Genomic DNA, 109622 nt, shown 5'->3' on the forward strand with positions numbered 1-109622 from the left:
AGTCCCCCGGGGGGGGGTGCCCCGGGGCGACCCCCCCCCCGGCTGCCCCGTCGACGCGATCCGTGCCCGGCTCAGCGCGCCAACCACCCGCCGTCGACGGGGATGATCGCGCCGTGCACGTAGTCCGACGCGGGCGAGGCGAGGTAGAGCACCGCGCCGGCGATGTCCTCCGGCGTGGCCCAGCGGCCGGCGGGGATGCGCGCGAGGATCTCGGCGTTCCGGTCCTCGTCGGCGCGCAGCGCACCCGTGTTGGCGGTGGCCACGTAGCCGGGCGCGACGGCGTTGACGTTGACGCCGCGGCCGGCCCACTCGTTGGCGAGGGCCTTGGTCAGGCCCGCGAGCGCCGACTTCGACGCCGTGTAGCCCGGCACGTTGACGCCGCCCTGGAAGCTCAGCATCGACGCCGTGCCGATGATCTTGCCGTGCCCGCGGGCCAGCATGCCGCGGCCGACCTCGCGCGAGAGGGTCCACGCGGACCGCAGGTTCACCTCGAGCACGTGGTCGAAGTCGGCGTCCGGGTGCTCGGCGGCCGGGGCGCGGCGGATGGTGCCGCCGTTGTTGACCAGCACGTCCACCTCGCGCTCGACGAGCGTCGCGGCGAGGGCGGCGACGGCGTCCCGGTCGGACAGGTCGGTCGCGACCGGCGTGAACCGGCGCCCCGCGGCCTCGACCGCGCGGCGGGCGTCCGAGTCGCCCTCGGGCATCGTCGTGCTGATGCCGATCACGTCGGCGCCCGCGCGGGCCAGGAGCGTCGCGATCGCGAGGCCGATGCCCTTGCTGGCGCCCGTCACGGCCGCGGTGCGGCCCTCGAGGCTGAACAGGCGCGCGACGGCGGGGTCGAGCCCGGGTGCCTGGGCGGTCGGGCGGTCGGTGGTGCTGGTGCTCACGTGTCTCGTTCCTTCGTCGGGCCCGGGGCGGGCGGGGCGCTGGGCCCTACCGGTCGCCCCCGAGCGCGTGGGTGATGTCGGCGGCCGTCTTGTGCAGGTCGTCCGCCATCGCGGCGAGCTGGCTCTCGGTGTGCTCGAGGGCGAGCGACGAGATCGACAGGCCGTAGTTGGAGTGGCCGGAGTGGTCGCGGACGGCGGTGCCGATGCACACCACGCCGGGCACGTTCTCCTCGCGGTCGAACGCATACCCGTCGCGGCGGATGTCCGCCAGCTCCGCGCGCAGGTCCTCCAGCGTCGCGAGGCTGCGCGCCGTGCGGCGCGGCAGCCCGGCACGGTTGACGAACCGCTCGACGGCGTCGTCGTCGAGCCGCGCCAGGATGGACTTGCCGATCGCGGAGGTGTGCAGCGGGATCGACGCGCCGACGCGCGACGGCATCCGGTACGGCTTGTCCGAGTCGGTGCGGACCAGGTAGATGATCTCGTCGCCGCTGCGCACGCCGACGTGCACCGTGCACTGCACGCGGCGCACGAGCTCGTCGACGTACGGCTGGACGATCGTCGAGACGTCCACCCGGTCGTACGCCGCCCCGGCCAGGGACAGGATCTTCGGGCCGGGCACGTGCGTCCCGCCGTCCGCGACCCGGATGAAGTCCCGGTCGACGAGCGTGGCCAGGATGCGGTGCACCGTCGCCTTGGGCAGGTCCACCGCCGCCACGATCTCGCTGAAGCGCCCGTGCGTCATCGCCGCCTCGAGCACCAGCAGCGTCTTCTCGCTGGCCGTCGTCGCCTCGCTCATCGACCGTTCCTCCTCGTCCCTGCGCGTCCGCGCGTCCTCAGCGCATGGTCGCGACGTCGAACCCGTCCATGTCGTCGAACGCCTGGTTCTCGCCGGCCATCGCCCACACGAAGGAGTATGCGGCGGTGCCGACGCCGGAGTGCACCGACCAGCTGGGCGAGATGATCGCCTCGCGGTCCGCCACGACCATGTGCCGCGTCTCGGTGGGCTCGCCCAGCAGGTGCACGACGCGTGCCTCGGCCGGCAGGTCGAAGTACAGGTAGCACTCCGTGCGCCGGTCGTGGGTGTGCGCGGGCATGGTGTTCCACATGCTGCCCGGGTGCAGGGTCGTGACGCCCATGACCACCTGGCACGACCGCACGCCGTTCTCGTGGATGTACTGGTTGAGCGTGCGGCGGTTGGACGTGACCTGGTCGCCGAGCTCGCGCACGGTGCCCTGCCCGGGCTCGACCAGCGTGGTCGGGTACGCGGTGTGCGCCGGCGCGGAGAAGAGGTAGAACCGGGCGGGCCCGGCCTCCCCGCCGGCGGTCCCGGACGAGCTGTCGGACGCGAGCACGACGTCGGCCGCGCCCCGCCCCACGTAGAGGCACGCGCCGTGCGCGAGGCGGTGCTCCGTGCCGTCCACCGTGATCGTGCCCGAGCCGCCGACGTTGACGATGCCGGCCTCGCGGTGCTCGAAGAACTGCTCCGAGCGGATCTCCGGGTAGCCCGGCAGGGTCAGCGGCGCGGACACCGGGCTGATGCCCCCCAGCACCACGCGGTCGTGGTGGGTGTAGACCGTGCGGATCTCGTCGTCGACGAACAGGTCGGGCACGAGGTAGCGGTCCCGCAGGTCCTGGGTGGTCATGCCCGGGATCTGCTCCGGGGCGGTGGCGTAGCGCTGTTCCATGGGAACCTCCGATTCGGTGGTGGGCGGTGTGGGGCGGGCGGGTGCGGTGCCGGCGGCGCGGTCAGGCGAGCCCGAGCAGCCCGGGCAGCCAGAGCGACAGGGCCGGCGTCATGGCCACGACGAGCAGCAGGATCACCAGTCCGACGAAGAACGGCACCAGGCGCCGCATGACGCTCTCGATGGACATGCCCGACACCCTGGCACCGACGAACAGCACGGGCCCGACGGGCGGGGTGATCGTGCCGATGGACAGCGCGAGCACCATGAAGATCCCGAAGTGCACGGGGTCCATGCCGAACGCCGTGACCACGGGCAGGAAGATCGGCGCGAAGATCAGCACGGCCGGCGTCGGGTCCATGAAGCACCCGATGACCAGCAGCAGCACCACGATGAGCACGATGAGCACGTACGGGTTGGTGCTGACGGTCAGCAGGGCGTCGGTCACCAGCTGCGGGATCTGCGCGAACGACATGACCCACGACATGACCGCGGACACCCCGACGAGGAACATGACGATCGCCGTCGTCCGGCCGGACTCGAGCAGGATCTCGCCCAGGTCGCGCACCTTGATGGAGCGGTACACGAACGACAGGACCAGCGAGTAGAGGACGGCGATGCACGACGCCTCGGTGGGCGTGAAGACGCCCGCCAGGATGCCGCCGATGACGATGACGATGAGCAGGAGCGCCGGCACCGCCTCGCCCGCCACCTTGAGCCTGGCGGGACCCGACAGCTTCTCGGTCACGCGCAGCTCGGGCCGCTTGCGGGCGTACAGGTGCACGATCACCATGCAGACCGCGGCCCACAGGATGCCGGGCACGTAGCCGGCCACGAACAGCGCCGCGACGGACGTGCTCGACACGAGCGAGTAGACGATCATCAGGTTGCTGGGCGGGATGATCATGCCGGACGGCGCGGACGCGATGTTGGTCGCGGCGGCGAAGTCCTTGGGGTAGCCCTCCCTGGCCTGCAGCGGGCCCATCGTCGAGCCGACGGCGGCGACGGCCGCCACGGCCGATCCGGACACCGAGCCGAACATCGCGTTCGCCGCGACGTTGGTCTGGGCGAGCGACCCGGGGGCGCGGCCCACGAGCATCTTGGCGAAGTTGACGAGCCGCAGCGCGATCCCGCCGTTGTTCATGATCACGCCGGCGAGCACGAAGAACGGGATCGCCAGCAGGGAGAAGTTGTTGACGCCGCGGAACATCTGCTGCGCCGACGTGAGGAGCCCGTTCTCGAAGCCGAGCACGGTGATCGCGGCGAGCGCCGACGACGTGCCGACGGCCACGGAGATCGGGATCCCCAGCGCGAGGAGGGCGAGGATCCCGACGATCAGGACCAGCCCGGCGATTGCTGCCACCTCCATGTGAGCCCCCTCAGACTGCGTCCGGCTCGCCGTCGGTCGTGGCGTTCTCCACGCCACGCACGACGGCCACCAGGTGGTAGACGGTGTAGAAGAGCACGAGCACGCCCGAGACCGGGAGCACCAGGTAGAGCCAGCCGACCATCAGCGGGAGGCTGGGCACGTCCTGGGTCCAGGTGAGCTGGGCGAGCTGCCAGCCGCCGTAGACGAGCACCAGCGCGGCGAACGCGAACGTCACGACCTGGCTGAGCACGGCGGCCGCGCGCTGCAGGTGCTCGGGCGCCCTGCGCACCAGGAAGTCGACGGCGATGTGCCCGCGCTCGCCGAACACGAGGGCGGTGCCGAAGAAGCTGAGCCACACGAACAGGTACTTGGCGAGCTCCTCGGACCACACGCTGGGCGCCGACAGCACCTGGCGGGTGAAGACCTGCCACGCCACGACCAGCACCAGCGCGCCCAGGAGCAGCACGCACAGCCAGCGCAGCACGACGTCGAGGCCGTTCTTGACGCGGGTCATCACTCCTCCTCCGCCATCTGCTCCGCGACGGCGCGGGTGCGGTCGTAGAGCTCGCGCGACGTGGGCGTGGTGAGCTTCTCGTCGAGCAGCGGGGCGACGGCCTCGCGGAACGGATCGACGTCGGGCGCGTTGAACTCGGCGCCCGCCTCCTCGGCGGCCCGCTGGCTCTCCGTCATGACCTCGGTCGTGAGACGGCTCGACTCGTCGTAGGCCGCCTGGAGCTCCTCGAGGAACACGGTGCGGTCGGCCTCCGACATGGCGTCGAAGGTGGCCGGGTTGGTGATGAGGTAGTCCGGGATCATGAGGTGGTTCGTGTACGAGTAGTACGGCGCGACCTCGTCGTGCTTGAGGTTGCGGTAGATCGACTCGTTGTTCTCGCCGCCGTCGATGACGCCCGACTGGATCGCGGTGTAGACCTCGCCCTGGCCCATGGGCGTGCCGACGCCGCCCATGAGGTCCATCATCCGGCTGTTGGTGTCGGTCTCCATGACGCGGATCTTGAGACCGGCGAGGTCCTCGGGGGTCTCGATCGGTCGCACCGAGGTGTAGACGCTGCGCACGCCGGCGGAGAAGCCGCCCAGCACGCGGATGTTCTGCTCCTCGAGCGAGGAGTACAGGTCGCCGGTGATCGCGGGGTCGTTGAGGACGGCCTCCTGGTGCGCCTGGGAGTCGTACACGTACGGCATGTTCAGGGCCACGAAGTCCGCGTTGATGTTCTCCAGGAGCGACCCGGCCACGAGGGCCAGGTCGACCGCGCCGGACTGCACCAGCTCCACGGTGTCCTTCTGCGCCCCGAGCGTCTCGTTCGGGTACACCTCCACCGAGTAGCGGCCGTCGGTCCGCTCCGCGAGCCGCTCCCCCAGGTGGGTCATCGCCACGGCCTCGGGCTGGTCGGCGTTCTGGTTGAACGCCACCTTGAAGACCCGCTCCGCCTCCGGCGCGCCCGCGCCGTCGGACGCCGCGCCCCCTGCCGTCGCGGTCGTGAACCCCGCGCCGCAGGCGGTCAGCGCCACCGCCACGAGCGCCGCAGACCCTGCTGCGGCCAGTCGTCTGAGCTTCATCGCCCCCTCCTTCTGCTCCTCGTCGAGCGAGGCACCCGAGGTGCCTCATGGTCCGTCACACGGAACTCAGTTCTGCAGTACGGAACCAGTTGGCGGGGTTGCCTGTCAAACGCCGGGCCCGACGCAGGCCTCTCTGCCTCGGGGCGGGCACGATGGACCCATGAGCATCCGCAGCCCTCAGGACGTCCTGTTCATCGGCGGCTCCGGCGTCATCAGCGCCGCGAGCGTCACCCGCGCCGTCGCTCTCGGGCACCGCGTCACGGTCCTCAACCGCGGTACGTCGACGACGCGGCCGCTGCCGCCGGACGTCGAGACGCTCGTGGCCGACGTGACCGACGACGACGCCGTCGACGCCGCGCTGGCCGGCCGGGAGTTCGATGTCGTCGCACAGTTCCGCGCGTTCCGCCCGGACCACGTGGCGCACGACGTCGAGCGCTTCACCGGGCGCGTCGGGCAGTACGTCTTCATCTCCTCCGCCTCGGCGTACCAGACGCCGCCCGAGCGCCTGCCCGTGACCGAGTCCACGCCCCTGCGCAACCCCTTCTGGCAGTACTCGCGGGACAAGATCGCCGGCGAGGACGTCCTCGTCCGGGCCTGGCGCGACCGCGGCTTCCCCGCGACGATCGTGCGCCCGTCGCACACCTACGACCGCACGCTGCTGCCCACCACGGGCGGCTGGACCGACGTCGCGCGGCTGCGTGCCGGGAAGCCCGTCGTCGTGCACGGCGACGGCACCTCGCTGTGGACCCTGACCCACACGGAGGACTTCGCGGTCGGGTTCGTGGGCCTGCTCGGCCACCCCGCCGCCGTGGGCGACACGTTCCAGATCATGGGCACGCACGCCCCGACGTGGGACCAGGTCTACCGCTGGCTCGCGGCCGCCGCGGGCGTCGACGAGCCCGAGCTCGTGCACGTGGCGTCCGAGACGATCGCCCGCGCGCTGCCCGACGTCGGGCCCGGTCTGCTGGGCGACAAGGCCCACTCGATGGTGTTCGACTGCGCCAAGCTGCGCGCCCTGGTGCCCGAGTTCGGCACGACGATCACCTACGACCAGGCCGCCGTCGAGCAGATCGCCTGGCACGACGCGCACCCGGAGGCGCAGCGGGTGGACGACGCCCTCGACGCCGCGTTCGACCGCCTGGTCGCGCACGCGCGCGCCGTCTGAGGTCCGGGCACCTGGACGGACGCGGGCACCCCGGCACGTACCCTGCCGGGGTGACCCGCTCCCCCTCCCCGCTCGTCCTGCTCGACCTCGACGGCACGCTCACCGACTCCGCGCCCGGCATCGTCGCGGGCATCCGCCACGCCTACGGCACGCTCGGGCTGCCCGTCCCCGACGACGCCACGCTGCGCTCGTTCGTCGGCCCGCCGATCACCGACACGTTCCCCGCGCACGGCGTCCCCGCCGACCGCGTGGACGAGGCGGTGCGCGCGTACCGCGAGGCGTACGCCGCCGGCGGCATGTACGACAACCGGGTGTTCGACGGCATCCCCGAGGTGCTGCGCGCGCTGCGGGCCGCCGGCTGCACGCTCGCCGTCGCGACGTCCAAGCCGGAGGTGTACGCGAAGCCCATCTGCGACCGGTACGGGCTCACGGAGCTGGTCGACGGCGTCTTCGGCGCCCCGCTCGACGAGGGCACGTCGACCAAGGCCACGGTGATCGCCCAGGCCCTCGCGTCCCTCGGGCGCACCTCCCCCGTCGACCCGGCCGAGGGGCCCGCGCTGATGGTCGGCGACCGCGAGCACGACGTGCACGGCGCCGCCGAGCACGGCATCCGGTGCGTCGGCGTCACCTGGGGGTACGCCGCGCCCGGCGAGCTCGCCGACGCCGGTGCCGTCGCGCTGGTGGACGACGTCGCCGACCTCACCGACGCCGTCCTGTCCCGGCTGCGCTGACCGGCGCCCGCGAGTTGTCAGGGCCACGTGCGGGAAGACGCGCTCGTGGCCCTGACAGGTCCCGCGGTCAGTCGCGGAGCAGCGGCAGCAGCTGCTCGCCCTGGCGGCGGATCTCGTCCAGGTACGGGGTGTCGGACAGCACGAAGTGCGTGACGCCGAGGTCCTGGTAGCGGCGCAGGGACTTCGCGACGTCGGACGGCGAGCCCACGAGCCAGGTGGTCCCGGCGCCGCCTCCCCCCGCGCGGGCGGGCGCGGTGTACAGGTTCTCGTCGAGCACGTCGCCGCGGGCGGCGAGGTCGAGGAGCCGCTGCTGCCCGACGGCGACGGGCCGGTCCACCGCTCGATGATCGGCGTCACGCCGCCACCCCTGCGCCCCGGACGACTCGGCGAGCTGCGCGACCTTCGCCTCCGCGTCGCGCCAGGCCTCGTCGGTGGTGTCACGGACGAAGGTGGTGACGCGCAGCCCGAACTGCAGCGGCGCGTGCTCCCGGCCGACCTGTTCGCTCAGCGCGCGCAGCCGGTCGATCCGCTCGGCGACGCCGTCCAGCGGCTCGCCCCAGAAGAGCTGCACGTCGGCCTCGGCGGCCGCCACCTCCTCCGCCTCCGGCGACGCGCCGCCGAAGTAGAGCGTCGGGTGCGCGCGCCCCTCCCGGCCCACGGGCCGCAGCGGCAGCGTGGCCCGGTCGGCCCGGTAGTGCGCACCCTCGAACGTCACGTCGTCCTGCGTCCACAGCCGGCGCACCAGCTGCAGGAACTCGCGGGTGCGCCCGTACCGTGCCGCGCGGTCGGTGACGTCGTCGCCGTACTGGGCGACGCCGTCCTGCCCGGACACGATGTTGATCCGCACGCGCCCGCCGGTGAGGTGGTCGAGCGTCGCGGCCGCCGACGCCAGGTGCGCCGGCTGCCAGTAGCCGGGACGGATCGCGACCAGCGGGTTGAACGTGGTGGTGCGGGCGGCGAGCGCCGCCGCGACGGTGAAGGTGTCCGGGCGGCCCCAGCCGGTGCCGAGCAGCGCGCCGTCCCAGCCGTGCTCCTCCAGCGCGAGTGCCTGCTCGGTGAGCGTGTCCAGGCTGTTGTGGTCCGCCGTGACGACGTCGCCGCGGTGGCCGGCGCGCACCTGGTTGGGGATGTACCAGAGGACGTCGGCGCTCATGCCCCCACCCCCGCGGTCGCGAGCTCGACGGCCTCGACCGACACGGCCGACGACGCGCCCGACGACGAGTACCGGCTCGCCGGCCGCTCCAGCCCGTAGTGCTCGCGCAGCGTGGTTCCCTCGTAGGCGGTGCGGAACAGACCGCGCGCCTGGAGGATCGGCACGACGTGCGCCGTGAACTCCTCCAGCCCGCGCGGCAGCACGGCCGGCATGATGTTGAAGCCGTCCGCCGCCTCGGCGTCGTACCAGTCCTGGAGGGCGTCGGCGACCTGCTCGGGCGTGCCGGCCAGCGTGCGGTGCCCGCGGCCGCCGCCCAGACGGCCGATCAGCGCGCGGACGGTCAGCCGCTCGCGCCGCGCGAGCTCCACGATCAGCGTGTACCGGCTCTTGGCGCCCTCGATCTCGTCCTCGTCGGGCAGGTCGGCGGGCAGCTGCCGGTCCAGCGGCAGGTCCTCCGGGTCGACGCGCAGGGTCGCGGCGAGCTGGCGGCGCGCGTACTCGGGCACGATGAGCTCGTCGAGCTCACGCTCGGCCGCGAGGGCCTCGGCCTCCGTCGACCCGAGCACCGGCACGAGGCCCGGCAGGATCTTGATCCCGTCGGCGTCGCGGCCGGCCGCGACCGTCCGGGCCTTGAGGTCGGCGTAGAACGCCCGCGCGTCGTCGAGCGTCTGGTGCGCGGTGAACACCGCCTCCGCATACCGCGCCGCGAGCCCCTTGCCGTCCTCCGACGACCCGGCCTGCACGATGAGCGGCCGCGCCTGCGGCGACCGCGGGGTGGTGAGCGCGCCCGCGACGGAGAAGTGCTCGCCGACGTGCCCGGCGGGGTGGATCTTCGCCGCGTCCGCCCAGACGCCGGCCTCCTTGTCGCCGAGCACGGCATCGTCGTCCCACGAGTCCCAGAGCGTGGACGCGACGTCCAGGAACTCCGCGGCGCGCTCGTAGCGCACGGCGTGCGCGGGCTGGTCGTCGAGGCCGAAGTTGCGCGCGATGTCGGGCCCCGCCGTCGTCACGACGTTCCACCCGGCGCGGCCGCCCGAGACGATGTCGATCGACGCGAACCGCCGGGCCAGGTTGTACGGCGAGTTGTAGGTCGTGGACGCCGTCGCGATGAGCCCGATGCGCTCCGTGGCGGCCGCCAGCGCGGTGAGCACGATCAGCGGGTCCAACGACCCGGCGGGGCGGCGTCCGACGTCGCTGCGCAGGCCGGGGCCGTCGGCGAAGAAGACGGAGTCGAGCAGCCCCTCCTCCGCCGTGCGGGCCAGCCGCTGCAGATAGGCGATGTTCGTGGACGTGTGGTCCGGGGAGCTCTCCGGCAGCCGCCACGACGCCTCGTGGTGCCCGGTGCTCATGAGGAACGCGTTGAGGTGGAAGGGTCCGGGGCGGTGGCCGTCGCGGCCGGCGGTGCGGGTCATGCGGTCACGTCCTTCCGCTCGACGCCGAGGGCGTCGAGCAGCTCGGTGCGGATGGTGGCGAAGCGGGGGTCGGCGGCGTCGCGCGCGCCGTCGAGGTCGATGCGGCGCTCGACGGCGATGCGGCCGCGGTCGAGGACGACGACGCGGTCGGCGAGCACGATCGCCTCGTCGACGTCGTGCGTCACGAGCAGCACCGCGGGCCGGTGCCGGTCGTACAGGTCGCGCAGCAGCTCGTGCATGCGGATCCGGGTGAGGGCGTCGAGGGCGCCGAACGGCTCGTCGGCCAGCAGGAGCTGGGGCGAGCGCACGAGCGAGCGGGCCAGCGACACGCGCTGCTGCTCGCCGCCGGACAGCTCGTTCGGCCAGGCGCGCTCCCGGCCGGCGAGGCCGACCTCGGCGAGCGCGGCCAGGCCGGCGTCGCGGGCGTCGCGACGGCCCACGCCGTCCAGGCCCAGCACGACGTTGTCGAGGACCCGCGCCCACGGCAGCAGCCGCGAGTCCTGGAACACGACGGACACCTGGTCGGGCACGCGCACCTCGCCGGTGCCCGCGACGCCGTGGTCGAGGCCCGCGAGCGCCCGCAGCAGCGTCGACTTGCCCGAGCCGCTGCGACCCAGGATCGCGACGAACTCCCCCGTGGCGAGCTCCAGGTCGAGGTCGTCGAGCACCCGGTCCTCGCCGTACGCGCGCACCAGGCCGCGCACGGCGACGGCGGGCGCCCCGGCGACGGCGTCCGTGCCGGTCGCGGCGGGCGTGACGCTCAGTCCTCCAGCGTGCGTCGCCATGCGAGCGCCCTCCTCTGCAGCAGCCGGACGGCGGCGTCGGCGCTGAACCCGAGGACGCCGTAGACCACGAGGCCGACGATGATGACCTCGGTCTGTCCGTAGGTGCGGGCGAGCTCCATCATGTAGCCGATGCCCGCGGTGGCGTTGACCTGCTCGACGACGACCAGCGACAGCAGGGAGCCGGTGACCGCGAACCGCAGGCCGAGCAGGAAGCCGGGCAGCGCGCCCGGCAGCACCACGCGGCGCACGAACTGCGGCCGGCCCAGCCGCACCGTCTCGGCCAGCTCGACGTACCGGGAGTCGATGGAGCGCAGCCCGTTGTGCGTGTGCACGTAGATCGGGATGAACACGCCGAGCGCGATGGTGATGACCTTCATCGGCTCGCCGATGCCGAACCACAGGATGAGCAGAGGCAGCAGCGCGAGGTTCGGGATGGCCCGCTTGACCTGGATCGGCCCGTCGAGGAGGGCGTCGCCCACCCGGCTGAGCCCGGAGGCGAGCGCCAGGACGACGCCGGCCGCGACGCCCCATGCCAGCCCGAGGGCCGCGCGGGTCAGCGAGACGCCGAGGTTCTCCTGCAGGTCGCCCTTGGCGATCAGGTCGCCGGCGGTCGTGACGACGGTCCACGGGGCGCTGAGCACCCGCTGGTCGATGAGGCCGGTGGCGGAGCCGGCCACCCACACGCCGACCAGGACGACGACGCCGAGCAGCCCGGCCGCGGGGATCGGACGGCCCAGCCCGAGCCGCCGGCCGGCGGGGCGGACGTCGGGCCGTGCCTCGGGCCGGGCACCGGCGACGGTCTGCGCCGCGCCCGGAGACGTGCGGGGCGCGGTGCCCGCCCGGGTGATGGTGCCGACGGCGGTCATCGGTCCTCCTCCGCCGCGCGCTGTGCCTCGACGCCGGCGGTCTGCGCCGCGACGAACCGCTGGTCGAAGAGGTCGGCGGCGTCGAGCGGGTCCTCGTCCAGCTCCTCGGCGAGCAGGTCGACCGTCTCCTGCGTGCGGGCGATGCCGTCGGTGAGGTCGGCCGGGATGTCGGGCACGGCCGCGTGGTCCGTGAGGTACTGGGCGTCCTCCTCGGTCAGCCCCTCGTGCTCGACGTAGTACCCCTGCTTCCACTCCTCGGGGTGCTCGGCGACCCACACCTTCGCCTGGGCCCACACCTCGACGTACTCGTCGAGCGCCGCGGCCTTGGCCGGGTCCTCGAGCACGGCCTTCGGCGCGTAGAGGTGGCCGGCGTCGTCGCGCAGGCCGTGCTTGACCGACTGCGCGCCGTCGGCCTCGTACTTCGTGAGGTAGCGGAACAGCTGCGTGCCGCCCAGCGGGGCGACGTCGACCTCCCCCGCTGCCAGCGCGGTCGAGTACACGTCGCCGGTGCTGGGCAGCTCGACGAGCTCCACGTCGTCCTGGGTGAGCCCGGCCGCGGCCAGCGCCTTGAGCACCAGCGCGCCCTGCGCCTGGCCGGGGCTGAACGCGATCCGCTTGCCGGCCAGGTCGTCGAGGGAACCGAGCGCGATGCCGGGCCGCCCGGCGAGCTCGTAGATCGGCGCCTCCTGCCAGTTCTCCCGGTACTGGGTCGCGATGATCGACACCGGCACGCCCGTCCACGTCGCGTGGATGGGCGGGATGTCCGCCACCGCTCCGACGTCGAGCGACTCGGCGCGGAACGCCTCGATGGTCTGCGGGCCGCCGGACAGGTTGGCCCACTCCAGGTCGAACGAGAAGTCGTGCTCGATCTCGTCGCCGGCCAGCTCGAGCGCGACCTCGGTGGTCGGGTCGCCGACGACGAGCGTCGTGCCGTCCGGCACCGCGGACGGCAGCGGGTCGGAGGCGGCGAGCGTGCCGCCCGGGCCGTCCGCGGCGGCGTCGGCGACGCAGCCGGCGGTGCCGAGCAGTCCGAAGAGGCCGACCACGGCGGCGGCCGTCCGTCGGGCAGCGCGGGCGCGGCGGAAGGGGATCGTTCGGGGCATGACGGGGTCCTCTCGGGGCGTGCGGGGGTACGCCACGTCACCCGGCCGCGCGACGGCGGACGGGGCGGTGGTCTCGAGCGGGTTCTGCTGCCGGGAAGGCGGAGGCGACGGCGTGCGTCGGGTCAGCGGCGACAGCGGCGGCGGGGCCGACAGCCCCGGCGGGCGCACGGCACGACGGCCCCCGCGGTGCGGGTGGCCGGGGACCGGAGTCCGTTCGTGTCGGCGGGCATGGCAGGGAAAGTAGGCGCCGCGCAAGCCCCGCGCGAGAGTTCCCCGGAAAGTCTCACGATGCGGGACCCTCGGCGTCGTCACCCCGAGCTGTCAGGACCAGCGCAGGGCATGGCCCGCGCCCGCCCTGACGACGGGAGGCGGGCACGACGAAGGCCCCGGACCCTGTGAGGGGGTCCGGGGCCTTCGTCGTCGACCGTCAGGCCGGTGGGCTCAGCGCGTCACTCCGCGCCGGCCTGCATCTGCCCGGTCGGGGGCAGGTCGTGCACCGAGACGCCGGTGGGGGCGTCGAGCGCCGCCGCCGCGCCGACCGTGACCGGCCCGCGCTCGTGCTCGCTCTTGGGGACCCCGCGGAAGCTGAACTCCCCGAGGATGCCCTCGCCCTCGCCGTCGACCAGCACGAGGTCGCCGGCCTTGAGCTCGCCGAACAGGATCTTCTCGGACAGGGTGTCCTCGATCTCCCGCTGGATCGCCCGCTTCAGCGGACGGGCGCCGAGCACCGGGTCGTAGCCCTTCTCCGCCAGCAGGTTCTTCGCGGCGGGCGTGAGCTCGATGGCCATGTCCCGGTCGCGCAGACGCTTGTCCAGCTTCGCGATCTCCAGGTCCACGATCTCGATGATCTCGTCCTGCGAGAGCTGCGGGAAGACCACCACGTCGTCGACGCGGTTGAGGAACTCCGGCCGGAAGTGCTGCTTGAGCTCCTCGTTGACCTTCGCCTTCATGCGCTCGTAGGAGGTCACCAGGTCGCCGCCGGCGTTGAAGCCGGTCTGGACGCCCTTGGCGATGTCCCGCGTGCCGAGGTTCGTGGTCATGATGATCACGGTGTTCTTGAAGTCGACCACCCGGCCCTGCGAGTCGGTCAGGCGACCGTCCTCGAGCACCTGCAGCAGCGAGTTGAAGATGTCCGCGTGAGCCTTCTCGACCTCGTCGAAAAGGACCACCGAGAACGGCTTGCGCCGCACCTTCTCCGTGAGCTGGCCGCCCTCGTCGTAGCCGACGTACCCGGGAGGCGAGCCGAACAGCCGCGACACGGTGTGCTTCTCCGAGAACTCGGACATGTCGAGCTGGATCAGCGCGTCCTCGTCCCCGAAGAGGAACTCGGCGAGCGCCTTGGCCAGCTCCGTCTTCCCGACGCCCGTGGGGCCGGCGAAGATGAACGAGCCACCGGGGCGCTTCGGGTCCTTGAGCCCCGCACGCGTGCGGCGGATCGCCTGGGACAGGGCCTTGATCGCCGTGTTCTGGCCGACGACCCGCTTGTGCAGCTCGTCCTCCATGTGCAGGAGCTTGCTGGACTCCTCCTCGGTGAGCTTGACGACCGGGATGCCGGTCGACATCGCCAGCACCTCGGCGATGAGCTCGTCGTCGACCTCCGCGACGGAGTCGAGGTCGCCCGACTTCCAGGCCTTCTCCTTGTCGGCGCGCTGGGCGGTGAGCTGCTTCTCCTTGTCCCGCAGCCCGGCGGCCTTCTCGAAGTCCTGCTCGTCGATCGCCGACTCCTTGTCGCGGCGCGCCTCGGCGATCTCCTCGTCCAGGGCCTTGAGCTCCGGCGGCGCCGTCATGCGGCGGATGCGCAGGCGCGCGCCCGCCTCGTCGATCAGGTCGATCGCCTTGTCCGGCAGGTACCGGTCGTTGATGTACCGGTCGGCGAGCTGCGCGGCGGAGACCAGCGCGGAGTCCGTGATGGACACGCGGTGGTGCGCCTCGTAGCGGTCGCGCAGGCCCTTGAGGATCTCGATGGCGTGCTCGAGCGACGGCTCGTTGACCTGGATCGGCTGGAAGCGGCGCTCCAGGGCCGGGTCCTTCTCGACGTACTTGCGGTACTCGTCGAGCGTCGTGGCGCCGATCGTCTGCAGCTCGCCGCGGGCCAGCATCGGCTTGAGGATGCTCGCCGCGTCGATCGCGCCCTCGGCGGCACCCGCCCCGACGAGGGTGTGGATCTCGTCGATGAACAGGATGATGTCGCCGCGGGTGCGGATCTCCTTGAGCACCTTCTTGAGGCGCTCCTCGAAGTCACCGCGGTAGCGGGAGCCGGCGACCAGGGCGCCGAGGTCCAGCGTGTAGAGCTGCTTGTCCTTCAGCGTCTCCGGCACGTCGCCGCGCACGATGTCCTGGGCGAGGCCCTCGACGACGGCCGTCTTGCCGACGCCCGGCTCGCCGATCAGCACCGGGTTGTTCTTGGTGCGGCGGCTCAGCACCTGCATGACGCGCTCGATCTCCGTCGAGCGGCCGATGACCGGGTCGAGCTTGCCCTCGCGCGCGGCCTGGGTGAGGTTGCGGCCGAACTGGTCGAGGACGGCGGAGCCGGACGGCTGCCCCTCCTGCGGGCCGCCGGCGGCCACGGGCTCCTTGCCCTGGTAGCCGCTCAGCAGCTGGATGACCTGCTGGCGCACCTTGTTCAGGTCGGCGCCCATCTTCGTGAGGACCTGGGCGGCGACGCCCTCGCCCTCGCGGATGAGGCCGAGCAGGATGTGCTCGGTGCCGATGTAGTTGTGCCCGAGCTGCAGCGCCTCGCGGAGCGACAGCTCCAGCACCTTCTTGGCGCGCGGCGTGAACGGGATGTGCCCGCTCGGGGCCTGCTGGCCCTCGCCGATGATCTCGGTGACCTGGGTGCGGACGCCGTCGAGCGAGATCCCCAGCGACTCCAGGGCCTTCGCGGCGACGCCCTCACCCTCGTGGATGAGTCCGAGCAGGATGTGCTCGGTGCCGATGTAGTTGTGGTTGAGCATCCTTGCCTCTTCCTGAGCAAGGACGACCACCCGACGGGCTCGGTCGGTGAATCTCTCGAACATGTGCTGCTCCCTCACGAGCGGCGTTACCTGCACCCCGTCGGATTGACGGCTACAGCCTGACCGCTACGACTCTATGCGCTCCCAACTCGCCGACACCCCTCGGTAAGCCCATGTTCGCCAGGGGCGTGACGGCGTGCCGGATTGCCAGCCGCGGGCGAGGCGGTCCAGGCTCGGGGAAAGGCGGTCGCCGACGCGGAGGTCGCCGCAGAGGTTCCACCCAGGGGGTACCGATGGACGAGATCGAGCAGCAGCCGGGAGCCGCGGGCGGGGCGGGCCACGACGCGGGCCGGCGGGCCTGGAACGGTGACGACGCGCGGCTGGCGCAGTTCTCCGGCGTCCTCGGCGAGGTGCACGACCCGCTGACCTGGGGCCTCGACCTGGAGGACCAGTCGCTCACCGGGCCCGCCGACTCCGACGACCCGACGTCCGAGCGGTTCGTGCGCGCCTACCGCTCGTTCACGGGTGAGGCGCTGGATGTCGAGACCCTGCGCACCCGGGTCGCGGACGACGACGTCGAGGACGTCGTCCGCGCCGCGTGCAGCGGCGCCCTCGCCGCACCCCTGCACGCCGACATCGCCGCGCCCGTCGAGTCCCCGCCGTCCGACGGCGGGGACGAGGCCGCGGTGGACGACGGGTCGGACTTCGCGGACTCGTTCCAGGACTACCGCAGCGCCATGCGGGCCCTGGTCGCCGAGGTCGACGAGGCCCCGCTGACGACGGGGACGTTCGTCGTGGACGGCGACGACGCGGGCTGCGTGCGCGTCACCGCCCGCGAGACCACCGCCGTGTACGTGGCGGCGGCCGACCGCGCCCTCGTGGTCACGGGCCCCGCCGACCTCGTCGACCGGGTGGAGGTCGTGACCCGGCCCGTCGACGCCCTCCTCTCGGACCGGCGTCGTGCTGACGGCGGTGCGTGATCGACGTCCCGTGACCTCGCCCTGACGGGCGACGACGCCCGACCTATGCTGCAAGCCAGGGCCGTCCCCCCGGTCGTGGCGGGGGCGGCGGACGCACGACGAGAGAGTCGGGGTGGCCGATGCGCGGCATCGTGGTCGGGGTCAACGGTTCGGTCGAGTCGGACGAGGCGCTGGACTGGGCGCTGCGGGAGGCCGCCGCGGCCGCCGTGCCGCTCACGCTGGTCATGGTCGACGCGGGCGCCGGGAAGGGCGCCGACGCCGCCGCGCACGAGGCGGCGCTGGCCCCGGTGCGCGAGGAGGCGCAGGGGCTGTTCGACGCGGCCCGCGCCCGCACGGGGGTCGACGTCGACGGGACGGTCGCGGCGCTCCCCGGCCCCGCGGCCGACCGGCTGCTCGAGCTCGGCGCCGACGCCGACATGCTGGTCCTCGGCCGCCGCCGGCGGGGCCGGCTCGGCCGGGCGGTGCTGGGCTCGGTGTCGACGACGGTCGTGGAGCACGCCGTCGTCCCCGTCACGGTGGTGCGCCACGGCAACCCCGACGGCGCCCCGGAGGACGACGTGCCCGCCGAGGCGGCGCCGCGCATCGTCGTCGGCGTCGACACCTCGGCCCCGAGCGTCGCCGCGCTGCGGCACGCGTGCGAGGTCGCGGGCCGCACGGGGGCGTCGATCGACGCCGTCTTCGCGTGGCAGATCACGACGCTGGCCCCGCTGCCGGGGTCGTGGGGCTGGGCTCCGCCCGTCGACGACTACGAGAAGTTCGCGGCCGACTCGCTCGCCGAGGCGGTGCGGGCGGCCGGCGTGACGCTGCCGCCCGAGCGGCTGACCCGACGGGTGGTGCACGGCCAGGCCGCCAAGCAGCTCGTGCTCGCGGCGCAGGGCGCCGAGCGGCTCGTCGTCGGGGCGCGCGGCCTCGGCGGCTTCGACCGGCTGCTGCTCGGCTCGGTCAGCCGGCAGGTGCTCGACTTCGCGCCCTGCCCCGTCACCGTCGTCCGCGGCTGACCGCCGTACCCTCCCTCGTCAGGCGAGCGCCCGCCCGAGGTCGGCGACCAGGTCCTCGACGTCCTCGATCCCGACGGACAGGCGCACGAGGTCGTCGGGCACCTCGAGCGACGTGCCCGCGACCGAGCCGTGCGTCATGCGCCCCGGGTGCTCGACCAGGGACTCCACCCCGCCCAGCGACTCCGCGAGCGTGAACACCTGCGTGCGCGCGCACACGTCGAGAGCCTTCGCCTCGCTGCCCGCCCGGAACGACACCATGCCGCCGAACCCGGTCATCTGGCGGGCGGCGACGTCGTGCCCCGGGTGCGACGCGAGGCCCGGGTAGAGCACCTCGGTCACGGCCGGGTGGTCGACGAGGAAGGCCGCGACCGCGGCCGCGTTGGCCTGGTGGCGGTCCATCCGGACCGCGAGCGTCTTGAGCCCGCGCAGGGTGAGCCACGCGTCGAACGGTCCCGCGACGGCCCCCGACGAGTTCTGGTGGAAGCCGACGGCGCCCGCCACGTCCGTGCCGCCCGCGGGCGACTCGAGCCCGCCCGGCAGCACCGCGCCCGCCGCGACGACGAGCGCTCCCCCGACGACGTCGCTGTGCCCGCCGATGTACTTGGTCGTCGAGTGCACGACGACGTCCGCGCCGAGCGCGAGCGGCTGCTGCAGGTACGGGGTGGCGAAGGTGTTGTCGACGACGAGCAGCGCGCCGGCGTCCCGCGCGACGCCGGCGAGCGCCGCGACGTCGCTGATGCCCAGCAGGGGGTTGGTCGGCGTCTCGACCCACAGCACCCTGGTCTCGGGCCGGACCGCAGCCCGGACCGCCCCGACGTCGGACAGGTCGACCGGGGTGTGCGCGATCCCCCACGGCCCGAAGACCCGTGCGACGAGCCGGTACGTGCCGCCGTACGCGTCGTCGGGCACGATCACGTGGTCGCCGGGGCGCAGCACCGCGCGCAGCAGCGTGTCCTCCGCCGCCAGGCCGGAGGCGAACGCGAAGCCCCGCGCCGGGTCCAGGCCCCCGGACTCCGCCGCCGCGAGCGCCTCCTCCAGCGCGGTGCGCGTCGGGTTGGCGGAGCGGGAGTACTCGTACCCGCCGCGCAGGCCGCCCACGCCGTCCTGCTTGTACGTGGAGACCTGGTGGATCGGCGGCACGACGGCGCCGGTCGTCGGGTCCGGGTCCTGGCCCGCGTGGATGGCGCGGGTCGAGAAGCCGGTACGGGTCCAGTCCGGGTGCTCGGTGCTCACCTCGCCAGGGTACGCACGAGCGCCGTCACCGGCCCGCGACGAACCCGAGGAGGTCGTGCCGGGTGAGGACGCCGACGGGGTCGCCGTCCTCGACGACGAGCAGCGCGTCGGCGGCGGTGAGCGCAGCGCGCACGGCCTCCACGCCCTCGCCGGCGCCGATGAGCGGCAGGCGGGCCTCCATGTGCGCGTCGACGCGGTCGGCGAGGGTGGCCCGGCCGGAGAACACGGCGTCGAGCAGCGCGCGCTCGGTGACCGACCCCGCGACCTCGCCGATCTTCACGGGCGGCTCCGCCCCGACGACGGGCATCTGCGAGACGCCGTACTCGCGCAGGATCTCGATGGCGTCGCGCACCGTCTCGCTCGGGTGGGTGTGCACCAGGTCGGGCAGCCGCCCGTCCTTGGCGCGCAGGACGTCGCCCGCGGTGACGCCCTCCTCGTCGGGCAGGAACCCGTACGACCGCATCCACGCGTCGGAGAAGATCTTCGACAGGTAGCCGCGCCCGCCGTCGGGCAGCAGGACGACGACCACGGCCTCCGCCGCGGCCGCCGCGTCCTCCTCCTCGAGGCGGCGCGCGAGCCGCAGCGCCGCCTCCACCGCCATCCCGCACGACCCGCCCACGAGCAGGCCCTCCTCGCGCGCGAGCCGGCGCGTCATGGCGAACGAGTCCGCGTCGGTGACGGCGATGACCTCGTCCGGCACGGTCGGGTCGTAGGCGCCCGGCCAGAAGTCCTCGCCGACGCCCTCCACGAGGTACGGCCGGCCGTCACCGCCGGAGTAGACCGAGCCTGCCGGGTCGGCGCCGACGACCCGCACGGGGCCGCCGTCGGCCCGCTCCGCCGAGACCTCCTTGAGGTAGCGGCCGGTGCCGGTGATCGTGCCGCCCGTGCCGACGCCCGCGACGAAGTGGGTCACGCGGCCGTCGGTGTCCGCCCACACCTCGGGCCCGGTGGACTCGTAGTGCGACAGCGGGCCGTTCGGGTTGGCGTACTGGTTCGGCTTCCAGGCCCCGTCGATCTCCCGCACGAGCCGGTCGGAGACCGAGTAGTAGGAGTCGGGGTGGTCGGGCGGGACGGCGGTCGGCGTCACGACGACGCGCGCGCCGTACGCCCGCAGGACGTCGCGCTTGTCCTCGCTCACCTTGTCCGGGCAGACGAAGACGCAGTCGTAGCCCTTCCGCTGCGCCACGAGGGCGAGGCCCACGCCGGTGTTGCCCGACGTCGGCTCGACGATCGTGCCGCCGGGCCGCAGCTCGCCGGACGCCTCCGCCGCCTCGACCATCTTCAGCGCGATGCGGTCCTTGACCGACCCGCCGGGGTTCACGTACTCGACCTTGGCGAGGATCGTCGCGCTGAGGCCGTCCGTGACACGGGTGAGCCGCACGAGCGGGGTGTGCCCGACGAGCTCCGAGATGTGCTCCGCGTATCTCATGAGCCGATCATGCCCCTCTGCGGCGCTTTCACCACCGGTCCCGCGGGGTGCCGCGGAACGCCACGACGAGCACCCGCACCGCGAGCACCGTGCCGACGAAGCCCAGCGCGGCTCCGAGCACCGTGAACCACGGCAGCTGCGGCGCGAGCATCGGCCCGCCGTCGGCGACGAACAGCACCACCGCGCCGACGACGGCGCCCACGGCCACGAGGGTCATGATGACCTGCTGCACCAGGCCGGACAGGAACGCCCGGTCGGCGGGGTCGGAGAACGCGCGCACGGTGACCGTGAACCGCCCCTCCTCCAGGTCCCGGACGAGGCGGGTCACGCGGCGGGGCAGCCGCTCCAGCTCGGGCGCGAAGCCGAGGAGCTGCTGCGTGGCCTTCCGGCGCACGGCCTCGGGCGTGACGAGCCGGTGCAGCAGGGGTCGGCCGTGGTCGCGGGCGCCGGCCACGAGGTCGTAGCCGGGGCTGAGCAGATCGAGCGTGCCCTCCAGCGACGCGAACGTGCGGAACGCGGCCGCGACCTGCGGCGGCACCGCCATGCCGGCCGACGTCACGACCCGGACCAGGCCGGCGAACGCCGCGCCCGCCCCCGCTCCCGCGCGGAACCGGAGCACCAGCCGGCCCACCTCGCGCTCGAGGCGGCGGGCGTCGAGCCCGGGCGGCGCGTCGAGCAGCTCGAGCAGGGCGTCGGTGGCGGCGATCGCGTCGTCGCCGTCGATCGCCAGCAGCAGCGCCCCGAGGGCGATGCGCTCGGGCTCGCCGAGCCTCCCGACCGACCCCATGTCGAGCAGGCCGAGGCCGCCGTCGGCCAGCACGAGCACGTTGCCCGGGTGCAGGTCGGCGTGGAACGTGCCCGCCACGAGCAGCTGGTCGAGCGCGGCGCGCAGCAGCCGGTCGGCGAGCGCGGCGCGCGCCTCGTCGTCGAGCCCGGAGAGCACCTCCTGGGCCTGGCCGACCGGCGTGCCGTCCAGTCGCTCCAGCACCAGCAGCGTGTCGCTCGACGGCCCGTCGACCACCTGCGGCACCACGACCAGCGGGCCCGACGACGCGCCGTCGTGCGTCACGACGTCCAGCGCGGTGCGCAGGGCGCGCGTGTTCTCCGCCTCGACGGCGTAGTCGAGCTCCTCGCGCAGCGACGCGGCGAAGCCGTCGGCCAGCGCGACGACGCCGAGGCCGCGGCCCCACGCCGTGTCCCGCTCGAGACGGCGGGCGAGCCGGCCGAGGATCGCGAGGTCGACGGCGACCTGCTCGCGCGCGCCCGGGCGCTGCACCTTCACCACCACGTCGCGCCCGTCGCGCAGGCGGGCGGCGTGCACCTGCCCCACGGACGCGGAGGCGAGCGGCCGCGGGTCGAACGACGCGAAGACCTCCGCCACGGGGCGCCCGAGCGACCGCTCGACGACGGCCTCCACGTGGTCCCACGGCGCCGGCGGCACGTCGCTCTGCAGCGTCGCGAGGGTCTCGGTGACGGCGTCGGGCAGCAGGTCGCGCCGGGTGGAGAGCATCTGGCCGAACTTCACGAACGTGACGCCCGCGTCGGACAGGGTGTCGCGCAGCCCGACCGCGAGGCGGCGGACGTCCGAGCGCGGCGTCGTCGCGCCGTCGCGCCGGTTCCGGCCGAACGCGCCGCCGAGGCCGTGCCGGACGCCGATCGCCACGACCTGCGCGTACCGGCGCGTCTCGCGGCGCCCCTGCCGCAGCCGGCGGGCGGCGCGCCAGGGGGTGGGCAGCGTGCCCGTGGGCACCAGCAGCTCCAGCACGAGCAGCACGCACAGGCCCAGCACGAACGCCCAGCAGAAGACGAGGACGATCCCGACGAGGGCGACCCACGGGTCGACCTCGAGCGCGCCGTCGCCGCTCCACCAGCCCGTCGCGCGCAGCCCGCTGGTGAGCGCCGCCGACGCGGCCGAGATCGCCACCAGCGAGACGAGCCCTGCCCGGACCCAGCCGACCGGCGCGCCCATCACCCGCCGCGCCGTCCAGGCGAGCAGCGCCAGCATCGCCACCGTCGACACGAACGCGAAGATCGCGCCCACCACGCCGCCTACCGCGTCCATGACCGCCCCGTCGCCCGTGTCGTCGTCGCCCGCTCCATGCCGCTCACTCTCCCGGACGGCGCCGCAACCGTCGTGGCGACCCGCCCGCCCCCCTGCCGCACAGGCAGGGAGGGGGCGGGTCAGGCGCGGGTGGCCCAGGTGGCGAGCGTGAGGGCGACGGCGTCCTCGGCGAGCGCGGCGGGCAGGTCCGGCCACCCGCGGCGGGCGACGGCGGCGCGCCACGCCGCCCCCACGCCGGTGCCGACGACCCCGCCCGCGGCCCCGGCGACGATCGCCGCCACGACCGACGGCGCCGGGGCGTGGTGGCGCAGCGCCAGCAGCAGCCCGCCGGTGGCGCCGCTCGCCGCCCGGACGTCGGGCCCGGGCGGGTCGAGGCGGCTCGGGGTCGTGGGCAGCTTGTCGCCCACGAGCTCGCCCGCGACCGCGAGCCCCGCGAGCAGGCGCGGCAGCGTGGCCGGTCGGCGGAGGCGGTGCGTGGGCGGCCGGTGCGCCGGCACCGGGCCGAGCAGCGGGCCGGCGACGCCGAGCGTCGCGCGCGACCCCGCGGCCACCCCCAGGGCCAGCGAGCGGACGACGAGCGGTGCGGTCATGCGCCCACCCTGGCACCGCCGAGCTTCTGCCGCCCGCCGCCGGCGACGCCGAACAAGCGGTCGGGCCCGGTCAGACGGGCAGGGCGGCCGGCTCGGCGGCGGGGCCGACGGGGTCGGGGCGCCCCTTGTCGTTGCGCATCAGGAAGCTCGCCACGACGAGGACGGCCAGGGCCACGGCCCCCATGACGAGGTAGGACGAGGAGAACCCGATCGCGTCGTACGACAGGCCGAAGACCCAGGAGAAGATGAAGACGCCGACCTGCTTGGCCGTGTTGAAGCCGACCATGTAGGCGGTGGCGGAGATCCGGACGTCGAACATGCGGGTGATGTACTTCATCACCGAGACCAGCATCAGCGGCATCTCGATCGAGGCCAGCAGGCGCCACACGATGAGCATCTCGGTCGACGTGAAGAGGGCCGAGCCCACCACGCGGACCACGAGGACGAGGGCGAAGATCTGCAGGCCCCGCTTGGCGCCGATCTTGTTGATGATGAACGGCATCGCCACCATGACGGCGGCCTCGAGCAGGATCTGCACGAACACGACGCGGGAGAACAGCACCTGCGGGTCGCCCGAGCCGGTCACGTGGTGGCCGAAGTAGATCGCGTACTGCCCGTCGAAGACGTCGTAGAGCGCGGCCGTGCCGAACATCAGCACCATGAAGCCGACGAACGAGCGGTCGCGCAGCAGGTGCTTGAGCGTGTCCTTGCTGACCTTCGGCCGGTCCTTGGTCTCGGCGGCCACCTGGGCCTGCGCCGCGGAGTCCGGCTTCGGCGTGCGGGCCGCGAACAGCAGCGCACCGAGGACGATCGCGGAGAACGTGCCGACCCACCAGATGTTGTCGGGGTTCGCCCCCCAGATGAAGCCGCCCACGAGCGACGCGGTCGCGCCGGCCAGCGAGCCGAAGAGCCGCACGTGCCCGTACTCGAACCCGTTGGCCCGGGAGTTGCGCTCGTTGAACGCCTCCACCACGCCGACGCCGGAGTTGAGCACCAGCGACAGGAAGACGCCGCCGACGAGCGCGCCCAGCACCTGGTTGGCGTCCACGATCGCCGGGAAGACGAACGCGAAGAAGGGGCCCATGAGCGCGCCCATGACGACGACGAACGCGAACAGGTTCTTGCGGAACCCGAGCCGGTCCTGGATGTAGCCGTAGAACGGCTGCAGGCAGAGGGCCGTGAGCGCCATCATCGACTGGAGGAGGCCGATGCTGCCCGACGACATCCCCAGCTGCTCCTCGAGCCAGGGCGCGAGGAACGTCATCACGAGCTGCCAGATGGCGAAGTAGAAGAAGAACAGCCCGCCGAAGTTCCAGAACGCGAGCTTCTTCAGGGAGTCGCGGGCGCGGGGCTTGGCGGTGGCGCCGTCGGGCGTCGCGGTGGTGGTGCTCATCAGAACGCTCCGTCGGCGGGGAGGACCTCGGTCGAGGTGGGGGTGGGGCGGGTGTCGGGCACCGGCGTGCCCCACACGGGGTTGCCGTCGGCGTCGAAGGGCAGCACCTGCGCGCGGGCGTGGCGGTTCGGGTCCCACAGCGGGTCGCCGGAGATCTCGGTGTAGGTGCGTGCGTGGTAGACGAGGACGGCGTCGCCGTCGGGCGTCTCGGTGAACGAGTTGTGGCCGGGCCCGTACTGGCCGGCGGACGGGTCGCTGACGAACACGGGCTCGGTGCTCTTGGTCCACGACGCCGGGTCGAGGAGGTCGGCGTCGGCGTCGGCGGTGAGCAGGCCCATCGCGTAGTCGATGCCCGTGGCGGCGCCGGAGTAGGTGAGGAACACGCGGCCGCCGCGCACGAGGACGGACGGGCCCTCGTTGACCCAGAAGCCCTTGGTCTCCCAGTCGAACTCGGGACGGGTCAGCTCGACGGCCGGGGTCGCGAGCGTCCACGGGTTCGCCATGCGGGCGATGTACAGGTTGGAGTGGCCGCGCACCGTGAGGTCCTGCTGCGCCCAGACGAGGTACTGCTCGCCGCCGAGCACGAAGCTCGTGGCGTCCAGGGCGAACGACTCCCAGCCGGTGTCGACCTGGCCGCGTTCCACCCACTCCCCCTCGAACGGGTCGTCGGAGGTGTTCTCCAGCACGAAGACGCGGTGGTTGAACGTCTCGTTCTCGCTCGGCGCGTCCACGGTGCCGTGGTCCACGGGGGCGGCGGCGTAGTAGATGTACCAGGCGCCGTGCACGCGGTGGATCTCGGGCGCCCAGATCAGCTGCGACTGCGGGCCGGTGGCGTGCCGCTCCCAGACGGTCACCTCCTCGGCCTTCTGCAGGTCCTCGAGGCGGTCGGCGCGTCGGAGCACGATGCGGTCGTACCGGGGGTGCGAGCCCGTGAAGTAGTAGGTCCCCTCGTGCCGGAGCACGCACGGGTCGGCGCGCTGCAGCACGATCGGGTTGACCGTGACCTGGTCCGTCATTGGTGTCTCATCCTCCGGTGTCCTGCACTGGTCCGGCAGAGCGCATCGAGCGCTGCTCCACCAAGAATGTAAACGATGTAAACCAGTGACCGGAGTGACGTCCGCGACGTCGGCGCCGACAGCGGCGCCATGACCTGGACGAAGGGGCACGCGGTGTGACGAGGCCCACGCGTCGCGCGGGCTCGAGGCGGCTCAGGGCGTGACGACGAGCCCCAGCGACTCGGCGAGGACCACGGCCTGGGCGTGGTCGATCACCGCACCGGTCAGGCGCGCCGCACGCGGGTCCAGCGCCGAGAGGTCCGTGCCCCGCAGGACGGCGTCGCGCAGGTCGACGTCGCCCAGCTCCGCGCCGGACAGGTCCACCCCGATCACGGTGGCACCGGACAGCCGCGCCCCGTCGAGGTCGGCCTCACGCATCCGCAGGCCCTCGAGGTGGACGCCGTCCATCGCCGCCCGCCGCAGCGTGACGAAGGACCAGTCGCCGCGCTCCGCCCGCAGCAGGTCGAAGCGGCAGTCGTCGAAGCGCGAGCCCACGAGCTTGCATCCCTCGAACGACGCGTCGAACAGGTTGGTGCGGCTGAACGTGCACCCCGTGAACGCGGTCTCGCGCCACACCGAGGCGTTGAACCGCGCCCCGCGGAACGTGCACTCCACGAAGGTGGCGCCGGTGGCCGTCACCTCGGTGAGGTCGACCTCCACGAGCTCCACCCGCTCGAAGGTGCGGCCGGACAGGTCCCGGCCGTACCAGTCCTCGCCCCGAACCGTGCTGCCCGGCTCGATCGCGTCCGGTGCGGGCCCCCGCTCGACGTCGCTCATCCCCGCACGCTAGCCCGCCCGGGCGACACCGACCCCACCCGGCGCGAGCCGGCCAGGCCCCCGAGGTAGTACCGGAGCCGGCCCCGCTACTACCTCGGCAGGCCCCGTACTACCTTGCGGTGGACGGGTGGTCCCTCGGCGGCGCGGGTGACACTGGACCCGTGCCCGACACGACGACGCCCCGAGGCCTGGTCCTGACGCCCGGCGCGGGCGCGAGCCGCGACCACCACACGCTCGTGGCCGTGGAGCAGCGGCTGGCCGCGCTCGACCCGCCCCTGCCCACCGAGCGCGTGGACTTCCCGTACCGGCTGGCCGGCAAGCGGATGCCGGACCGGCCTCCCGTCGCCGTCGCGCATCTGCGCGCCGAGGCGGAGCGGTTCGCCGGGTCGCTCGGCGTCGGGACGGACGCGCTCCTGCTGGGCGGCCGGTCGTACGGGGGGCGGATGTGCTCGATGGCGGTGGCCGAGGGCCTGCCCGCCGCCGGGCTGGTGCTGCTCAGCTATCCGCTGCACCCACCGGGCAGGCCCGAGAAGCTCCGCGTCGACCACTTCCCCGACCTCGCGGTGCCGGTGCTGTTCGTCTCCGGCGACCGCGACCCGTTCGGGAGCCCCGACGAGCTGGCCGCGCACGCCGCGGCCGTCCCCGGTCCCGTCACGACCGTCATCCTGCCCGGCGCGCACGACGTCCGGGGCAAGGACGACGACGTCGCGGCTGCCGTCGCGGACTGGGCGCGCACGCTCTGACCGTCCCCTCCCGCTCGCATGTCCACCGATGCGCGCTTTTGTCCGCTCGCGCTCGGCACCACCGTCGGCCTGCCAGCATCTGACCCGTCACGACCGTCGACCGACGGCACATGTGTGCAAGGAGGCCCTCATGTCCACGAGAAAGCTCCGACGCTCCGGCGTCGCGTTCCTCGCCGTCGGCGCCGTCGCCGCGCTCGGCGCCTGCAGCGGCGGCGACGCCTCGGGCGACGGCGGTGAGGACGTCACCCTCACCTTCGCGTGGTGGGGCGACGCGTCGCGCGCCGAGCGGTACGAGAAGGCGATCGACCTCTACGAGGAGAAGAACCCGCACGTCACCATCCAGTCGTCGTACGCGTCGTTCGCCGACTACTGGACCGCCCGGAACACGGAAGCGGCGAGCGGCAGCCTCCCGGACGTGTTCCAGATGGACGTCTCCTACCTGTCGCAGTACGGCGGCACCGGCCAGGTCGCCCCGCTCGACGAGTTCGTCGAGGACGGCACGATCGACATCTCGACGTTCCCGGAGAACGTCATGCCGGCCGCGAAGGTGGACGGCAAGCTGGTCGGCATCCCGACCAGCACGGGCGGCATCGCGAACTTCTTCAACACCGGCCTCTTCGAGGAGCTGGGTGTCGACGTGCCCGACGGCGACCTCACCTGGGACGAGTACGACGCCGTCCTGTCGCAGGTCGGCAAGGCCGGCGCCGACCACGACCCGCAGGTGAGCGGGTCCACGCAGTACACCCAGATCTGGACCGTGTTCGAGATCTGGCTCGCCCAGCAGGGCACGTCGCTCTACACCCCGGACGGTGCGCTCGGCTTCACGGAGGCCGACCTCACCGCGTGGTGGGAGCGGGCGACGCCGCTGTTCGAGGACGACGGCTTCATCGACCCCAAGCGGCAGGAGCAGCTCAACGGCGCGGACGTGCTGGGCAGTGGCGTCACGGCGAGCGAGCTGAGCTTCTACAACTTCCTCGTCCGCTTCTCCGAGGGCAGCGCGGGCGGCGAGTTCGCGATGACGCTGCCCCCGGCCGACGACGCGAGCAACCGCGGCCTGTACCTCAAGCCGTCGCTGGAGCTGTCGATGTCCGCGAACGCCGAGAACCCCGAGGAGGCGGCGAAGTTCATCGACTTCATCGCCAACGACCCGGAGGTGAGCAAGGAGTTCGGGCTGTCCCGCGGCGCCCCGATCTCGCAGCCCGCGATCGACGCGCTCGAGCCGGAGGGCCTGGACGAGCAGATTCTCGAGTACTGGGAGCAGCTCTCCGAGGTGGCGGGCGACACTCCCCCGCCGCCGCCCGAGGGCGCCGGCGCCGTGGAGGTCGAGTTCACCCGCATCGCGCAGGACATCGGGTTCGGCAGCACGAGCCTGGACGACGGCGTCAAGGAGTTCTTCTCCGTCGCCCCGGGGATGCTGGGCTGACGACCTGGCCACGCATCGAGCGTGCTGACTTGATCCTCAAGACGGCGGTTTGAGGATCAATTCAGCACGCTCGATGCGTGGGGTCAGCGGCCGCCCGCAGGCTTCTCCGGGTACTCGGCGGGCCGCTTGCCCAGCTCGACGGCGAGCTCGTGGCGTCCCGCGAGGATGTCGGCCCGCTCCTCGTCGCGCTGGCGCAGGGCGTCGGCCTGCAGGTCGGGCGACAGGTGGTCCCAGTAGAGGGTGCCGTCCAGGTGCTGCGCCTCGTGGATGAAGGCGCGGGCCAGGAACCCGCGGCCCGACAGCTGCACGGGGCCGCCGTGCTGGTCGACGCCCCGCACGGTGGCGGCGCCGGGCCGCTCCAGCGGCTCGTACGCGCCGGGCACGGACAGGCACCCCTCGTCCTCGGTCTCGGGGTCGGCGTCCGCGTCCATCTCGAGGACCGGGTTGACCACGTGCCCCACGTGCCGGTCCCCGCGCTCGTCCGTGACGTCGTACACGAACAGCCGCAGCCCGACGCCGACCTGCGGCGCCGCCAGCCCCACGCCCTCGGCGTTCTCCATCGTGGCGAACATGTCGTCGATCAGGCGCGCGAGCTCCGGGGTGGAGAACTCCTCGACCGTCGCCGCCGGCGCGTGCAGCACGGGCTCGCCGATCTCGGTGATCCGCAGCACGCGGCCGCGCGCCGCCTCCGGCGCCTGGGCCGGGTACGGGTCGGCCGGCTCCCCCAGCAGGTACGTGGTGGGCCGACGTCGACCGAAGCTCCAAGCCATGGGACAGAGCCTAGGCGAGGGCGGCGGGGCCGGGCCGCGCTCCGACCGGTGGCGGCCCGTGCCCGACCGGCGAGCACCCGGCGTCCGCGACACCCTGGCAGTGCCGTCGTCGCCCCGAGGAGGTGCCCGTGACCCGCTCCCCCGACCGCCCCGGCGCCGACCGCTGGGTACCCGACGGCGCGGCGCGCCGCGACGTCGACGCGCTCACGCGGGCGGCGCACGCGTGCCGGGGGTGCGAGCTCTGGCACGACGCCACGCAGGTCGTGTTCTCCACCGGGCCGCCCGACGCCGACCTCGCGCTGGTGGGCGAGCAGCCCGGCGACCGCGAGGACCGGGAGGGCGAGCCGTTCGTCGGCCCCGCGGGCCGGGTCCTCGAGGACGCGCTCGAGACCGCCGGCCTGGAGGCCGCGTCGGTCTACCTCACCAACGCCGTCAAGCACTTCCGGCACGTCGAGCGACCGGAACGCGGCAAGCGCCGGCTGCACAAGACGCCCGACGTCGCGCACGTGCGCGCGTGCCTGCCCTGGCTGGAGGCCGAGCTGGCCGCCGTGCGGCCGCGAGTCGTCGTCGCCCTCGGCGCGACCGCCGCCCGCGCCGTGCTGGGCGCCCCCGCGCGCATCGGGGAGCTGCGGGGCCGGCTGCTCGACGCCCCGGAAGGCGGCGCCCTCCCCGGCGCTCCCGTCGTCGTGACCACCCACCCGTCCGCCCTGCTGCGGCTGCGCGACCGCGCCGGCTGGGACGACGCCTTCGCCGCGCTCGTGGCGGACCTCGGTACCGCGGCACGGGCCGCCCGCGCAGCCTGACCTCGGGGGTCCCCCGGAGCCGCGTCATACCCCAGGGGGACCCGTGCCCAGGAGGAATCCGCTCGTGGTCCGACGCGGCCGGCGGCCCGCCGCGGGCACCGTAGGTGTCATGACACCTCTGCTGAGCGCGCGTGGCCTGACGATGCAGTACCCCGGCGGGGTCACGCCCGCCCTGGACGGCGTGGACCTCGACATCGCCGCCGGCGAGTCGGTGGCGATCATGGGCGCGTCCGGCTCCGGCAAGACGACGCTGCTGCACTGCCTCGCGGGCATCCTGCGGCCGACCGCCGGGTCGGTCACCTTCGCGTCGGGGCAGGGGCCGGTGCGGGTCGAGTCGCTGGACGACGCGGCCCGGTCGCGGCTGCGGCGCGAGGAGCTCGGCTTCGTGTTCCAGCAGGGCCTGCTGCTCGACGAGCTCACGGCGCTCGAGAACGTGGCCGTGGCCCGGATGCTCGGCGGGGTGCCGCGCGGCCAGGCCGAGGCGGAGGCCGCGCAGTGGCTGCAGTACCTGGGCCTCACGGGCCTGGAGCAGCGGCGCCTCGGCGAGCTGTCGGGCGGCCAGGCGCAGCGCGTCGCGATCGCCCGCGCCCAGGTGACGGGCGCCCGGCTGATCTTCGCCGACGAGCCCACCGGCGCCCTGGACTCCGCCACGTCCGTCGAGGTGCTCGACCTGCTGCTCTCCGCCACCGCGCAGGGCCGCACGCTCGTCGTCGTCACGCACGACGCCGACGTCGCGCGCCGCTGCGCCCGCACCGTCGTCCTGCGCGACGGCCGCGTCGTCTCGGACACGGCGGCCCCGTCCGCCCCGACCGCCGCCGAGGTGTCGCGATGACCGCCACCGCCCCGGCACCCGCGCCGGCCGCCGTGCCGGGCGCGCGACCGGCCGGAGCCCTCGCGACGGCCGTCCACCTCGCCCCGCTCTTCCGGCGGCGGCGCGACGGCGACCGCCTGGCCACCGCGCTGCCCGTGGCGAGCTTCGCCGTGGTCACGGCCCTGCTGCTCGTGGTGCTGGGCGGTGCGCAGGCCTTCTTCGGCTGGGACGACGAGCTCGCCTCCACCTACGAGACGCTCGCCGTCATCGCGGTCGTGCTGCTCCTCGTGCCCCTGGCGACGGTGGGCGCGTCCGCCGCCCGCCTCGCCGCCCGACGGCGCGACGAGCGGCTGGCGTCCCTGCGCCTGCTCGGCGCGACCACCGGCACGATCACCGCGCTCACCGTGCTCGAGGCGGCGGTGACGGCGCTGGCCGGGGCCGTCCTCGGCGTCGTGCTCTATGCGGTCCTCGCCCCGCTGGTCGGTCTGCTGCACTTCCGCGGCGAGGCGCTCGGCGCGCAGATGTGGGTGCCCTGGTGGTGGCTGCCGCTCGCCGTGCTCGGCGTCGCGCTGCTCGCCGCCGCGAGCGCCGTCGTCGGCCTGCGCGCCGTCGTCGTGACGCCGCTGGGCGTGCGCACCCGGCAGAAGCCGGGCACCGCGCACTGGGTGCGCGTCGTGATCGCCGTCGGCGTGCTCGTCGTCGGCCTGGGGCTCATGCAGATGCTGGGCGTGCTCGGCGAGATGGGCGGCATCGTCGCGATCGTCGGGACGCTCGCGGCGATCTTCGGCGGCATGCTGCTCGCCCTCGACGCCCTGGGCCCGTGGTTCGTCCGCGTGCGGGCGCGGCGCCAGGCGCGCAAGGCGCAGACCGTGCCGCGGCTGCTCGCCGCGCGCATGATCCTCGAGGACCCCAAGGCGGCGTGGCGCCAGGTGAGCGGCGTGGCGATGACCAGCTTCGTCGGCGTCTTCGGCGCGGTCGGCCTCGCCATGACCAGCATGACCTCGACCGACGGGATGGATGCGAGCGAGCGGTGGCTCCTGCAGGACATCTCGACCGGCGTCCTCGTCACCGTGGCGGTGTCGTTCCTCATGGTCGCGTGCTCGGTGGGCATCAACCAGGCCGCCTCGACGCTCGACCGGGCCGCCGTGCACGTCTCGCTCGACCGGCTCGGCGTCCCGCGCGAGGTGATGGGCGAGGCCTCCCGGCGCGCCGTGATGTCGGCCCTGTGGATGGTGGCCGGCGGCTCGGCGCTCTGCGCGGCCGTGCTGCTGTTCCCGCTGGTCGGGATGGCGATCTTCGTCCAGCCCGTCGCGATCGTCACCGCGCTGGCCGTCTTCGCGCTCGGGTTCCTCGCCGTCCGCGGTGCGGCCGCGCTCAGCGCCCGCCTCGTGCCGGGGATCCTCGCCCGGCCCGAGCGCGCGCTCTGACGTCGCGGGTCAGCCGGCGGAGCCGTCGGTCTTCTTCCCGGTCTCCCGCTCCCAGGCGTCGAGCTGCTGGGTGAGCGCCCGCGCCAGCTCGAACACCTGCTGCGGCGGGATGCGTACCCGGGAGACCACCTTGCCCGGCACCACGCGGCCGGTGACCGCCCCGGTGTCGGGGTCGGTCACCGGCTGCGGCGGCTTGGTGGCCGCGACGAAGTCGATGACGAACGAGGTCGACGTGTGCCACAGCGACGCGAAGTCCGCCGGGACCCCTCCCTCGAGCTCGGCGGGGACGTCGATCTTGAACTTCACCTCGTTGTTCGCCATGGCCCCCACTGTCGTCCCCCTGCGGCCCGGTCGCCAACAGCCCGGCGACGGGCGCGCCGCGGCGGCCGCGCGACGAGCAGCGCCCACACCACGAGCCCCACGACGAGGGCCCAGAAGGCGGACCCGACGCCGAGCACCACGAGAGGGCTGGCCGCCGTGAGGAACGTGGCCGTCGCGGCGACCCGGTGCGACTCGTCGCGGAGGGCGGCCGCCAGGGCGGAGCCGAGGGTGGTGAGCAGCGCGAGCCCGGCGACCGTCTCGAACACCCCGGCCGGGGACGCCGCGACGAGCGCCGTGACCAGCGGCGACAGGACGGCGAGCACGAGGTAGGCCCACCCGGCGCTCTGCGTCGCGACCCAGCGACGCGGGGGGTCGGGGTGCGCCTCGGCCGATGCCGGCAGCGCCGCCGTGATGGCGGCCAGGTTGACCGCGTGGCCGCCGGCGAACGCCCCCACCATCGTTCCGGCCCCGGTGACCAGCAGCGTCTCGCGCCAGGGGACGGCGTAGCCGAAGGAGGCCAGGACGCTGACCCCGGGCACGTTCTGCGACGCCATCGTCACGACGTACAGCGGGAGGGCGATGCCCACGACGGCGGGCAACGTGAGCTCGGGCGTCGTCAGCACGAGGCCCGGCGGCCGGAGCCCGAGGGTGGTGTCCCCCGCGGCCACCGCCGCCAGGACGAGGACGACGGCGAGCCCGAAGGCGACGGGCGTGGCCCACCGCGGCGCCAGGCGGGCGAGGACGAGCCACACGACGATCACCGGCCCGACGAGCAGCGGCGCGGTCGTGACGGCGACCAGCGGCTCCAGGCACAGCGAGAGGAGCACCCCCGCGAGCATGGCCTGGGCCACGGGCACGGGGATGGCCGCGACGAGCCGCCCGAGCGCGGGCCACGCCGCGGTGAGCCCGATCAGGGCGCCGCACACGACGAACGCCCCGACGGCGGCGGGCCACCCGCCGGCGACCCCGCCCGCGCCTGCGAGGACGGCTGCGCCGGGCGTCGACCATGCCAGGGTCAGGGGCGCGCGGTGGCGGCGGCTGAGCCAGATCATCCCGAGCCCCTGGACGACGCACAGCACGAGGAGGCCGGACGCCGCCTGCGCCGGCGTGGCACCGACCGCCCGCAGCCCCGTGACGACGACCGCGAACGAGCTGGTGAAGCCGACGAGGGCGGCGACGATCCCGACACCGACCGGCTGCGCGAGCGAGCGTTCCACGAACGGAACGGTAGGCCCGACCCGCCGCGTTCCGCAAACAGAACGCTAGGATGACGCCGTGCGATCCGCCGAGCTCTCCGCGCTCATCGGCGAGCGCCTCACCTCCGCCCGCGCCGTCCGAGGGCTCTCCCTCGGGGCCCTCGCCCGGGCCGCCGGGATCGGCAAGGGCTCGCTGTCGGAGATCGAGGGCGGGTCGCGCAACCCGAACCTCGCCACCCTCTACGCCCTCGCCGGCGCCCTCGACGTCCCGATGTCGTGGCTGCTCGCCGAACGCGCGGGGGCCGAGGTGTCCTCCCCCGGCATCCGCACCCGGCTGCTGGCCGCCACGCAGGAGGACGAGGTCACGGTGGAGGTCTTCGCCCTGCGGCTCGACCCCGGCCCGATGCACCGCTCGGAGGCGCACGGAGCCCACGTGACCGAGCACCTGCTGGTCACCCGCGGCCGGGCCGAGGTCGGCCCCCTCGACGCCGCCGTCGAGCTCGGCGTCGGCGAGTCCCTGCAGTGGACCGCCGGCTCCCGGCACGGGTACCGCGCGCTGGGCGGGGCGCCGGCCGAGGCGGTGCTCACGATGTGGTGGCGTCGCACCAAGCAGGACTAGTCAGACAGATCCCCTTCGACCGACCGGCTCCCGGCACCGGCGGTCGGCCCGCTGACCGGCGACTCAGCCCGCCTGGGTGCCGACCAGCGCCAGGGCGAGGATCGTGAGGTCGAGCCACCGGCCGAACGTGGTGCCCACCTCGGGCAGCCGGCCGACGTGGGTGAACCCGAGGGACTCGTGCAGCCGGCCGGACGCGGTGTTCCCGGCCTCCCGGTGACGGGGCGTCACGGCGTCGGGCGCGGCGCCTCGTCGTCGGGGCGGAACCGGTCGAGCTCGGCTCGCGTGAACCCCACCCGCTCCGTCTCCCGCCCCTGCGCCGCGCCCAACGCGTCGGCGAGGTCCTTGGCCGCCTCGAGGCGGTGCCCCCGCCGTCGCCGGTCGCGCGGACCGCCGCCACGGCGGTAGGCGCGCCGCTGCTTCCAGGCGCCCGCGAGCGCGTCGGCCTCCTCCGGGGTGAGGGTGCCGTCGTCGACCTCCGGCGCCATGAGGTCCCGCATGGCCGCCCGCTCCGGTGCGACGGTCACGTGGAAGACGACGAGGACGACGACGATCGCGACGACGACCTGCAGCACGAGGAGCGTGATGACGAGCGGGCCGTTGCCGGCAGCGAGGGCGGAGGTGCTGTCCCACGCCCAGTGCAGCACCATCGCGACCAGGCAGAACAGCAGGCCGCGCCCGACCAGGCGCCGCTGCGCGACGGTGCCCACGAGGTACACCACGCCCGCCCCGAAGATCGCGGAGTACAGGATGTGCGACGTGAAGCCGGTGCCGAGGCGCAGTACCACGGTGTGCAGGCTGGAGCCGACCGGGTCGACGCCGAACCCGTCCGGCGCGGAGTTCAGCGCATAGAGGATGTCCTCGAGGATCTCGAATCCGAGGCCCACGAACGCCCCGACGACGAAGCCGTCGAACGCCGTGCGCAGCACACGCGGGGCGATGAACATGAGCAGCAGGACGCCCGCCCCCTTGCCCCACTCCTCCATGAACGGGGCGGCGAGACCGGCGCCCCAGTCGACGGCGAACGCCGGGTCGACGAGCTTGGCGTACAGGCTGAGCAGCGCCGCGTTGCCGTGCAGCGCGATTGCCCAGGTGGCGGCGAACCCGCCCCAGAGGAAGGCGGCGACGCGCAGGTCCAGTGGCTGACGGGAGTAGCGGTCGATGTGCGTGGTGAACCACCAGAACAGCACGGCGTAGACGCTGAAGATCGCCGCCGAGATGCCCAGGGGCTCCCCGTAGGCGGGTCCCTGGCTGCGCACCTGCGAGACGGTGAACCAGAGGCCGTAGGCGATGACCGCGACGAAGACCCAGAGGCAGGCGTTGCGGGGCTGGACCCACGAGACGCGCTGGCCCCAGCCGACGTCGTCGGCCACCTGCGCGCGCCGGTCGAGCAGCTCCGTGCGGGTCATGAGGCCTCCACCGACGTGACGGGACGGATCGAGCGGATCATCCGGATGATGTCGGCCTCGATCTGGTCGTCGTCCGTCTGATCCGGGCCCGAGGCGACCACCTCCACGCCGGTCCCGTCGAAGACGTACGCCGCGACGAGCCCCGCCCCGCTGGCGAACGTGAACCGTCCGGCGACACCCCGTGCGCCCTGGGAGGTGTGGAACGTCTCCACCTGCCCCATGTCGATGGTGACGCCGTCGCTCAGCCGCTCGTTGTTCTTCTGCAGCTGCGCCATCAGCTCGGCGGGCGTCCCGTCGAAGGTGTCGGAGACGACCGAGAACGTGAAGCCGTCCTTCGACACCTGGGCCGTGTTCGGGAAGCCACCCGACTCCGGCGGGTCCGACGCGAGCACGCCGGAGTCGATGCTCCACCCGGCGGCCGGGTCGAACTCGACCTGGTCGACCCGGATGACGTCACCCGCCCGCGCCGGGTCGTCCACCGGGACCGCCCGGTCCAGGGCGGGCAGTCCCCACACCGCCAGCGCGACCAGCAGGACCACGATCGCCGCCGGCAGCAGCGTCGTGCGGTCCATCCCGAGCCAGCGACGCTCCACCGGCACCCAGTCCGGCGGCACGCTCTGGTGCTCCGGCGCGACTTCCGCTCGCATGGCCCTCCCCGGACGCCACGGACGCCACACCGGCGCCCGGCAGCGCGGAGATCGCGCGGCAGTACGGAAGATCGCACGTTCCGGAGAGAAGCGCGCGGCGAACGCTCCCCGGGTGCGGCGTGCGCCGAGGTATCAGACCGCCGCCGCGCACGTCGTTCCCAGCAGGGGCCGGTGCGCCCGGCCCGACGCACCACCGAGGAGCCCTCCGATGTCCGCGATCGACGCATCCGCCACCGCCGCGACGACGGCCGCCCCGGCGTCGTCGGCCCCCGTCCCGGCGCCCGTCCCCACCCCGGTCGCGGCGCCCGAGGCCTCCGGCGCGACCGGGCACGCCACGGTGTCGCCCCGGCTGCGCACCGCCGCGTACGTCGTCGCACTCGTCGTCGGCGCGCTCGCCACCGCCGCGTCCACCATCACCGCCGCCGTGGCGCCGGACTCCGCGCAGACCGTCACCGCCGTCGGCGGCGCCGTCGCCGGCCTGTTCGCCACCATCTCCGGCGGCCTCGGCACCGCCTACCGTCCGACCTCGTCGCGCGGCACGCCCTGACCGGTCGTCAGTCGTCGTCGCACTCCGGGCACTGCGCGGAGAGCTCCTCCAGCGCGGCCTCGTGCCCCCGGCACGTGAGGTGCCAGCCGGTGTTGGCGATGATCGCGTGGCTGACGGTGCTCGGGCCCGACTCCGTATGGACCACCGCCGCCGCGATCCCCTGACCGCACACCAGGAACCTGGTCGACGCCACATACTTCACCGTGGCCATCCCGTCACCGTCGTCCGAGCCCTCGATGCACGCTTCCCGGCCGGACCGACAGCGCGGGCCGCCGGGCGGCGGTACGGCGCCCTCAGCTTCCGCTTGCCGGGAGCCGCGATCGTCGTGAAGTTAATTTCGATTCACGCTGGGGTGGATCGGGGACCACATCACGAGGGATCGGACGGCGCCCACGCAGCCCATCGACATCGACATCCCGACGATCAACAACCCGGACTATGACTAGACCGCACGGCCTGCACCGGGACGACGGTCCGTGGTCACGGCGCCCTCGTCCCGGCCGCGCCCGGGGGCCGCGTCCGCTCGTGGACGCCGTCGAGGTGCGCACGCAGCTCGGGCGGCCCGTGCACGACGAACCCGCACCCGACGGCGAGCAGCCGCAGGGCCAGCCACTCGACGGTGTCCGGGGCGCTGTGCCAGCGGGTGTCCGCGCCGTCCGGGCTGAGGTCGCCGTCCCCGAGGTGGTCGCCCAGCCGGCGGCGGGCCTCGTCGACGGGCAGCCGCAGGGTGACGTCCGCGCGGAGCGTCGGCGCCATCGCCGCCTCGGCCTGCTCCAGGTACGCCGGGACGTCCTTCGCGAGCAACTCGTGGCGTGACCGCGCCCCGGTCGCCCGCAGCGCGCGGACCCGATCCACCCGGAAGGTGCGCCAGTCGGCGCGGTCGACGTCGTACGCCACGAGGTACCAGCGCCCCCGGATCGTGACGACGTGCTGCGGCTCCACGTGCCGCGGCCCGCGCCGACCGTCGCGCGCCTCGTGCTCCAGGCGGACCCGCTCGCGGCTCGTCGCGGCGCCCGCGAGCACGGTCAGGACGTCCGGGTCGGCACTGCCACCGGCCGGGCGCTCCCAGGCCATCGCGCTCGCGCCCAGCGCCCGGACGCGGTGCCGCAGTCGGGAGGGCAGCGACCGGCTGAGCTTGCCGAGCGCACGGACCCCGGCGTCCTCGAGCCCCGGCAGGCCGTGCCCGGCGACGGTGCGCAGTCCCAGCGCGACGGCGACGGCTTCGTCGTCCTCCAGGAGGAGCGGTGGCATCGACGTCCCGGCCACGAGGCGGTAGCCGCCGTGGGTGCCGAGCGTCGCCTCGACCGGGTAGCCCAGCTCGCGCAAGCGGTCGACGTCGCGACGCACGGTGCGCTGCGTGACCTCGAGCCGCCGGGCGAGCTCGGGCCCCGACCACGTGCGGGCCTGCAGCAACGACAGCAGGGAGAGCAGACGCGACGTGGGTCCGGTCATGCGGACATCATCGCGCCGATCGAGGACAGGATCGGTCCTCGTTGCTCCGTAGCGTGTCCGTCGACAGCACACGCCCGACGACGGAGACCATCATGAACGCCTCGCAGCGCACGACCCCGGCCGGATACACGAGCGTCGCCCCGTGGGTCGTCACCGACGACACCGGCGCGCTCCTCGACTTCGTGACGGCGGTGTTCGACGGGGAGGAGCTCGGACGCGTCCTCACCGAGGACGGCGCCGTGGGGCACGGAGAGACACGCATCGGCGACACCGTCGTGCTCGCGTTCGACCGCCACCCCGAGTGGCCGGTCATGCCCAGCCTGCTGCGGGTCTTCGTGCCCGACGCCGACGCGACGTTCGCGAAGGCCGTCGCGGCCGGCGCCCACGTCGTGACCGCGCCGTCCGACAGCGCCTTCGGGCAGCGCGGCGGTCGCATCAGGGACCCGTTCGGCAACATCTGGTGGGTGGTGAGCCACGTCGAGGACGTCCCCGAGGACGTCGTCTGGCGGCGCCTCCAGGAGCCGGCCTATGCCGAGCAGATGCGCGTCGCCCAGGAGACTCTCGACGCCGAGCTGAGCGGGCGCGCGCAAGGTCGCAGCAGCGCGCCGGTGCGCTGATTGCCGGTACGACGAAGGCCCGGTACGACGAAGGCCCGGAACCTCCAGGTTCCGGGCCTTCTGAGCTGAGCCGCCTATCAGAATCGAACTGATGACCTATTCATTACGAGTGAATCGCTCTACCGACTGAGCTAAGGCGGCGTGCCGTGCACCGGCGTGGAACCGGATCAACGAGCGCGCCTACAGTACCTGACGCCCGGGCCCGGCTCCAAAACGGCGGGCCGCTTCCGCGCGACAGCACGCGCTGACCTCCGCATACTCGTGCCCATGCAGCCCACGACGTCGCAGAGCACCGTCATCACCACGGGCCGAGGGTGGTGGTGGAAGACCCTCGTCCTCGGCATCCTGCTGTGGGCCGTCACCGCCGCCGTGACGTTCAGCACGCAGAACTCGAACCTCATCCCGACGGTGATCCTGCTCGGCAGCTTCCTCGTCCCGTTCAGCGTGGTGCTGTTCGTCGTCGAGAGGGCCCACGGCTCGATCGACATCATGCTGCTGCTGGGCGCATTCTTCTTCGGCGGCATCTTCGGCGTGCTGGGCGCGTCGATCCTGGAGTCGCACCTGTCGCCGTCGCTGTGGATCTACGTGGGCGTGGGCGCGATCGAGGAGGCCGTGAAGATCGCCGTGTTCCTGGTGGTCGGCGCCCGGGTGGCGCACAAGACCGGGCTCACGGGCGCGCTGCTCGGCGCGACGGTCGGCGCCGGGTTCGCGGCCTTCGAGTCCGCGGGCTACGCCTTCAACGCGAGCCTCACCCGCCTGGGCCAGATCGACCTGAACTCCCTGCTGCAGACGGAGGCGGTCCGCGGGCTCCTGACGCCGGTGGGGCACGTGCTGTGGACGGCGATCCTGGGCGCGGCGATCTTCGGCGCGGCGTCGGCCGCCGGCAGGTACCGGTTCACCGGCGGCGTGCTGCTCGCCTACCTCACCGTGGTCGCGCTGCACGCCCTGTGGGACTCGATGGGCTTCATCTCCGCGTACCTCGCGATCAAGGTCACCGGCGGGGTGCACTACGAGCTCGCGTACGGCCAGCTGCTGCCCGCCGCGTCCGACAACGCCTCCACCTGGTCGACCGTGTTCTACGTGGTCGGGCTGGTCGTCATCTCCGCGCTGGGCGTGCTGGCCCTGCGGCACTGGTCGCGCACGAGCGCTCAGCAGGTCGCGCCGTCGGCCGGCACGTCCCCGTCCACGAGGTAGGACTCGACGGCGTCGGCCACGCACGTCCGGGACGGCTGGTACGCCGTGTGCCCCTCGCCCTCGTAGGTGAGCAGGACACCGGAGTCGAGGGTGCTCGCCAGGCCCTCGGCCCAGACGTACGGGGTGGCAGGGTCGTTGGTGGTGCCGACGACGAGGATCGGCGCGGCGCCCTTCGCGTGCAGGTCGAACTCCTGCTCCACCTGCGGGTACTCCGCGCCGGCGCAGGTCAGCCCGCCGTAGCCGAAGAACGAGCCCATCGTCGGCGCGTCCTTCTCGATGGCGGCGGCGTCCGCCCGCATCTGCTCGACGTCGGTGGTGGCCCGGTCGTCGAGGCAGCTCACGGCGCGCATCGCCTCCTCCGAGTTGGTGGCGTAGCTCCCGTCCGCGTTCCGGTCGAAGTACTGGTCGGAGAGGTAGAGCAGCGCGTTGCCCGTGCCCTGGTTGATCGCCTCGTCCAGGGCCTGGGTGAGCGCAGGCCAGCTCCCCTGGTTGTAGAGGGTGACGGCGATGCCGTAGAACGCGAGGCTCTGCGTGACCGTGCGGCCCGAGCTCGACGTCTCGTACGGCCGCTCGTAGGCGTGGTCCAGCACCTGCCGGATCTGCTGCATCCCGTCGTCGACCGACCCGGACAGCGGGCAGCTCGCGCCCGCCTGGCAGTCCTGCACGTACGCCCGCAGGGCGTTCTCGAAGCCGACGGCCTGCCCGTGGGAGATCTCCTCCGAGCTGAGCGTGGTGTCGATCGCGCCGTCGAGCACGAGGCGGCCGGCACGGTCCGGGAACAGCCCCGCGTACGTCGCGCCGAGCTGGGTGCCGTAGGAGAACCCGAGGTAGTTCAGGGCGTCGTCGCCGAGCACCGCGCGCAGCATGTCCATGTCGCGCGCCGCGCTCTGCGTGTCCACGTGGCCGAGCACCTCGCCCGAGTTCTCGGCGCACGCGCCGTTCCACGCCTCGTACTCCTCCTGCATCGCCTGCAGCCCGGCGTCGGTGCTGCGGTCGAAGTCCTTGGCCAGCGACTCGTCCTTGCGGGCGTCGTCGAAGCACGTCACGGGCGTGGAGCGCTGCACGCCGCGCGGGTCGAAGCCGACGATGTCGAACGCGTCCTGCAGCCGCTTGCCGAAGATCGACCCGTCCGACTGGGCGTCGCTCTGCACGAAGTCGACGCCCGACGCGCCCGGCCCGCCGGGGTTCACCAGGAGCGAGCCCTCCGGGTCCTTGCCGTCCGCCGGGTTACGCACCAGGGACAGCTCGATGCTGCCCGCGTCCGCGTCCTGCCAGGAGAGCGGAGCCGACGCCGTCGCGCACTGCAGGCCGTCCTCGCAGTCCTCCCACTCGAGCGCCTGCCCGTAGTACTGCTCGAACCCGTCCGGCGCCTGCAACGCCGCCGGGCCGGAGGCCGAGCCCACCGGCGACTGCTCCTTGGCGGGCGCCGTGCACCCGGCGAGCAGCACCGCCCCGGCGACGACGACGGACAGGCCGCGCAGGCCGGAGCGAGGACGACTCGTGCGGCGGAGGCTCGGGCGGGGGGTGGTGCGGCGGGCGGTCGGGCGGCGCTCGTCGGAGATCACTCGCCCAACCTACCGTCGCCGCAGCACCTGCCCCGACGTGCTCAGCCCCCGGCAGGGACCCAGACCACCGGGCCCGCGGTGGCGTCCTTCGCGCGCGGCGACACATCGACCTCGCCCAGGTCGCCGAGGCGCACGGTCACCGGCGTCCCCGCGTCGGCGTCGGGCGGGACGGCGACGGCGCTCGTCGTCGGGGCGTAGTCCATCGTGCACGGGCCCGGATCCGGCTCGACCATGCCGACGACGACGGCCTCGTGCGCGTCGTCCCAGCCGCCCTCGGCCTCGGCCAGGCGCGGGCACGAGCTCGACCCGTACGTCACGACCAGCAGCACGCCGGGTGTGGGCGACCAGGCGACGCCGGCGGGGCTGTCGAACGTCCCCTCCGCGCCCTCGGGCAGGCCGCGCACGTGCTCCCCGGGCGCCGGCGCGGCACCGTCGGAGGGTGCCGGGCTGGTCGACGGGCTGGTCGACGGGGTGGGCGACGGCGACGCCGGGGTGGACGACCCGGACGTCGGCCCGCTTCCCGGCGAACCACCGGAGGCGCAGGCCGTCACGAGCACGGCGAGAGCGGCCGCGGCGCCCGCCAGCAGCGGGCCGCGGAGAGCGCGGAGGGGGCGAGCCGTCACGGGGCGACCGTCTCGCTGACGTCCGCGAACCGCAACCGCTCCGGCGTCTCCTGCGGGGCCGCCTTGCGCAGGAAGTCCCGCCGCTTGGCCGCGAAGCCGCGCCGGTCGTCGAAGATGTCCCGCGCCATCTCGGCGAGCTCGATGGTCCGGTAGTACGACAGCGGGCGGCGGGGCGCACGCACCCGGGCGGCCGCGGCGGCCTCCGCGCGACCCTCCGGCGTCGCCAGCGCGGCGGCGCGGTCGGCCAGCCACGCGGCGAACAGCTGCGGGTCGCGCGGGCCCACGGCGTCCACCAGGCCGGTCCGCGCCGCCTCCGCGACCGACACCGGCAGCTTGTCGCTGAGCAGCCGGTCGGCGTCGACCTCGCCGAGGCGGGACGCGACGGTCCACGTGTGCAGCTCGGAGCCGAAGATGCCCATGTCGTAGTACGGGTTGAGCACCACGCCGTCGCGGGCGACGACGACGTCCGCGCACAGGCCCGCCATCACGCCGCCGGCCCCGGCGTTCGCCGTGAACGCGGCCACGGTGAGCTGGTCGGCGGCGGCGATCGCCTCGCACAGGTCGTCGATGGCGCGGATGTTCGCCCATGCCTCCGCGGCCGGGTCGGCGGCCGCCTCGATCGCGCCCAGGTGGATGCCGTTGGAGAACGCGTGCTCGGTGCCGCGCACCACGAGCACCCGGGTGTCCTCCGTGAGCGCCTTCTCCACGGCCGTGGTCAGCCGGCGGCACTGGGCGGTGTGCATGGCGCCGCTGTACGACCGGATCGTGAGGTAGCCGACGTCGCCGTCGCGCTCGTAGACCGATTCCGCGAGGGCCGCCGGTGCCGGACGGAACGGCACCCCGGCGACGTCGAGCACCCACGACGCGGGCAGCTTGGTGCCGCGCTTCTCGGCCAGGGTCGCGGCGTACCCGACCCACAGCGTGCCGTCTCCGGTGGCGATCGCCACGGCGTCCTCGTCGCGCCCCACCACCATGCCGGGGGCGGCCAGCGGGTCCACCGGCTCGGGGACGGCCACGGCGTCGAACAGGCAGAAGCGCGCGCCCTGCAGCGTCGCGGGGGCGCCGGGCGCGCCGTCGGCCGCGGCGATCGTGCGCGCCAGCTCGGCGGCGGGGCGGGACAGGTCGAGCTCGAACGCGGCCCGGCGCAGCAGCGGCAGCTCGCCGGTGCCCGGCACCTCCCGCTCGAGGCGGTCGACCGGCGTCGGCTCCTCCCCCGCCGCGACCTTGCGCAGCACCTCCTCGACGCACACCAGCGCGGCGTCGGCCACGAGCCCGTTGTACAGGGCGCTCTTGGCGATCGGCGCCTGCTGACCCGTGGGCAGGGCGAACGTCGACGTCGCCCACACGGGGCCGGCGTCCATCTCCTCCACCGTGGACAGGGCCGTCACGCCCCAGCGGTCGCGGCCGTCGAGGATCGCGTGGTCCAGGGAGGAGGGGCCGCGGTCCCCCACCGGGCCCGGGTGCACGACCACGGTGGTCCAGCGCCGCCACACGTCCTCGGGCACGCGGTGCTTGAGGAACGGCGCGAGGATCAGGTCCGGGCCGATCTCCTCGACCCGCGCCGTCAGCTCCTCCGGCGAGCCGAACGCCGGCGCCAGCTCGACGCCCACGTCGTGGCCCCGGTCCGCCAGGTGCCCCCACACGCGCTGCGTGAGCCCGTTGAACGCCGAGACGAGCAGCAGGATCCTCATGCCAACCCCCAGTCTGGTCGCGGGGCCACCATGGCCCCCGCCGCGGAACACCTCACCGCATGAAGGGGTGATGAGGCAACTGTCGCCGCAGGGACACGCGCGGGATGGTCAGCCCTGGGGGCGGAGCGCGACGGCCATCGCCTCGAGCGCCAGGAGCGGCGCCACGTTGCCCTCGAGCCGCTCGCGCGCGACGCCGATCGCGTCCATCCGGCGGATCGTCTGCTCCGGCGTCGAGTCCGCCGCCAGCGCGCGCACGGCACCGTCGTGCTCGGCGTTCACGAGCTCGACCGTGGCGCCCAGCTGCACCACGAGCACGTCCCGGTACAGGGACAGCAGGTCCACCATCGACCGGTCGAGCACGTCACGCTGCCGGCGCGTGGCGCGCCGCTTCTGGTCGTCCTCGAGCTGCTTGAGCTGCGAGCGCAGCCGGGGCGGCAGGGTGTCGCCGTCCTGCACGCCGAGGGCGCGCATCAGCTCCGCCTTCTCGACGGCGTCGCGCTCGGCGGTGGCCGCCAGGGCCTCGGCCTTCGCGACGTCCACGAGCTCCCCCGCCGCGAGGACGGCGTCCCCGACGCCGCGGATGCGCCGCGCGATCTCGAGGACGGCGTCGCGGCGCTCGCGCGCGTCGGCATCGCGGGCGAGACGCCGCGCCAGCCCGACGTGCGACTGCGCGGCGCGCGCGGCCGTGAGCGCGACCGCCGGGTCGACGCCGTCGCGGCGCACGAGCAGGTCCGCCACGTCCTGGGCGGGAGGCACCCGCAGCACGACGCCGCGGCATCGGGAGCGGATGGTGGGCAGCACGTCCTGCGCGCTCGGGGCGCACAGCACCCAGACGGTGTGCGGCGGGGGCTCCTCGATCGCCTTGAGCAGCACGTTCGTGGTGCGCTCGGCCATCCGGTCCGCGTCCTCGACGACGATCACGCGGTACCGGCCGGACGACGGCGTCCGCGCCGCGGTCATGATGAGGTCACGCACCTCGTCGATGGTGATGACGACCTTGTCGGTGGCCACGACCGTGAGGTCGGGGTGCGTGCCGGCGAGCGTCGTGGTGCAGGCGTGACACCTCCCGCAGCCGCCCGTCTCGCCGTCCGTGCCGGTGCACTGCAGCGCCGCGGCGAACGCCCGCGCCGCGACCGACCGACCCGAGCCGGGCGGGCCGGTGAGCAGCCACGCGTGCGTCATCGCGGCCGGGTCCGTGGCCGCGCGGAGCAGGGTGGCGACGGCGTCCGGCTGCCCGACGACGTCGTCCCACACGCTCACTCGAAGCCCTCCCCGGCCGTGCCCTGCTCCGTGCCCTGCGCCATGTCCTGCGCCGTGTCCCGGTCGGTGTCCCGCGCGGCCGCGGCCTCCTCGACCACGGGCGTGAGGTCGAGCCGGGCGGCGACGTCGACGCGCACCTGCGCCTGCACGTCGTCCAGGCTCGCCGAGGCGTCCACCACGACCCAGCGCTCGGGATCGGCGGCGGCCCGGCGCAGGAACGTGTCGCGGGTGCGGCGGTGGAACTCGTCCCCCGCGCTCTCCAGCCGGTCCGGCTCGCCCGACAGCCGAGCGGCCCCGACCATCGGATCGAGGTCCAGCAGCACGGTGACGTCGGGGAGCAGGTCGGCCGTGGCCCACAGGGAGAGCGCCTCGACCTCCTCCTCCGACAGCTCCCGGCCGCCGGCCTGGTACGCCACCGAGGAGTCGAGGTAGCGGTCGGTCACCACGACGGCCCCGCGCCCGAGCGCCGGCCGCACCACCGTGGCGACGTGGTGGGCGCGGTCCGCCGCGTACAGCAGGGCCTCCGTGCGCGGGTCCAGGTCCTCGCCGTGCAGCACCTCCCGGCGGAGCGTGGCCCCCAGGTCCGTGCCGCCCGGCTCGCGCGTCACGACCACCTCACGGCCGGTGACCTCGTGCAGCCAGTCGCCCAGCAGGCGCACGTGCGTGGTCTTGCCTGCGCCGTCGCCGCCCTCGAACGAGACGAAGTACCCGGGTGCGCTGCTCACTCCCGACACCCTAGCCGCCGTGACCGACGACACCGCCGCCCGCCGTAGCGCCGGGCTCCGTGCGGGGGCACGATGGCAGTGATCCCTCGACACGCAGGAGGTTCGATGTCCACCCAGCCGCAGCCGTCCCAGACCGTGCTCAGCGAGGAAGAGTGCTGGGCGCTGCTCGCAGGGCAGAAGACCGGCCGGCTGGCCACGTCGGTGGCCGGCGAGCCCGAGATCTTCCCCGTGAGCTTCGCGGTCGCCGACCAGCGCATCTTCCTGCGCACCAAGCCCGGCACCAAGCTCGCGGAGGTGACGATCAGCCCCCGCGTCGCGTTCGAGGCCGACGAGATCGGCGACGACGGGGCGTGGAGCGTCGTGATCAAGGGCCGCGCGCAGGTCCTCGAGCGGGAGGAGGACGTGGCCGAGGCCCGCGCGACCGGCCTCGTCAGCTACCTCGAGGACGGCAAGACCATCTGGGTCCGCATCACGCCGAGCGAGGTCTCCGGCCGCCGTCTGGTCCCGGGCGACCTGCGCTGACCGGCGCGAGCGCCCCGCTCACTCCCCCGGGTAGACGACGCCCACCTGGCGACGGACGTCGTCCATGGTGCGCATGACCTCGAGCGTGCCGTCCCACGACATGCGCGGGCTCTCGACGTCCCCCGACGCGATCCGGCGGGCCACCTCGGCCGCCTGGTACTGCTTGCCCTCGCCGCGGAAGCCGTCGTACGCCCAGGTGGCGCCGTCGTGCCGCTCGACGGTGAACGACGTCGGCGCGTAGAAGGTGCGCGCCACCTCGATGCGCCCCTCGGTGCCCGAGATCACGGCCGTGTTGGCGGTGCGCGACCACAGCGTGGTGGACAGCGTGGCCTGCGTGCCGCCGGGGTACCCCAGCACCATGCCGATCTGGCCGTCGACGCCCGTCTCGGTGAGCGCTCCGACGGCGGTGACGGTCTCGGGCGCGCCGAGCAGGTCCTGCGCGAAGGAGACGGGGTACACGCCGAGGTCCAGCAGCGCGCCGCCGGCCAGCCCGGGCGCGTAGAGCCGGTGGGCGGGGTCGAACGGGAACTGCTGCCCGTGGTCGGCGATCACGCCGACGACGCGGCCGATCTCGCCGCGCGCGATCACGCCGCGCAGCGCCGCGACGTGCGGCAGGAACCGCGTCCACATCGCCTCCATGACGAAGACGCCGGCCTCGCGGGCGGCGTCCAGCACCTCGCGCGCCTGCGCCGCGTCCCGGGTGAAGGCCTTCTCGACGAGCACGTGCTTGCCCGCGCGGATCGCCAGCAGCGCGTGCTCGTGGTGGTGCGAGTGCGGCGTCGCGACGTACACGACGTCGACGTCGGGGTCGGTCACCAGGGCGTCGTAGTCGCCGTGCGCCCGGGCGCCCGGGGCGTGCGCGGCGGCGAACGCCTCCGCCTTGGCGACGTCGCGCGAGCCCACCGCCACGACGGACGCCGCCGTGTGCTGCCGGACGCCGTCGGAGAACGACCCGGCGATGTTGCCGGCGCCGAGGACGCCCCAGCGCACGGCCGGCGCGGTCCGCGGGTCGGGCACCGTCCCGGCGAGGTCGTCGGTGGTGAGGCCGGGCGCGAACGAGGCGGGTGTGACGTCGGTCATGGCCGACACCGTACCCGCCTCGTCCGCGCCCTCGCGCGGGTGCCCGCGCCTACTTCTTGGTGTGCGCCACCGACAGGTCGTACCCGGCGTCGAGGAACGTCAGGTCGCCGGTCGGCAGGTTGGACACCAGCGTGGCGAAGTCCCGCTGGTTGCCGTTCGCGCACTTCGTGACGAAGCCGGCCTGGGAGATCTGGTCGCCCGTGAGCCGGTAGACGAAGTTGCCGGCCCCGTCGGTGATCTCGAACGTGTTCGTCACGCCGGGCGTGAGGTCGCACGTCGCCACCACCTGGAGCGTCCAGTTGTTGTCCTGGACCCCGGTGGTCTCGACCCACTGACCGGCCTCGGACGAGACCGCGGCGGCGCCGCCGTCCACGACGACGTCGTCCACGAACCAGCCCGTGTCGAGGTAGGCCGCGTCGGTGGAGTACCGGAATCGCACGTCCGTCGCCCCCGCCGGCAGCTGCGCCGTGAGGTGCACGTACTCCGGCTCGTCCACGAAGTAGGCGCCGCCCGACGTCCCCGTCAGGCCGTTGCCCTCCGTGTTGTTGCCGTGCGGGTCGTCGTCCGTGGTGACGGTCGCGCCGGCGTCGTCGACGAGCGGCACGGTGACCCACTCGCCGCCCACCTGCGCCTCGACGAACCCGTAGTCCCAGCCCTCCTCGATGAAGTGCCAGGTCCAGAAGTCGAGGCTCGCCACGGCGCCGTCCGTCTCGACGTCGAGCACGTTGTCCGACTGGCTCTCGTACCCGCCGTACCAGTGGGTGTCGCCGGTGTGCGGCGCCACCTCGGAGGTGTCCTCGCCGTCCAGCCCCACCGTGACGCGCGGCCCCGGGTTGCGGAACCGCTCCACCTGGATGCCGTACGGCAGGGCGACGGGCGACTGGCCGTTCGCGCGCCGGTCCCACTTGGCGTCCGGCTGGGCGCCCTGGTTGGAGCCGCGGCCCTCCCAGTACTGGTCGTCCGCGATGTCGATCGTCCAGTCCGTGAAGGCCGGGTCCCCGAAGTCGACGGCCTTGATGTCGAACAGGTCGCTGTCCTCGTCGTCGAGGTACACGGCCACGGCCCAGTCCTGGTAGAGGGTCGCGACGTCCGGCAGGTCGGCGCCGGTGGCCGCGTTGAACTCGTCGAGGGCCGCCTGCACGCCGTCCATGCCGTCGGCCTGGTTCGCGAAGATCTGCTGGATCAGCAGGTCCCCGCCGGCCCCGTCGTACGTGAGATCGGGCGTGTAGGTGCCGTCACCGTTGCCGCCCGCGCGCTCCCACAGGTACTGGAAGAACGTGTACGCGGCGCCGTAGTTCTCCAGCCCGCCGGCCCAGCGGGTCAGCGACGTCTCGGCGTAGAACACCTGGTGGTAGGTGAGGTGCGAGCCGCCGACGTCGTAGCCGTTGAGGAAGACGGCGAAGTCCGCGAGGCCCTCGTCCACCCAGGACAGCTCGCCGGGGTCGCTGTAGTGGTGCAGCAGGTGCTCCAGCTCGTGCGCCACGACGCCCTCGTACAGCTCGGGCTGGTCGTTGTCCGGGTCGTCGTCGTTCCACGGGGCGTCGGCGCCTCCGAGCCGGTTCTGCCAGTCGAAGGCGTCGATCACGATGGCGTTCATGCCCACCGAGTCGATGAAGTCGGGCGCGAAGTAGCCGGCCGTGTACGAGGTCTGCTCGCAGTCGTAGTACAGCTCGTCCTGGACGTTGTAGACGACCATGACCAGGGAGTCCGTCGCGGGCTGGGCCGGGTCGGCCGCGTCCATCTCGCCGTAGTGCTCCTCGTCCACGGCGACGATCTGGTTCGACAGCTCGTCGCCGAGGAAGTCGATCTGCGCCTGGGTGAGGGTGAAGTCCTCCGCGGTGAGCTCACCGCACGGCTCGAACTCGTCGTCCGGCGCGTGGTCGAACGACGGGTCGAGGCTGTTCACCCCGGTCGGGGCGCTGCCGTCGAGCGGCGTGCCCGCGGGCACGTAGACGTACACGGGCGTGCCGTCCGGTGTCGTGCCCGAGTACGCGCGGTCGAAGTCCTGGTCGTACGTGCCGCCCGCGGCGCTGTCGTTGATCGGGAGGGTGATGACGTCGTCGCCCGGAAGGTTCTCCGGGTCGGCCGCCGCGACCGCGGGTAGCGACGCGGCGGCGGTCAGGAGCAGCGCGCCCGCGCCGCTCAGGAGGATGGTGGCTCTGCGTCGTGCACGGAGCATGGTGGTTCTCCTCTGGGCCGGTGTCGCACGTCCTTGTGCGGCCATCGCTCATGAAACCACCGTCGGCCCCGCCGCGGGGCATGGTTGCCCGAGGCCGAGGCCGAGCGCCGACGCCCGACGGCTCAGGCGGGAGCGCCCAGCGACGCCGCCACCACCCGGTTCGCGACGTCCCGGACCTGCTCGAGCTCGACCAGGCCCAGCCCGCTCGCGGCGACCACCTTCGCCGGCACCTCCTCCGCCCGGTCCCGCAGCGCGCGGCCGGGGGCGGTGAGGTGCAGCTCGACGACGCGCGCGTCGCCGGCGCCGCGGCGCCGCTCCAGCAGCCCCTGGCGCTCCAGCCGCTTGAGCAGCGGCGAGAGGGTGCCCGGGTCGAGCAGGAGCCGCGAGCTCAGCCCGGTGACCGTCGTCGTCGCGCCGGCGCGGTCGTCCTGCCACAGCCCGAGCATCACGAGGTACTGCGGGTGGGTGAGCCCGAGCGGCTCGAGGATCGGGCGGTAGATCGACACCATCGCCCGGGCCGCCGCGGAGAGCGAGAAGCACACCTGCGCCTCGAGGCGCAGCGGGTCGTCGGGCAGGTCCATGCGCCCACCCTACGGTTCGACATATAGTTGGCGCACCAATGGTTGGCCCACCAAGTTTTGTGAGGGAGCGTCATGGCACGCCGCGAGGACGACGACCGGACCTGGGGCATGAAGGTCACGGAGAGCCTGCTGCGGTTCTTCGGGCCCGCGTCCATCCGGCGCACGCCGCCGATCCCGCCCAGCGCGGAGGACCTGGCCCGGGACGCCGCGCTCCGCAGCTCGCTGCAGCGCGTCACGCGCCCCGACGGCCACGTGTACCTCGTCGAGCGCAAGGACTGACCCCCCGCTCACAGCACCGGCGGCGCTACTTCTTGGCGGTGGACTTCTTCGCCGCGGGCTTCTTCGCGGCAGGCTTGCGCGTCGTCGTGCGCTTCTTGGCCGGGCCGGCGGCCCGCTTCTCCGCCAGCAGCTCGATCGCCCGCTCGGGCGTGATGCTCTCGGGCGTCAGGTCGCGCGGCAGCGTCCGGTTGGTCTCGCCGTCGGTGACGTACGCGCCGAAGCGGCCGTCCTTGACCACGATCGGCTTGCCGCTCGTCGGGTCGTCGCCCAGCTCGCGCAGCGGCGGCGTGGCCGCCCGGGCACCCCGGCCGCGCTTGGGCTCGGCGTAGATCTTCAGCGCCTCGTCCAGCGTGATCGTGAAGAGCTGCTCCTCCGACGCGATGGTCCGCGAGTCCGTGCCCTTCTTGAGGTACGGGCCGTAGCGGCCGTTCTGCGCGGTGATCTCGTCGCCCGACTCCGGGTCGGTGCCGACCACGCGCGGCAGCGACAGGATCTTCAGGGCGTCGTCGATCGTCACCGTCTCGAGCGTCATCGACTTCAGCAGCGACCCGGTGCGGGGCTTCGGCTGTGCAGCCTTCGCCTTCTTCTGCGCCGCCGCCGACAGGCTCGGGTCGATCTCCGGCAGGTCGAGCACCTCGGTCACGTACGGGCCGTAGCGGCCGTTCTTCGCGATGATCTCGTTCCCGGACACCGGGTCGGTGCCGAGCACCTTGCCGTCCTCCGCGCCCGCGGCCAGGAGCTCGCGCGCCTTCGCCACGGTGAGCTCGTCGGGGGCGACGTCGTCGGGGATGGACGCGCGCGGCGGGTTCTCCCCCTCCGCCACCTCGGCGCCCAGGTCCTCGACGTACGGGCCGTACCGGCCCACGCGCACGCGGATGCCCTCGCCGATCTCGACCGAGTTGATCGCCACGGGGTCGATCTCGCCGAGGTTCTCCACCAGCTCGTGCAGACCCCAGCCGGTGCTGTCGCCCGAGCCGTCGCCGAAGTAGAACCGCGTCAGCCAGGCCACGCGGTCGCGGCTGCCCGACGCGATCTGGTCGAGGTCGGCCTCCATCTCGGCCGTGAAGTCGTAGTCGACCAGCCAGCGGAAGTGCTCCTCGAGCAGCCTCACGACGGCGAACGCGAGCCACGTCGGCACCAGCGCCTGGCCCTTGGTGCGCACGTAGCCGCGGTCCTGGACCGTCGAGATCGTCGCCGCGTACGTGGAGGGGCGGCCGATGCCGAGCTCCTCCAGCGCCTTGACCAGCGACGCCTCGGTGTAGCGGGCGGGCGGGGTGGTCGAGTGCCCCTCGGCGGTGAGGTCGTCGCCGCGCAGCGGGTCGCCCTCGGCCATGCGCGGCAGCCGCGCGTCCTTGCCCGACGCGCCGGCGCCGTCGCCCTCGGCGACGTCCGTGCCCTCCTCGTAGGCGGCCAGGAAGCCGCGGAAGGTGATGACGGTGCCGGACGCCGAGAACACGGCGTCGCGGCCCGCGAGCCCGCCCGCGGCGTCGGCGAGCGAGGCCCCCAGGCGCACGGACGCCGTCGACCCCTTGGCGTCGGCCATCTGCGAGGCCACGGTGCGCTTCCAGATCAGCTCGTACAGCTTGAACTGGTCGCCGGAGATCTCACGGGCCACCTGGGCGGGGGTGCGGAACGAGTCGCCCGCGGGGCGGATCGCCTCGTGCGCCTCCTGCGCGCCCTTGTTCTTGGAGGCGTACAGGCGCGGGGCGCCCGGAACGTACTCCGGGCCGTACAGCTCGGCCGCCTGCCGGCGCGCGGCGTCGGTCGCCTCCGCGGACAGCGACGGCGAGTCGGTCCGCATGTAGGTGATGTAGCCGTTCTCGTACAGCGCCTGCGCGGTGCGCATCGCCTGGCGCGCGCTCATGCGGAGCTTGCGGCCGGCCTCCTGCTGCATCGTCGACGTCGTGAACGGGGCGGCAGGCTTGCGGGAGTACGGCTTGGTCTCGAGCGACCGGACGGCGAAGGCGGCGTCCGCGAGGCCCGCGACGACGGCGCGCGCCGACGCCTCGTCGAGCTGGACCACACCGGTACGCACCTTGAGGCGTCCGCGGTCGTCGAAGTCGCGGCCGGACGCCACGCGGTCGGCCCCGAGGCCGGTGAGGCGGGCGCGGAACGCCTGCCCCGCGTCGTCGCCCCCGGTCGGGGCGAACTGCCCGGCGACGTCCCAGTAGTCGGCGGGGACGAACGCCATGCGCTCGCGCTCCCGCTCCACGACGAGCCGCGTCGCGACGGACTGCACGCGGCCCGCGGACAGGCCCTGGCGCACCTTGCGCCACAGGACCGGCGACACCTCGTAGCCGTACAGGCGGTCGAGGATGCGGCGGGTCTCCTGCGCGTCGACGAGGTCCTCGTCGAGCTCGCGGGTGTTCTCCAGCGCCCGCAGGATCGCCTCGCGGGTGATCTCGTGGAACACCATCCGCTTGACCGGCACCTTGGGCTTGAGCTCCTGGATGAGGTGCCAGGCGATGGCCTCGCCCTCGCGGTCCTCATCGGTGGCGAGGTAGAGCTCGTCGGCCTCCTTGAGGGCCTTCTTCAGCTCGCGGACCTTCTGCTTCTTGTCCGCGTGCACCTCGTAGTAGGGGTCGAAGCCGTTGTCGACGTCGACGGCGAACTTGCCGTACGGGCCCTTCTTCATGTCCGTCGGCAGGTCGCGTGGCTGCGGCAGGTCGCGGATGTGCCCGACGCTCGCCTCGACCTCGAAGTCGTCACCGAGGTAGCCCTGGATCTTGCGGGCCTTGGTGGGCGACTCGACGATCACGAGCTTGCGTGGCTGGGGCATCCGTTCCTGCTTTCCCTGGTGCTGCGGCGGTGCGGGCGGCGTGCTGCTGCGGCGGTGATGGTGGCCGGCCGACCGGTCATGTCACGGTACGACATCTGCTCGTCACTTCCCCGACACGGCCGCCGGGCGGCACTCTACCGAGACGTGCGGCGGGGCTGCGCGGTGAGCTGGCGGAGCACGAGCAGCGCCGCGAACGCCGCCGCGGTCACCGCGAGCACGCCCAGGGCGCCCGCCGCGTACGCCGTGAGGTCCGGCGACAGGGGCACCGGGTCGCCGTTCGTGACGAGCCCCACCAGCGTGCCCCCGGAGACCACGACGCCCACTGCCGACGCGGCCAGCAGCAGGCCCGCGACGACGTACGACGCGGGCGCCGCGTACGACCCGCCCGGGCGGCGCGGCTCGTCCGTCGACGACGCGGGCGTGAAAGCGCACACGGCGGCCCCCCACGCCAGGACGACGAGCAGCGCGGCGACGACGTCCGACGGGCGGTGCCACTGCCCCACGAGCGTCGAGACGCCGGTGGCCGCCGTGTAGGCGGCCCCGAGGATCGCGACCACCGGCCGCCAGGCCCGCGGCGTGACGAGCAGCAGCGCGACCGACACCGACGCGGCCACGGTGGTGTGCCCGCTGGGCAGCGTGTTGGGGCCGGTCCACCCGGGGAGCAGCTCGGGCCGGTCGAGGACGCCGTGCTTGAGCACCTGCGTGGTGACGTTCGCGCCGCCCACGAGCACCGCGACCTGCAGCGCCAGCACCCAGCGGCGCCGCACCAGGGCGACGAGCATCGCCGCCCCGACCCCCGCGACGACGAAGGCCACGGAGACGACGTCGAGCACCGGCTCCGCGACGCGCCACAGGCGGCCCTGGCCGTGCGTGGCGCCGAGGAACGCGAGCTCGTCGACCCGCTGGCCGGCCGTGGTGCCGACGAAGAGCCGCCAGGTGAGCCACACACCGAGCGCGGCGAGGACGGCGACCACCGCGGCCGCGACCCGCGGCGCGGTCCGTGCCTGCGGGACGGCCCGCGGTCCGCGCCACGCGCCGACCGGCAGGATCGGCGCACCGACGCCCGCCGTCCCCTGCGAGGGGGTCGGCGGCGTCTGAGGGCGCGTCTCCGTGAGCACGGGACCACGCTACCGACTCCGGTGTGTCGGAAACGTATGCGCCGGGTGGGGACCTCTCCCCGCTAGGGGGCGGTGTGCCGCAGGGTGACCGTGTTGGAGAAGACCGGCCGCACGTTGTGGTCCCGGGGGATGAACTGGACCTTGATGAACGACTTCCCGGGCGAGCCCGACAGCAGCACCCCGGGCACGCGGATGGTCCGCCACCCGTCGTCGACCTTCCACGACCAGTTGGTCCAGCAGCCGCCCCAACGGGACTGGCGCGACTGCGGGTCCCGCGTCCAGAGGCACAGGCGGCCGCGCTCGGGGAGCCCCGCCGTCCTGATCGCGACGGTCGCGCGGACCGAGCGGCGGTCCGACCAGTCGGCCGGAAACGACGTGCGGTCCATGCGGAACGTGACCTGCGGGCGCGCCGGGGCGACCTTCTGGGTCCAGCCGCGCTGCGACCGCTCGAAGGTGGACGGCCCGACGTACTTGACCACCATGTACTGCTCGTCACCATCCTCAGCCGGCCTCACGCGGGTGGCGGGGACGTACAGCGACGCCTTCCCCCGCGAGAGCGTGGCGGAGCGCAGCTTGTGGCCGTACGACCAGAGCTCGACCCGGCCCGTCGGCGTGGCGCCGGGCGACGAGACCGTCACCGCGACCCGGCGCCCCTTGCCGTAGGTCCACGTCCTCCCGGTCGACACCGCGACGGACGTGGCCCGGGGGCGCACGACGAGCGGGTGCCACCGGTCGACGCGCTCCTCGTACTCCGGGGCGCCGTCGAACTCGACCGCCAGGGACGAGTCGCCGAACGCGAGCCTGCTCGCCGGGAACCGCAGGGTCGCCTTCCCGCCCACCACGGCGGCGGAGGCCAGCGACTTCCCGTCGCTGCTGCGCGTGACGGACACCCGCCCCACGGGCGTCCCGAGCGTGGACGTGACCCGCACCGGCACGACGACGTCCGAGCCGTAGCGGACCGAGGACGGCACCGTGGCCTTCAGCGTGACCGGCTTGCTCGTGGCGTGCACCCGGGCACCCCAGCTCGACACGGGGCCCCCCGCGGCGGTCGTGTGCTGGAACCGGAGGGTCCGCCAGCCGGGCACCTCCGTGCCGTCGAGGGCGAACGCGGCGACACCGTCGACCAGCGGCGCCGAACGCTCCACGCCGCCGCCGAGGTCGACCGTCACCTCGCCCTCCCTCGGCTCGTCCGTGCCGGTGAGGTCGAAGCGGAGCTCGTGCGCGTCGCCGTAGTACCACTCCGTCGCGCTCAGCAGCGGGGCCGTGGGGTCGGCGAGCTCGATATCGACCGCGCCCCACGACCGGACGGGGTACTGACCGGTAGCCGGGTCCACGGCCGCGGACGTGTCGACGTGGCGCACCACGACGCGGTGCAGGCCTGCGGCGTCGTCGACGGTCGGGACCACGATCGTGGCCCGACCGTCCGTCAGGGTGGCCCGCCACAGGGACGAGCTGTAGCCGTCGGCCATCCAGATGACCTGGCCGACTCCCGGCGCGCCGTCGTGGGTGACGGTCACCTCGAGGGCGACGTCCTGCCCCGTCCACCAGCGCTCCTCGGTCGGGACCACGACGGTGGCGTCGCCGCCGGCGTCGTCGGCCGTCGCGGGCGGGACGACGAGCCCCGTCGAGACCAGCGCGAGCGCGACCACCGCACCGATCGCCCCCATCCACCGCCGCACTCCTGCGCCCACGCGCACACCGCCCTCCGTCGAGACTGCGTGGAACATAGCGGCAGGTCAGGCGCCGATCCAGACCTCCGAGGGCACCTTTTGCCCAGTTTGCCGAACTTCATACCACCCTGGGGTATCCAGTCGGCGGGCGCCGACCGGCCGCGGGCGGCGACGAGGGTTCAGCGGGCGAGCTCCGGCGGCAGGCCGGACGACGCGCCCGCGCCCACGAGGGCCGGGTCGTGCAGGTGGCAGGCGACCCGGCGGGCCTCCCCCGTGCTCGGCGGGCCGAGCACCGGCCGGACGTCCCGGCACACGTCCATCGCGTGCGGGCAGCGCGGCGCGAAGGGGCACCCGGCGCCGAGCCGCTGCAGGTCGGGCGGGGCGCCGGGGATGCCGGACAGCTCGCGCCGCGGGCCGTGCAACGGCGGGAACGACCCGAGCAGCCCCGACGAGTAGGGGTGCCGCGGCCTCCGGTAGACCTCCTGCGCGGTGGCCTCCTCCACGATCTCCCCCGCGTACATGATCGCGATGCGGTCGGCGACCTCCACCAGCAGGGAGACGTCGTGGGTGATGAGCACGACGGAGAACCCCAGCCGGTCGCGCAGCTCCATGATCTGCTCGAGGATCTGGCGCTGCATGACGACGTCGAGCGCCGTCGTCGGCTCGTCCATGAGCAGCACCTGCGGCTCCAGGGCGAGCGCCATCGCGATCATCACGCGCTGCCGCATGCCGCCGGACAGCTGGTGCGGGTACGCGCGGACGCGGTCGGCGGAGATGCCGACCATCTCGAGCAGCTCCGCGGCCCGCGCCTCGAGGTCCCGGGGCGACAGCCCGGGCCGGTGTGCCCGGATGCCGTCGGTGAGCTGCCGCCCGATCCGGAAGACCGGGTTGAGGGAGCTCATCGCACCCTGGAACACGATGGCGACATCGCGCCACCGGGCGGCGCGCAGCTGCGCGTCGGTCAGGCCGAGGACGTCGCTGCGCCGGCCGTCGCGGTCGGTGAGCCACACCTCCCCGCCGGTGATGAGGCCGGGCGGCGGCAGCAGCCGGGTCGCCGCGTACGCGAGGGTCGACTTGCCGCAGCCCGACTCCCCCGCCAGCCCCAGCACCTCGCCGCGGTGCAGCGTGAGGTCCACGCCGCGCAGCACGTGCGTGGGGTCGTCGCCGAAGCCGTAGTCCACGTGCAGGTCGCGGATCTCCAGCACGGGCTCGCTCATCGTTCCTCCTCGCCGGGCCGCGAGGCCCGCCACTGGTCCCGGACCACCGGGGTGAAGCCGACGCGCGGGCGGATGCCGCGGCGGCGCAGGGTGCGGGCGTGCATGCCGGTGCTGCGCAGGCGCGGGTTGACCAGCTCGTCGATGCCGAAGTTGATCAGCGTGAGCGCCATGCCGAGCAGGGCGATGCACAGGCCGGCGGGGACGAACCACCACCAGGCGCCGCGCTGCAGCGCCAGGTTGTTCTGGGCCCAGAACAGGATGGTGCCCCAGTTCCACTCGCTCACCGGCGTGATGCCGATGAACGCGAGGGTCACCTGGCTCAGGACGGCGAACGTCACGGTGCCGACGAAGCCCGCCGCGATGATCGCCGTGAGGTTGGGCAGCACCTCGGCCAGCACGATGCGCCACGTGCGCTCGCCCGTGGCCCGGGCGGCCTCGACGAAGTCCCGCTTGCGCAGGGACAGGGTCTGGGCACGCAGCACGCGCGCGCCCCAGGCCCAGCCCGTGGCGCCGATGACCAGCGCCACCGTGATGCCGCCGGCGCTCGGCAGCTGGGCCGCGATGATGATGATGAGCGGCAGCTGCGGGATGACGAGGAAGACGTTCGACAGGGCCGACAGCCCCTCGTCGCCGAGCCCGCCGACGAAGCCGGCGGTGACGCCGACGATCACACCCAGCGCGGTGGCCCCGAGCCCGGCGACCAGCCCGACGACGAGCACGCCGCGCGTGCCGACGATGATCTGCGACAGGATGTCGCGGCCCGTGTGGTCGGTGCCGAGCCAGTGCGCGCCGGACGGCGGCTGCAGCAGGGCGGTGCTCACCTGGTCGGGGTCGTAGGGCGCGATCCACGGCCCGACGACGGCGAGGATCCCGAAGAAGACGAGGATCACGACGCCGACGAGCGCCTTGGAGTTGCGCAGGAACAGCAGCCGCGGGCGCCGGCCCGGGCGCGCGACGCCCTGACCGACGTCGTCGGTCCCCGTGGGTGCCGCGACCTCGATCGCGGTGGTCGATGTGGCCATGTCAGCCCTCCTGCCGGGTGCGGGGGTCGAGCGCCGCGTACGCCAGGTCGGCCACGAGGTTGGCGACCAGCACGGACAGCGTGATGACGAGGAAGCAGCCCTGCATCAGCGGGTAGTCGTGGGTGGAGACCGCCTGGTAGAGCGTGTAGCCGATGCCCTGGTAGCTGAAGACCATCTCCATGACGAGCGTGCCGCCGACGACGAAGCCGAGGGCCAGGGCGAAGCTGGAGACCTGCGGCAGGATCGCGTTGCGCGCCGCGTACCCCACGACGACCGCCCGCGCGGGCAGCCCCTTGGCGTGCGCCACGGTGACGTAGTCCTCGCTGGAGACGGTGACCATCATGTTGCGCATCCCGAGGATCCAGCCGGAGATCGACGACACGACGATGGTCAGCGCCGGCAGCGTGCCGTAGTAGATCACCGAGCCGACGAACTCCCAGCTCAGCGACGGCACCATGCCGCGGTCGTAGCTGCCGTTCGACGGGAACCAGCCGAGGTTCACGGCGAACACCGCGATGGCGATGAGGCCGAGCCAGAAGTACGGCACGGCGGAGAAGAAGGTCGTGATCGGCAGCAGCGAGTCGGCCCAGGTGCCGCGCCGCCAGCCGATGCCGGTGCCCACGGCCGTCCCGAGCAGGAACGCGATGACCGTGGCGATCCCCACGAGCCCGACCGTCCACGGCAGCGCCTGCGTGACGATGTCGGCCACCGGCGTCGGGAAGTGGGTGAAGCTCAGCCCGAGGTCGCCGTGCAGCAGCATCTGCCAGTAGTGCACGTACTGGTCCCACAGGGACATGTCCTGGTCGAGCCCGAACAGGACGCGCAGCGACTCCTCGGCGTTCGAGTCGATCCGGCCCTGCATGCGCCCCATGAGGGCGGTCACCGGGTCGCCGGGCAGCAGGCGCGGCACGAAGAAGTTGATGGTGATCGCGGCCCAGGCGGTGAACAGGTAGAAGACCGCGCGGCGCAGGACGAACCTCATGCGTCCCCTCCCGTCGGTGTCGCGGTCCGCGGCACGGCCGGGGCGTCGGCCCGGTCGGAGTACCCCCAGCAGGCGGCCTGCCGCGGCTCGCCGCCCGCCCCGTGCCCGACGTCGAGCAGGGGCGGCGCCTCGGCGGCGCACAGGTCGGTGGCGAACGGGCAGCGCGGGTGGAAGCGGCAGCCCGACGGGGGCCGCACCAGGCTGGGCGGCTCCCCGCGCGGGGCCCCCGGGGGCCGCTCGGCGAGGTCCTCGGGGTCCGGGGCGGACGCCAGGAGCAGCCGCGTGTACGGGTGCTTCGGGTCCTGGGTGACCGACTCGCTGTCCCCCGACTCCACGACCCGCCCCGCGTACATCACGAGGGTGGTGTCGGCGAAGTACCGGGCGGACGCGATGTCGTGCGTGATGTAGAGGATGGCCAGGTGCAGCCGGTCGCGCAGGTCCGCGAGCAGGTTGAGGATCCCGAGCCGGATGGACACGTCGAGCATCGAGATCGGCTCGTCGGCCAGCAGCACCTCCGGGTCGGCCGCGAGCGCCCGCGCGATGGCGATGCGCTGGCGCTGCCCGCCGGACAGCTCGTGCGGGTACTTGTCGACGTACCGCTCGGCGGGCGTGAGGTGCACGCGCTCGAGCAGCTCGGCGAGCGCCCGCTCCAGCTCGTCCCCGCGCAGGCGGCCGCGGTGGATGCGCAGCGCCCGCGTGAGCGTGTACCGCACGGGGTGCACCGGGTTCAGGGAGGCGAACGGGTCCTGGAAGATCATCTGGACGCGGTTCACGTAGCGGCGGAACGCCCGGCGTCCGCGCGCCCGCGCGTCGGAGCCGCCGAGCAGCAGGCGGCCGGCGGTGGCGGGCTGGAGCTGCGCGAGCAGCCGCGCCACGGTCGACTTCCCGGAGCCGGACTCGCCGACGAGGGCCACGACGCGGCCGGCGTGCAGCGCGAGGTCCACGCCGTCGACGGCGTGCACGACGGCGCCGCGCCCGGAGCCGCCGCCCTTGACCGGGTAGTGCTTGGTGAGCCCGACGGCCTCGAGCACGGGCGCGCCGGGGTCGGTGCGGGGGGTGCCCCCCGGGGCGCCGGCGGGCGCCCCGGGGGTGGTGGTGTGCGCGGACATCAGGACGCGGGCTCCAGGTGCATGACGATCTGGGCCGCCTGGACCCCCGTGGGCTGCGGCTGGTTGTACGGGTCGTCCTCGGACGGCCAGCCGACGTAGTTCAGCGAGGAGTACTGCGCGGTGGCGGGTCGCGACCAGATCGGGATGGCCGGCACCTGCTCCACGTAGACCTGCTGGATGGTGTCCATCGCGGCCGCGCGCGCGGCGTCGTCGGTCGCGGCCGCGTAGTCGGCGAACGCCTTCGTCGCGGCGTCGTCCTGGAAGCGGCCGAAGTTCCACGTGGCCGGCTCGCCGAGCTTCTTGTACTGCGCGCCGTCGAACTGGTCGGAGTACATGTCCCAGGGGGTGGCGCCGCCGTCGGTCCAGTGCAGCGTGGCCTGGAAGTCGCCCGGCGGGACGACGTCGGCGAACCACCCGTCCTGGTTCACCGGGTTGACCGTGGCGTCCACGCCGAGCGTCGCGGCCGCGTTCTTGATGAGGTCGAGCGCGGTGAGGTAGTCGTTCCATCCGGCCGGGTCGGTGAGCTCGAAGGTGACCTTCTCGCCGTCCGGGTCGACGAGCTTCTCGCCCTCCCAGGTGTAGCCGGCGTCGGTCAGCAGCGCCTTGGCCCCCTCGACGTCGACGGCGAGGTCGGCGTCCGCGTAGGCGTCGGAGAGGTACGGCTCGCCGGCGGGCAGCGGCAGGCCGGTGGCGTTGGTCAGCGGCGGGTTCACGCCGGAGGTGGCGACGTCCACCAGCTCCTGCCGGTCGATCACCATGTTGAGCGCCTGGCGGAAGGCGACGTCGTCGAACGGCTTCTTCTCGTTGTTGAGGAAGAGCGCGTCGATGCCGAGGCCCGCCGCCGCGTACTGGTGGTAGTGCTCCGGGTCCTGCGCGATGTAGACGTTCTCGTAGTCGGCGATGAACGTCCAGCCCCACTGCGCCTCGCCGGTGGTGAGGGCCGTGGTGAGCGCGTTGTTGTCGTTGTACGACGAGTACCGGATCTCGGGGACCTTGGGCTGCCCGCCCCAGTAGTCGTCGCGCGCCGTGACGGTCGCGGCCTGCGGCGTCCACGACTCGAGCGTGTACGGCCCGGTCCCGACCGGCTCGGTGTTCGTGAACGTCGTCGGGTCCTCGACGTCCTTCCACAGGTGCTCCGGGACCATGAGCAGGTCGTAGAGCTTGGACTGGTTGACGTACTGCGGGGCCGTGAACGACACCGTCGCGGTCGTCCCGTCGGACTCGACCTTGTCGTACGGCAGAGCGGCCGCGTTGAGGCCCTCGTGGTCGATGCGCAGCTGGATCGAGAACGCGACGTCGTCGGCGGTGAAGTCCTCGCCGTCCGACCAGGTCACGCCCGACCTCGGCGTGATCACGGCCTGCGTGTAGTCCTCGTTCCACTCGATCTTCTCGGCCAGCCAGGGCTCCGGGTCCTCGGACGGCTTGGCCTGGTTGCGCATCATGAGCGGCTCGTAGATGACGAACGCGTAACCGAGCGAGAGCGCGGACGAGCCGGTCGCGAACGGCGACTGGTTCTCCGTCTGCACGCCGTTGGGCATGCCGACGGTCAGGGTCTCGGTGCCGACGCCGCCGGACGAGGCGGACGGGCTGTTCCCGCCGGTGCCGCCGCCACACGCCGCGGCCAGCATGGCCACGACCGCGGCGCTCGCGACCGCCGTGCTGAGCTTGCGGATTCTCACGGTGTGCCTCCTTGCACGAGCCCCGCCGCCGATGGCGGGGCGCTGGGTGGGTGATCGGGTGATCGGTGCTGGATGGTCAGGGCTGGTCAGGGCTGGGTGTCGGGCGCGACGACGAGGTCGACGTCGAGCCGCGGGTCGCGCACCGACCGGCCCGCGGTGAGGCGGTAGGTGCCGGGCGGGGTGGTCCAGCCGCCGGCGGCGGTGTCCCACGTCTGGAGGGCGCGGCGCGGCACGCGCACGTCGGCGGTGGCGCGCTCCCCGGGCGCGGCCTCGACGACGGCGAAGCCGCCGAGCCAGCGCACGGGCCGGGCGGGATCGGTGTCCGCCGTGCCGGGCGGCGGGGTCACGTAGACCTGCACGACCTCGCGCCCGGGCCGCGCGCCGGTGTTGCGCACCGTCACGTGCACGACGACGTCCGCGTCGCCCGGGGCGAGCCCGGGGGCGGCGAGGCCCGCGGCCTCGTAGTCCCACCTCGTCCAGCCGAGGCCGTGACCGAAGGGGGCGGCGGGCGCCGGGCCACCGGGGCCCGTGCCGGCACCGGACCCGGCACCGAGCCGCCGCTCCCAGGCCCGGTAGCCGACGTCGAGCCGTTCGGCGTAGTCGACGACGCCGGCGACGGGGATCGCGTGCGGCACCGGGACGTCCTCGGCGCGCGCGGGCAGCGTCCACGGCAGGCGGCCGGACGGCTCGGTGACGCCGGCGAGCACGTCCGCGAGCCCGGTGCCCGCCTCCTGGCCGGGCAGCCAGGCCCACAGCACCGCGGGGGCCTCGTCGTACCAGGGCAGCAGCACGGGCGCGCCCGCGTTGACGACGACCACCGTGCGCGGGTTGGCGGCCAGCACGCGCCGCACCAGCTCGTCCTGGTTGCCGGGCAGCGCCAGGTCGGCACGGTCGTAGCCCTCGGACTCGACCTCGGGCGTGGTGCCCACGACGACGACGGCGACGTCCGCCTCCCGGGCCGCGGCGGCCGCGGCCGCCAGCTCCTCCTCGGCCGACGGGCCGGGCAGCCGGTGCACCAGCGCACCGCGCACGAACCGGTCGTAGCCGACGGGGTGCACCACCTGCAGCTCCGCCTCCAGGAGGGCGCCGTCCGCGCCGCCCTCGACGGCCAGCGTCGCGGCGAGGGGGTGGTTGTGACCCGAGGCGAGGATGACGTCCTCGTCGACGACGACGTCGCCCGCGGACGCCGTCCGGCCGTCCACCGTGACCCGGTGCACGCCCACCGTGCCGACCCCCAGTTCGTGGGCGCCCGGCTCGTCGGTGCGCACGCGGGCGGTGAGCCGCAGGGCGGCGTCGTCGGGGCCGACGTCGGCGCACCAGCCCTCCCAGGCGGTCCGGGTCTCGGCGCGGCGCACGGTGCCGTCGGCCCCGAGCCACTCCAGCCTCACGCCGGGCGCGCCGGTCACGGGGTCGGTGCAGCGGGCGAGGTCGAGCGCCGGCGGGTTGCGCAGCACGCGCGACCCGGCGACGACGTCCACGACCGAGCGCGCCGGGAGCGCGTCGCGCAGCGCGTCCGCGGGGTACGTGAGGCGGTCGGGGACCACGAACGACGAGCCCCCGCCCTGGAAGAACGGCTCCGCCGCGTGCGCGCCGAGCAGGGCGACGCGCAGCGGAGCGGCGCCGTCGTCCGTGTCGACCAGCGGCACCAGGCCGTCGTCGTCCTTGAGCACGACGACGGAGCGGGCGACGAGCTCGCGCAGCAGCGGCGCCGGGTCCTCGGCCGCGACCGCCGGGAGGGCGCTGCCGGCGCCCGGCAGCGGGAGCCGCCCGACGCGGTGCGCGAGACGCAGCAGCCGGCGCACCTTGTCGTCGAGCTCGGCGACCGTCACCTCGCCGGACCGGACGGCGTCGAGCAGGCCGTCCCCCCACGGCCCGTCCGGGCCGGGCATCTGCAGGTCGAGCCCGCCGTGCACGGCCGCGGCCACCGAGTGCGTGGCCACCCAGTCGCTCACGACCAGACCGTCGAAACCCCACTCGTCCTTGAGCACGCCGGTGAGCAGGGGGCGGTGCTCGAGGGCGGGCGCGGCGGTGGTGCCGTCGTCGACCCCGCTGTACGCGCCCATGACGCTCCACGCGCCGGCGGCGACGAGCCGCTCGAACGGCGCCAGGTACACCTCGCGCAGCGTCCGCTCGTCGACGCGGGCGAGATAGCGGGTGCGGTCGGTCTCGGAGTCGTTGGCCACGTAGTGCTTCACGCACATCCCGACGCCCCGGTCCTGCGCCGCGCCGACGAGCGCGACGGCGACCTCGGCCGTGAGGTGCGGGTCCTCGGAGTAGCACTCGAAGTGCCGGCCGCCGACGGGCGTGCGCTGCAGGTTGACCTGCGGCGCCAGGACCATGTCGACCCCGTGCCGGCGGGCCTCGGCAGCGAACAGCTCCCCCGCCCGGCGCGCCAGGCGGACGTCCCATGTGGCCGCGAGCGCCGACGGCGCGGGCAGCATCGCGGAGGTGCCGCGGCCGTACGGGTCGCGCACCCCCACGGGGCCGTCGGACATGACGACGGGCTCGAGCCCGATCCGTGCGACGGCGCGGGTCGCCCACATGGACGCGCCGACCACGAGGGCGGCCTTCTCCTCGACGCCGAGGAGGTCGACGAGCGCGTCGATCTCCCGATCGGTGCTGGCGTCGGTGCTGGTGACAGCGGTCTGCGATGACACGCGGCGGTACTCCCTCGTCCTGGTCGGCGTCGACTGGCGCCCAGTGAAGCACAGTTACTGACAGGTAAGTAAGTAGCGCAAGGTCACAGTATGGTGACGCCATGGCAGACGGCAGCACCCCGCGACGGACCCGCCCCTCGAAGGCGGAGCGGCGCGAGGAGATCCTCGCGGCGGCGACGCGCGTGTTCGGCTCGAAGGGCTACCACGCGGGGTCGCTGGTCGACGTCGCGGAGCAGGTGGGCATCACCCACGCGGGCGTGCTGCACCACTTCGGCAGCAAGGACAAGCTCCTGTGGGCGGTGCTGGAGTACCGCGACCGGGTGGACGTCGAGCATCTCGAGGGGCAGCACATCCCCGGCGGGCTCGACCTGTTCCGGCACCTGATGACCACCGCGCGGATCAACGCCGACCGGCGCGGCATCGTGCAGGCCTACTCGGTGCTCACCGGAGAGTCCGTCACGGACGGCCACCCGGCGGCCGCGTGGGTCACGGAGCGCTTCACGGTGCTGCGCGGCGAGATCGCCACGGCCCTCCTGCAGGTGGCGCAGGAGCGCGGCGTGGCGCTCGAGGAGGCCCGGGCCCGCAGCGCCGCGAGCGCCGTCATCGGCGTCATGGACGGCCTGCAGGTGCAGTGGCTCCTGGACCCGGACGCCGTCGATCTCGCGCAGGAGACGGCGTTCGCGATCGAGGCGATCCTCGCCGCCGTCCTCGCCGGGCCGGACGCCCCGCACGTCGTCCCCGCGAGGTAGTACGGGTCTCCGCGAGGTAGCAGAAGTCCCGCGAGGTGGTGGTGCGCACCACCTCGCGGGACTCGGTACTACTCGCAGCGGTCAGCCGGTCACCAGGGTGAGGTCGTAGGCGTCGAGGATCTCGCCCACGGGCTGGAAGAACGTCGTGCCGCCGGACGTGCAGTCGCCGGAACCGCCGGACGTCACGCCCTGCGCCTGGTCGCCCGCCAGCAGCGAGCCGCCGGAGTCGCCCGGCTCCGCGCACACGTCGGTGCGGATGAGCCCGTCGACCGTGCCCTCGGCGTAGGAGACCGAGACGTCGAGCGCCTCGACCGTGCCGCAGTGCCAGCCCGACGTGGAGCCGGAGCGGCACACCTGGGCCCCCACCGGCGCCGGCTCGGCGCCCGCGACGGCGACCTGGCCGCCGGCCCAGTCGTTCACGGCACCGACGGGCGTGCTGCCGGGCCCCACCTGGACGTACCCGTAGTCGTCGCCGGGGAAGCTCGACCCGGCGAACGTCCCCTCCGGCTGCGACGTCGGGTCGCCCGCGGAGCCGCAGTGCCCCGCGGTGACGAAGCCGTCGGTGACGGCGAAGCCCACCGAGCAGCGCGACGCCCCGTTGATGTAGTACGCGTTGCCGCCGACGACGTCGTCCAGCACGCGCGGCCGTTCGGCCGTCGTGCTCAGCGTGACGGCGCCGCTCGGCACGCCCGCGGCGGCCAGCACGTCGTCGACGCCGGCCCGGGCGTCCGAGCCCGCCAGCGTCTCGACCACGAGCGTGTTGTCCCGCACGTCCACGTGCCAGCCGGTCACGCCGGCGGCCGCGGCGGCGTCGTCACCCAGGTCCGCGGCCCAGCCCTCGAGCTGGTCGAGCGAGTACCGGGCGTCGACGGCCCGGGCGCCCGCCGCCCGCACCGCGGCGTCCGCGGCGCCGCTCGACGTGGCGACGTACAGCCGGTCCCGCTCCGGGTCGAGCCAGGTGCCGGCGAAGTCGTCGCCGAGCTCCTCCCGCAGCCGCTCCTGCGCGGCCGCGGCGTCGTCCTGGAAGTCGAGCCGTTCGACGGCGCGCTCCCTCGACACGCCGAGGTCGTCCGTCATGGCCTGCAGGAGCCCCGCCGGATAGCGGTCCGCGCCCGCGACGTCGTCGTCGGGGTCCGGACCGGCGGCCTGGGCCGTCGCCGCGGTCGCCGCGAGCGTGAGCCCGGCGGCCGTGGCGGCCATCGTCCTGAAGGTCGTGCGTCTCATCGGAGAATTCCTTCCGTCAGGTACCGGACGGTTGCCCGGCGCACCACACGCTACGGGGACGACCAGCCCCCGGCCAGGGCGCGCCCAGGCTGCAGACCGGGTGCACACTGATCCGTTGTGCACCCGATCCCGTGGCTGCGCCCGCACCGGGTGCCCGCGAACTCCCCCGCGTCACCCGCGAGCCTGCGCCGCCGCCCGGCCCAGGTGGTCACCCTCGCCTTCCTCGCGACGATCGCCACCGGCACGGCCCTGCTGAGCCTGCCGATCAGCGCCACGGGGAGGAACGCGAGCTTCGTCGAGGCGTTGTTCACCGCGACGTCCGCAACCTGCGTGACCGGCCTCGCCGTCGTCGACACCGAGACGTTCTGGACGCCGTTCGGGCAGGTCGTGATCCTGCTGCTCATCCAGGTGGGCGGGTTCGGGGTCATGACGCTGGCGTCGCTGCTCGGCCTGCTGCTGACCCGTCGTCTGGGGCTCAGCACCCGGCTGGTGGCGACCGAGTCCACGCGGTCCGTCGGGATGGGCGACGTGCGACGCGTGCTGCTCGGGGTGCTGCGGTTCACGGTCGTGACGGAGCTGGTGGTGGCCACGGTGCTCACGGCGCGGTTCGCCGCCGCCTACGACGAGCCGCTCGGCCACGCCGTCTGGTCCGGCGTCTTCCATGCCGTGTCCGCGTTCAACAACGCGGGCTTCTCGATCTACAGCCAGAACCTCCTGCCGTTCGTCGCCGACCCCTGGGTGTGCCTGCCGATCTGCGCCGCGATCATCATCGGCGGCCTCGGCTTCCCCGTGCTGCTCGAGCTGTGGCGCCTGCACCGCACCCGCCGGACCGAGGAGGGCCCGACCGACCTCGCCCGGCTGTCGCGCTGGAGCGTGCACACGCGGCTCACCGTGCTGATGACGGCGGTGCTGCTGGTGGTGGGCACGGTGTTCTTCCTCGCGGCCGAGTGGCGCAACCCCGGCACGTTCGGCCCGCTCGACCCGCCGGCGAAGGTGCTGGCCGCGTTCACGCAGGCGGTGATGCCCCGCACCGCCGGCTTCAACTCCGTGGACCTGTCGCAGGCCAACAACGGCACCTGGTTCTTCACCGACATGCTCATGTTCGTCGGCGCCGGGTCGGGCGGCACCGCCGGCGGCATCAAGGTGACGACGTTCGCCGTCCTCGCCGTCGCGATCTGGTCGGAGCTGCGCGGCGACCCCGACGCCACGCTCTGGGACCGGCGCCTCACGCCGAGCACCCAGCGGCAGGCGCTCACCGTCGCGCTCGTCGGCGTCGCGGCCGTGGTGCTGCCCACCCTCGCGATCACGCTCTCCACCAGCCTGTTCACCCTGGACCAGGTGCTGTACGAGGTGATCTCGGCGTTCAGCACCACCGGCCTGTCCACCGGGATCACCGCGGACATGCAGCCCTGGCACCAGCTGGTGCTCGTGGCCCTGATGTTCCTCGGCCGGCTCGGGCCCATCACCCTCGGCACCGGCCTCGCGATGCGCGACCGGCAGCGCCTCTACCGGCGCCCGGAGGCGGCCGTCGTCATCGGCTGACGACCCCGCCACGCATCGAGCGTGCTGCATCGATCCTCGGACGGCCGGCTCGAGGGTCGATTCGGCACCGACCTCGACGTGTCAGCAGTTCTTTCCGGCGTACGTGCCGACGGCCTGAGCGGATTCCTGGAACTCCGAGCCCGTCATCGCGGACATGGCCTCCTGCAGCTTCGTCATCGCCTCGGCGTCGGTGGGGTCCTCGGCCGCGGCGCCCAGGCCGTCCGTCGCGGTGCGGAACGACGTGGTCAGCGTCTCCCAGTCGTCGGCGATCTCCGCGGGCGGCTCGCCCACGCCCTCGAGCGTGGTGGTGAGCTCCTCGAGCTTGTCGACGGTGGGCTGCAGGTCGGCGGGGTCGACGTCGCCCATCGCCGAGGACGCCTCGGTGAGGGTCTGGACGGCGCCGCACACGTCGCCGCCGGCCGCCTCGTCGGCCGGGGCCTCCTCCTCGGCGGGGCTCTCCTCGGCCGGGCTCTCCTCGGCGGCCTGCTCCTCGGCGGCGGGCGTGCCCTCGCCGGAGCCCGAGTCGCCCGAGCCGCCGCAGGCGGCCAGGCCGAGGGAGAGCAGGGCGGCGGCGGCCACGGCGGCGGCACGGGTCATGGTCAGTCGGTTGCGCATGGTGACCATGGTGGCCGACCGGCGTCGCTCGCGCGCCCGGGCGCGACGGGGAGAACTCCCCATGTGGCACAGCCCACGGACGGCAGGCTCCCACGCGGAGAGACCAGTCCGGCGGGAGGTCGGACCGGCGGGAGGTCAGTCGGCAGGACGGAGGAAGCCGTCGCGCACCAGGCCGCGGACGGCGGGCAGCAGCTCGGAGCGGAGGTCGTCGACGGGGACGTCGAGCAGCGCGCCCAGCGCCCCGACGATCTGCCCGACGGCGAGCTCGCCGTCGCACACCCCGACGAAGGCCGCGAGGCCGGTCGAGGCGTGCACCCCGCGCCCCAGCCCGTCGCCCTGCCGGATCACGACGACGTTCGGGTCCGCCTGCCCGGGCGTGTGGAACCGCTCCTCGGTGACGTCGTCCGCCGCCACGAGGTGGGCCTCGGCCAGCGCGGCGTCGTCGTGCGCCTCGAGCCAGTCGTGCGCCGCGAGCGACGCCGCGACGTGCGCGCCGAGCGGCTGGTGCACCGACCCGGTGTGCTCCTCGAGGCGGCGCAGCGTGGGGCGCGCGTCGCCCGTGGGCCGGCGGAGGGTGACGATGCCGAAGCCGACGGACTCGACGTCGCGGGACGCGAAGTCGTCCAGCCACGCGCCGTAGGCGGCGGCCCAGGCGCCCGGCTCGCGCTCGGGGGTCGTGCCGCCGTCGCGGATCCACGTCTCCGCGTACTCGGCCGGGTCGAGCACCTCGCGCTGGATCACCCAGCCGTCCAGGCCGGCCGCGTCGAGCCAGGCGCCCACCCGCTCGTCCCACGGCTCGCCGCGGCGGTGCTCCCAGTTGCCCAGCAGCTGCGCGACCCCGCCCGGCGCGAGCACGCCGCCGACGTCGCGCACCAGGTCGCGCACCAGGTCGTCGCCCGAGCGGCCGCCGTCGCGGTACTCGTAGTCGCCCAGCGCCTCCGCCACCGCGGCGCCCGCCGCGCCGGCGTGCGGGGTGATGACGAACGGCGGGTTGGAGACCACGAGGTCGAAGCTCTCCCCCGCCACCGGGTCGAGCATCGACCCGTGCCGCAGCGCGACGTCGACCCCCTCCGCCGGGGTGTTGAGCACGAGGTTGAACCGGGCGAAGCCGAGCGCCCGCCGGGACAGGTCGGTCGCCACGACCTGGCGGGCGTGCCGCGCCGCGTGCAGCGCCTGGATGCCGCAGCCCGTGCCGAGGTCGAGCACGCGACCCACGGGCGTGCGGGCCGTGACCTGGGCCAGCGTCGTCGAGGCGCCGCCGGCACCCAGCACGTGGTCGGTCGCCAGGCGGCCGCCCGTGGCCAGCTCGGCGAGGTCGCTCGCCAGCCACCACGACGCGTCGCCGGCCGCGTCGACGGCGGCGTACGGGCGCAGGTCGACGACGGCGTGCACGGCGTCGTCGTCGCCCTCGCCGGCGGCGGCCACCAGGCCGAGGCGCGTGGCGCCGGCGGTGCCGACGCCGGGCAGCGCGCGGTCGAGCGCCGCGCGCGGCACGTCGTCGCCGAGCAGGAAGAGGCGGGCCAGCGTCGCGCGCGGCTCGTGCGCGGCGGCGACGTCGGCGAGCGCGCGGCGGGCGGGCACGGTCTGCTCGCGGTGCAGCGCCGCGGACGCGACGTCGCCCAGCACCTCGCCCACGCCGTCGACGGTGTAGCCCGCCGCCGTCAGGCTCGACCGCAGCGCGTCGACCAGGGGCGCGGCGTGCCCCGCCGCGCCGGGCACCGGCGCTGAGGCGGGCGTCGACGCGGGTGTCGAGGAAGTGCCGCGCGTCGTCATCGGCCCGCGCACTCCGTCGACAGGAACACGGTGATGTCCTTGGCCGCGGCCGTGGCGTCGGCGGTGTCGTCGGCCGTGATCGCGCCGGCCATCGCGGAGCTGACCGCGTCCGCGTCGTCCTCGTCGACGTCCTCGAACGCCGTCTCCGCGCTGCCCAGGTAGTCGGCCATCACGCCCCAGGGCTTCGCCACCCCCTCGGGCGCCTCCACCGCGGCCATCGCCTCGTCCGCGGTGCGGAAGCTCTGCACCAGCGCGCGCGGGTGCTCGGGGCTGAGGTCCACGAGGGCACGGTTCGTCGTGGACCAGGCCTGCTGCAGCCCCGCGCACGTCTCGTGGTCGAGGCCGGACTCGTCCTTGCCGCCGTCCGTCGCGTCGGCGCTCGGGTCGGGTGACGCCGACCCGGAGCCCTTCGACCGGCTCGGCTCGCCCTCGACGCCCATCGAGAGGTCGCCCGGGATCGAGACCGCCGGGGCGGGCTCCGCGACCGGCTCCGCGCCGTCGTCGGACTGCCCGCAGCCGGCCAGCGCGGCCCCCGCGACGAGCATCCCCACGACGACGACCGGGAGCTGGCGGGGCAGGAGGCGGGCGCGGCGCATCCCCCTATGGTGCGTCACCCGCCCGCGCGCGCGGAAATCACCCCTCAGCCGGCGGGCGCGTCGCCCTGGGTGTCGTCGTCCGTGTCGTCGTCCGTGTCGTCGTGCGTGTCCTCCCCCGCGTCACCCTCCGCGTCGGTCGGCGCGTCCGTCGCGCCGCAGCCGGCCTTGAGGAAGGTCGTGACGCGGTTCGACGCGGCCGTCATCGCCGCCGTGTCCAGGTTCGCCAGCGCGTCCGCGACGGCGGACGCGACCTCGTCCTCGCCGGCCGCCTCGATCTCGTCGGCGACCACGCTGACGTAGGTCGCGACGGTGAGCCAGTCGTCCCGCACCTCCGTGGGCGGACGGACCTCGGCGAGCGCGTCGCGGGCACCCACGAAGCCGCGCCGGAGGGTGGCCGGGTCGTCGGCCGTCATCCCGATCTGCAGGGACGCCGCCCGCGACCACGCGGCCTGCACCACCGGGCACTCGTCGGGCGGGCCGGCCGACAGGACGGCCTCCGCGGGCGCGCCCGCGTCCGCGACGAAGCCGGCCGCCACCCCGACGCCGAGCCCCAGGAGCAGGGACAGCGCGCCCGCGGCGGCGAGGGAGGACCGACGGCGCCAGGGCCCCGGCACCGGTCGCCTCAGGCGACCGAGCAGTCCGCGCGAGGCGCCGGAAGCGCGTCTCGTCCTGGCCCTCATGCTGCCGAAGGGTACCGGGAGAGCGCCCGGCGCCGGAACGTCGCCGCAGGTGGGAGGGCGCCGCTTGACCCGTGGCGGGCGTTCGGCCAGATTACGCGCGTGACCTCTACCACGCCCGGCCTGTGGGTGCATCCCGAGAACGACCCGCGAGCGACGGGCGTCGACCCGGTCGGCGAGAAGGAGACCCTCTGGGAATACCTCTGCCGCTACCGCATGACCCTGGTCATGAAGTGCGAGGGCCTCGACGCATCCCAGCTCGCGCGCCGCGCCGTGCCGCCGTCGACCCTCTCCCTGCTCGGGCTCGTCCGGCACCTCGCGAACGTCGAGCACCACTGGTTCCGCCGGGTGCTGCAGAGCCGCGACGAGCGCGGCCCGTTCGAGCTGCCCGGCTACCCCGACGTCGACTTCGACGGCGCCCTCCCCGACGCGACCTGCGTCGAGGAGGCGTGGGACGCCTGGCACCGTGCCGTCGAGGTCGCCGACGAGTGCTTCGCCGGCGAGGACCTGGGCCGCGAGGTGCCCTACGACGGCGGGACCGTCGAGGCGCGCGACGTGCTGCTGCACGTGCTCGAGGAGTACGCCCGGCACATGGGCCACGTGGACCTGCTGCGCGAGTGCATCGACGGGCGCACCGGGCTGTAGCCCGCGCTGTGGCCCCGCCCGCGGCCGCGTAGCGTGCCGACCATGGCGGGTGTGCGGAGCTTCCTCAGCGGCGTCCTGGTCCTGCTCGCGGTGCTGGCGGCGGTGGTCACGGTGCCCGCCCGGTACGTCGAGGGCACGCTGCTGGACACAGAGTCGTACGTCGCGGCGACGGCGCCGCTGGCGGACGAGATCACCACGCAGGACGCCGTCGCCGAGGCGCTGACCGGCACCGTGGTCGGCCAGATCGACTCGGGGGTGCTCGCCGGCGCGCTGCGGCCCGTGATCGGCGAGGTGGCGGACCTCTTCGTCCGCTCCGACGCCTTCCCGCCCGCGTGGGAGGAGGCCACCCGGCAGGGGCACGCCGCGACCGTGGCGGTGCTGCGCGACGAGAGCGACGTCGTCGACGCCGCGGACGGCGTGGTGACGCTGCCCCTCGACCCGTTCCTGGAGTCGATCGGTCAGGCGCTGCGCGACCGCGGGCTGCCCGTTCCGGAGGGCTTCGCGTCGACCGGCGCGGACGTCGTCCTGTACGCGTCGGACAACCTCTCCACCGCCCAGTCGGCCGTCGCCGTCCTGGACCGGTGGACCCCCTGGGCGCTGCCGGCGACGGTGCTGCTCGCCGTGCTGGCGGCGCTCGCCGCCCGGCCCGGCCGGCGCCTGCGCACGGTCGCCGTCACGGGGGCGCTGACCGCCGTCGCGATGCTGGTGCTCCTCGTGCTGCTGCCGGAGGCCGTGCAGGCGGGCTTCGCCGGGCTCGACGTCGGCGAGGCGGGACGCCAGGTGCTGGACGACACCGTCGACGCCCTCCTGGTGCCGCTGCGCACCCAGCTGTGGTGGGCGTTCGGGATCGCCGCGGCGGTGGGGGTCGGCGCGGGGGTCACGGCCGGCGTGCTGCGCCGCGGCCGCCCGGCCTGATCCTCGGCCCGGACCTGCCGCCCGGGCGTCGGCCCGGGCGGCAGGTGCGACTCAGTCGCCGGAGGCCGCCCAGAAGAGGGCCTGGGCGGCCTGGCCCAGACCGCCCTTCGGGTGGGTGCGGAAGAACACCGACGTGCCGAAGACGACGGCCCGCGCGCCGGACTCCGCCTCGCCCGAGACCACGGCCGCGTGGCCCGCCGCCGCGTCGGGGCCGCCGGACCCCGTGCCCGACGGCGCCCAGTGGCCGGCGAGGAACGGCCGGTCCGCGTCGTAGGACTGCTCGGCCGTGGTGCCCTCGCCGAGGTCGGTGAACCAGGTCGCCGGGTAGACGAACGCCTGGTCCTGCGGGTGCGCGGACAGGAACGACGAACCGGCGGTGTCGACGTCGACGATCCCGTTGCCCGACCGGTTGCCCGTGACCGCCGAGCCCTCCACGAGCCCGTACGTCTCGGCGACGGCGAACGCGGCCGCCGTGCGGCCCACGACCGAGCCGCCGTCGTCCACCCAGCCCTGCACGGCCGCCCGGCCCGCGCCGCCGGCCGGCAGCGTCAGCGCCGACCCGACCCACAGGACGTCGGCGTCCTCGAGCCCCGTCGTCCCGGTGGCCGCGCCGGCCTCGATGCCGCCGGCCGTCACCCGGACCAGGTCGTCGAAGCCGAGCTCGGTCAGGGACAGCAGGTCGTCCTGGGTACCGGCGTACGCGACCGTGAGGTCGTCGAGCTCCGCCGCCTCGTCGAGCCGGCGCAGCTCCTGCCGGGTCGCGGCCTCGAAGGGGACGTCGTGCTCGCGTGCGACCTCGCGGACCGTCCGGCCGTCCCCGCGGCCGACGACGGCGCGCCCGTCGTCCAGGAGCCAGACCGGGACGTCCTCCTCCAGCAGCGCGTTGAGCGCGCGGTAGTCCTCGACCCCCGCGACGTCGAACGCGACGTGGCGCGCCCCGTGCGGCACCCGCGCGTCCGACGGCTCGCCGCGCAGCGGCACCACCTTCCCGACCGGCCGGTCCGTGGTCGACCCGACACTGTCGACCGTCGCGCCCCACAGGGACGACAGGCTCCACGCCGAGATGTCGTACATCGACGGCACCCTCGCCGAGATGTCCGTGCCCAGGTCGAGCAGGGCGTTCGCCAGGCCCCGCAGCGGCTGGTGCAGGTCGACGACGAACGACCCGCGCGGGTAGGTCGTGCCGCCGACGCGGGTGCTGCGCGCCAGCGTGCCCACCTCCACGCCGTGGAACAGGAGCTGGTCCACCAGCGCCTCGGCGTCGGCGGCCGAGCGCTGCTCGTCGCCGACCGGGATCACGTAGGCGCGCGGCAGGTCGACCGGGTCCTGGTCGTCGACCACGTCCCAGTGCTGCTTCCACTCGTCCGGTCCGGGCACGGCCGCCACGTCGTCGACCGTCAGCGCGTCCTTCGGCTCGCCGGCCGCGCCGCGGCGGAACGCCTCGATCTGGTCGGCCAGCATGGCGTCGTCGTGGCCGGCCACGTAGTCGATCATCGAGGTCATCGTCCGCTTCGCCACCGCCGTGTTGACGGCGGCGTCCTCGGGCGTGGTGGCCGGCCCGGTCCGACCCTTCGGCAGCTCGACGGTGCTGGTCGTGGCACCGTGGAAGGCCGCGTACTGGGCGGTGAAGATCGGCGGGTAGTCGTCCCAGCCGGACGGCGTGTCGCGGTACGGGATCTTGATGAAGCCGGTGTTCTCGTCGACCGCCTCGTCCGTGGCCGGGTCGTAGTAGGTGTTCCCGGGGATCTCTGCCGCGACCACGTCGTCCTCGACCTGGCGCGCGATCGCGTACCCGTGGGGGATGAACAGGTCGTACTCGTAGTTCTCGCCGTGCGGCGGGCCGCACGGCTCCACCTGCAGCACGTCGGTGTACCCGTGGAAGTCGGCCGCGTAGAGCGGCTGGAGCGCCTGCGCCGTCGCGACGAAGGACCGCGACTCGGGCGTCGCCCCGGTGATCATGTCGCGGTTGGCGTCGAGGCTCAGGCTCGTCGCCCGGGTGCCGAGGGTGCGCCCGTCGGGGTTGAGTGTCAGCGAGAAGTACAGCCGGTGGTCCTCGAGCAGGGCTGCGGTGGCCGCGTCGTCCGACGTCGCCAGGTCGTCGATGACCTGCATCGCGGCGTCGGTGCCCTCCCACTCGTTGCCGTGGATGTTGGCGCTGATCCACAGCGGCGTCTTGTAGCCCTCGGCGAGGCGGCGGTCGGTCGCGGCCCGCTCCGGGGAGGTGCGGATCTCCTCCCGCCAGCGGGTCTGCTGCGCCGTCTCGCGGCGGGACTCCGGTGCCGTCACGGTCACCAGGTACAGGTCTCGGCCCGCCGTGGAGCGCCCCACCACCTGGGTCGAGACCCGGTCGCTCGAGGCCATGAGGGCCGTCAGCCGCGGCGCGATCTCGGCGTGGCTGATCGTGCCGTTGAGGTCGGTCGCGTCGTCGTCCTCCGGCGGGTACACGGTCAGGTCGGGCTGGGACGGGTAGGCGCGGGGCATGTCGATCGCGCCGCCCGTCGTCCCGCCGCCGCGGCCGTTTCCGTGCCCGGAGCGCTGTGCCGTGCGTGCGAGCTCGGCGAACGACGCCGCGCCGACCGCGGGCGCGTCCCGCTCAGGGCCGCGGCCCGGGCGGTCCGGGCGGTCGTCGGCGGCGGCCGTGCCGACGAGCGTCGTCGCCAGGAGGGTGAGGGTGCCGAGCACCGCGACGGTGCGTGGGAGCTTCATGGGTCTCCTTCTCGTCGTCGTCGGCGTGGACTCCGTCGTCCCGCCCGGGGGCCGACGCCGAGCGCCGACCCCCGACCAGCATGTCGTGACCCGGGGGCTTCGGCACGGCCGGAAACACGATGTTCACCGGGGACGCCGGGCGACGGGGACTATCCGCTTGCGCACGTCTCCCCCGGAGGGGTCGGATGGCGCCATGACTGATCCCGCCTCCACGCCCGAGGCACGCCGGTCCCCCGACCTGTGGGTGGACCCCGAGGACGACCCCCGCCAGCAGTGGGCCGACCCCGTCGGCGAGCTGCAGACCCACTGGTCCTACCTGCGGTCCTACCGCGCCACGATCGAGATGAAGTGCGAGGGGCTCGACGCCGAGCAGCTCGCCCGCCGCTCCGTGCCGCCGTCGACCTGCTGGGGCTGGTGCGGCACCTGGCGAAGGTGGAGCACTCGTGGTCCCGGCGAGTCCTGCAGGGCGCGATGGACCTGCCGAAGCTCTACGTCGCCGACGGCGGCCCGGACTGGGACTTCGACGGTGCCGTCGCGGACCCGGACGTCGTCGCGGAGGCGTGGGCCACCTGGCGACACGAGACGGTGGCCGCCGACGAGTGGCTCGCGACCCAGACCGACGCGGACATGGGGCGGGTCGTCCCGTTCGACGGCACCTCCTCGGCGGTGCGCGACATCCTCGAGCACCTCGTCGAGGAGTACGCCCGCCACGCCGGGCACGCCGACCTGCTGCGGGAGTGCATCGACGGCCGCACCGGGCAGTAGCCCCCGCGAGACGGAGAAGCTCGGGCGAGCGCCGCACACCCCACGTGCGGCCCAGCCCGAGCTTCTCCGTCTCGTCGTCCGGGTGCGGTCTACCTCGCGGGGACGCTCGCCGCCTCGTCCGCCTGCTCGCGGTCCACGCGGGCCGCGCGGAGGCGGGACATGATGACCGCGCCGAAGGCGATGCCCGCCGCGACGACGGCGATGACGATGCGCACCGCCTGGTTCGCGTCGGCCGGCACGCTCAGCATCACCACGGCGGGCGCGATGAGCACCGACACCAGGTTCATCACCTTGATGAGCGGGTTGATCGCGGGGCCGGCGGTGTCCTTGAACGGGTCGCCGACGGTGTCGCCGATGACGGTGGCGGCGTGCGCCTCGGAGCCCTTGCCGCCGTAGGCGCCGTCCTCGACGATCTTCTTCGCGTTGTCCCAGGCGCCGCCCGAGTTGGCGAGGAAGACGGCCATGAGGACGCCGGCGCCGATCGCGCCCCCGAGGAACCCGGCGAGCGGCCCCACGCCGAGGCCGAAGCCGACGGCGATCGGTGCGAACGCGGCCAGCAGGCCGGGGGTGGCGAGCTCGCGCAGCGAGTCGCGGGTGCAGATGTCCACGACGCGGCCGTACTCCGGCCGCTCCTCGTAGGTCATGATCCCGGGGTGCTCGCGGAACTGGCGGCGCACCTCGAAGACGATCGCGCCCGCCGCGCGGGTCACGGCGTCGATGGCGAGGCCGGAGAAGAGGAACACGGTGGCGGCGCCGAGGATCACGCCCACGAGCGTCACCGGCGAGACGATCTCGAAGCTGAGCATCGCCGGGACCAGGCCCGCACCCCGTTCCGCGACCTCGCCCAGCGCCGTCGACACGGCGTCGGCGTACGAGCCGAAGAGCGCGGTCGCGGCGAGCACCGCCGTCGCGATCGCGATGCCCTTGGTGATGGCCTTGGTCGTGTTGCCCACCGCGTCGAGGTCCGTGAGGATCTGCGCGGCCTCGTCGTCGACGTCGCCGGACATCTCGGCGATGCCCTGCGCGTTGTCGCTCACCGGCCCGAAGGTGTCCATCGCGACGATGACGCCGACGGTCGTCAGCAGGCCGCAGCCCGCGAGCGCCACGAGGAAGAGCGACAGCCAGAGCGAGCCGCCGGCGAGCAGGAAGACGCCGCAGATCGCGGCGGCGATGACGCCCGCGGTGTAGACGGCGGACTCGAAGCCCACCCCGATGCCGGAGAGCACCACGGTGGCCGCACCGGTGCGCGAGGTCGCCGCGACGTGCAGCGTCGGCTTCGACGTCGTGCCGGTGAAGTAGCCGGTGATCCACAGGATGATCCCGGCGAGCACGACGCCGATGATGACGGCCAGCGACGCGACGACGCGCGGGTCGGCGGTGACCTCGCCGAGCTCGGCGGTGCCGGACAGGTCGGCGAACGACGACGGCAGGTAGACGAACGCGGCGACCGCGGCCAGCAGGGCCCCGACGACGGCCGACAGGTAGAAGCCGCGGTTGATGGCCTTGAGGCCGTTCTCGCTGCCCCGCACGCGGGTGACGAGCACGCCCAGCAGCGCGACGAACGCGCCGACGGCGGTGACGATCAGCGGGAAGACGAGGCCCTGCTCTCCCATGACGGCCTTGCCGAGGATGAGGGCGGCGACCAGGGTGACGGCGTACGACTCGAAGAGGTCGGCGGCCATGCCGGCGCAGTCGCCGACGTTGTCGCCCACGTTGTCCGCGATGGTGGCGGCGTTGCGCGGGTCGTCCTCGGGGATGCCCTGCTCGACCTTGCCGACCAGGTCCGCGCCGACGTCGGCCGCCTTGGTGAAGATGCCGCCGCCGACCCGCATGAACATGGCCAGCAGAGCGGCGCCGAAGCCGAAGCCTTCCAGCACCGCCGGCGCCTCCGTGCGGTACACGAGCACGACGAGCGCCGCCCCCAGCAGCCCGAGCCCGACCACGGACATGCCCACGACGCCGCCGGTGCGGAACGCGATCCGTGCACCCTCCGCGCGCCCGTCGGGACGGGTCGAGGCGGCGGCCACCCGCACGTTGGCGCGCACGGCGAGCCACATGCCCAGGTACCCGATGGCCGCGGAGAACGCGGCCCCGAACAGGAACGCGATCGACCGGCCCACGCGGACCCCGCCGTCGCCCGGCAGCAGGAAGAGCAGGGCGAACACCACGACGGCGAAGATCGCGAGCGTGCGGAACTGACGGTTGAGGTAGGCGGAGGCCCCCTCCTGGACGCCCCGCCCGATCTCCTGCATGCCTGGCGTGCCCTCGGGGGCGGCGAGCACCTGCCGCCGCAGGGTGCCCGCACACACGAGCGCGGCCAGCGCGATGACGGCGATGACCGCGACGATCGTGATGCTGCTGGAACCGAACGTGAGCATCCGTCCTCCTTGACGTGCTTCCTCGACCCGGCGGGGACGGCGGTGACCGTCCGTCGGTAAGGTCCCGCCGTCGCCGTTGACGGCGGGATGCCGGGGAGTCTACCCACATGTGACGGCCGTCACGAACCACCGTGGAATCCTGACCCCAACGATTCCCGTCCCCCGACCGTCCCAGCGGGTGAGGACGGCACGGGAGGGACTGGTGGTCGGACGATGAGTCGCTGGGAGGACGAGCTCGCCGAGCTCGCACGGGCGCGAGGCCGTGCCCTGGTCGGGTACGCCTACGTGCTCTGCGGGGACCAACGGCTCGCGGAGGACCTGGTCCAGGACGCGCTGGTCAAGGTGTTCGCGCGGCTCCGCCGGGGCTCCGGAGAGGCGCGGGGCGGGGCGGGCGTGCACCCGCTCGACGCGGGCGGGACGAGCGAGGCGTACGTGCGGCGCGCGATCCTCACCCTCTTTCTCGACGAGCACCGGCGCACGAAGCGGTGGGCGGCGGCGCGGCCGCTCGTGGCCACCGACGACCGCGTGCGCGGCGCCGCCTCGGGCGCGACGGCGCGGGCGGACGTCGCCGCCGCGCTGGGGCGCCTGGCCCCGCGCGAGCGGGCGTGCGTCGTCCTGCGCTACTTCGAGGACCTCACCGTGCCGCAGGTGGCCGACGCCCTCGGCCTCGCGCAGGGCACCGTCAAGCGCTACCTCGCCGACGCGACGACGACGCTGCGCGACGTGCTGCGCGTGGCCGACGACGGCCCCGGGCGCGCCACCTCGAGCACCACGACCACCACGGCGGGACGGAGGGCCGGACGATGAGCACGAACCACGCGCGGGACGACTGGGCGGACGCCCGCACCGACGAGACGCTGCGCCGCGAGCTGGACGCGCTCGCCGGCCTGGGCGCGTCGGCGTCGGCCCTCGACGGCGCACTGGGCTCGGTACGGCGGCGGGTACGACGCCGGCGCACCGCCAAGCAGGCCGGCATCGGCGCCACCGCGCTCACGGTCGTCGCCGGGCTGGTGCTGGGCGGCGCCGCGCTGCTGCCCGACGCGCCGCAGCCCCTGCCCGGCCCCGCCACCAGCCCGACGCCGTCGCCCTCGCCGTCCGGCGACGGCACACGGGCCGACGGCGCGCGCGCCGCCGACCTGATCCAGCCCGGGTACCAGCCGGGCTGGCTCGAGGGCACCGGACTGACGTGCGGCATGCCCGCCGACGACGTCGCACCGGAACGGACCGGCCCCTATCGCATGACCGTGGTCCCGAGCGGCGCCGACCTCGGAGGGGCGACCCAGGAGGACGGGACGGGGTCGGGGTGAGCACGATCGTGATGACGACCTCGGTCCAGGTGGCCGACACGGTTCCGGCCGACGCGGTGCTCGTGGGCCCCACCCTGGTCTGGGCGCAGGACGGGCGCGTCGTCGACCTGGGCACCGACCAGACCGAGATCCCGGTCGACCTCGTCGCCGGCCCGCTGGAGCGCTTCGCCACCGACTCCCCGGCCACGACCTGCGCACCGGACGGCACGAGAGAGGGCCGCACCGCGTACCCCCACCCGCTCCCCGACGGGCACTACCAGGTGCGCGCGTACGGCGTGGCCTGGAGCGACAGTTTCACCGAGGCGACGGTGATGGCCTCGCCGTCCTGGGTCGACGTCGACCTCGACGCGAAGGGCGCGCACGTGTCCCACCGGGCCGGCGAGGTCCTGGGGAGCGACGACTGCTCCGCCGCCGGGATCGACGCGGGGGTTCCGGACCTCACCGACGTGGACGAACCGGGTCGCACCACCGCGTCCGCGCTGCTGACCGCCGCCCTGGAGTGCGACGACGACACCCTGATCGCGCTGGCCGAGGAGGCCGACCGGCACGACCTCAACTGGGGTGGGCAGGCCCCCCGGGAGCTGCTCGAGCTGCCCGGCGCCGAGCGCGACGAGGACGTGTACGCGATCCTCGCGCGGCTGCTGGCGGGGACGACGCCCTGCTCGGTCCAGGTGATGACCGACGACGGTCTCGAGCGGATGTCCACGTGGCCGCGCGTGAACCTCGACGCGTGCCAGTCGACGCCCGAGGACTGGCAGGAGGCCGTCGACGCGGGCGCGATCACCCCGCGGGAGGCGGAGGAGATGAGCGCGGACGAGCAGACCGGGTACCTGGGATGGCGGCTGGCCATCGACGGGGACGGGCGGTGGACGCAGTTCGTCGACGGCTACGTGGGGCCGCCGCGCGGCGACTGACGACCGGCCGCGTGGGAGGATGACGGTCATGCCCGACGTCGTCCCCGCAGCCGCCCGCGCCCACACCGAGGACCTGGGGGCGTTCGTCTCCGCCTCGCCGTCGTCGTACCACGCCGCTCGGGAGGTGGCCCGCCGCGCGGAGGACGCCGGCTTCGTGCGCCTGGACGAGACGGCCGCGTGGGACGTCGTGCCGGGCGGGCGCTACGTCGTCGTCCGCGACGGCTCGGTGATCGCCGTCGCGGTGCCGCCGACGGCGGGCGCGACGACGCTGTTCACGATCCTCGGCACGCACACCGACTCCACCGGGTTCAAGCTCAAGCCGAGGCCGACCACCGGCCGGGACGGCTGGGTGCAGGCCGGCGTCGAGGTGTACGGCGGGCCGCTGCTCAACTCGTGGCTGGACCGCGAGGTGGAGCTCGCCGGACGGCTGGTGACGTCGGACGGCTCCGGGGGCACGGTCGAGCACCTGGTGCGCACCGGCCCGATCGCGCGCATCCCGCAGCTCGCGATCCACCTGGACCGGTCCGCGAACGAGGGGCTGACGCTCGACAAGCAGCGGCACACGCAGCCCGTGGTCGGGCTCGGCGACGTGTCGCAGGCCGACGTGCTGGCGGAGCTCGCCGCGGCGGCCGGCGACGGCGTCGACGCCGCGGACGTCCTCGGCTACGACGTCGTCCTGGCCGAGACGCAGCCGCCGCGCGCGTTCGGCATCGGCGAGGCGCTGTGGGCGTCGCCGCGCCTAGACAACCAGCTCTCGACGCACGCCGCGATCGCGGCGCTGCTCGCCGTCGCGCCCGAGGACCTCGCGGGGATCGGCGTCGTCGCGGCGTTCGACCACGAGGAGATCGGGTCCGGGTCGCGCTCGGGCGCCGCCGGCCCGTTCCTGGAGGACGTGCTGCGGCGGGTGTCGGCAGGGCTCGGCGCGTCGGAGGACGAGCGGGCCCGCGCCTTCGCCGCGTCGCTGTGCGTGTCGTCCGACGTCGGGCACGCGGTGCACCCGAACTACCCCGAGCGGCACGACCCGGCGAACCACCCGCACGCGGGCGCCGGCCCGATCCTCAAGATCAACGCCAACCAGCGCTACGCGACGGACGCGCACGGGGCCGCCCGCTGGCAGGCCGCGTGCGCCGCGGCCGGGGTGCCCAGCCAGGAGTTCGTCTCGAACAACACCGTGCCCTGCGGCTCCACGACCGGGCCGATCACCGCGACGCGCCTCGGCATCCGCGTCGTCGACGTCGGCGCCGCCATTCTGTCGATGCACTCCGCGCGCGAGCTCACCGCCGTCGTCGACCCCTGGTACCTGTCCCGGGCGATGCAGGCGGTCCTGGCCGGCTGACCACCGCACGCTGTGGGTGCGATCGTGGCCCTGTCTCGTCATGAGACAGGGCCACGATCGCACCCACAGCCGCCGGAGGGTCAGCGGAGGCCGAGCTTGCGGGTGCAGTGCGGCCACTGGCCCCAGCCCGCACGGTCCTGCAGGATCTGCGCGCGCTTGGTCTGCTCGGACTTGCCGTGGCGGTGCGGCAGGCCCTTGCCGCCGACGGCGTGCCAGGTGCGGCCGGTGAACTGGTACATGCCGTAGAACCCGTTGCCCGTGTTGGTGCGCGGGTTGCCACCGGACTCGCAGCGCGCGAGCTGGCCCCACACGTTCCGCTTCGAGATGCGGCTGGTGGAGATCCAGCCCGTCCTGCCGCCCGGCGCGCGCACCTTGACGCGGTTGCTGTCGCGGCCGATGGTGCGGGCCAGGACGGTGACCTTGGTGCCGAGGCGCGCCTTCTTGACCTTCTTCGAGCGCGAGCCGATGTCCTTGGTCAGCGTGACCTTCCCCGTGGTGTAGCGGGTGCCGGACACGTCCTTGAGCCTGGTCGCCGTGACGGCGTTCTTCGACACCCAGCCGACCCTGCCGGCGGGCGTGCGCACCTTGAGGCGGTGCGTGCCGCGGTCGAGGACGCGCAGCCGCGTGCCGTCGTCGGGCCGGGCCACGATCCGGGACCGGCTGGACGCGGTCTTCGTCAGCGGCGCCTTGTTCCACTTCACCCAGCGGACGCCACCGCTGCCGGCGGCGGTGCGCACGGACTGCGTGACGGCGGACGCGGAGGCGGGGCTCGCGGAGGCCGCGGCCGGCACCACCAGGGCGGAGGTGACGAGCGCGCCGGCGACCGCGGCCACGACGGAACGACGGGCGATGGATCGAGGCATGCGTACCAGGGAACGATGTCACGATCGGATAACAAAACCGGTGCGGGGATGGTCACAGCCTCTTCACCGGATGCCGACGCCATTCCGTACCGAACCGCGATATCCCGCCGGTTCCGCGCGCTTCAGGCCAGGCCCGACATGCCCGACCTGAGCCTCAGGCGCGCCGTCGACGGCGCACGAGCAGCAGCGCCGCCCCCGCGCCGAGCAGCGCGGCCGCGGCGACGACCAGCCCCGCCACGGCGGCACCCGTGCGCGGCAGCTCCTCGACGGTGGCGACCGTCGCGTCGCCGTCCGCCGCCGGTGCGGCCGACCGCTCCGAGGCGTCGGCGGCGACCGACCGCGGTCCGCCTCCGACGACGTCGTCCGACACCGGCGCCTCGGAGCGCGACGCCGCGGGCTCGTCCGCGGGCGAGGGCCGCGTTCCGCCGCCGGTCTCGGCGTCCGGCGTCACGCTCTCGGTGCCCGGGGCAGGGGCGTCGGTCGTGTCCTCCCCCGAGGGCGTCGTCGGGGACGAGGTCTCGAGGGCGGGCTCCTCGGCGTCGGGCGTGGTCGGCGTCTCCACCGGGGGCGCCGAAGCCTCCGGAGACCCGGACGGCTCCGGGACGGCCCCCGTGGTCGGGGCGCACACCGGCTCCTGTCCGCCCTCGCCGAAGTGCTCGTTGTAGCCCTCCACCTGCACCCACGTGATGCACAGCTCGGCGGGGACCTCACCCAGCAGCGCGGACCACGGCAGGAACTGCTTCCCGACGTACGCCCCGGAGGGCCGCTGGTTGAGGGTCTCGAAGTGGATGCCGGCGCCCTGCTCCCCCGCCTCCGGCGTCGTGTACCTGATGTTGACGTGTCCGCCGTCCCGGAAGGCGTCACCCGCCGGCAGGGTGAGCCCGTCCGCGGTGACCTGGTAGGGCGGCTCGTCGTCCGAGCCGCCCGCGGCGGCCGGTCCGGCGGAGATCAGGAGGAGGGCAGCGGCGGTCGCCGTCACGGTGGCATGGCGCATCGAGGGGTCCTTCGTCGGCGTCGGGGAGCGCGGCCCGGCTCCGGGAGACGGAGGGGCCAGCAGCGCGAGAGATCCTAGATCGCCGGTGCGAAGAAATACCGCTTTCGGGGGATTTCACCTCGATGTCAGGACAAACTTCACCCGCGGCGGAACCTCCGCGCACACGGAACCCACGGCCTCCGCGCGGTGCAAGACTGTCGGCCGTGCCCGCCGTCCCTGCCCTCGAGCCCGAGCAGCACCCGCTGCTCGACGTGCTCACCGCGCACGGCGCGCGGGCGGACCGGCTCACGCACGTGCGCACCTTCCCGGCGCGCGCCGGGGTGACGACGGACTGGCCGGCCTGGGCGGACCCGGGCGTGGTCGACGGCTACCGCGCGCTCGGCGTCGACCGCCCCTGGGCGCACCAGGTCGAGGCCGCCGACGCCGCCCGGTCCGGGCGGCACGTCGCGCTCGCGACGTCGACGGGTTCGGGCAAGTCCCTCGCGTTCTGGCTGCCCGCGCTCACGGCGGTGCGCGGTGCCGAGCCCGCCACCGTGCTCTACCTCTCCCCCACCAAGGCGCTGGCGGCCGACCAGCTCGCCGGCCTGGAGCGGCTGGTCGCGGAGATGCCCGGCCCCCGCCCTCGCGTCGCGACCTGCGACGGCGACACCCCGACGGAGGAACGCCGCTGGGTGACGGAGCACGCCGACGTGGTGCTCACGAACCCCGACTTCCTGCACTTCTCGATGCTGCCCGGCCACCGGCGCTGGGCGCGGCTGCTGCGCGGGCTGCGGTACGTCGTCGTCGACGAGGGGCACGCCTACCGCGGCGTCTTCGGGGCGCACGTGTCGCTGGTGCTGCGGAGGCTCACCCGGCTGGCCGCCCACTACCGCCCCCTGTCGGACGCACAGTTCACCGGGGTGAGCGGAGCGTCTGACAGCCGCGAGGCGCCCCCCGGCGTGTCGGACGCACAGCTCACCGGGGTGCGCTCACGGTCGGACAGGTCGCCGGTGTTCGTGGTGGCCAGCGCGACGACGGCGGAGCCCGCGGCGAGCACGGCGCGGCTGGTGGGGGTGGCGCCCGAGGAGGTCGTCGCGGTCACGGCGGACGCGTCGCCGGCGGGACGACGCACCTTCGCGCTGTGGCAGCCGCCGGAGGTGGCGGCGTTCGACCGGTCACGGGCCACCGGGGAGACGCCGACGCACGACGACGACCCCTGGGCGCTGCCCGACCCGCTCGACGCGACGCACACCGCGCACGAGGCCGAGGCCGTGCTCACGACCCGCGGCGCCGCGGAGCACCCGCGCCGGTCGGCCACCGCCGAGGCGGCCGACCTGCTCGCCGACCTCACGGCGCACGGCGCGCGCACGCTCGCGTTCACCCGGTCGCGGCGTGGGGCGGAGTCGGTGGCGCAGCAGGCGCGCGACCACCTGCGGCCGGTGGCCGCGGGGCTGGAGTCCCGGGTGGCGAGCTACCGGGGCGGGTACCTGCCGGAGGAACGTCGCGAGCTCGAGCAGGCGCTGCGCACCGGCGAGCTGCGCGGCCTGGCCACGACCAACGCGCTCGAGCTGGGCGTCGACATCTCCGGTCTGGACGCCGTGCTCGTGGCCGGGTGGCCGGGGACGCGCGTGTCCCTCTGGCAGCAGGCGGGGCGCGCCGGCCGCGCGGGCGCCGAGGGCCTGGTGGCGTTCGTCGCGCGCGAGGACCCGCTCGACACGTATCTCGTGACCCACCCGGAGGCGGTGTTCGACGCCGCGCTCGAGGCCACCGTCTTCGACCCGGCCAACCCGCACGTGCTCGCGCCCCAGCTCTGCGCCGCCGCGCAGGAGGTGCCGCTGCGCGCCGAGGACCTCGCCGCCTTCGGCGACCCGCGGGCGGTGCGCGAGGTGCTCGACGTGCTCGTCGCGCGCGGCGCGCTGCGGCGCCGGCCGTCGGGCTGGTACTGGACGCACGCGCAGCCCGCGTCGTCGATGGCTGACCTGCGCGGTTCCGGAGGGCGGCCGGTACGGGTCGTCGAGGCGACGACGGGCCGGATGCTCGGCACCGTGGACGCCGGGTCGGCGGACGGGCAGGTGCACGACGGCGCGGTGTACGTGCACCAGGGCGCGACGTTCGTCGTGGACCACCTGGACCTCGCCGACCACGTGGCCCTCGTGGTGCGCAAGGACGTGGAGCACGGCACCTGGTCGCACGAGGTCATGGAGATCGCGATCGACGAGGAGGGGCACCGGCCGGTGGAGGGTCGCGACTGGGGCCCGGTGCGGTGGGGCCTCGGCCCGGTGGAGGTGACGAGCCAGGTGGTGAGCTTCCAGCGCCGACGGCTGCCGGACATGCAGGTGCTCGGCACGGAGGCGCTCGACCTGCCGTCGCGCACGCTCGCCACGACCGCCGTGTGGTGGTCGGTGCCGGGCTTCGTGCTGCGGGCGGCGGGCGTCTCCCCCGACGAGACGCCGGGCGCCCTGCACGCGGCCGAGCACGCCTCGATCGGCCTGCTGCCGCTGCTGGCGACGTGCGACCGGTGGGACCTGGGCGGCGTCTCCACCGAGGTGCATCCCGACACCGGGGAGGCCACCGTCTTCGTGTACGACGCGTACCCGGGCGGCGCCGGATTCGCCGAGCGCGGGTACGAGCTGGGCGCCCGGTGGCTGCGCGCCACGCGGGACGCGATCGCCGCGTGCGCCTGCGCGGAGGGCTGCCCGGCGTGCGTCCAGTCGCCCAAGTGCGGCAGCGACAACGCGCCCCTCGACAAGTCCGCGGCCCTGCGCTTGTTGGATGCCGTGCTGAGCCACGCGCCGGCGGAACCTACCATCGTGAGGTGACTACCGAGATCGACCTCGCCGAACGCCGCCGTTCCCGCGAGGACACGCGCGTCGACCCAGCCAACTCCCGCTCCTGGCTGCTGCTGTCGGCCCTGCGCGACGACATGTTCGACGCCGCCCAGCTCTCCCGCGCCGACCAGGTGATCCTCGACTGCGAGGACGCGGTCGACGACAGCCGCAAGGACGAGGCCCGCCAGAAGGTGCTCGACTGGTTCTCCGCGGGCGGTCGCGCCTGGGTCCGCATCAACGAGCGCGGCTCGCAGGCCTGGGCCGACGACGTCCGCGCCCTGTGGGACTCGAAGGGGCTGCGCGGCGTCATGCTGGCCAAGACCGAGTCGCCCGACCAGGTGATCGACACGGCCCAGCGGCTCGGCGGCAGCGTGCCGGTGATCCCGCTGGTCGAGTCCGCGCTCGGCATCGAGGACGCCGTGAGCATCGCTCGGGCGCCCGGGGCCTTCCGCCTGGCGTTCGGCTCCGGCGACTACCGTCGCGACACCGGCACCGCCAACGAGTCGCTCGCGATGGCGTACCCGCGCTCGCGTCTCGTCACCGCCAGCCGGATCGGCGGCCTGCCCGGGCCGATCGACGGCCCCACCGTCGGCACGAGCCACTCGCTGCTGCGCGAGCAGTCGGCGGACGGCGTGGCCCTCGGCCTCACCGGCAAGCTCTGCCTGGACCTGGAGACGCCGGCCGTCATCAACGAGTCGTTCAGCCCGTCCAGCGCCGACGTCGCGTGGGCGATCGACTTCCTGGCCGACTTCGAGGCGTCGGGCTCCGTGATCCGCGACGGCTCGGACAAGCCCCGCCTCGCCCGGGCCCGCAAGATCAGCGAGCGAGCCGCGCTGTTCAACGTCAACCCCTCCTGATCCCCACCGCCGTCCGGCCCGGGCGCGCCTCACGGCGACGGCTCGGCCCGGGGTGGCGGCTCGACCTCGGGCTGCCCACCCGGCCCAGGGGCCGAGCCGGGCCGTGGCCCCGCGCGGGCGTGCGCGGCGGCGGCGCCGAGCGACGCCGCCCACGGCCCCGCCTCCGGGCCGAGCGCGGCGCGGGTCGCCCGGACGCCGACGGTGCCGCCGTCCTCCGGGACGCAGGCCACCACCTGTCCGCCGTTGCGGCGCACGGCCTCGGTCGCCGTCGCGCACGGGTCGGCGCCCTGCCGCCATGCGGTCGCGGCGGCGAGCGCGCCGAGGTCCGCCGCGGCCTGGGCCGCCCCTCGTGCCCGCTGCGCGGCGCCCAGCGCGCCGACGGCCAGCGCGAGCAGCACGACCACCGCCGCGAGCGCGAGCACGACGACGGTCCCCGCGCCCCGCTCCCGGCTCACGGAGCTCTCGCGCAGGTCCGGCCTGGACTCGTGCGCCCCGCCGCGCGCGGCGCTCACGGCTCCACCCACGCCGTCGCGTCCCCGGACGCCCGCACGGGCGCGCCGGCGAACCACCCGCCCACCACCGGCCGGGTCACCGAGACCCGCACCCACGTGCCGTCCCGGGTGACGGTCAGCTCCGCGTCGTCGCCGCCGACCTGCGCGACGGCCTGGCGCGCCGCCGCGTCGTCCTCCCCGATGGCGTAGGCGCGCGCCCCGGCCCGAGCCGCGTCCAGGGCGCGCATCTGCGCCGTGGACGCGGCCGCGAGGCTGAGCACCGCGACCAGCAGGAGGACCACCACCGGCAGCCCGACGGCGAGCTCGGCCGTGACCGCGCCGCGCTCTCCCCCGGCCCCCCGTGACCGTTCCCCGGGGGCCCGCGTCGTGCGGGCGCCCCTGCTGCGGTGCGGGCGCATCAGACGGACAGCGCCGAGCTGATGATGGTCTCCAGCAGGCCTCGGACGGTGTCGCTCTTGAGCACCGCGATGAGCAGGCCGGCGAACCCGACCGCCGCCACGGTGGCGACGGCGTACTCCGCGGTGGCCAGCCCGGCCTCCGGGTCCAGGGGCGCGGGCTCCGACCCGGCTCCCGGGTCCGCACCAGCGATCGCGCCACCGTCCGGTGCCGCCCCTCGCTCGCGCTCGCTCTCGGCCGTCACGCGACCGTCGTCCTCGTTCGTCATGGCTCCTCCGTGTTCCTTCGGTCGTTCCTTGGGGTGTCCTTCTCGCGACCTGCGCCGGACGGTCCGGGCCGGTCGTGCCGCGTCCACCCGGCCGGGCGGGCGCGGCGGACCCGGGCGGCGCCCGGGTCGTCGTGGGCCGGGCACGATCACCCGGACAGCAGGTCGACGCCCAGCGCGAGCAGCACGGGCACGAGGCCGATCAGCACGAACGCGGGCAGGTAGCAGGCGCCGAGCGGCAGCACGAGCCGCACGGCCAGACGGGCTGCGGCGGTGCGCGCGGCCGCGCGGCGGGCACGCAGCAGCTCCTCCCCCGCCGCTCGTAGCGCGCCGGTCGGGGACGCCCCGTCGGTCCAGGCCCCGCGCAGGGCCCGGTGTGCCGGGCCGAGCCGGTCCGGGGCGCCGCGCCACGCGCCGCCCCAGTCCGCGCCGAGCCGAAGCGCGTCCGCCGCCGCTCGCAGGGCCGCGCCGTCGGCCGACCGCGAGCCGGACACCTCGGAGGTGCCCGACGACGGAGCGCCGGCGAGCGCCGCGCCCGTCGCCTCGAGGGCTCGCGGGACGCCGGCTCCCGCGCGGAGCGCCGCCCCGAGGAGCTCCAGCACGACGGGCACGTCCACGGGATCCGCCGCGGGCTCGTCGGCGCGCGTGGGCGCACGACCGTCCAGGGTCAGGCGTGCCACCCGCCGGTCGGCGGCGCCGCGCGCCAGCCACCACGGCCCTGCGCCGAGCAGCACGGCCACCACGACCGCCCACGCCGCCCCCGCCACGGTGACCGCGCCGGCATCGGCGGCGAGCGCGCTCATGCCGCTTCCTCCCCCGCCGCCCGCGCGGCAGCGACCAGGCGGCCGGTCCACGCCCACCCGGCGGCGAGCAGCAGGAGCCCCAGGCACACCGCGACGGAGCCGACGCCGCCGTCGAGCGCCGTCGCCAGCGGGTCGGCGCCGAGCACCCAGCCGAGCGCCGCGCCCAGCAGGGGTAGCCCCATCAGCACGCGCGCGGTGGCCCGCGGCCCGGCCAACGACGCCTCCCGCTCCCCGCGGGCCTCCGCCTCGGCCACGAGCGCCCCGGACACGGCGTCGAGCACGGACGCGAGCGGCGCCCCGACGTCCCGGGACAGCACCGCGGCGGCCACGACCGACCGAGCGTGGCCGGCCCCGCCGACCATCGGTGCCAGCGCCGCCGGGTCGGGCACCCCGGTGGCGTCGACGGGCACCGCGAGCGCGCGCGACCAGGCCGCTGCCGGCGGCGCCCCGGCCCGCAGCAGCGCCACCACCTGCGCGACGGCGACCCGCACCGCGTCCGCCCCCGTCGACGCGTCCCGCCCCCGGCGCAGCTGCGCCCTCCACGAGGTGCGGCGCGCGACCGTGCGGCGAGCGAGGACATCCGCGCGGCGCCCGCCGCGGGCCAGCACCAGCCACGCGGCGAGCGCCACCCAGAGCCCGACGGCCGAGGGCCCCGCCGCGATCCCCGCGCCGGCCCCCACCCCGAGCCCCGTCACGACGCCCACCGCCGCACGAGCTCCTCCCACGCGCCGTCGGGCCGCGGGTCCGTGCCCGGCGCCCACACGGCGGCACGGCGGACCGTCAGCCGGCCGTCGTCGTCCCGCCCGACGAGGCCGATCTCGGCCAGGTGCCGACGACCGTCGCCCCGCCGCAGGTGGAGCACCACGTCGAGCGCGGCGGACGCCTGCGCGGCGACGGCGTCCCGCGGCATCCCGGCCAGCGCCGCGAGCGCCTCCAGGCGAGCAGGCACGTGCTCGACAGCGTTGGCGTGCACGGTGGCCATGCCGCCGTCGTGCCCGGTGTTCATGGCGAGGAGGAGCTCGCGGACCTCGGCGCCCCGGCACTCGCCGACGACGATCCGGTCCGGCCGCATCCGCAGGGCGCCGCGGACGAGCTCCGTGAGCGTCACCTCGCCGACGCCCTCGACGTTGGGCCGGCGTGCGGCGAGGGACACGACGTGCCGGTGCCGGGGCGCGAGCTCGCGGGCCTCCTCGACCACGAGCACCCGCTCGGCGGGCGGCACCAGGGACAGCAACGCGGCGAGCAGCGTGGTCTTCCCGGTGCCGGTGCCGCCCGTGACGAGCAGGTTGGCCCGGCATGCGACGAGCGCGCGCAGCACGCCCTCCCACTGCGGCGGCAGCCCGCCCCCAGCGACCAGGGACTCCAGGGAGTGCGCCGCCTGCCGCAGCACCCGCAGGGCGATCACCGCGCCGGCCGGCGCGACGGGTTCCACGACGGCATGGAGCCGGGTCCCGTCGGGCATGCGCGCGTCCACCGTCGGGGCCGCGTCGTCGAGCCGCTGCCCGGCGACGGCCGCCATCCGCACGGCGAGCGCCCGCACGGCGTCGGGCGTGCCGAGGTCGAGGTCCACCCGCCGGAGCCCGTCGCCGCGGTCCACCCAGACGTCGCGCGGGCCGTTGACGAGCACGTCGGTGACGTCGGGCGCGTCCAGCAGCTCCTGCAGTGGGCCGGCGCCGGTCAGCTCGGCCCGCGCCGCGCGCGCGAGGTCGCTCAGCGCCGCCGACCCGAACACCCGCCCGGTGGCCCGCAGGGCGTCGCGGACCGCGGCGTCGTCGAGCGCCGTCCCGGACCTGCCGACCCGGGCCCGCACGTCGTCGAGCAGGTCGCGGTCGACGAGCGCACGGGCGGTCACGACGCGCCCGCCAGCGCCGCCACCAGCGAGGCCGCGGCACGACCGAGCGGGGTACGCCGGCCGACGGGCGGCCCGTCGCCACGGTCGACGGCGGCGGCGAGGCGGGCGTCCGCACGCACGGTCGCGGCCACCGGGAGCCCGACGGCGCCACCCAGGGCGGCCGCGTCGACGCGGCCGGGCGCGGGCCGCCGCGCGACGAGCCACGGGTCCCGCACGCCGAGCTCGACGAGCTCGCCCCAGGCCACCAGCGCCCCGGCCACGCCGGGAGCGGTGCAGGGGGCCACGAGCAGCACCACGTCCGCGGAGGCCACGAGCATCCGCGCGGCCGCCGTCCAGGCCGCGGGTCGAGGCAGGTCGAGCACCACGGTCTCGCCGCCGCGCAGCAGCCCGGTGCAGACGTCCACGACCACCGCGTCGTCGGGGCGCGCGGGGCTCAGGCGGGCACCCGAGAGCACGGGCACCGCACGCCAGCGGGGTAGCGCCGCCACCAGGCCGACGCCGTCCACGTCCCCGCGCGCGGCGGCGAGCTCGGGCCAGCGGGCCCCGGGCTCGTCCTCGATGCCGAGCAGCACATCGACGCCGGGTCCCGGCAGGTCGAGGTCCACGAGGACCGCGCCCTCCCCCGCGCGCCGGAGCCCTTGGGCGAGGGCCGCCGCCAAGGTGCTCACCCCGGCGCCGCCGCACGCGCCGACGACGGCGACCGTGCGGCGCCCCGGCCCCGGTGCCCAGGGCGCGGGGCCGGGCGGCGGCCAGGCGGTCGTCGGCCGGGTGTCCGTCGTCCGGGTGTCCGTCGGCCGGGGCAGCGTGCGGGTGGGTGCGTCGTCCATGTGCCCCAGGCTGGTCCGCAGCGCTCACCCGTCGGGCCGGCGAGCGAGGATCTGTGGACGACGCTCGTCTGGGGGCGGCCTCCGTGCGGCGTCAGGCCGCGGCGGCGTCCTGCGGAACGTCGTCCACCTCGTCGACAGGTCGCCGCCCCCGCTCCCGCTCCGCGCGCAGCGCCGGCAGGAAGCACAGCACGCCGAGGACGCTGAACGCCCCGCCGAGCATCATCGCGAGCGACGTCGACGCCGTCTGCGCCACCCAGCCGAGAGCGGGCGACGCGACGGCGTACGACGCGAAGCCCACCATCGACGCCAGGGACAGCACCGTGGACCGGTTGTCCCGCCGTGCCTCGCGGTGCAGCAGCGCGTTGTAGCTCGGCCCCGAGCTGCCGTGCAGCCCGTACGTGACGAGGTAGGCGACCACGAGCATCCCGGGCCCGCCGGCCAGCCCCATCCACACCGCGCCGAGCCCGTTGAGAACACGCGCCGCCATCGCCGTGCGGGCCACGCCGAACCGTCGGCTGGTGAGTCCGCACAGCGCCGCGCCGAGAGCGAAGGTCCCCCAGCCGACCGAGGCGACGGGACCCATGACGGCCGCCGCCTGCGCCTCGCCACCGAGCAGCTCCGCCATCCGGACGGGTTGCAGGGACTCGAAGACCACCATCGCCGCGGCCGTGAAGAGCTCCACCAGCAGCAGGCCGCGCAGCACGCGGCTGTCCCGGGCGAGACGCAGGCCGGAGGCGACGACGGCGGGCATCTGCCGTGCCGATCCGACGGCCGACCGGACCGCCGCACGCCACCGGCGTCGTCCGACCGGCACGACGACCGTCCCGGTGTCGGCCGGACGACGCGGAGCCTCTCGGACGAGCAGCGTGACCATCACCAGGTGCACCACGGCGAGGACGCAGTACGTGGCGTACGGGAGCGCGAGCGCCGACCACGCGGCGAACGGGTGCCACCAGATCAGCCCGCCCGACACGAGCGCGCCGAGGGCGATCGACACCCCGAGCACGGTGCCCTGGTGCGCGAGCGTGCGGTCGACGTCCGCGCCCGGGTGCTTCGCGTGCACGGCGTCGACGAACCACGCCTCGAGCGGGCCGGAGTCCAGCGCCCGGAACATGCCCATGAGCGCCGACGCGACGAGGAAGGCCAAGAAGGACTGCGCCAGCAGGAACGTGGCGGCCGCCAGCACCTGCACCACGGCCGAGGCGAGGAGCATGGGACGTCGCCCGACGGCGTCGGCGGTGCCGCCGGTCGGGAGCTCGAGCGCGAACACGACGAGGCCCATCACCGAGGCGAGGGAGAGGGTCTGGGCCACGGTGAGGCCGCGCTCGATCGGCAGCAGCGTGGTGACCGTGACGACCAGGCCGACCGGGAACCACCGGGTGGCCGAGAGCAGGAGGAAGACGCGCTGCGGGCTCATGACTCGTCGTCCTTGCTCTCGGGCCCTTCGTCGACGGCGGCGGTCCCGGTACCGGGCACGTCGTCGGCGTCGAGCGGGAAGAGGAACCGCCACAGGTGCAGGCGCCGCGCGCGCGGGTCGCCGGTGCCGACGCGCAGGTACCTGTTGACGACGGCCTCGAGCTCGTCCGCCATCGCGGCCGCCTGCTCGGGCGTGACGTCCACCCAGGTGTCGGTCATGCCGGCGACGTCGGTCCACTCCTTCGGCCAGTTCTCCTGGACGTCGAGCCAGTGGGCGTAGTTCGTGTCGAACTGCCGGTGGTAGTCGCGCACCAGCCAGCCGAGGGCGGTCTGGGCGTCCTCGTCGCCGCCGAAGTCGGAGTCGCGCCAGCCGTGGCTCTGCGTGGCCGCCGCCCAGAGCCGCTCCTTGCCGCGCCCCTCCTCGGTGTCGGTCACGAGGCCGACGGACGCCAGCTTGCGGAGGTGGTAGCTCGTGGCGCCGGTGTTGGTGGCCAGCTCGGCCGCGAGCGCCGTGGCCGAGGCCGGGCCACCGCGACGGAGCGCGCCGAGCAGCCGGGAGCGCAGCGGGTGGGCGAGGACCTTCGCGGCCTCGGCGGTCAGCTCGAGGTGGGTGTACGGGCGCTCCGGCGTCGGCTCCATGCGTGCACAATAACCATGCACAACTCTTGTGCACAAGACTTCTGCACAAGAGTTGTGCATGAGATCCCGGACGCCGCGGCGGTCCGCACGGCTAGGCTCTGGCCCGTGACCGACCGACCTGGACCACGCGAGACGTCACCACCCGTGACGACGACGTCGCGGTCGCGCGTCGCCGCGTTCTTCGACCTCGACAAGACGATCATCGCGACGAGCTCCTCGGCCGCGTTCTCCAAGCCGTTCTACGCCGGGGGCCTCATCACGCGCGGCGACGTGCTGCGCAGCGCGTACGCGCACCTCCTCTTCTACGCGGGCAACGCCGACGCCGACCAGACCGAGCGGATGCGCAAGCACCTGTCCGAGCTCGCCACCGGCTGGGAGGTGAGCAAGGTGCAGCAGATCGTCGCCGAGACGGTGCACGAGCTCATCGACCCGTACGTCTACGCCGAGGCCGTGGAGCTCATCGCCGAGCACCACGAGCTCGGGCACGACGTCGTCATCGTCTCCGCCTCCGGCACCGAGCTCGTCGAGCCGATCGCGACCGTGCTCGGCGCCGACCACGTCGTCGCCACCCGCATGGCGGTCGAGGACGGCCGGTACACCGGCGAGATCGAGTTCTACGCGTACGGGGAGCAGAAGGCCGAGGCCGTGCGCGAGCTCGCCGCCCGGCGCGGCTACGACCTCGAGCGCAGCTACGCCTACTCCGACTCCGTGACGGACGCCCCGATGCTGGGCGCCGTCGGGCACGGCTTCGCCGTCAACCCCGACAAGACGCTGCGCCGCGTCGCCGCCGAGAACGGCTGGGGCGTGCTCACGTTCTCCCGCCCCGTGGCCCTCCGCTCCGCGATCCGCCCGCCCGCCGTGGCGCTCGCCGCGGGCGGCGTCGTCGTCGCCGGCGTGGCCGCCTGGCTGCTCCGCCGCTGGTGGCGGCGTCGGCACGCCTGAGCGCTTGCACGCCCGCCCGGGCGGGCGTTCCATGGGGGGAGACAGCCGGGCGCCGGGACCCACGCTAAGGAAGTCCCCGGTTGAGGACCCACTCGGTGGGAACGACCCCACCCAGTGATCGGACCAAGCGCCTGCTACCCGCGTCCGGGCTGGCGAGAACGGCGCTCGGTGTCCTGCAACCCGGGCGCCGTCCTCGTGCCGGGTCAGGTGTCTCAGTCCGCGGGCTGCCGCTCCGGCACGCCCGCCCACTCGTCGGCGAGGACGGCGTAGGTGTACCCGTCCACCCAGCCCAGCTCGTCGTGCCACGAGTCGCGGACGCCGTGCTGCTCGCGCCGCATGCCGAGCTTCTCCAGGACCCGCCACGACGCCTCGTTCGCCGCGAAGCAGCCGGCGGTCACGCGGTGCAGCCCGAGGTCGGTGAACGCCACGTCCAGCAGCGCGCCCGCGACGGCGGTCGCGATCCCCCGCCCCGCGTAGGCCGGGTCCACGAGGTAGCCGATCGAGCCCTCGGCCTTCCGCCAGGCGTCGCTCCGCGGCTGCCCCATACCGTCGTCCACTCCCAGCGACGCCGTCGCGACGACGACGCCGTCCAGCTCGGCCAGGATCCTCTGGTCGTAGGGGTCGTCGAGCGTGCGGCGCCACGAGGCGCGCAGGTCGTCGGCGTCCTGCGTGGTGCGCAGCAGCCAGCGCGTCACCTCCGGTTCGTTGCGCCACACCAGCACCCGGTCGACGTCGCGGCTCGTCGGGACGCGCAGGCGGAGGTCGCCCACCTCGCGCGGCCAGGACACGTAGGGGGTCGTCATGGTCGACGTCTACCAGCCGGGCCGGTGGACGCGCAGCCGAATTCCGACGACGGCTCGGCGAACGAGGGCCCGGGAGGACATTTTGCAAGGAGTGCGGCCGAACCGTGGGACGGCGTGACCCCGGTCACGCACGAGGTCTAGACTCCCGACGGCGGGGCCCCGCGGGGCGCCGCCGTCCCCGGGGTCGCGACACGCCGTCGTCCCGACGGGGAACGCACCAGCGACGATGCGCACCGGAGGTAAGCGTGCCAGAGAACGAGACCACCGCCCCCAGCCTCGAGAACCTGCTGCACGAGACGCGAGCGTTCCCGCCCAGCCCCGCCTTCGCGGCGCAGGCGAACGCCCGGCCGTCCCTGTACGAGGAGGCCAAGGCCGACCGGCTCGGGTTCTGGGCCGACCAGGCTCGGGAGCTGGTCAGCTGGTCCACGCCGTTCACCCAGACCCTCGACTGGTCCGAGGCGCCCGTGGCGAAGTGGTTCGCCGACGGGCAGCTCAACGCCGCCTACAACGCGGTGGACCGGCACGTCGAGGCCGGGCTCGGCGACCGGGTCGCCATCCACTTCGAGGGCGAGCCGGGCGACACCCGCACCGTCACCTACGCGGACCTGCAGCGCGAGGTGTCCCGCGCGGCGAACGCGCTCACGTCGCTGGGCGTGACGAAGGGCGACCGCGTCGTCATCTACCTGCCGATGCTCGTCGAGTCGGTCGTCGCGATGCTGGCGTGCGCCCGCATCGGCGCCCCGCACTCGGTGGTGTTCGGCGGCTTCTCCGCCGACGCGCTGCGCAGCCGCATCGCCGACGCCGAGGCCAAGCTGGTCATCACGGCCGACGGCGGCTACCGCCGCGGCGCGCCGTCCGCCCTCAAGCCCGCCGTCGACGAGGCGATCGGCCCCAAGGACGGGGAGCCGGCGACGACGGTCGAGCACGTGCTGGTCGTCAGGCGCACCGAGCAGGACGTCGACTGGACCGAGGGCCGCGACGTCTGGTGGCACGACGCCCTGGAGCACGCGGACACCTTCCACGAGCCCGTCCCGGTCGACGCCGAGCACCCCCTGTTCATCCTGTACACGTCGGGCACGACGGGGAAGCCGAAGGGCATCCTGCACACCACGGGCGGCTACCTCACGCAGGCGGCGTACACCCACAAGAACGTCTTCGACCTCGTGGCCGAGAGCGACGTCTACTGGTGCACCGCCGACATCGGCTGGGTCACCGGGCACACGTACGTCGTCTACGGGCCGCTGACCAACGGCGCCACCCAGGTGCTGTACGAGGGCACTCCGGACACCCCGCACCGTGGCCGCTGGTGGGAGCTCGTCGAGAAGTACAAGGTCTCGATCCTCTACACCGCGCCGACCGCGATCCGCACCTGCATGAAGTGGGGCGAGGACATCCCCGCCGGCTTCGACCTGACGAGCCTGCGCGTGCTCGGCTCGGTGGGCGAGCCCATCAACCCCGAGGCGTGGATGTGGTACCGCCGCGTCATCGGCGGCGACACCGCCCCCATCGTCGACACCTGGTGGCAGACCGAGACGGGCGCCATCATGATCAGCCCGCTGCCCGGCGTCACCGCCACCAAGCCCGGCTCGGCGCAGGTCGCGCTGCCCGGCATCGTGGCCGACGTCGTCGACGACGAAGCCCGTTCCGTGCCCGACGGCGGTGGCGGGTACCTCGTGCTCTCCGAGCCCTGGCCGTCCATGCTGCGCGGCATCTGGGGCGACCTGCAGCGCTTCAAGGACACGTACTGGTCGCGGTTCGAGGGCCTCTACTTCGCCGGCGACGGCGCGAAGAAGGACGAGGACGGCGACATCTGGCTGCTCGGCCGGGTGGACGACGTCATGAACGTCTCCGGCCACCGCCTGTCGACCACGGAGATCGAGTCCGCCCTCGTCTCGCACGACGTCGTGGCCGAGGCCGCCGTCGTCGGCGCCAACGACGAGACCACCGGCCAGGCGGTCGTCGCGTTCGTCATCCTGCGCGGCGAGCACGCGGACCGCGCCTCGACGCCGGAGGGCGCCGAGGAGGTCCAGCAGGAGCTGCGCAACCACGTCGCCAAGGAGATCGGCCCGATCGCCAAGCCGCGCCGCATCCTCGTCGTGCCGGAGCTGCCCAAGACCAGGTCCGGCAAGATCATGCGCCGCCTGCTGCGCGACGTCGCCGAGAACCGCACCGTGGGCGACGCGACCACGCTCGCCGACTCCTCGGTGATGGACCTCATCTCCGCGGGTCTCGCCAAGCCGTCGGCGGCCGACGAGGACTGACAGCGGTACGACGGGCCGAGCCTGTCCGGGTCCTCACGGCCCCGGCAGGCTCGGCTTAACCGTTTCAGCCTGCGGAACGGTGGGGTCGCCTCGACCACTGTGGGACCGCACGCGCAGCGCGTGCCGAGTCGCACGAGAGACGAGGACGTCCGCCATGTCGCACTCTCCCCACCCGCCCGCTCCCCCCGGCGCGACGGCGCGCCCGGCGGCGCGGCACGTCGTCCCCGCGGCGGTCGCCGCGGCGACCCTCGCCGCCGGCGCCGCGGCCGCCTTCGTCGCCACGGCGCCCGGCGCGCACGCCGACACCCCGCCCGGCATCCACGTCGCCGACGGCCGGGTCGTCGAGGCCGACGGCACCGACCTCGTGCTCCGCGGCGTCAACCACGCGCACACCTGGTACACCCAGCAGACGGACTCGTTCGCGGACATCAAGGCCGCGGGCGCGAACAGCGTGCGCGTCGTGCTGTCCAGCGGCGACCAGTGGACCCGCAACACCCCCGAGGACGTCAGAGGCGTCGTCGACCTCTGCGAGGAGAACCAGCTGGTCTGCATCCTCGAGGTGCACGACACCACCGGGTACGGCGACACGTCCGCGCCCGCCGCCGCCACCCTCGACCAGGCCGTCGACTACTGGGAGGACCTCTACCCGACGCTCGCCGGCACCGAGGACTTCGTCATGGTGAACATCGGCAACGAGCCGATGGGCAACGACGACGCCACCAACGAGACCTGGGGCAGCGCGACCTCCGACGCCATCGTGCGGCTGCGCGACATCGGCTACGAGCACGCGATCGTCGTCGACGCGCCGAACTGGGGGCAGGACTGGAAGAACTACATGCGGCCCGCGGCCGCCGACGTGTTCGCGTCCGACCCCGACGCCAACACGGTCTTCTCCATCCACATGTACAGCGTGTACAACCAGCACCAGACGGTGACGGACTACCTCGAGTTCTTCGTCGACGCGGGGCTGCCCATCGTCGTCGGCGAGTTCGGCTGGCAGCAGACCTCCGCCGACGTCGACGAGGACTGGGTGCTGTCGGAGGCGGAGCGCCTCGACCTGGGCTGGCTCGCCTGGTCGTGGAGCGGCAACACCGACCCCTATCTCGACCTGGTCCTCGGCTTCGACGCCGCGAACCCCAGCGCGTGGGGCACGCGGATCATCGACGGCGCCGACGGCCTGCGCGAGACCGCCGTCGAGGCGTCGTGGTTCGGCGGCGGCACCGAGCCGACCGACCCGCCCACCGACCCGCCCACGGACGGCGCGTGCACCGCGACGGTGCGAGTCGTGGCGTCGTGGTCCGGCGGCTGGCAGGGCGAGGTGACCGTGACGGCCGGCGACGCCGCCGTCGACGGCTGGGACGTCGCGTTCGCTCTGCCCGCGGGCGTCACGGTCGCCCAGGTCTGGGGCGGCGAGGCGACCTCGGACGCCGACGGCGTCCACGTGACCCCCGCCGCCTGGAACCGCACCCTCGCCGCGGGAGCCACGGCGACCGCCGGGTTCATCGGGACGGGGAGCGCGCCGTCAGCCGCCCCGACCGCGACCTGCACGGCGAGCTGACCCCGACCGCCGAACATGCAGTCGCGCGCGTCCTGACGGTGCAGAACGTGCGCAGCTGCATGTTCGGCGCTGCCGGTCCTCGGTGAGAATAGGGTCGTGCCCACCTCACCCGCCCTGTCCTTCGACCCCCTCGACGAGGCCGCGCAGGACGCCGTGCGCGCCCTCGCCGCGGCGGCGTCCGCCCACGACGGCGTCGCCCCCCTGTCGGAGCAGCCGCTGCTGCGCCTGGGCGCGGACGCCGACTGGCTGACGCACGTCGTCGCGCGCGACGGCGAGGGCGCCGTCGTCGGCTACCTCCAGGTGGACCGGGGCGGCGACGACGCGAGCGCCGAGCTCGTGGTGCACCCCGACCACCGGCGCCGGGGCGTCGGTGGCGTCCTGCTGCGCACCGCCGAGCGCGACGCGCGGCTGCCGATGTTCTCGGGCGCCCCGGGCCAGCGCGGCAAGCCGCTGCGGGTGTGGGCGCACGGCGACCTGCCCGCGGCGCGGGCGTTCGCCGCGGCGCACGGCTACGAGGCCGCGCGCGAGCTGCTCGTGCTCGCCCGCCCCCTCGGGCCCGACGACGCGGCGCGCGACGTGCCGGACCTGCCCGGCCTCTCCCTGCGGACGTTCCGCCCCGGCGCCGACGACGAGGCGTGGGTGCGGCTCAACGCGCGCGCGTTCGCGGACCACCCGGAGCAGGGCCGCCTCACGGTCGACGACCTGCACGACCGGCAGCGCGAACCCTGGTTCGACGCCGAGGGCTTCTTCCTCGTCGTGCCCGGCGACGACGCCGCCGGCCCGGGGAGCGAGCCGCTCGGCTTCCTGTGGACCAAGGTCGAGAACGACCAGCCGCACGGTTCCCGGGACGGAGAGAGCCGCTCCGGAGAGATCTATGCGGTCGGCGTCTCCCCCGACGCGCAGGGCCGCGGGCTGGGCCGCGCGCTCACCGCCGTCGGGCTGCGCCACCTGGCGCGCGTGGGCTGCGACCGCGCGGTGCTCTACGTGGACGGGGACAACGCGCCCGCGCTGGCCACGTACGCGAGCGCCGGCTTCGAGCGCGCCGCCGTGGACGTCCAGTACGCGCGGCCCGCGGACGCGTAGCGACGGCACGGCGGACTTCGTCACCCGCCGTTCACCTATCGGTGCCACGATGGGGGGCATGACAGCGTCGCGCCCCCGAACGTCCCGGTCCCGCGACGGACGCGGCGCCTCCGCCGCGCCGGACTCCGCCGTCGCGGCCGCCGAGGTGACGGACAGCCGCCCGCGCTCCACGGCCGTCGCGACGTCCCGCCCCCTGGACCCGCAGCTCGCGGCCCACATCGCCGAGCACATCGCCGAGGAGCCGGCGCCCGGCGACGGCGTCGCCGCCGCGGTCGAGCTCGAGCCCCTGCCCGACGACCGGTTCGCGGAGCGGGAGCTGAGCTGGCTCGCGTTCAACGAACGGGTGCTGGAGCTGGCCGAGGACCCGTCGCTGCCGCTGCTGGAGCGCACCCGGTTCCTCGCGATCTTCGCGTCCAACCTGGACGAGTTCTTCATGGTGCGGGTGGCGGGCCTGAAGCGCCGCATCGCCACGGGCATCGCCGTCACCGCGGCGTCCGGCATGAGCCCGCGGCAGGTGCTGGAGACGATCGGCGAGGGCGCGCACCGCCTCATGACGCGGCACGCGGAGGTGTTCCGCTCCGACGTGCAGCCGGCGCTCGACGCCGAGGGCATCACGATCGTGCACTGGGACCAGCTCGAGGTCCGCGAGCAGGAGCGCCTGCACAAGTTCTTCCGCAAGCAGATCTTCCCCGTGCTCACGCCGCTCGCGGTGGACCCGGCGCACCCGTTCCCGTACATCTCGGGGCTGTCGCTCAACCTGGCGGTCGTCGTCGCGAACCCGCTGACGGGCAAGGAGCACTTCGCCCGCGTCAAGGTGCCGCCGCTGCTGCCGCGGTTCATCGCCGTCGACGACCGCGGCCGCCCGTCGGCCCCCACGCCCACGCAGGGCGGCGGCACGCAGACGTCGTTCGTGCCGTTGGAGGAGGTCATCGCCCAGCACCTCGACCACCTCTTCCCGGGCATGGAGGTGCGCGAGAGCCACACGTTCCGCGTCACGCGCAACGAGGACGTGGAGGTCGAGGAGGACGACGCCGAGAACCTCCTGCAGGCGATGGAGAAGGAGCTGCTGCGCCGCCGGTTCGGCCCGCCCGTGCGGCTCGAGCTGGCGCACGGCATCTCGCCGCGCATCCGCGAGCTGCTGGTGCGCGAGCTCGACGTGGCCGAGGAGGAGGTGTACGAGCTGCCCGCGCCGCTCGACCTCACCGGCCTCAACGTCATCGCCGACATCGAGCGCGCGTCGCTGCACTACCCGCCCTTCGTCCCGACGACGCACCGCCAGCTCGCCGAGGTGGAGTCCGCCACGGCGCGCGACGTCTTCGCCGCGATCCGCGAGCGGGACATCCTGCTCCACCACCCCTACGACTCGTTCTCCACGTCGGTGCAGACGTTCCTCGAGCAGGCGGCCGCCGACCCGGCGGTCCTCGCGATCAAGCAGACGCTGTACCGCACGTCGGGCGACTCCCCGATCGTGGACGCCCTGATCGACGCCGCCGAGGCGGGCAAGCAGGTGCTCGCGCTCGTCGAGATCAAGGCGCGGTTCGACGAGCAGGCCAACATCTCCTGGGCACGCAAGCTCGAGGAGGCGGGCGTGCACGTCGTGTACGGGATCGTCGGCCTCAAGACGCACGCCAAGCTGTCCCTCGTGGTGCGCCAGGAGGCGGACGGGCTGCGCCGGTACTGCCACGTCGGCACCGGCAACTACCACCCGAAGACGGCCCGCATGTACACCGACCACGGCCTGCTCACGTGCGACCGCGACGTCGGCCAGGACCTCACGCGCCTGTTCAACCAGCTCTCCGGGTACGCCCCGCAGTCGCGCTTCCACCGGCTCCTGGTCGCGCCCCGCGCCGTGCGGGCCGGCCTCATCGAGCGCATCGAACGGGAGGCCGACGCCGCCCGCGCCGGGCACGACGCGTGGGTGCGTATCAAGGTGAACAGCGCCGTCGACGAGGCCACGATCGACGCCCTGTACCGAGCCTCGCAGGCCGGGGTGAAGGTCGACCTCGTGGTCCGCGGCATCTGCGCGCTGCGGCCGGGCGTGCCGGGGCTGAGCGAGAACGTGCGGGTGCGCTCCATCCTCGGCCGGTTCCTGGAGCACTCCCGGATCTACGCGTTCGCCAACGCGGCCGGACCGGCCATCGGCGAGGGGCCGGAGTCCGGCCCGGAGGTCTACATCGGCTCGGCCGACCTCATGCACCGCAACCTCGACCGTCGCGTCGAGGCGCTGGTCCGGATCGCCGACGAGGGCCAGGTCGCGGAGCTCCTGGAGCTCATGGACGCGTCCATGTCGGACGAGACCTCCACGTGGCACCTCCAGCCGGACGACACCTGGGTGCGACAGGCCGTCGGTCCGGACGGCGCCCCCCTCGCGGACCTGCAGGCGCAGCTCGTCGCCCGCCACCGCCGTCGGCCCGAGCGGGCTCGATGAGGGCGCGGTGAGGGCGGCTCGGGTGCGCCGGGCGGCGGGCACCACGGCGTCGCCGCTCGTGGACAGGCTGGGGGCGACGTCGGTGGAGCACGCCCCGGTGATCGAGTCGGCGGGCGGGCTCGTGTGGCGCGAGCGGGACGGACGGCTTCAGGTGCAGCTCGTGCACCGGCCGCGCTACGACGACTGGTCCTGGCCGAAGGGCAAGCTCGAGCCGGGCGAGTCGCTGAACACGGCCGCCGCGCGCGAGGTGGCGGAGGAGACGGGCAAGCCCGTGGTGCTGGGCGTCCCCCTGCCGGGGCTGCAGTACCTGACCCCCGAGGGCCGCGTGAAGCGGGTGCACTACTGGGCGGCCCGCCGCGCCTCGCGGTCCGGCGACGCCGCGGCGCTGGCCGCACGGTTCCCCGTGCAACCGCCGTCGACGGACGAGGTCGACAAGAAGGCGTGGCTCGACGTCGACGCCGCCGCCGCGCGCCTGACGCGCCGCGCCGACCGCGGACCGCTCGAGGCGCTCGTGGAGGCGCACGGCCAGGGCCGGCTCGCCACGCACGCCGTCGTCATCGTCCGGCACGGCAAGGCCGTCACCCGGGCGGCATGGCACGGCGCCGAGCACGACCGGCCGCTGACGCCGGTGGGGCACGCCCAGGGCGCGGCGCTCGTCCCGGTCCTCGCGGCCTACGGAGTGACGTCCGTGGTCTCCAGCCGCTGGGAGCGCTGCGCGGCGACGATCGAGCCGTACGTGCAGGCGGCGCGCGCCCGCCCGGAGCTCAGCGACCAGCTGGGCGAGGCCGAGCACGAGCGGTCGCCGTCCCGCGTCGCCGCGACGGTGCTCGACCTGCTCGAGTCGGGGCGGTCCTCGGTGCTGTGCACGCACCGCCCCGTGCTGCCGACCGTGCTGGACGTGCTGGGCCGGCACTCCCGCCGCGCCGTCGCGAACGTCCTGCCCTCGCGCGACCCGTTCCTCGAGCCGGGCGACCTGCTCGTCGCCCACGTCGCGACCACCGGCAGGGGCCCGCGCGTCGTCGCCGTCGAGAAGGTCACGCCGCCGGTCTACTGACCGCCGCGCCCGGTGGTCAGGTGAGCCAGGGGTGCAGGATCCAGGTCGTGATCGCGGCGACGAGAGCGGCGGCGGGGATGGTGAGCACCCAGGCCACGCCGATGTTCTTGGCCACGCCCCAGCGGACGGCGGACAGCCTGCGCGTCGCACCGACGCCCATGATCGCCGACGTGATCGTGTGCGTCGTGGAGACGGGCGCATGCAGGATGAACGCGTTGGCGTAGAGCACCAGGGCCGACACGGACTCGGCGACGAAGCCGCGGGCCGGGTCGAGCTCGATGATGCGGCGGCCCAGCGTGCGCATGATGCGCCAGCCGCCGGAGTAGGTGCCGAGCGAGATCGCGCTCGCGGCGGCCAGCTTGACCCACAGCGGGATGCTGCCGTCGGCGGCCGCCCACCCCACGGTCACGAGCGCCATGTAGATGACGCCCATGGTCTTCTGCGCGTCCTGCAGCCCGTGGCCGAGGGCCATCGCCGCCGCCGAGGCGGTCTGCGCGAGCCGGAACCGGCGCGTCACCCGCGACGGGGCCGCGTGGCGGAAGATCCACAGCACCGCGACCATCACCAGGTAGGCGCCGACGAAGCCGATGAGCGGCGAGAACACCATCGGCAGCACGACCTTGTCGATGATCGACTGCCCGTAGATCGGGAGCCCGGCCGCCAGGCCTGCCCCGACCAGCCCGCCGATCAGCGAGTGCGTGGACGACGACGGCAGCCCGAACCACCAGGTGATGAGGTTCCAGGCGATGGCGCCGATGAGGGCGCACAGCACCACGACGAGCGCGGTGTGGTTCGAGGCGTCCTGCAGGTCGACGATCGACGTCGCGATGGTCTCGGCGACCTCCGTGCCCAGCAGCGCGCCGACGAAGTTCATCACGGCGGCCATCAGCAGCGCGACCCGCGGCGTCAGCGCACGGGTCGAGACGGAGGTGGCGATGGCGTTGGCCGCGTCGTGGAAGCCGTTGGTGTAGTCGAAGCCGAGCGCGATCGCGACGACGAGGACGACGAGAGCCGCCTCCACCGTCAGGACTCCTTGAGGGCGATGGTCTCGACCATGTTCGCGACCCGCTCGAAGGCGTCGGCGCCCTCCTCGAGCATGTCGACGATCTCCTTGAGCTTGATGAGCAGGATCGGGTCGGTGGTGTCGTCGAAGAGCTGCGCGATGAGCTCGCGGTGCAGCTTGTCGCCCTGGTTCTCGAGGCGGTTGATCTCGACCCAGTAGTCGGACAGCTGGTCCATGGAGCGCAGGCGCGGCATGGCCTCGGCGGTGAGCTCGGCGCAGCGCTGCAGCACCTGCACCTGCTCCGAGACCCGCAGGGGCAGCTCGTCGACCTTGTACAGGACGATGAGGTCCCCGGCCTCCTCCATGGCGTCCATGCAGTCGTCGAGCGCGGACGCGAGGCCGTAGATGTCGTCCCGGTCGAACGGGGTGACGAACGTCTGGTTCAGGCGTCGCATGATCGAGTGGGCGGCGTCGTCGGCCACGTGCTCGGCCTCGTTGAGCCTGCGGACGATCCCTTCCCGCTCCTTCCGGGACGCCCCGAGCAGCTCCGCCAGGAGCGAGGCCCCCGTGACGTTGTGCTGCGCGAGCGTCGCCAGCATGTCGAAATAGGTCGTGTCGCGCGGTGTCAGGCGCAGGCGCACGTGTGGCTCCCGGATCGAGGACGCTGAGACTCTCACAGACTAGAGGTGGCCATCCTGGCGCGACCAGTTGAACGCGCGCTGAACGATCCGCCTCGCGGCTGCGGGAAAACTCGGGTGAGGTGCGACGCCGGACCGGGAGCGCCTCTCGGCGCGTGGCCGCTCGTAGCGGCTGAAGATGGAGCCCGGGGCTACCGCGGCCCGACGTCGCCCGAACATCGTAAGCCCGGGCGTCGGCGTGCTCCGAACACGCAGGTCAGCGCCACCGTTCACGCCCGGGACGCCTCAGTCGAGCGTGCCCGCCCGCCAGCCCGCGGCGGCGCGCTCCAGCTCCTCGGCGGTGCGCACGAGGTCGGCGGCCCCGCGGGTCATCCGCGTGGCCCCGTCGGGGTCCGCGACCTCGCGGGCGTCGGCGTCGAACGCCGCACCGGTCGCGAGGATGCGGCAGAACGACGCGGCCCGTTCCAGCGCCACCGCCAGGTCGCCGGCGTAGACGCCGGACAGGACGTCGTCCGCGAGCGTCCGCAGGTCCTCGGGGGCGGGCGGGCGGGGCACGCCGGCCACCGCCTCGTGCACCGGTGCGGCGTCGACGCCGAGGCGGTAGCGCAGCCCCACGGTGCGGGGGTCGCGCCGCACCCACTCGCGCAGCACGTACAGCCGCCACAGCGCGCCGGGCAGCGAGGCGGGCGCGGCGTCGGACCACAGGGCGGCGACGACGTCGAGCCCTTCCCGCTCGACGAGGCGCACCAGGCGGTCCACGACCTCCGGGTCCTCCGCGGCCCGGGCCCGGTGCACGACGGCGCGCGCGGTGGTGTGCGCGACCTCGTCGCGCAGCGCGGGGTCGAGGGAGCCGGGGATCTGCTCCGCTGTCTGCGGGTCGAGCATGGCGGGTCGGCGGTGCCTGCGCGGCTCGGGTGCGTCGTTCACCCCTCCAGTCTCACCCCCGGAGGCCCGGGGTCGGGGCCGGGTCGCGCGACGGACGCGCGTCCGGCCTGCTCAGCGCGCCGAGAGGCGGGCACCGACCTAGCATCGAGAGACGCAAGGGTCGGAAGAGCGGAGCGAGGACGATCATGACGAGCCCAGCACCAGGGTCTGCGGCGCACAGCGCCCACCGGAAGGCCACAGCCCTCGCCTTCGCGGCGGCGGTCGGCGGCTTCCTCTTCGGATTCGACTCGTCGGTCATCAACGGCGCGGTCGACGCGATCGAGGGCCAGTTCGACCTCAACTCCACCGTGACGGGCCTCGTCGTGGCGATCGCGCTGCTCGGCTGCGCGCTGGGCGCGTGGTCGGGCGGCAAGCTCGCCGACCGCTGGGGCCGCACCCACGTGATGGTGCTGGGCGCGGTCCTGTTCTTCGTGTCGTCGATCCTGTCGGCGATCGCGTGGAGCGCCTGGGACCTGGCGATCTGGCGGTTCATGGCGGGCGTCGGCATCGGCATCGCGTCCGTGATCGCCCCCGCGTACATCGCGGAGATCGCCCCCGCCGCGATGCGCGGGCGCCTCGGGTCGCTGCAGCAGCTCGCGATCACCGTCGGTATCTTCGCGGCCCTGCTGTCCGACCAGATCCTCGCGACGGCGGCCGGCAGCGCGGCGAACGAGCTGTGGTTCGGGTGGGAGGCGTGGCGCTGGATGTTCCTCGTCGCCGTGATCCCGGCGGCCGTCTACGGCATCCTCGCCATCCGGATGCCCGAGTCGCCGCGCTACCTGGTGACGAAGGGCCGTGAGGACGAGGCGCGGACCGTGCTCGCCTCCGTCCTGGGGCCCGACGAGCATCCCGACGACCGGATCGGCGAGATCCGCCGCTCGATCGCCGTCGACGAGGAGAACGCCGAGCTGGGCAGCCTCAAGGGCGACCGGTTCGGGCTCAAGCCCATCGTGTGGGTCGGCATCGTGATGGCGATCTTCCAGCAGTTCGTCGGCATCAACGTGATCTTCTACTACTCGACGACGCTGTGGCAGGCGGTCGGTTTCGACGAGTCGCAGGCGTTCCTCGTCTCGACGATCACGGCGGTCACCAACGTGGCTGTGACGTTCATCGCCATCGCCCTCATCGACAAGGTGGGGCGGCGGCCGCTGCTGCTCATCGGCTCTGCCGGCATGGCGGTCTCGCTGGGTCTGATGGCGGTGTGCTTCACGCAGGCCACCGGTTCGGGCGACTCGATCAGCCTCCCGGATCCGTGGAGCATCATCGCGCTGGTCAGCGCGAACGCCTTCGTGGTCTTCTTCGGCGCCACGTGGGGCCCGCTGATGTGGGTGCTGCTGGGCGAGATGTTCCCCAACCGGATCCGCGCCGCCGCCCTCGGTGTCGGCGCCGCGGCCAACTGGATCGCGAACTTCGCCATCACGCTGACGTTCCCGCCGATGCTCGACACGTTCGGCCCGGCGATCCCCTACCTCATGTACGCCGTCTTCGCGGTGCTGTCGTTCTTCTTCGTCCTCGGCAAGATCCCGGAGACGAAGGGCGTCGAGCTGGAGGACATGGCGGGCGAGGCGTACAAGCGCGCCTGACGCGCGCCCGAGACGTGCCGACGCGACGACGGCCCGCGACGCTCCGCACGGGGCGTCGC

Annotated in this window: 99 protein-coding genes and 1 tRNA gene; 33 read left to right on the forward strand and 67 right to left on the reverse strand. The window is 74.3% G+C overall.

What is annotated here, in order from left to right:
- Positions 1-71: 71 nt before the first annotated feature.
- From ACFQ8T_RS13210 to ACFQ8T_RS13235, 6 genes are all read right to left on the reverse strand, one after another.
- Complete coding sequence (locus ACFQ8T_RS13210; RefSeq protein ID WP_430547076.1) at positions 72-821, reverse strand: SDR family oxidoreductase; 750 nt, start codon at positions 819-821, stop codon at positions 72-74.
- A gap of 112 nt (positions 822-933) precedes the next feature.
- On the reverse strand, positions 934-1683 hold the full coding sequence (locus ACFQ8T_RS13215; RefSeq protein WP_430546981.1) for an IclR family transcriptional regulator: 750 nt from the start codon (positions 1681-1683) through the stop codon (positions 934-936).
- A gap of 37 nt (positions 1684-1720) precedes the next feature.
- On the reverse strand, positions 1721-2572 hold the full coding sequence (kduI, locus tag ACFQ8T_RS13220; protein ID WP_430546982.1) for a 5-dehydro-4-deoxy-D-glucuronate isomerase: 852 nt from the start codon (positions 2570-2572) through the stop codon (positions 1721-1723).
- Positions 2573-2633: 61 nt separating this feature from the next.
- Positions 2634-3938 (reverse strand): TRAP transporter large permease, encoded by a 1305-nt coding sequence (locus ACFQ8T_RS13225; RefSeq protein WP_430546983.1) that lies wholly within the window; start codon positions 3936-3938, stop codon positions 2634-2636.
- Positions 3939-3948: 10 nt separating this feature from the next.
- Positions 3949-4452 carry a TRAP transporter small permease gene (locus ACFQ8T_RS13230; protein ID WP_430546984.1) on the reverse strand — a complete coding sequence of 168 codons (504 nt, stop codon included), beginning with the start codon at positions 4450-4452 and terminating at the stop codon, positions 3949-3951.
- The gene (locus tag ACFQ8T_RS13235; protein WP_430546985.1) at positions 4452-5513 is read right to left on the reverse strand and encodes a TRAP transporter substrate-binding protein; all 1062 of its coding nucleotides are present in this window, start codon (positions 5511-5513) and stop codon (positions 4452-4454) included. The genes ACFQ8T_RS13230 and ACFQ8T_RS13235 overlap by 1 nt, the downstream gene beginning before the upstream one ends.
- Before the next feature lie 160 nt (positions 5514-5673).
- On the opposite strand from ACFQ8T_RS13235, the gene ACFQ8T_RS13240 reads away from it, so the two are divergent.
- Both ACFQ8T_RS13240 and ACFQ8T_RS13245 read left to right on the forward strand, forming a co-directional pair.
- Entirely contained in the window at positions 5674-6678 is a 1005-nt protein-coding gene (locus ACFQ8T_RS13240; RefSeq protein WP_430546986.1) for an NAD-dependent epimerase/dehydratase family protein, read from the forward strand.
- A gap of 50 nt (positions 6679-6728) precedes the next feature.
- Positions 6729-7409: an HAD hydrolase-like protein gene (locus tag ACFQ8T_RS13245; protein ID WP_430546987.1), complete on the forward strand. Its 681-nt coding sequence runs from the start codon at positions 6729-6731 to the stop codon at positions 7407-7409.
- Positions 7410-7476: 67 nt separating this feature from the next.
- Here ACFQ8T_RS13245 and ACFQ8T_RS13250 read toward each other — a convergent pair whose 3' ends face one another.
- The 6 genes from ACFQ8T_RS13250 to ACFQ8T_RS13275 all read right to left on the reverse strand — a co-directional run bounded on the left by ACFQ8T_RS13250 (position 7477) and on the right by ACFQ8T_RS13275 (position 15745).
- On the reverse strand, positions 7477-8562 hold the full coding sequence (locus ACFQ8T_RS13250; protein WP_430546988.1) for an LLM class flavin-dependent oxidoreductase: 1086 nt from the start codon (positions 8560-8562) through the stop codon (positions 7477-7479).
- A complete protein-coding gene (locus tag ACFQ8T_RS13255) occupies positions 8559-9974 on the reverse strand; it encodes an LLM class flavin-dependent oxidoreductase (RefSeq protein WP_430546989.1) in 1416 nt (471 codons plus the stop codon). Before ACFQ8T_RS13255 ends, ACFQ8T_RS13250 begins: the two co-directional genes overlap by 4 nt.
- A complete protein-coding gene (locus ACFQ8T_RS13260) occupies positions 9971-10759 on the reverse strand; it encodes an ABC transporter ATP-binding protein (protein WP_430546990.1) in 789 nt (262 codons plus the stop codon). Before ACFQ8T_RS13260 ends, ACFQ8T_RS13255 begins: the two co-directional genes overlap by 4 nt.
- Entirely contained in the window at positions 10735-11625 is an 891-nt protein-coding gene (locus ACFQ8T_RS13265; RefSeq protein ID WP_430546991.1) for an ABC transporter permease, read from the reverse strand. The genes ACFQ8T_RS13260 and ACFQ8T_RS13265 overlap by 25 nt, the downstream gene beginning before the upstream one ends.
- Positions 11622-12728, reverse strand: a complete 1107-nt coding sequence (locus tag ACFQ8T_RS13270) for an ABC transporter substrate-binding protein (RefSeq protein ID WP_430546992.1) — start codon at positions 12726-12728, stop codon at positions 11622-11624. Before ACFQ8T_RS13270 ends, ACFQ8T_RS13265 begins: the two co-directional genes overlap by 4 nt.
- Before the next feature lie 449 nt (positions 12729-13177).
- On the reverse strand, positions 13178-15745 hold the full coding sequence (locus ACFQ8T_RS13275) for an ATP-dependent Clp protease ATP-binding subunit (protein WP_430546993.1): 2568 nt from the start codon (positions 15743-15745) through the stop codon (positions 13178-13180).
- A gap of 230 nt (positions 15746-15975) precedes the next feature.
- Between ACFQ8T_RS13275 and ACFQ8T_RS13280 the strand changes: the two genes are divergently transcribed.
- Positions 15976-16662, forward strand: a complete 687-nt coding sequence (locus ACFQ8T_RS13280; protein WP_430546994.1) for a hypothetical protein — start codon at positions 15976-15978, stop codon at positions 16660-16662.
- A 119-nt stretch (positions 16663-16781) separates the two neighbouring features.
- On the forward strand, positions 16782-17660 hold the full coding sequence (locus ACFQ8T_RS13285) for a universal stress protein (RefSeq protein WP_430546995.1): 879 nt from the start codon (positions 16782-16784) through the stop codon (positions 17658-17660).
- An 18-nt stretch (positions 17661-17678) separates the two neighbouring features.
- Here ACFQ8T_RS13285 and ACFQ8T_RS13290 read toward each other — a convergent pair whose 3' ends face one another.
- The 7 genes from ACFQ8T_RS13290 to ACFQ8T_RS13320 all read right to left on the reverse strand — a co-directional run bounded on the left by ACFQ8T_RS13290 (position 17679) and on the right by ACFQ8T_RS13320 (position 26199).
- Complete coding sequence (locus ACFQ8T_RS13290) at positions 17679-18893, reverse strand: cystathionine gamma-synthase (protein ID WP_430546996.1); 1215 nt, start codon at positions 18891-18893, stop codon at positions 17679-17681.
- 25 nt (positions 18894-18918) lie between these two features.
- Complete coding sequence (locus ACFQ8T_RS13295; RefSeq protein WP_430546997.1) at positions 18919-20322, reverse strand: cystathionine beta-synthase; 1404 nt, start codon at positions 20320-20322, stop codon at positions 18919-18921.
- 28 nt (positions 20323-20350) lie between these two features.
- On the reverse strand, positions 20351-22384 hold the full coding sequence (locus tag ACFQ8T_RS13300; protein ID WP_430546998.1) for an ABC1 kinase family protein: 2034 nt from the start codon (positions 22382-22384) through the stop codon (positions 20351-20353).
- Positions 22385-22503: 119 nt separating this feature from the next.
- Entirely contained in the window at positions 22504-22974 is a 471-nt protein-coding gene (locus tag ACFQ8T_RS13305) for a hypothetical protein (protein WP_430546999.1), read from the reverse strand.
- 70 nt (positions 22975-23044) lie between these two features.
- Positions 23045-24367 (reverse strand): oligosaccharide MFS transporter, encoded by a 1323-nt coding sequence (locus ACFQ8T_RS13310; RefSeq protein WP_430547000.1) that lies wholly within the window; start codon positions 24365-24367, stop codon positions 23045-23047.
- Positions 24367-25383 (reverse strand): family 43 glycosylhydrolase, encoded by a 1017-nt coding sequence (locus ACFQ8T_RS13315; protein ID WP_430547001.1) that lies wholly within the window; start codon positions 25381-25383, stop codon positions 24367-24369. The genes ACFQ8T_RS13310 and ACFQ8T_RS13315 overlap by 1 nt, the downstream gene beginning before the upstream one ends.
- A 192-nt stretch (positions 25384-25575) precedes the next feature.
- Positions 25576-26199, reverse strand: a complete 624-nt coding sequence (locus tag ACFQ8T_RS13320) for a pentapeptide repeat-containing protein (protein WP_430547002.1) — start codon at positions 26197-26199, stop codon at positions 25576-25578.
- A 161-nt stretch (positions 26200-26360) separates the two neighbouring features.
- Here ACFQ8T_RS13320 and ACFQ8T_RS13325 point away from each other — a divergent pair, with 161 nt between their 5' ends.
- Entirely contained in the window at positions 26361-26942 is a 582-nt protein-coding gene (locus tag ACFQ8T_RS13325) for an alpha/beta family hydrolase (protein WP_430547003.1), read from the forward strand.
- A gap of 130 nt (positions 26943-27072) precedes the next feature.
- On the forward strand, positions 27073-28365 hold the full coding sequence (locus tag ACFQ8T_RS13330) for an ABC transporter substrate-binding protein (protein ID WP_430547004.1): 1293 nt from the start codon (positions 27073-27075) through the stop codon (positions 28363-28365).
- An 83-nt stretch (positions 28366-28448) separates the two neighbouring features.
- Here ACFQ8T_RS13330 and def read toward each other — a convergent pair whose 3' ends face one another.
- Positions 28449-29135 carry a peptide deformylase gene (def, locus tag ACFQ8T_RS13335; protein WP_430547005.1) on the reverse strand — a complete coding sequence of 229 codons (687 nt, stop codon included), beginning with the start codon at positions 29133-29135 and terminating at the stop codon, positions 28449-28451.
- A gap of 128 nt (positions 29136-29263) precedes the next feature.
- On the opposite strand from def, the gene ACFQ8T_RS13340 reads away from it, so the two are divergent.
- The 3 genes from ACFQ8T_RS13340 (at position 29264) to ACFQ8T_RS13350 (ending at position 32176) form a co-directional block, all read left to right on the forward strand.
- The gene (locus ACFQ8T_RS13340; RefSeq protein WP_430547006.1) at positions 29264-29938 is read left to right on the forward strand and encodes a UdgX family uracil-DNA binding protein; all 675 of its coding nucleotides are present in this window, start codon (positions 29264-29266) and stop codon (positions 29936-29938) included.
- A gap of 109 nt (positions 29939-30047) precedes the next feature.
- On the forward strand, positions 30048-30770 hold the full coding sequence (locus ACFQ8T_RS13345) for an ABC transporter ATP-binding protein (RefSeq protein ID WP_430547007.1): 723 nt from the start codon (positions 30048-30050) through the stop codon (positions 30768-30770).
- Positions 30767-32176 carry an FtsX-like permease family protein gene (locus ACFQ8T_RS13350; protein ID WP_430547008.1) on the forward strand — a complete coding sequence of 470 codons (1410 nt, stop codon included), beginning with the start codon at positions 30767-30769 and terminating at the stop codon, positions 32174-32176. The genes ACFQ8T_RS13345 and ACFQ8T_RS13350 overlap by 4 nt, the downstream gene beginning before the upstream one ends.
- A gap of 9 nt (positions 32177-32185) precedes the next feature.
- Here the strand turns inward: ACFQ8T_RS13350 and ACFQ8T_RS13355 are convergent, their stop codons facing one another.
- Positions 32186-32497 carry a DUF3467 domain-containing protein gene (locus tag ACFQ8T_RS13355; RefSeq protein WP_429765858.1) on the reverse strand — a complete coding sequence of 104 codons (312 nt, stop codon included), beginning with the start codon at positions 32495-32497 and terminating at the stop codon, positions 32186-32188.
- A complete protein-coding gene (locus ACFQ8T_RS13360; RefSeq protein WP_430547009.1) occupies positions 32479-33714 on the reverse strand; it encodes a benzoate/H(+) symporter BenE family transporter in 1236 nt (411 codons plus the stop codon). The genes ACFQ8T_RS13355 and ACFQ8T_RS13360 overlap by 19 nt, the downstream gene beginning before the upstream one ends.
- 58 nt (positions 33715-33772) lie before the next feature.
- Between ACFQ8T_RS13360 and ACFQ8T_RS13365 the strand changes: the two genes are divergently transcribed.
- Complete coding sequence (locus ACFQ8T_RS13365) at positions 33773-34312, forward strand: helix-turn-helix domain-containing protein (RefSeq protein WP_430547010.1); 540 nt, start codon at positions 33773-33775, stop codon at positions 34310-34312.
- Positions 34313-34375: 63 nt separating this feature from the next.
- Here the strand turns inward: ACFQ8T_RS13365 and ACFQ8T_RS13370 are convergent, their stop codons facing one another.
- The 3 genes from ACFQ8T_RS13370 to ACFQ8T_RS13380 are packed head-to-tail and all read right to left on the reverse strand — an operon-like array spanning position 34376 to position 36365.
- Entirely contained in the window at positions 34376-34540 is a 165-nt protein-coding gene (locus ACFQ8T_RS13370; RefSeq protein WP_430547011.1) for a GNAT family N-acetyltransferase, read from the reverse strand.
- Positions 34537-35718 carry a PrsW family intramembrane metalloprotease gene (locus ACFQ8T_RS13375; RefSeq protein ID WP_430547012.1) on the reverse strand — a complete coding sequence of 394 codons (1182 nt, stop codon included), beginning with the start codon at positions 35716-35718 and terminating at the stop codon, positions 34537-34539. Before ACFQ8T_RS13375 ends, ACFQ8T_RS13370 begins: the two co-directional genes overlap by 4 nt.
- A complete protein-coding gene (locus ACFQ8T_RS13380) occupies positions 35715-36365 on the reverse strand; it encodes a hypothetical protein (RefSeq protein ID WP_430547013.1) in 651 nt (216 codons plus the stop codon). The genes ACFQ8T_RS13375 and ACFQ8T_RS13380 overlap by 4 nt, the downstream gene beginning before the upstream one ends.
- A 208-nt stretch (positions 36366-36573) precedes the next feature.
- Here ACFQ8T_RS13380 and ACFQ8T_RS13385 point away from each other — a divergent pair, with 208 nt between their 5' ends.
- Positions 36574-36912, forward strand: coding sequence for a hypothetical protein (locus tag ACFQ8T_RS13385; RefSeq protein ID WP_430547014.1), 339 nt, complete (start codon positions 36574-36576; stop codon positions 36910-36912).
- A gap of 7 nt (positions 36913-36919) precedes the next feature.
- On the opposite strand, the gene ACFQ8T_RS13390 is transcribed toward ACFQ8T_RS13385, so the two are convergent.
- Both ACFQ8T_RS13390 and ACFQ8T_RS13395 read right to left on the reverse strand, forming a co-directional pair.
- Positions 36920-37105, reverse strand: a complete 186-nt coding sequence (locus tag ACFQ8T_RS13390) for a hypothetical protein (protein ID WP_430547015.1) — start codon at positions 37103-37105, stop codon at positions 36920-36922.
- Positions 37106-37392: 287 nt separating this feature from the next.
- On the reverse strand, positions 37393-38364 hold the full coding sequence (locus ACFQ8T_RS13395; protein ID WP_430547016.1) for a helix-turn-helix transcriptional regulator: 972 nt from the start codon (positions 38362-38364) through the stop codon (positions 37393-37395).
- A 92-nt stretch (positions 38365-38456) separates the two neighbouring features.
- Between ACFQ8T_RS13395 and ACFQ8T_RS13400 the strand changes: the two genes are divergently transcribed.
- A complete protein-coding gene (locus tag ACFQ8T_RS13400; RefSeq protein ID WP_430547017.1) occupies positions 38457-38981 on the forward strand; it encodes a VOC family protein in 525 nt (174 codons plus the stop codon).
- A gap of 68 nt (positions 38982-39049) precedes the next feature.
- On the opposite strand, the gene ACFQ8T_RS13405 is transcribed toward ACFQ8T_RS13400, so the two are convergent.
- A tRNA-Thr gene (locus tag ACFQ8T_RS13405) sits at positions 39050-39122 on the reverse strand.
- Positions 39123-39248: 126 nt separating this feature from the next.
- On the opposite strand from ACFQ8T_RS13405, the gene ACFQ8T_RS13410 reads away from it, so the two are divergent.
- Entirely contained in the window at positions 39249-40175 is a 927-nt protein-coding gene (locus ACFQ8T_RS13410; RefSeq protein WP_430547018.1) for a PrsW family glutamic-type intramembrane protease, read from the forward strand.
- Here ACFQ8T_RS13410 and ACFQ8T_RS13415 read toward each other — a convergent pair.
- From ACFQ8T_RS13415 to tmk, 5 genes are all read right to left on the reverse strand, one after another.
- Positions 40130-41740, reverse strand: a complete 1611-nt coding sequence (locus tag ACFQ8T_RS13415) for an alpha/beta hydrolase (protein ID WP_430547019.1) — start codon at positions 41738-41740, stop codon at positions 40130-40132. The genes ACFQ8T_RS13410 and ACFQ8T_RS13415 overlap by 46 nt on opposite strands.
- A gap of 41 nt (positions 41741-41781) precedes the next feature.
- A complete protein-coding gene (locus tag ACFQ8T_RS13420) occupies positions 41782-42363 on the reverse strand; it encodes a hypothetical protein (protein WP_430547020.1) in 582 nt (193 codons plus the stop codon).
- A complete protein-coding gene (locus tag ACFQ8T_RS13425; protein WP_430547021.1) occupies positions 42360-44054 on the reverse strand; it encodes an enoyl-CoA hydratase-related protein in 1695 nt (564 codons plus the stop codon). Before ACFQ8T_RS13425 ends, ACFQ8T_RS13420 begins: the two co-directional genes overlap by 4 nt.
- A gap of 108 nt (positions 44055-44162) precedes the next feature.
- Complete coding sequence (locus ACFQ8T_RS13430; protein WP_430547022.1) at positions 44163-45314, reverse strand: DNA polymerase III subunit delta'; 1152 nt, start codon at positions 45312-45314, stop codon at positions 44163-44165.
- The gene (tmk, locus tag ACFQ8T_RS13435) at positions 45311-46039 is read right to left on the reverse strand and encodes a dTMP kinase (RefSeq protein WP_430547023.1); all 729 of its coding nucleotides are present in this window, start codon (positions 46037-46039) and stop codon (positions 45311-45313) included. Before tmk ends, ACFQ8T_RS13430 begins: the two co-directional genes overlap by 4 nt.
- A gap of 105 nt (positions 46040-46144) precedes the next feature.
- Here tmk and ACFQ8T_RS13440 point away from each other — a divergent pair, with 105 nt between their 5' ends.
- Entirely contained in the window at positions 46145-46561 is a 417-nt protein-coding gene (locus tag ACFQ8T_RS13440) for a pyridoxamine 5'-phosphate oxidase family protein (RefSeq protein ID WP_430547024.1), read from the forward strand.
- A gap of 18 nt (positions 46562-46579) precedes the next feature.
- Here ACFQ8T_RS13440 and ACFQ8T_RS13445 read toward each other — a convergent pair whose 3' ends face one another.
- From ACFQ8T_RS13445 to ACFQ8T_RS13455, 3 genes are all read right to left on the reverse strand, one after another.
- Positions 46580-47641 carry a Gfo/Idh/MocA family protein gene (locus ACFQ8T_RS13445; protein WP_430547025.1) on the reverse strand — a complete coding sequence of 354 codons (1062 nt, stop codon included), beginning with the start codon at positions 47639-47641 and terminating at the stop codon, positions 46580-46582.
- Between the two features lie 49 nt (positions 47642-47690).
- Positions 47691-49820: a hypothetical protein gene (locus ACFQ8T_RS13450; RefSeq protein ID WP_430547026.1), complete on the reverse strand. Its 2130-nt coding sequence runs from the start codon at positions 49818-49820 to the stop codon at positions 47691-47693.
- A gap of 122 nt (positions 49821-49942) precedes the next feature.
- Positions 49943-50401, reverse strand: a complete 459-nt coding sequence (locus ACFQ8T_RS13455) for a MarR family winged helix-turn-helix transcriptional regulator (RefSeq protein ID WP_430547027.1) — start codon at positions 50399-50401, stop codon at positions 49943-49945.
- A gap of 72 nt (positions 50402-50473) precedes the next feature.
- Between ACFQ8T_RS13455 and ACFQ8T_RS13460 the strand changes: the two genes are divergently transcribed.
- A complete protein-coding gene (locus ACFQ8T_RS13460; RefSeq protein ID WP_429736341.1) occupies positions 50474-50680 on the forward strand; it encodes a hypothetical protein in 207 nt (68 codons plus the stop codon).
- A gap of 25 nt (positions 50681-50705) precedes the next feature.
- Here ACFQ8T_RS13460 and topA read toward each other — a convergent pair whose 3' ends face one another.
- The 9 genes from topA to ACFQ8T_RS13505 all read right to left on the reverse strand — a co-directional run bounded on the left by topA (position 50706) and on the right by ACFQ8T_RS13505 (position 64913).
- Entirely contained in the window at positions 50706-53459 is a 2754-nt protein-coding gene (topA, locus tag ACFQ8T_RS13465) for a type I DNA topoisomerase (protein ID WP_430547028.1), read from the reverse strand.
- 134 nt (positions 53460-53593) lie between these two features.
- Positions 53594-54577 (reverse strand): phosphatase PAP2 family protein, encoded by a 984-nt coding sequence (locus ACFQ8T_RS13470; protein ID WP_430547029.1) that lies wholly within the window; start codon positions 54575-54577, stop codon positions 53594-53596.
- A 62-nt stretch (positions 54578-54639) separates the two neighbouring features.
- Positions 54640-56244, reverse strand: a complete 1605-nt coding sequence (locus tag ACFQ8T_RS13475) for a hypothetical protein (protein ID WP_430547030.1) — start codon at positions 56242-56244, stop codon at positions 54640-54642.
- A gap of 182 nt (positions 56245-56426) precedes the next feature.
- Entirely contained in the window at positions 56427-57464 is a 1038-nt protein-coding gene (locus ACFQ8T_RS13480; protein ID WP_430547031.1) for an ABC transporter ATP-binding protein, read from the reverse strand.
- On the reverse strand, positions 57461-58486 hold the full coding sequence (locus ACFQ8T_RS13485) for an ABC transporter permease (protein WP_430547032.1): 1026 nt from the start codon (positions 58484-58486) through the stop codon (positions 57461-57463). The genes ACFQ8T_RS13480 and ACFQ8T_RS13485 overlap by 4 nt, the downstream gene beginning before the upstream one ends.
- 1 nt (position 58487) lies before the next feature.
- Positions 58488-59468: an ABC transporter permease gene (locus ACFQ8T_RS13490; RefSeq protein WP_430547033.1), complete on the reverse strand. Its 981-nt coding sequence runs from the start codon at positions 59466-59468 to the stop codon at positions 58488-58490.
- The gene (locus ACFQ8T_RS13495) at positions 59465-60577 is read right to left on the reverse strand and encodes an ABC transporter ATP-binding protein (RefSeq protein ID WP_430547034.1); all 1113 of its coding nucleotides are present in this window, start codon (positions 60575-60577) and stop codon (positions 59465-59467) included. Before ACFQ8T_RS13495 ends, ACFQ8T_RS13490 begins: the two co-directional genes overlap by 4 nt.
- A complete protein-coding gene (locus tag ACFQ8T_RS13500) occupies positions 60577-62256 on the reverse strand; it encodes an ABC transporter substrate-binding protein (protein ID WP_430547035.1) in 1680 nt (559 codons plus the stop codon). Before ACFQ8T_RS13500 ends, ACFQ8T_RS13495 begins: the two co-directional genes overlap by 1 nt.
- Before the next feature lie 86 nt (positions 62257-62342).
- Positions 62343-64913: a beta-glucosidase gene (locus ACFQ8T_RS13505; RefSeq protein WP_430547036.1), complete on the reverse strand. Its 2571-nt coding sequence runs from the start codon at positions 64911-64913 to the stop codon at positions 62343-62345.
- Between the two features lie 101 nt (positions 64914-65014).
- Between ACFQ8T_RS13505 and ACFQ8T_RS13510 the strand changes: the two genes are divergently transcribed.
- Positions 65015-65662: a TetR/AcrR family transcriptional regulator gene (locus tag ACFQ8T_RS13510; RefSeq protein ID WP_430547037.1), complete on the forward strand. Its 648-nt coding sequence runs from the start codon at positions 65015-65017 to the stop codon at positions 65660-65662.
- 81 nt (positions 65663-65743) lie between these two features.
- Here ACFQ8T_RS13510 and ACFQ8T_RS13515 read toward each other — a convergent pair whose 3' ends face one another.
- Positions 65744-66886 carry a S1 family peptidase gene (locus ACFQ8T_RS13515; protein WP_430547038.1) on the reverse strand — a complete coding sequence of 381 codons (1143 nt, stop codon included), beginning with the start codon at positions 66884-66886 and terminating at the stop codon, positions 65744-65746.
- Between the two features lie 117 nt (positions 66887-67003).
- Between ACFQ8T_RS13515 and ACFQ8T_RS13520 the strand changes: the two genes are divergently transcribed.
- On the forward strand, positions 67004-68428 hold the full coding sequence (locus ACFQ8T_RS13520; protein ID WP_430547039.1) for a TrkH family potassium uptake protein: 1425 nt from the start codon (positions 67004-67006) through the stop codon (positions 68426-68428).
- Between the two features lie 81 nt (positions 68429-68509).
- On the opposite strand, the gene ACFQ8T_RS13525 is transcribed toward ACFQ8T_RS13520, so the two are convergent.
- The 4 genes from ACFQ8T_RS13525 to ACFQ8T_RS13540 all read right to left on the reverse strand — a co-directional run bounded on the left by ACFQ8T_RS13525 (position 68510) and on the right by ACFQ8T_RS13540 (position 72026).
- Positions 68510-69043 carry a hypothetical protein gene (locus tag ACFQ8T_RS13525; protein WP_430547040.1) on the reverse strand — a complete coding sequence of 178 codons (534 nt, stop codon included), beginning with the start codon at positions 69041-69043 and terminating at the stop codon, positions 68510-68512.
- A gap of 135 nt (positions 69044-69178) precedes the next feature.
- Complete coding sequence (locus tag ACFQ8T_RS13530) at positions 69179-70816, reverse strand: methyltransferase (RefSeq protein WP_430547041.1); 1638 nt, start codon at positions 70814-70816, stop codon at positions 69179-69181.
- The gene (locus ACFQ8T_RS13535; protein ID WP_430547042.1) at positions 70813-71412 is read right to left on the reverse strand and encodes a hypothetical protein; all 600 of its coding nucleotides are present in this window, start codon (positions 71410-71412) and stop codon (positions 70813-70815) included. Before ACFQ8T_RS13535 ends, ACFQ8T_RS13530 begins: the two co-directional genes overlap by 4 nt.
- A 44-nt stretch (positions 71413-71456) precedes the next feature.
- Positions 71457-72026: a hypothetical protein gene (locus tag ACFQ8T_RS13540; protein ID WP_430547043.1), complete on the reverse strand. Its 570-nt coding sequence runs from the start codon at positions 72024-72026 to the stop codon at positions 71457-71459.
- 165 nt (positions 72027-72191) lie between these two features.
- On the opposite strand from ACFQ8T_RS13540, the gene ACFQ8T_RS13545 reads away from it, so the two are divergent.
- Both ACFQ8T_RS13545 and ACFQ8T_RS13550 read left to right on the forward strand, forming a co-directional pair.
- A complete protein-coding gene (locus ACFQ8T_RS13545; protein ID WP_430547044.1) occupies positions 72192-72734 on the forward strand; it encodes a DinB family protein in 543 nt (180 codons plus the stop codon).
- Between the two features lie 42 nt (positions 72735-72776).
- Positions 72777-73649, forward strand: a complete 873-nt coding sequence (locus tag ACFQ8T_RS13550) for a hypothetical protein (RefSeq protein WP_430547045.1) — start codon at positions 72777-72779, stop codon at positions 73647-73649.
- A 51-nt stretch (positions 73650-73700) separates the two neighbouring features.
- Here the strand turns inward: ACFQ8T_RS13550 and ACFQ8T_RS13555 are convergent, their stop codons facing one another.
- Positions 73701-76355, reverse strand: coding sequence for a M14 family zinc carboxypeptidase (locus tag ACFQ8T_RS13555; protein ID WP_430547046.1), 2655 nt, complete (start codon positions 76353-76355; stop codon positions 73701-73703).
- A gap of 348 nt (positions 76356-76703) precedes the next feature.
- On the opposite strand from ACFQ8T_RS13555, the gene ACFQ8T_RS13560 reads away from it, so the two are divergent.
- Positions 76704-77120 (forward strand): DUF664 domain-containing protein, encoded by a 417-nt coding sequence (locus ACFQ8T_RS13560; protein WP_430547047.1) that lies wholly within the window; start codon positions 76704-76706, stop codon positions 77118-77120.
- An 89-nt stretch (positions 77121-77209) separates the two neighbouring features.
- Here ACFQ8T_RS13560 and ACFQ8T_RS13565 read toward each other — a convergent pair whose 3' ends face one another.
- Entirely contained in the window at positions 77210-79498 is a 2289-nt protein-coding gene (locus tag ACFQ8T_RS13565; RefSeq protein WP_430547048.1) for a sodium-translocating pyrophosphatase, read from the reverse strand.
- Between the two features lie 213 nt (positions 79499-79711).
- Between ACFQ8T_RS13565 and ACFQ8T_RS13570 the strand changes: the two genes are divergently transcribed.
- The 4 genes from ACFQ8T_RS13570 to ACFQ8T_RS13585 are packed head-to-tail and all read left to right on the forward strand — an operon-like array spanning position 79712 to position 83055.
- Positions 79712-80305: a sigma-70 family RNA polymerase sigma factor gene (locus tag ACFQ8T_RS13570; RefSeq protein WP_430547049.1), complete on the forward strand. Its 594-nt coding sequence runs from the start codon at positions 79712-79714 to the stop codon at positions 80303-80305.
- The gene (locus ACFQ8T_RS13575) at positions 80302-80805 is read left to right on the forward strand and encodes a hypothetical protein (protein WP_430547050.1); all 504 of its coding nucleotides are present in this window, start codon (positions 80302-80304) and stop codon (positions 80803-80805) included. Before ACFQ8T_RS13570 ends, ACFQ8T_RS13575 begins: the two co-directional genes overlap by 4 nt.
- Positions 80802-81719 carry a hypothetical protein gene (locus ACFQ8T_RS13580; protein ID WP_430547051.1) on the forward strand — a complete coding sequence of 306 codons (918 nt, stop codon included), beginning with the start codon at positions 80802-80804 and terminating at the stop codon, positions 81717-81719. The genes ACFQ8T_RS13575 and ACFQ8T_RS13580 overlap by 4 nt, the downstream gene beginning before the upstream one ends.
- 28 nt (positions 81720-81747) lie before the next feature.
- Positions 81748-83055, forward strand: coding sequence for a M18 family aminopeptidase (locus tag ACFQ8T_RS13585; protein WP_430547052.1), 1308 nt, complete (start codon positions 81748-81750; stop codon positions 83053-83055).
- An 80-nt stretch (positions 83056-83135) separates the two neighbouring features.
- Here the strand turns inward: ACFQ8T_RS13585 and ACFQ8T_RS13590 are convergent, their stop codons facing one another.
- Positions 83136-83918, reverse strand: coding sequence for a transglycosylase family protein (locus ACFQ8T_RS13590; protein WP_430547053.1), 783 nt, complete (start codon positions 83916-83918; stop codon positions 83136-83138).
- A gap of 154 nt (positions 83919-84072) precedes the next feature.
- Positions 84073-84912 carry an LPXTG cell wall anchor domain-containing protein gene (locus ACFQ8T_RS13595; RefSeq protein WP_430547054.1) on the reverse strand — a complete coding sequence of 280 codons (840 nt, stop codon included), beginning with the start codon at positions 84910-84912 and terminating at the stop codon, positions 84073-84075.
- 203 nt (positions 84913-85115) lie between these two features.
- On the opposite strand from ACFQ8T_RS13595, the gene ACFQ8T_RS13600 reads away from it, so the two are divergent.
- Together ACFQ8T_RS13600 and ACFQ8T_RS13605 are read left to right on the forward strand one after the other, a co-directional pair.
- Positions 85116-87710 (forward strand): DEAD/DEAH box helicase, encoded by a 2595-nt coding sequence (locus tag ACFQ8T_RS13600; RefSeq protein WP_430547055.1) that lies wholly within the window; start codon positions 85116-85118, stop codon positions 87708-87710.
- Positions 87707-88576: an HpcH/HpaI aldolase/citrate lyase family protein gene (locus ACFQ8T_RS13605; protein WP_429765942.1), complete on the forward strand. Its 870-nt coding sequence runs from the start codon at positions 87707-87709 to the stop codon at positions 88574-88576. The genes ACFQ8T_RS13600 and ACFQ8T_RS13605 overlap by 4 nt, the downstream gene beginning before the upstream one ends.
- Before the next feature lie 29 nt (positions 88577-88605).
- Here the strand turns inward: ACFQ8T_RS13605 and ACFQ8T_RS13610 are convergent, their stop codons facing one another.
- From ACFQ8T_RS13610 to ACFQ8T_RS13650, 9 genes are all read right to left on the reverse strand, one after another.
- Positions 88606-89088, reverse strand: a complete 483-nt coding sequence (locus ACFQ8T_RS13610) for an Rv3654c family TadE-like protein (RefSeq protein ID WP_430547056.1) — start codon at positions 89086-89088, stop codon at positions 88606-88608.
- Entirely contained in the window at positions 89085-89486 is a 402-nt protein-coding gene (locus ACFQ8T_RS13615) for a TadE family type IV pilus minor pilin (RefSeq protein WP_430547057.1), read from the reverse strand. The genes ACFQ8T_RS13610 and ACFQ8T_RS13615 overlap by 4 nt, the downstream gene beginning before the upstream one ends.
- The gene (locus tag ACFQ8T_RS13620; protein WP_430547058.1) at positions 89486-89752 is read right to left on the reverse strand and encodes a DUF4244 domain-containing protein; all 267 of its coding nucleotides are present in this window, start codon (positions 89750-89752) and stop codon (positions 89486-89488) included. Before ACFQ8T_RS13620 ends, ACFQ8T_RS13615 begins: the two co-directional genes overlap by 1 nt.
- Before the next feature lie 146 nt (positions 89753-89898).
- Positions 89899-90552: a secretion system protein gene (locus tag ACFQ8T_RS13625; protein WP_430547059.1), complete on the reverse strand. Its 654-nt coding sequence runs from the start codon at positions 90550-90552 to the stop codon at positions 89899-89901.
- Positions 90549-91256: a type II secretion system F family protein gene (locus tag ACFQ8T_RS13630; RefSeq protein ID WP_430547060.1), complete on the reverse strand. Its 708-nt coding sequence runs from the start codon at positions 91254-91256 to the stop codon at positions 90549-90551. The genes ACFQ8T_RS13625 and ACFQ8T_RS13630 overlap by 4 nt, the downstream gene beginning before the upstream one ends.
- Entirely contained in the window at positions 91244-92404 is a 1161-nt protein-coding gene (locus ACFQ8T_RS13635) for a TadA family conjugal transfer-associated ATPase (RefSeq protein ID WP_430547061.1), read from the reverse strand. Before ACFQ8T_RS13635 ends, ACFQ8T_RS13630 begins: the two co-directional genes overlap by 13 nt.
- On the reverse strand, positions 92401-93231 hold the full coding sequence (locus tag ACFQ8T_RS13640; RefSeq protein WP_430547062.1) for a P-loop NTPase: 831 nt from the start codon (positions 93229-93231) through the stop codon (positions 92401-92403). Before ACFQ8T_RS13640 ends, ACFQ8T_RS13635 begins: the two co-directional genes overlap by 4 nt.
- A 91-nt stretch (positions 93232-93322) precedes the next feature.
- Positions 93323-94648, reverse strand: a complete 1326-nt coding sequence (locus tag ACFQ8T_RS13645; RefSeq protein WP_430547063.1) for an MFS transporter — start codon at positions 94646-94648, stop codon at positions 93323-93325.
- Entirely contained in the window at positions 94645-95286 is a 642-nt protein-coding gene (locus tag ACFQ8T_RS13650) for a winged helix-turn-helix domain-containing protein (RefSeq protein ID WP_430547064.1), read from the reverse strand. Before ACFQ8T_RS13650 ends, ACFQ8T_RS13645 begins: the two co-directional genes overlap by 4 nt.
- A gap of 105 nt (positions 95287-95391) precedes the next feature.
- On the opposite strand from ACFQ8T_RS13650, the gene ACFQ8T_RS13655 reads away from it, so the two are divergent.
- A complete protein-coding gene (locus ACFQ8T_RS13655) occupies positions 95392-96228 on the forward strand; it encodes an HAD family hydrolase (RefSeq protein WP_430547065.1) in 837 nt (278 codons plus the stop codon).
- A 212-nt stretch (positions 96229-96440) separates the two neighbouring features.
- On the opposite strand, the gene ACFQ8T_RS13660 is transcribed toward ACFQ8T_RS13655, so the two are convergent.
- Positions 96441-97031: a GNAT family N-acetyltransferase gene (locus ACFQ8T_RS13660; protein ID WP_430547066.1), complete on the reverse strand. Its 591-nt coding sequence runs from the start codon at positions 97029-97031 to the stop codon at positions 96441-96443.
- Positions 97032-97276: 245 nt separating this feature from the next.
- On the opposite strand from ACFQ8T_RS13660, the gene acs reads away from it, so the two are divergent.
- From acs to ACFQ8T_RS13685, 5 genes are all read left to right on the forward strand, one after another.
- Positions 97277-99292, forward strand: coding sequence for an acetate--CoA ligase (gene acs, locus ACFQ8T_RS13665; protein ID WP_430547067.1), 2016 nt, complete (start codon positions 97277-97279; stop codon positions 99290-99292).
- 154 nt (positions 99293-99446) lie between these two features.
- Entirely contained in the window at positions 99447-100850 is a 1404-nt protein-coding gene (locus tag ACFQ8T_RS13670) for a cellulase family glycosylhydrolase (RefSeq protein ID WP_430547068.1), read from the forward strand.
- Positions 100851-100946: 96 nt separating this feature from the next.
- The gene (gene mshD / locus ACFQ8T_RS13675) at positions 100947-101933 is read left to right on the forward strand and encodes a mycothiol synthase (RefSeq protein WP_430547069.1); all 987 of its coding nucleotides are present in this window, start codon (positions 100947-100949) and stop codon (positions 101931-101933) included.
- Between the two features lie 49 nt (positions 101934-101982).
- The gene (locus ACFQ8T_RS13680) at positions 101983-104361 is read left to right on the forward strand and encodes an RNA degradosome polyphosphate kinase (RefSeq protein ID WP_430547070.1); all 2379 of its coding nucleotides are present in this window, start codon (positions 101983-101985) and stop codon (positions 104359-104361) included.
- 58 nt (positions 104362-104419) lie between these two features.
- Positions 104420-105415 (forward strand): NUDIX domain-containing protein, encoded by a 996-nt coding sequence (locus tag ACFQ8T_RS13685; protein ID WP_430547077.1) that lies wholly within the window; start codon positions 104420-104422, stop codon positions 105413-105415.
- A 16-nt stretch (positions 105416-105431) separates the two neighbouring features.
- Here the strand turns inward: ACFQ8T_RS13685 and ACFQ8T_RS13690 are convergent, their stop codons facing one another.
- From ACFQ8T_RS13690 to ACFQ8T_RS13700, 3 genes are all read right to left on the reverse strand, one after another.
- Positions 105432-106436: an anion permease gene (locus tag ACFQ8T_RS13690; RefSeq protein WP_430547071.1), complete on the reverse strand. Its 1005-nt coding sequence runs from the start codon at positions 106434-106436 to the stop codon at positions 105432-105434.
- Between the two features lie 2 nt (positions 106437-106438).
- On the reverse strand, positions 106439-107059 hold the full coding sequence (locus ACFQ8T_RS13695) for a DUF47 domain-containing protein (protein WP_430547072.1): 621 nt from the start codon (positions 107057-107059) through the stop codon (positions 106439-106441).
- Between the two features lie 282 nt (positions 107060-107341).
- Complete coding sequence (locus tag ACFQ8T_RS13700; protein WP_430547078.1) at positions 107342-107941, reverse strand: hypothetical protein; 600 nt, start codon at positions 107939-107941, stop codon at positions 107342-107344.
- Between the two features lie 185 nt (positions 107942-108126).
- On the opposite strand from ACFQ8T_RS13700, the gene ACFQ8T_RS13705 reads away from it, so the two are divergent.
- Positions 108127-109563 carry a sugar porter family MFS transporter gene (locus ACFQ8T_RS13705; protein WP_430547073.1) on the forward strand — a complete coding sequence of 479 codons (1437 nt, stop codon included), beginning with the start codon at positions 108127-108129 and terminating at the stop codon, positions 109561-109563.
- The last annotated feature ends 59 nt before the right edge of the window (positions 109564-109622 follow it).

The sequence above is a fragment of the Isoptericola sp. NPDC056618 genome, assembly GCF_042792715.1.
GTDB lineage: Bacteria > Actinomycetota > Actinomycetes > Actinomycetales > Cellulomonadaceae > Isoptericola > Isoptericola nanjingensis.

Bases quoted from the DNA above. Each gene is read 5' to 3' on its own strand.
- ACFQ8T_RS13705 (WP_430547073.1), top strand. From the start codon at position 108,127: ATGACGAGCCCAGCACCAGGGTCTGCGGCGCACAGCGCCCACCGGAAG.
- ACFQ8T_RS13440 (WP_430547024.1), top strand. From the start codon at position 46,145: ATGTCCACCCAGCCGCAGCCGTCCCAGACCGTGCTCAGCGAGGAAGAG.
- ACFQ8T_RS13550 (WP_430547045.1), top strand. From the start codon at position 72,777: ATGGCGGGTGTGCGGAGCTTCCTCAGCGGCGTCCTGGTCCTGCTCGCG.
- ACFQ8T_RS13225 (WP_430546983.1), bottom strand. From the start codon at position 3,938: ATGGAGGTGGCAGCAATCGCCGGGCTGGTCCTGATCGTCGGGATCCTC.
- ACFQ8T_RS13595 (WP_430547054.1), bottom strand. From the start codon at position 84,912: ATGCGCCATGCCACCGTGACGGCGACCGCCGCTGCCCTCCTCCTGATC.
- ACFQ8T_RS13295 (WP_430546997.1), bottom strand. From the start codon at position 20,322: ATGAGATACGCGGAGCACATCTCGGAGCTCGTCGGGCACACCCCGCTC.
- kduI (WP_430546982.1), bottom strand. From the start codon at position 2,572: ATGGAACAGCGCTACGCCACCGCCCCGGAGCAGATCCCGGGCATGACC.
- ACFQ8T_RS13480 (WP_430547031.1), bottom strand. From the start codon at position 57,464: ATGAGCGAGCCCGTGCTGGAGATCCGCGACCTGCACGTGGACTACGGC.
- ACFQ8T_RS13575 (WP_430547050.1), top strand. From the start codon at position 80,302: ATGAGCACGAACCACGCGCGGGACGACTGGGCGGACGCCCGCACCGAC.
- ACFQ8T_RS13350 (WP_430547008.1), top strand. From the start codon at position 30,767: ATGACCGCCACCGCCCCGGCACCCGCGCCGGCCGCCGTGCCGGGCGCG.
- ACFQ8T_RS13615 (WP_430547057.1), bottom strand. From the start codon at position 89,486: ATGCGCCCGCACCGCAGCAGGGGCGCCCGCACGACGCGGGCCCCCGGG.
- ACFQ8T_RS13515 (WP_430547038.1), bottom strand. From the start codon at position 66,886: ATGAGACGCACGACCTTCAGGACGATGGCCGCCACGGCCGCCGGGCTC.
- ACFQ8T_RS13320 (WP_430547002.1), bottom strand. From the start codon at position 26,199: ATGAGCGACGTCGAGCGGGGGCCCGCACCGGACGCGATCGAGCCGGGC.
- ACFQ8T_RS13395 (WP_430547016.1), bottom strand. From the start codon at position 38,364: ATGACCGGACCCACGTCGCGTCTGCTCTCCCTGCTGTCGTTGCTGCAG.
- ACFQ8T_RS13330 (WP_430547004.1), top strand. From the start codon at position 27,073: ATGTCCACGAGAAAGCTCCGACGCTCCGGCGTCGCGTTCCTCGCCGTC.
- ACFQ8T_RS13270 (WP_430546992.1), bottom strand. From the start codon at position 12,728: ATGCCCCGAACGATCCCCTTCCGCCGCGCCCGCGCTGCCCGACGGACG.
- ACFQ8T_RS13565 (WP_430547048.1), bottom strand. From the start codon at position 79,498: ATGCTCACGTTCGGTTCCAGCAGCATCACGATCGTCGCGGTCATCGCC.
- ACFQ8T_RS13315 (WP_430547001.1), bottom strand. From the start codon at position 25,383: ATGACGGACCAGGTCACGGTCAACCCGATCGTGCTGCAGCGCGCCGAC.
- ACFQ8T_RS13275 (WP_430546993.1), bottom strand. From the start codon at position 15,745: ATGTTCGAGAGATTCACCGACCGAGCCCGTCGGGTGGTCGTCCTTGCT.
- ACFQ8T_RS13555 (WP_430547046.1), bottom strand. From the start codon at position 76,355: ATGAAGCTCCCACGCACCGTCGCGGTGCTCGGCACCCTCACCCTCCTG.
- ACFQ8T_RS13280 (WP_430546994.1), top strand. From the start codon at position 15,976: ATGGACGAGATCGAGCAGCAGCCGGGAGCCGCGGGCGGGGCGGGCCAC.
- ACFQ8T_RS13490 (WP_430547033.1), bottom strand. From the start codon at position 59,468: ATGAGGTTCGTCCTGCGCCGCGCGGTCTTCTACCTGTTCACCGCCTGG.
- ACFQ8T_RS13240 (WP_430546986.1), top strand. From the start codon at position 5,674: ATGAGCATCCGCAGCCCTCAGGACGTCCTGTTCATCGGCGGCTCCGGC.
- topA (WP_430547028.1), bottom strand. From the start codon at position 53,459: ATGCCCCAGCCACGCAAGCTCGTGATCGTCGAGTCGCCCACCAAGGCC.
- ACFQ8T_RS13585 (WP_430547052.1), top strand. From the start codon at position 81,748: ATGCCCGACGTCGTCCCCGCAGCCGCCCGCGCCCACACCGAGGACCTG.
- ACFQ8T_RS13265 (WP_430546991.1), bottom strand. From the start codon at position 11,625: ATGACCGCCGTCGGCACCATCACCCGGGCGGGCACCGCGCCCCGCACG.
- ACFQ8T_RS13230 (WP_430546984.1), bottom strand. From the start codon at position 4,452: ATGACCCGCGTCAAGAACGGCCTCGACGTCGTGCTGCGCTGGCTGTGC.
- ACFQ8T_RS13400 (WP_430547017.1), top strand. From the start codon at position 38,457: ATGAACGCCTCGCAGCGCACGACCCCGGCCGGATACACGAGCGTCGCC.
- ACFQ8T_RS13255 (WP_430546989.1), bottom strand. From the start codon at position 9,974: ATGACCCGCACCGCCGGCCGCGACGGCCACCGCCCCGGACCCTTCCAC.
- ACFQ8T_RS13425 (WP_430547021.1), bottom strand. From the start codon at position 44,054: ATGAGGATCCTGCTGCTCGTCTCGGCGTTCAACGGGCTCACGCAGCGC.
- ACFQ8T_RS13510 (WP_430547037.1), top strand. From the start codon at position 65,015: ATGGCAGACGGCAGCACCCCGCGACGGACCCGCCCCTCGAAGGCGGAG.
- ACFQ8T_RS13345 (WP_430547007.1), top strand. From the start codon at position 30,048: ATGACACCTCTGCTGAGCGCGCGTGGCCTGACGATGCAGTACCCCGGC.
- ACFQ8T_RS13380 (WP_430547013.1), bottom strand. From the start codon at position 36,365: ATGCGAGCGGAAGTCGCGCCGGAGCACCAGAGCGTGCCGCCGGACTGG.
- ACFQ8T_RS13300 (WP_430546998.1), bottom strand. From the start codon at position 22,384: ATGGACGCGGTAGGCGGCGTGGTGGGCGCGATCTTCGCGTTCGTGTCG.
- ACFQ8T_RS13485 (WP_430547032.1), bottom strand. From the start codon at position 58,486: ATGGCCACATCGACCACCGCGATCGAGGTCGCGGCACCCACGGGGACC.
- ACFQ8T_RS13215 (WP_430546981.1), bottom strand. From the start codon at position 1,683: ATGAGCGAGGCGACGACGGCCAGCGAGAAGACGCTGCTGGTGCTCGAG.
- ACFQ8T_RS13570 (WP_430547049.1), top strand. From the start codon at position 79,712: ATGAGTCGCTGGGAGGACGAGCTCGCCGAGCTCGCACGGGCGCGAGGC.
- ACFQ8T_RS13455 (WP_430547027.1), bottom strand. From the start codon at position 50,401: ATGGACCTGCCCGACGACCCGCTGCGCCTCGAGGCGCAGGTGTGCTTC.
- ACFQ8T_RS13660 (WP_430547066.1), bottom strand. From the start codon at position 97,031: ATGACGACCCCCTACGTGTCCTGGCCGCGCGAGGTGGGCGACCTCCGC.
- ACFQ8T_RS13525 (WP_430547040.1), bottom strand. From the start codon at position 69,043: ATGCGCAACCGACTGACCATGACCCGTGCCGCCGCCGTGGCCGCCGCC.
- ACFQ8T_RS13260 (WP_430546990.1), bottom strand. From the start codon at position 10,759: ATGGCGACGCACGCTGGAGGACTGAGCGTCACGCCCGCCGCGACCGGC.
- ACFQ8T_RS13495 (WP_430547034.1), bottom strand. From the start codon at position 60,577: ATGTCCGCGCACACCACCACCCCCGGGGCGCCCGCCGGCGCCCCGGGG.
- ACFQ8T_RS13305 (WP_430546999.1), bottom strand. From the start codon at position 22,974: ATGACCGCACCGCTCGTCGTCCGCTCGCTGGCCCTGGGGGTGGCCGCG.
- ACFQ8T_RS13650 (WP_430547064.1), bottom strand. From the start codon at position 95,286: ATGGAGCCGACGCCGGAGCGCCCGTACACCCACCTCGAGCTGACCGCC.
- ACFQ8T_RS13625 (WP_430547059.1), bottom strand. From the start codon at position 90,552: ATGAGCGCGCTCGCCGCCGATGCCGGCGCGGTCACCGTGGCGGGGGCG.
- ACFQ8T_RS13620 (WP_430547058.1), bottom strand. From the start codon at position 89,752: ATGACGAACGAGGACGACGGTCGCGTGACGGCCGAGAGCGAGCGCGAG.
- ACFQ8T_RS13535 (WP_430547042.1), bottom strand. From the start codon at position 71,412: ATGCGCCGCGCCCGCCTCCTGCCCCGCCAGCTCCCGGTCGTCGTCGTG.
- ACFQ8T_RS13680 (WP_430547070.1), top strand. From the start codon at position 101,983: ATGGGGGGCATGACAGCGTCGCGCCCCCGAACGTCCCGGTCCCGCGAC.
- ACFQ8T_RS13645 (WP_430547063.1), bottom strand. From the start codon at position 94,648: ATGAGCCCGCAGCGCGTCTTCCTCCTGCTCTCGGCCACCCGGTGGTTC.
- ACFQ8T_RS13530 (WP_430547041.1), bottom strand. From the start codon at position 70,816: ATGACGACGCGCGGCACTTCCTCGACACCCGCGTCGACGCCCGCCTCA.
- def (WP_430547005.1), bottom strand. From the start codon at position 29,135: ATGGCTTGGAGCTTCGGTCGACGTCGGCCCACCACGTACCTGCTGGGG.
- ACFQ8T_RS13310 (WP_430547000.1), bottom strand. From the start codon at position 24,367: ATGAGCACCACCACCGCGACGCCCGACGGCGCCACCGCCAAGCCCCGC.
- ACFQ8T_RS13475 (WP_430547030.1), bottom strand. From the start codon at position 56,244: ATGGGGGCGATCGGTGCGGTGGTCGCGCTCGCGCTGGTCTCGACGGGG.
- ACFQ8T_RS13460 (WP_429736341.1), top strand. From the start codon at position 50,474: ATGGCACGCCGCGAGGACGACGACCGGACCTGGGGCATGAAGGTCACG.
- ACFQ8T_RS13670 (WP_430547068.1), top strand. From the start codon at position 99,447: ATGTCGCACTCTCCCCACCCGCCCGCTCCCCCCGGCGCGACGGCGCGC.
- ACFQ8T_RS13700 (WP_430547078.1), bottom strand. From the start codon at position 107,941: ATGCTCGACCCGCAGACAGCGGAGCAGATCCCCGGCTCCCTCGACCCC.
- ACFQ8T_RS13450 (WP_430547026.1), bottom strand. From the start codon at position 49,820: ATGCTCCGTGCACGACGCAGAGCCACCATCCTCCTGAGCGGCGCGGGC.
- ACFQ8T_RS13590 (WP_430547053.1), bottom strand. From the start codon at position 83,918: ATGCCTCGATCCATCGCCCGTCGTTCCGTCGTGGCCGCGGTCGCCGGC.
- ACFQ8T_RS13355 (WP_429765858.1), bottom strand. From the start codon at position 32,497: ATGGCGAACAACGAGGTGAAGTTCAAGATCGACGTCCCCGCCGAGCTC.
- ACFQ8T_RS13640 (WP_430547062.1), bottom strand. From the start codon at position 93,231: ATGGACGACGCACCCACCCGCACGCTGCCCCGGCCGACGGACACCCGG.
- ACFQ8T_RS13285 (WP_430546995.1), top strand. From the start codon at position 16,782: ATGCGCGGCATCGTGGTCGGGGTCAACGGTTCGGTCGAGTCGGACGAG.
- ACFQ8T_RS13375 (WP_430547012.1), bottom strand. From the start codon at position 35,718: ATGACCCGCACGGAGCTGCTCGACCGGCGCGCGCAGGTGGCCGACGAC.
- ACFQ8T_RS13235 (WP_430546985.1), bottom strand. From the start codon at position 5,513: ATGAAGCTCAGACGACTGGCCGCAGCAGGGTCTGCGGCGCTCGTGGCG.
- ACFQ8T_RS13385 (WP_430547014.1), top strand. From the start codon at position 36,574: ATGTCCGCGATCGACGCATCCGCCACCGCCGCGACGACGGCCGCCCCG.
- ACFQ8T_RS13410 (WP_430547018.1), top strand. From the start codon at position 39,249: ATGCAGCCCACGACGTCGCAGAGCACCGTCATCACCACGGGCCGAGGG.
- ACFQ8T_RS13445 (WP_430547025.1), bottom strand. From the start codon at position 47,641: ATGACCGACGTCACACCCGCCTCGTTCGCGCCCGGCCTCACCACCGAC.
- ACFQ8T_RS13250 (WP_430546988.1), bottom strand. From the start codon at position 8,562: ATGAGCGCCGACGTCCTCTGGTACATCCCCAACCAGGTGCGCGCCGGC.